Genomic DNA, 115343 nt, shown 5'->3' on the forward strand with positions numbered 1-115343 from the left:
GCATTGGGCCAATATTGGGGCAGTCTCATCTCGGACGTTAAGACGATTGATTCGAAGTGAGTTAAACATGAGTTTTAGTGAATGGCGGCAACAAGTACTGCTAATACATTCATTAGAAATGATAGCTCGAGGGGAATCGGTGGGAGATATTGCACATGCTTTAGGTTATTCGACGCCCAGTAACTTTATTGCGATGTTTCGTCGGGTCTATGGCGATTCACCCACGCGTTACTTTTCTAATCGCGGAATATAATTTCCGTGCTCGCATGCTCATGATGTTCCCCTAATTATCTTTAATCAAAAAAGGTAAATATTGAAAAGATTAATTGTTATGTTATAACATTTCCTTATTTGGGGCTCTACAATTTGTTGTTTAAAGAATTGATCTCACAACCAGTAGTCTCCTATTGAGAGAGAGTAAACGTTGATTTCTTCACAAGCGCTGTCTGACTTGACTCTACATGGGGTGGGACTGTGTCAATATGTCCGTGAACTAGAGCGAAATCGTAACGATTACTAGGTCTCATAGCCCTAGAAAATCAACGTTATTAAAACCTTTACCTGACCTTTTTAACGCTTGGGAGGAAGATATATGAGCATTGATGTAGTTGAGAACCCGCTTCGTGTCCAAACAACATCATCGTTGGCGATATCGACATCAGCGAACATACTTAGCGACATCTACAAACCAGAGCACAATATTGCCATATGGCAGCGAACGCTCTCGAAAGAGTTGACGAAGGACATTAATCTGATGCTGGCTCAGGAGCCTAGATTGGCACTGGTACAAAGTGTCACGCCAGATGATGCTGCACAATGGGTACGAAGCAAGTTAGAGGGCTATGCGTGTGCTGATGCGCTGAGTGAAGATGTTGCTTTAATCGTCGATATGTTCTGCTGTTTGTTTGAGGTTAAAGAAGCAGGTTTGAGACTAACTCGCCTAGACAGCCCGATGTGCCCGAAATTTCACTTTGATCGTGTGCCTTGCAGACTTGTCATAACTTATACCGGCCGAGCGACCGAATGGTTAACCAACGATACCATTGATCGCACTAAACTCGGTGCCGGTAGTCTTGGTCAACCTGATCACCTATCGGGCTTATACGACTCTGAAAGTGCCATACGACGAATGCAGCCTGGCGATGTTGCCCTGCTCAAAGGAAGTGGTTGGGAAGGCAATGAAGCCACTGGACTTATACATCGCTCTCCACATGTTGCAGACAATGAACGTCGCTTACTACTCACATTGGATTTCATCTAGAGATATGAGAAAGCTCAAAACGGTAGATGACGTCATGAAGCAGGTAGAGAAAATCTGCCTGCTGCGAGGTAAACAACTCACTACTAAACGGAAATTGATACTGACTTCGCTGCTATATGCGGAGAAGCCGCTTTCTGCCTACGAACTAGTTGACTACTGCAATCACAACTTTTCTCAAAACATTCAAGCGATGTCGGTTTATCGAATACTCGATTTCCTTGAAGCAGAGCACTTTGTCCATAAGCTCAATACATCTAGTAAATACGTCGTTTGTTCTCAAATCGCGTGCGATCAGGAGCATGGCGTTCCACAGTTTTTGATTTGCTCTCAGTGTGGAAAGGTTAGTGAAATAGCGGTTGAAGCCAATGTTATTTCTAGCGTATGTGCGAAAGCCATACAAGAAGGCTTCACCGTTCTTAGCCCACAATTTGAGATTTCCTGTGTTTGCGATGAATGCGCAAAGCGCCCCCTATGAGGCGGACACACGATCTCCCCTTATAGCTTCACAAGGTGACCGAGTATTGGCCACCTTTTCAAATTATCTAAAAGAATGAATTATATGTCAGCAACATTGATTAAAAACGCTCGGGTGGTCAACGAAAGAGCCATTACCGAAACAGATTTACGTATTGTTGATCAAAGAATTGACAAGATTGCTACTAATATATCCGTACAACACGGAGATATTGTAATTGATGCTAAAGGGGCTTATTTACTGCCAGGCATGATTGACGATCAAGTGCATTTCCGAGAGCCAGGGCTGACACATAAAGGCACAATTGCAAGCGAGTCGCGGGCAGCGGTAGCCGGCGGTATTACAAGCTACATGGAAATGCCCAATGTTAGTCCGGCTACAACGACTATTGACTCGTTAGAGCGCAAGTTCGCTCTCGCTAAAGAAAGCTCGTTTGCGAATTATTCTTTCTACCTCGGTGCAACCGAAGACAATCTTGAACAGATTAAACAACTTAACCCCAAACAACATTGTGGTGTGAAAGTATTTATGGGGGCATCAACGGGAAATTTGTTAGTCGAAGATCCGCAAGCGTTAGAGGCAATTTTTCGTGATTCTCCAGTACTTATTGTTACTCACTGTGAAAGTGGGGCTGTCATTAAACAAAATCAGCAAAAGCAACGACTTAAGAAGTCAGAGTTCACCATCGAAGACCATCCCATTTTGCGTGACGAAGAGGCGTGTTACGCCTCATCTGCTTATGCGGTAGAACTTGCCAAAAAATATCACAGCCAACTGCACGTGCTGCACATCACAACGGCGAAGGAGCTAACGCTGTTTGACGCGAGTGATATTCGAGATAAATCAATCACCGCGGAGGCTTGTGTTCATCACCTTTGGTTCAGTAGCAATGATTATGCAGAGCTCGGTAACCTGATCAAATGCAATCCTTCAATCAAATCCCCTAATGACCGTGACGCACTATTGGCAGCGTTAAATACAGGTCAAATAGATATCATTGCAACAGATCATGCTCCTCATACCTGGCAAGAAAAACAAGTGTCTTACGAGCAGGCGCCAGCGGGGTTGCCGTTAGTTCAGCATGCGTTACTTACACTCTTAGATCATGTCCGTTTGGGCCATATGAGCTTGACTCAAGTAGTCGAAAAAACAGCGCACAATCCAGCCATTCGCTATGGCATTCAAGGCAGAGGCTTTATTCGTGAAGGTTACTACGCTGATTTGGTATTAGTTGATGCTCATACCCCAACACGAGTTAGCCACGAAAACAGTTTATATCACTGTGGTTGGTCGCCTTTTGCTGGACATGAATTTTCAGCTCAAATTCAAAAGACTTGGGTCAATGGCGCGCTAGTTTATGCCAATAACAAAGTCATCGATAAACCAGCTGGAGCGATGCGTTTATCCTTCAATCGTTAAGTCGCTGACCGTAAAAAAAGAGCCATAAACAAACTGGAAGCATTATGTTAAGAAGAAACCCAACGGGCCATATGCCACAGGTGTCCTCAACAGCCTTTATCGATCCAACCGCTATTATCTGTGGCAAAGTCATTATTGAGGATAACGTTTTTATTGGACCCTATGCTGTTATTCGAGCTGACGAAGTTAATAACCATGGAGACATGGAAGCTATCGTCATCAAACGTGACACCAATATCCAAGATGGTGTCGTAATTCACTCTAAGGCAGGGGCTGCGGTGACCATTGGTGAGCGCTCATCCATTGCTCATCGTTCGATTATTCATGGTCTTTGCCAGGTTTGTGATGATGTTTTCATTGGCTTCAACTCCGTCGTGTTCAATAGCGTCATCGGTGAGAGGTGTGTTATTCGTCATAACTGTGTCGTCGATGGCCTCGATTTACCCGCTTATTTCCATGTACCACCGATGACCAATATTGGTGTCGGTTTTGATTTAGAGAGTATCTCTAAAGTGCCGCCAGAATATTCAGCTTTTTCCGAATCCGTCGTTTCTGCCAACCATGAACTAGTCCAAGGCTACCGGAGAATTGCCAATGAACTTTAATAAGCCACTGATTTCGCGAGTGCCGACTAACATCATCACTGGCTTTCTCGGGGTGGGGAAAACATCGGCAATAATGCACTTATTGACCCATAAACCTAGCCATGAACGTTGGGCTGTATTGGTCAATGAATTTGGCGAAGTTGGTATTGATGGCAGCTTGTTACAAGGCCAAAAAAAACAACAAGACCAAGTGTTTATTCGAGAGGTCCCCGGGGGATGTATGTGCTGTGCAGCAGGTCTTCCGATGCAAATCGCTTTAAATCAATTATTGTCTGAAGCAAGGCCAGATCGATTGTTGATTGAGCCTACAGGTCTTGGTCATCCTAAAGAAGTACTGCAAGTGCTATCGACCGAGTATTATCGTCAAATTCTCGCTTTGCAAAAAAACATTACTTTAGTCGATGCACGTAAACTATCGGATCCTAAGTACACTGAGCATGAAACGTTTAACCAGCAAATCACTATCGCAGATACAGTGGTAGGTAATAAGCGCGATCTCTATCAAGATGAAGATGAGCAAAAGCTGACGGCTTATATAGCAAAGCTCGGTCTGCGGGAAACAAAAGTGATTTTCGCTGAACATGGCGCTATCCCTTTTCATGAATGTGAGGGAACGACTCGTATTGACGTGCAAAAAACGCCCTCTGTTCTTTATCGTGAAAGAGAGAAAAAGTCACTTGTTCCTGAGTTGCCTATGCCTGAGAGCGGCATTCTAAAAGCAACCAATCAGGGGGAAGGTTTCTACAGTATCGGTTGGCGTATCTCCGCTGAAAACGTGTTCGATCATCAAAAGCTGAGATTATTGCTGCTCGACCTCAAGGTCGAACGAATGAAAGCGGTTTTTATCACGGGAAGCGGTATTTTTGGTTACAATCTAACATCAGATGGACTCACAGAGTTTGAACTAGACGAGTGTTCAGAAAGCCGCCTAGAACTGATCTCTTCCGGTCTAGATGACCAATTTGAAGATAGATTATTTCGATGTTTGGAGAAGGCATCATGATAGAAAAGAGAAAACTCTCCTTTTAACCATAATGTCTTACCTCCTTAAAATTCTAGTGGGGTTTCTTTTAAAGCTGCGCTTAAGGCACTTATGCTGCCGTATTAGGGTGGAGTTAGTACCCGTATTTTCTGCCTATGCGGCTCAGGCACAGTTTTATTCATGGGGTGAGGTATCCACGTTACACGTGGCCTAATTACTTGCTTTAAGTTACACGGAAGAAACACGTCTTTTTTTAGCGAGGGCCATTGCTATATTTGCGGTACTGTAGGCGCTCTCATTGATAAAGTGCGGGTAAATTTCCCCTTTGCCATTCCAATGGATATCATAACCAGCGAAAGTCGCTAATAAAGGTGCTCCTGGTTTGACCGCCTCAAAATCTCTGCCACAAATAGTAGGGTGTACTAGTGCTTGCCGCATACCCTCTTGATCAAGTGGAACCCTGATTTCTTCGGTGTAAAAAAACGCCTCATAATCGCTCAGTAAGCCTATTTGGTTGAGGTTGTGCTTTTCAACATAGTCCAATACTGCGGTAAGCATCTGTTTCATCAACTCCAACGTACTGTACTCTAGGGCACCATGTGCTTGCGCCCCGACCTCAATCATTATTCCATATTGCCCAGCAGTACAAAGGTAAGGTTGCTCTTGCCATTCTTTTCGCTCTTCGAAAAGGATATGTGCTGATGGCATTCGTTGTTTGACGTACGCGCCCAGTTTCCGATAAAAAACATCGTTAGAAAGCAAAATCAACGTCGCTCCCATATTGCTTGTTGTATTGTGCAGGTCAACAATCAACAGTTTTTCTTGGTTTGCATATTTCTCGATAAATTGATGTGTAATCTTGCTTTCATGCAAATCAGGACAATGATTGCTATTCATTGCTGAGAACTCGCGATTTAAGTCTGTATCGATGTATCGGACGTTGTGTTTTACTGCTTCGGAGTTTGCGATGATCGAGCAGGCTGAAAAGGTTGATCTATTGACAGAGTAACGTTTTTCTTTGATTAGTTTATGTAAATAAATACCAGAAAGTTCGTTTCCGTGTGTTCCTGCAACGATAAGTGCTGAATTGAATGTGTTCATTATTGAGCCTTCTCAAAGAGAATGGGTTGAATGACTGGTCTTCTCTTAGCCAATCCAGTGAACTGAATAAACGTTTACTAAACTGAGTAAAAATAATCCTAGATATGTTATAACATAACAATCGTTATTATTGATACTTAGTTTCTCATGAGTCAGTTTAAATTTATTGCTTTAATCGTTGCTGTGTTTTGTTTTTCGGTCGCTTTGCTTCTACCTACAGAGGATGAGCCAAATCAAGATAGTCACAGCGTTCAACTGAATCAAAGCAGTGATTCGTCACCACCTCCATCATCAAAGATAGTGGTTCCCTCAGATGTCAGTTTGACTCCGTTGCCTAAACCTAAACAAATACACTATATAGTTAAAGTGGGAGATACGCTCAGTGGTATCTTCGCTCAATTGGGTCTCCCTTACGGTATTTTGCAGCAAATTCTCTCAGTTGATCTTGATCACCTGCAGCTAGATATGATTAAGCCCGGAGAAGAGCTTGAATTAGTGATGGATGACATGGGGCAATTGAGTCGACTAATTTATCATATGAGCCTTGTAGAGAAGGCTATCTACACTAGAGAAAACGATGGCTCCTTCTCTTACGAATTTCAGGAAATTTCAGGGGAATGGCGTGAAACCTTATTTTCGGGAGAAATCAAAGGGAGTTTTTCAGTCTCGGCACATCGAGTAGGATTGGCATCAGGCCACGTCGCAAATATTACGCAGGTGATGAAAGATAAGATTGATTTTGCGCGATCTCTTAGAGCCGGTGACCGTTTCGATATATTAGTGAAACAGCAATATTTAGGTGAACACAAAACTGGCAATAGTGAGATTAAGGCTATTTCTTTTAACTTAGCGAGGGGCGAAGTCGCTGCATTTCTAGCCGAGGATGGACGGTTCTATGATAGAGCTGGTAACAGTTTGGAGCGAGCGTTTAACCGTTATCCTGTCGATAGGGCATACCGCCGAATCACCTCTGGGTTTAACCCCAAGCGTAAACACCCAGTGACGGGAAGAGTCACCCCGCATAACGGAACGGACTTCGCGACACCAATCGGTGCGCCAGTTTATTCTACTGGGGATGGAAAAGTAATTGCGGTCCGCAAGCACCCTTATGCCGGTAATTATTTAGTGATTGAACATAACAGTGTGTACAAAACTCGTTACCTACACTTGAATAAAATCTTGGTTAAAAAAGGTCAAGTTATAAAGCGTGGGCAAAAAATAGCCCTCTCTGGGAATACTGGTCGTTCAACCGGACCACATTTACATTTTGAAGTTTTAGTTCGTAATCGTCCGGTTGATGCAATGAAAGCCGACTTACCTATCGCGAAGTCGCTTCCTAACATCCAGAAACCTTCATTTTTGGCGCGAGTATCAGAGTTTGATTATCTAGTAGAAACGAAAAACTGAGTCCCGACAATTTGTTAGGGCTCAGTTATGCTATTTTGTGTTGTGAGGTTGGAGCAATAGGTGAGTGTCAATATGTGTTCCTAGAAGAATAATGACTGCGATTTTTTCTTTTACGTGTGCCCACATCCGCAACATCGGACGCTTTGCAACAACCTCCGCCTTTGATCGGCCTACGTGAAAACATCACACCAATTGCGAGCATCGCAATACAACTTAGGAAAATAAGAACGGTAAGAACTAAAGTCATAACACCACCTCCTATAAATCGCTGTATTGTCATCTTTCTCCAATTTTATAAACAAAGCAATGGTCGTTTTGTAACCACTTATTATTTTTATCAATAGTCAGACCTTTGCTTGTGATGAAACGTGATGAGAAACGAAGGAGAGTTCTGAGAAATCAGCCCCTGTGATCTTTACCGATTCTTAAGTTTTGCGTCTAAGACAGCAATTGGATTCCTTCTATAACTCACTAAGTTGTTATGTTATAACATGCGTTCATCCAGAGTTTGTAGGTCAAAAGTATGCCATCAATTCCAGTCACCATTTTGCATGGGTTTCTCGGGTCCGGGAAAACCACGTTTTTACGCAACATTCTTCAACAAGCCGATTCTTCTGGTATTGATCTGTCCGTTATTGTTAATGACATGAGTGAGTTAGACGTCGATGGCGTGCTTATCTTAAATACCGATGCGGTGAGTGAAGAGCAGGGCAACTTTGTTACGATCAGTGGAGACAGCATCAGCAGCCTGAGTGGTGTAAAGCAGCTCGATAAAGCCCTTAAAAAGCTCTGCGCAGAAAAATCGCCAGAATGGGTTGTGATTGAAACGTCGGGCAGTAGTCATCCTTTACCTTTGGTCGAGTACTTCAAAAGTAACGCACAATTCGCACTCAAAGACGTAATTACGTTGGTGGATGCGACTTGGTTGCGAGATGACTATCGACAAGGTTCTGCCTTAATCCCTAAGTGGCAGGAGAACGTGCAGCAGGGTGTTCGCGGCGTTGAAAACTTGTTGGTAGAGCAAATCATGTTCTCAAACCGTATCATGCTCACCAAGACGGACAAAGTGGACGACAATACCGTTCGCAACATCGCACAGGCGATTCACCCGCTTAATGTTTACACCGAGATAATCAAAACGTCATGGGGAAACTTGGATATCCGCATGTCGAAAGGTGAGCAAGACTACAATTTCTTCCTTGTTGAGCAGCTAATCGCAGAACTTCGTGAGACGGTGAATGAGCCGTTGAATCTCTCTGATAAAGACGAACAAAGCCTTGTCGCCAAAGTGATCAAAGACGATCGGCCTTTTCATCCTGCGCGTTTGTGGAATACCTGCCATCAGTATTTAACTAAAGGTGTGTTCCGTAGTAAAGGGTTCTTTTGGTTCCCAACTCGAGACGATGTTTCACTGCTTTGGAGTCAAGCAAACGGCAACGTGGGGCTTGAAATTACAGGCTTTTGGCGTGCTTCGATAATCAATGACGAATCGCAAAACTTCACTGAAGAGCATCGTCAAATCCTGCAAGATAAGATAGACAGTGTTGAAAGCCGCTTTGGTGATCGTCGTTGTCGCTTAACGGTGATTGGGCAAGAAAACGAAATCGATGTGTTTATTGATGCGCTGGAAAACTGCTTTTTAACGGATGCGGAACTGGAGCAATGGCAACAAGGGGCAACATTTGAAGATCCTTGGCCAAAGAAAATAGCTAAGTTGAGTCAGAAGAAGACGCTTTGAATGCACTGGTGAGGATTCCCTCGCTGCATGTTTGCTCGGGTTGTTTCGAGAACGGACTTACTGAATTGGCTCGGTATACCAAAATTGGCTCTGTGTAACGAGAAAGCCTCCCGAATGGTGGGAGGCTTTTTGTATCTCAGTCGTTTACTGTTCCCATTCAGGGAAAGGGTCTTCCAGAGATAACCAATAGTCGAGCCCTTGCTCCATCTCAACTTCTGTTAACAAGCATTCGTTGAGACGAGCAATCAACTTCTCTTGCTCTAATCCCTGACCAATAAACACCAATTCTTGTCGCATATCGCCGTATGGTTCTTGCCAAATGTCGTTTATAGCATCGAGGTAATCTTGATCCGTCGGCCATTCCTCCTTCGGAATCGCTTTCCAAAACATACCCGCAACACCATAACGTGCGATGCCTCCCGCTTGGCTCCATTGACCGACAAACTCTGGTCTGGTTGCTAGCCAAAAATAACCCTTGGAACGAATTAGTTTGCCGTAATCTTTCGCATTGTGGAGGAAGTCGTAAAACTTCTCTGGATGGAAAGGGCGTCTCGCATGATAGGCAAAGCTAGAAATGCCGTATTCTTCGGTTTCCGGTATGTGCTCGCCTCGCATTTCCTTCAACCAACCTGGGGCTTGTTGTGCCTTTTCAAAACTGAAGCTTTGTGTGTCGAGTACCGCATCAAGTTCTACTTCACCATTCGAGATAGGAAGAATAGTGGCCGATGTATTAAGAGTTTTAAGAATCGCAAGAAGCCTTTCGATTTCTGATTTCTCAGCAAGGTCGGTTTTACTTATCAAGATAACGTCAGCGAACTCTACTTGATCAACGAGTAAGTCAGCAACGCTGCGTTCATCGTCTTCACCTAATGATTCGGCTGTCTCTGTTAAGAACTTAGCTTCATCGTAATCACGCAGAAAGTTAATCGCATCAACTACTGTAACCATGGTGTCTAAACGTGCAACGTCTGAAAGTGAGAGCCCGTTTTCATCGGCAAAAGTAAAAGTCTCTGCAACGGGGAGTGGCTCGGCGATGCCAGTGGACTCGATAACTAAGTAATCGAATCTGCCTTCTTGCGCGAGTTTAGTAACTTCTTCAAGTAGATCCTCACGCAGGGTACAACAGATGCAGCCGTTACTCATTTCAACCAACTTTTCTTCACTGTGGTTGAGAGAAACTTCATTCTGAACGGTCGCTGCGTCGATGTTGACTTCGCTCATGTCGTTGACGATGACCGCCACTTTTCTGCCTTGTCTATTGTTAAGAATATGATTTAAAACGGTTGTTTTTCCTGCGCCTAGAAAGCCGGACAAAACCGTAACAGGGAGTTTCTGGGTGTTCATGCTCATGCTCTTTATAGTGTAATGTTATAATATAACAATTAATATAGTCGGTGATCTTAACTCTGGCATCAAGCAGTTTGTGACTGTGTCGAGTACTGCACCTTATTGGCGCATTCATTCGTCGTTAAGTTATACAGATTCAGATGTACGGAATTTAGAGAGCGAACTCTTATCTCGGTGTGGAGGTTCTATGAACGAAGAGAAAAAGCATGTCATGACAGAAGAAGAAATTCTTGCAGCGCCCGAGGCGGATTATATGAATGAAGCTCAGCTCGCATTTTTTGAAAACCGATTATTTGAGCTTTATGAATCGACGTTAGCGCATATTGAACGCGCGAAAGAAGAGATGATTGCGCCAATGGAATTCAGTGACGAAAGCGATAGGGCGTCCAGTGAGGAGCAATCTGCAATCGCATTAAGAATCATAGATAGAGAGCAAAAGCTGTTACCTAAGATTCAACGATCGTTGGCTCGCTTGCGCGCAGGGGAGTATGGCTATTGTTTAGAGTCCGGAGAACCTATCGGCATTCCAAGGTTATTGGCACGACCTACTGCTGAATATAGTGCAGAAGTAAAAGCTCAAATGGAGTCAAAAGAGCACTGGTATAAACACTAAAGCCTCACTATCTTATGACGTCGATATTCTTCTCGTTCACTTGTTTTTTTTGATGTTCTCTGAGAAGTCTAAAGCGATGGCGACTACCGTTAGGTATGGTAGTCATTACCTTTGAGATATTAATAGTTATCGATAGGATAGAAGTAAGTTCTGTATTGTAAATAACGCACCATTTTTGTTTTTCTGAATGAGCTCTCGCTATGTTAGCGTCAAACATTTTCTCTGCTACTTCAAGCTGATCTTCTATCCTTAAAGCTAAATTGGTACTGGAGAAAGTAGCATGATTGACTTTGTGGCAACTTTTATCTTTTTCTTTGCTGTCATCGATCCCATAGGTACTGTGCCCGTTTTTATCGCAGCCACAAAAAGCTATGAAGAAGTGGCAAAGCGTAAGGTCGCTCTGTTTGCGACTCTATTCTCCGCTGCTATCCTACTGTTTTTTGTTGTTGCTGGTGAAATCATACTTACAGCAATGCGTATTCCCTTGTCTGCGTTTCAAATCTCGGGCGGTATCGTATTGTTCTTGTTTGCTTTGACTATGATATTTGGTGAGAGTAAACCAGCAGAAGAAATCAGAACGCTCAATAGTCATCATGATACAGCAGTTTTTCCTCTAGCCATTCCATCAATTGCTAGCCCTGGCGCAATATTAGCCGCCGTTTTACTCACAGAGAACGTGCGGTTTAATATTTGGGAGCAAGTCCAGACCGTGGCTGTGATGCTACTGGTACTATTGGTTGTTTATATCTTGCTATTAATGGCCAGCGGCATACACAGGATTATTGGGAATACAGGAGCTAGCGCTGTAAGTCGGATCATGGGGTTGATATTAGCCGCTGTGGCCACGACCAACACTCTGAATGGGATTGAAAGTTACTTTGACCTTTAAGGCTGTTTCGCAAACTGAGCTGAAGGTATACGTTAAGAGCTAATTTTACGGCGAGATGACCGACCACCTGACAATCACTTTTCTGGCTGTTACTTCTAGCCGGATGTAATCCTTCAGGCTACTCGTGACGACCTTGTTTAAGAGGACCACGGAAAAGTTGAAAGTAAAATGCATAGATGTTGAGGGTATATATCAGATGGGGGAACTGGAGCAACACTTGCCCCCATTGAGCTGTGCCAATACTCAAAGATTAGCTGCTAGAAAACAATATCGATAATTTCTCCGCCTAGGCACTACTCTATAATCTTGTAGTCTCGCAGTATATAGAGCCTAGCATGGAGGAATTTATTAGCTTCAACGTGCCAAGACAAGACTTTTTCATGCCGTGAGAGTATCTGAAAAGTCGGGAGGCTGAGAAGTTTATTCAGTATGGCTCTTATTGGGCAGTTTATGGATCAGCCAGTAACCAAGACTCATACTAAGAACTACAGCCGCAATTCCAATCAGGTACATTGGAGACAAGGTTTCAAAGTCTATAATAATGACCTTTCGGGAGATTGCCATCAGCGCGGTGGCCATGACGATTTTTACATGAATAACATTTTCTCTCAGGTAAATAGTTATATTGATGAAAATTTCAATAGCAATTAAAACGGCCATAAAAGCACCAAAAGTGGCTAGCATATCTGAAATCGTCAGAATGAGTTTAGGTGGCGTGATAAGTTTTTGATATATCGTCCATGCAACATCTATCACACCCATGACGATTACAAACAACATAACTATCGACAATACTCTTACAGACCAATGAATCACTATCTGTAATTTTTTTGTTAACTTATCATTTTTATCGACTTCCATGGCCCTGTTTCCTTCGCTTGTTTATGTTCACTTAACCTTCATATGTTGAAGCTAGACAATTGAATACATGTCGTTTAAAGCATAGTTGCTGTGGTGAGAGATAGAAGCGTCCGAGGGAAGGAAGTATGAAACTTAGGAGTGGGCACAATGTTGGACACATAATGTAATCTCTGGTGTCATGCGTTATTACCTCATTACCTCATTACCTCATTGCCTCATTTCTGATCGTGACGAGTCGACTGGTGAGGTGGTGATTCATCACCTTCACGGCAAACTGAATGAGCGGATACCACAACGTATTGATACTGGGCAAATCGATGCGCTTGTTGCTGGTTCCTCCGTGCGTTGTTAATAGAAATACAAGCGAATAAGGAGTGGGTAATCGCTCAAAAGTCGGGTGGAAAAGCGGTAAAACGGCGAAAATTATTGGAACTAAGTCAAGGCCCTTTTTTTAAATGAAAAGGCTTATTGATCTGAACACACCACTTCTCCATATAAGTATATCCACAAATACAAACCTCAAATTGGCGATAAAGAGCTTTAATATTGATAAATATATAAACAACTTGGGTGCTGAAGAAATTTCAGTATACTGCGCTTAGGTTACACTGGAGAAAAAATCGCCGTATTCCCTGCGGGGTCCTTTGATAAGAAATAGAAATCGCGTTTGAATATGCAACCAAACGATTTTGCCGCTTGCAGTTTATTCGGTATACAAATAATAAACCTTTGACTAATCCGAAGGTCGGTCAAATGAGAGAAAGTCATGTTTTTTAATAAGTCGCTTCAACAAGAAAATCAACGATTAAAGCAGGAGTTGCAAATCCTGCAGCAAATCCAAACCAGTTTAGATGAAGAGATGATCCGCTTAACATTGGATAGTAAAGGCCTCATTACTTCTGCAAATACTAAGCTACAGCAAGAACTTTTCTTAAATGATGATGAGATCTTAACGAAATCAATTACTGAATTGGTACCGTCAAATTCGCGCAATACAGATCACTTTCATCGAATGAAGAAAGCCGTCCAAGATAAAGTGTTCTGGAATGGGGCATTGCAAGTACAGAAAGGTAATGGTGAGGAAGCCTGGTTAAGAACGATTATCCAGCCTGTTTTAAATGAGCACAGAGAAGTAGAAAGCTTTTTTGTTTTTGCTTCTGAACTTACGCGAACGATCAAATCATCCCGTGAGCAAGAGGACATGCTAAATGCATTAAGTCGTTCTATGGCGGTGATTGAGTTCACATTAGATGGCCATGTTTTAAAAGCCAACGATAATTTCCTAAACACAATGGGTTATACGCTTGATCAGATTCAAGGGAAGCATCATCGCATGTTTTGTGATCAGGAAGAGTCGAGCTCTCAAGCTTACCGTGAGTTTTGGCAACGTTTAGCAAAAGGGCAATTTTCATCAGAGCGATTCAAACGAGTTAACCGTTATGGTGAAGAGGTGTGGCTAGAGGCTTCATATAACCCTATCCATAACGACAGAGGAGAGCTCTACAAGGTCGTTAAGTTCGCGACAGATATTACCCAGCAGGTGATGCAGGAACAGAAAATGGCCCAGGCTGCGCAATTGGCGAACGAAATCTCCCAAGAAACTGGTACACAAACCCTGCAAGGGCAAGAGGTTATAGGCTCAACGTTAGAAAAGATGCAGATACTTTCCGAGCAAATGCAGCAAGCGAACACCGCGATTGACGAGCTTAAAGCGCACTCATCGCGTATTAGCGAGTTGGTAAATAGCATCAGTGGTATCGCTGACCAAACTAACTTATTGGCGTTAAATGCGGCGATAGAAGCGGCTCGTGCGGGTGAGCATGGTAGAGGTTTTGCCGTTGTTGCTGATGAAGTCAGACAGCTTGCTACAAGAACCAATGCAACCACCGATGAAATTGTCACAATGGTCAGTGAAAACCTACAGCGAACAGATAACGCAGTTAAGCTGATCGCTAAATGCCAAAAAGAAGCACTAGATACGCTAGAGCTCTCTGAAAAAGCAGGCAATGTGATGAATGAAATACAAGATGGCGCTAGCCGTGTTGTAGAGGCCGTGGAGCAATTTAACCGCTCGTTGTAGTTAATCAATAGGTTTTCATTGTAGGGGCGATGGGTAAAAAGCAATTCACCTTATTCAACCTGTATTGAGGAGCGTTGAAGTCGCAATACTACTCCTGCCGCAGTCAAGTTAAGCGTTTTGAAGGGGAGGTAGTTCGACACCCGGTACAGGTTTTAGCCAGTTTGCTTGCTGTATAGAATGCCTAAAGTAATTTAGTATGCGAAAAGGCTTGCCTTAAGACTTTGCCTGCATTTAATGTATCTAGCAGCAGAACTTCAATCTGCGTGACAACAATACAGGAGAGGATCGGGCTTTCACTTTTTCGCTCGACACAAACCCCTTTCAAATTTACACAATAGCGCAGTAAAACTCTCTTGCTGCGCTATTGTGTGTTCCATATTTTGTGAGTACTTATGTTTAACTCAGAACGCAAAGCGACGGTTATTCTGGTTGCGACGACGATGATCGCGGCACTTGGCTGGATATTCTCTAAGGAAACAATACAGGGTTTACCACCTTTTGGCTTTATTGGGGCGCGATTTACTATCGCTTCGCTCTGCTTACTGCCTCTATGTTACCGACCTTTGCTGAAAGCAAACTTAAAAGATGTGCTTTCTGCTGGTGGTGTCGGGCTCCTGTTAGGCAGTGCCGTTATGACATGGATTTACGCTATTTCTATCAGTGATACTCTCGGGGAAGGCGCATTTATCATGAGCCTTTCCATGCTGTTTGTGCCGATTGTTGCATGGGTTATGTTTCGTCAACGACCACAACGAATTTTCTGGCTTTCTTTGCCTATCGCTGTATTAGGTCTTGCTTGTCTTTCTTTAGTTGGTGGCTGGAAACAATCGGCCAGTCAATTGTGGTTTCTTGGTGCAGCACTGGTTTTGGCACTTCATTTTAATGTGAACAGCAAATACTCTCAAAAACTACCTGTGCTGCTGCTTACTTGCGTGCAACTTTTTTCAGCAGGTTGTTTAGGTTTGTTGGTTTCATTTTTTATGGAATCTTTCCCGGTAGAGGTGGACTCCTCTATTTGGTGGTGGTTTGCGTTGAGTACCTTATTAGCGACGAGCTTGCGTTACGTAATGCAAACCATGGGGCAAAAATTTGTTCAGGCAGGTAACGCTGCTCTAATTATGATATTAGAACCAGTTTGGACGGTTATTCTGAGCGTGCTGTGGTATGGCGAAGTACTAACGGCAAATAAACTAGTAGGTTGTGTGCTTATCTTATTTTCTCTAATTATTTATCGTACTGGCGGGCGGTTTCGCTTCCCTACCCGAAAGTAGAGCAAATTAACTTGGGTTGGGAGAATTTGAGGTGCCGGATGGCCTTCTACGAAAGTGATAATACGCGGTTACGCAATGCTAATGACACTTTTGATGTAGGCTGCCGACCCAGCTCTTCGCTGATCATCCAGCCAGCTTTAGCCAGTAGCTCTAAGTCGATCCCTGTTTCTATTCCTAACCCTTGGCACAAATACAGTACATCCTCCGTTGCGACATTTCCTGATGCGCCTTGAGCGTATGGGCATCCACCCAGCCCAGCTACACTACTGTCGATGGTATTGATGCCCATACTCAGTGCCTGATAAATGTTGGTGAGAGCTTGTCCCCATGTGTCGTGGAAATGGACAGCAAGCTGGCGAAGAGGTGCAACCAACATGACGGCTTCCAGCATAGCAGCGATACGGTTTGGCGTGCCTGTACCGATTGTGTCGCCTAGAGACACCTCATAACACCCTAAATCGATGAGTGATTTGACCACGCTCGCCACTTGTTTAGGGGCTGTCGGGCCATCGTAAGGGCAGTCGGCGACGCAGGATAGATAGCCACGAACCGGGATGCCGTGTTTGGTGGCTAATCGCATTACAGGTTCGAAGCGAGTTAAACTTTCTGCAATCGAGCAATTGATATTGTGTTGGCAGAATCCTTCTGAGGATGAAGTGAAAATCGCGACCTGATTGGCGTCAGCCTCCAACGCTTGTTCTAAGCCTTTTAGGTTTGGTGTCAGGGCAGAGTAGGTAACATGATTTCGCCGTGTTATTGCTTTCATGACCTCTGTTGAGTCCGCCATTTGTGGCACCCATTTGGGTGAGACAAAAGAGCCCGCCTCAATATGCGTTAGCCCAGTATCAGAGAGTAAGTTGATCAGCCGGATTTTAGTCTGGGTCGCAACAGGAGATTCATTTTGCAACCCATCTCTAGGACCTACTTCGACAATCTTTACTTTGGAAGGCAGCATTACTTGTCCTGTGATTTGGTTACCCAACTTGGGCTACGTTTTTCAAGAAACGCTTGCAGCCCATCTTGACCTTGGGGTGATACTCTAATGTCCGCAATGAGCTTGCTAGTATAGTGAATCAGTTGTTGATCGATGGGGTTTTGATGACATTGATGGCAGAGCGTTTTCGCTTTACGCATCGCATCTGGGCTATTAAGTAGCAACGTCTTGATTACGCTATCGACCGCATTTTCAAGCTGTTTGGCTTCTTTCACTTCGTGCACAATACCAAACCGTTCGGCATCTTCGGCTGAAATGACTTCACCACTTAAGATATAGCGTCTAGCTTGTCTATTCCCCATCGCGCGCATGACGTAAGGCGCAATGGTCGCTGGAACTAAACCAAGCTTAACTTCACTTAAGCAAAAGTTGGCACTTTGGCTTGCTATGGCGATATCACTACAACAAATCAACCCTAAAGCACCACCATAAGCGGAACCTTGAACAACTGCGATGGTGGGTTGAGGGAACGAATCTAATGTTTCCATGAGTCTTGCCAAGTTTTGGGCATCAACGAAGTTATCTTGCCTCGTGCTGTCGGCCATCGACTGCATCCAATTCAAATCGGCCCCGGATGAAAAGTGCTTGCCGTTACTTCTTAATACCAAGCACCGCACATCCGTTCGTAAAGCGAGATAATCTAGGCGGTGGATCAGCAAGTCGATCGTACAAGCGTCAAAAGCATTGTGTTTAGCTGTTCTGTTTAGGGTAATGGTCGCTACGCCATTATCATCGACATGCCAAAGAACATCATCTTGCCTTTGGGCGTTGGGAATAATGCTTGGTTGCATTTCCTGCATACTAACTTCCTTAATTCATCTTTGGATGTTTACATTCTGAAGACGCCAAACTCGCTATCAGGAATGGGGGCATTTAATGCTGCCGTTAACGCTTGACTCAACACCTGACGCGTTTTTTTAGGGTCAATAATTCCGTCATCCCATAGCCGAGCACTCGCAAAATAGGGATGTCCTTGTGTTTCATACAAGTCTATGATCGATTCTCTAAAAATGTGCTCTTCTTGCTCTGACCACGCTTCCCCCTGACGTTCCTTCGCGTCTTTTCGAACTTGTGTTAAAACGCCTGCTGCTTGTTCTCCGCCCATCACAGAAATACGCGCGTTCGGCCACATCCACATCATGGTTGGATCATACGCTCGGCCGCACATGCCGTAATTACCAGCGCCGTACGATCCACCGATGATCACGGTAAACTTCGGCACGTCAGCACAAGCGACGGCCATCACTAGCTTGGCGCCATGTTTTGCGATGCCTTCTTCTTCAACCTTTTTTCCGACCATAAAGCCGGTAATGTTTTGGAGAAAAAGAAGCGGTGTTTTCCGTTTGGCGCACAGCTCAATAAAGTGCGCGCCTTTTTGTGCCGATTCAGAAAACAAGATACCGTTGTTTGCCACAATACCAATCAAGTGTCCTTGAATACGAGCGAAGCCACACACTAGCGTTCTGCCGTACAAGGATTTGAATTCGTCGAAATCAGAATCATCGACGATGCGGGCAATAATTTCTCGAACGTCGAATGACAGTCGTAAGTTGGCATTCACGACTCCGTAGATTTCTTCTGCGTCGTAGCGGGGAGGAAGTACGGTGTTTTCTGGCTTAACAGGTCTTGTTCTATTGGCATTGGCAATGGCTTCTCTCGCAAGCATTAGGGCATGTTCATCATTTTCAGCGTAATAATCTGCGACACCAGATTTTCGACAATGCACGTCTGCACCGCCGAGCTCTTCACCCGTCACGACTTCGCCAGTGGCCGCTTTCACCAAAGGTGGCCCCGCCAAAAAAATGGTGCCTTGCTCTTTAACCATAATGGACACATCCGCCATGGCAGGAACGTACGCGCCCCCAGCAGTGCAAAGCCCCATCACAACAGCAACTTGGGGGATGCCTTTCGCCGACATTCTCGCTTGGTTAAAGAAAATGCGACCAAAGTGTTCTTTGTCGGGGAAGACGTCGGACTGATGAGGGAGATTTGCGCCACCGGAGTCCACCAAGTACACGCAGGGGAGTTGGCAACGTTGGGCAATCTCTTGCGCTCTAAGGTGTTTTTTTACCGTGAGTGGGTAGTAGGTTCCGCCTTTTACCGAAGCATCGTTGGCGATGACCATGCATTGAATCCCCTCTATGATACCAATGCCGGCGATAACACCAGCGCAGGGGATCGCTTCGTCATACACTTGCCAGGCGGCAAACTGGCTGATTTCAAGAAAGTCAGTGTTGTCATCAAGCAAGCGCGCGATGCGTTCTCGTGCGGGGAGTTTTCCTTTTTGCCTCTGGTGCTGAATGGCTTTTTCACCGCCGCCCTGTTTGATGGTCTCGATGTGTTGATTAAGTTGAGTGACCAACGTTTCCATCGCAGCTTTATTGGAAAGAAATAACTCGTCAGTTGGCTTAGTTTTACTTTTGATAATGGCCATAATGACTTCCTTGTCGTATGTTCCGTTAGCGAGATTCTTCGAACAGTTCTCGGCCTATTAACATGCGGCGAATCTCTGAGGTACCCGCGCCGATTTCATAAAGCTTTGCATCACGTAACAAACGACCAGCAGGGTATTCATTGATGTAGCCATTCCCACCGAGCAGTTGTATTGCATCGAGTGCCATTTGTGTGGCGAGTTCTGCACTGTACAAAATCGCGCCAGCGGCGTCTTTGCGTGTTGCGTTACCTCGATCACAAGCCGCTGCGACGGTATATACATACGCTTTTGCTGCACTCATTCGAGAGTACATATCGGCGATCTTGCCCTGAACTAACTGAAACTCGCCAATGGATTTTCCAAACTGCTCTCGTTCATGTACGTACGGGACCACAATGTCCATGCAAGCTTGCATTATCCCGAGTGGTCCGGCAGCGAGGACGACGCGCTCGTAATCCAGCCCACTCATTAATACCTCGACGCCTTGATTCAACTCGCCAAGAATATTCTCTTTTGGCACTACGCAATGGTTAAATACAAGTTCGCAAGTATTCGAGCCTCTCATGCCTAGCTTGTCCAGCTTTTGAGCATGAGTGAAACCTGCGAAGTTACGTTCAATAATGAATGCGGTAATGCCACGTGAACCTGCGCTGACATCTGTTTTAGCGTAAAGCACCACTACGTCAGCATCGGGCCCATTTGTTATCCACATTTTGTTGCCATTCAGTACAAAATGGTCGCCCTTGTTCTCCGCTTTCAGTTGCATGCTTATCACGTCTGAACCGGCATTGGGCTCGCTCATCGCTAGGGCGCCAACGTGCGTACCATCAATGAGTTTTGGAAGGTATTTTTCGCGTTGAGAAGGCGTGCCGTTACGAAAGATTTGGTTGACGCACAGGTTAGAATGAGCGCCGTAGCTTAAAGCGACAGACGCAGAGGCACGGCTGATTTCTTCCATGGCAACAACATGAGCGAGGTATCCCATGCCTGCACCACCAAGCTCTTCATCGACGGTCACACCAAGCAACCCCATTTCTCCCAACAAAGGCCATAAATGATTCGGGAACTGGTTATCGCGGTCTATCTCAGCGGCGATGGGCGCGATATGTTCCGTAGCAAAGGCATTAACGTGTTCTCGGAGCATATCGATGGTATCACCAAGTCCGAAATTGAGTGGGGTATAGGTGCTTTTCATAACGTCTCCCGGTATCAGAGGTAAGGTGGAAAAGCCTGTAGCGGTGTTGCTAATTGAGTATAGCGTTTATGTCTGCTTGCTTTTGAGTGTTTGAATACAACGCTCCTTAGCGGCATTCAACTCTGCCATAACGACGCTGATGTCGTTGAGTTGTTGCTGTAGGACGGCTTGTTTCTCTTCAATGATATTGAGCATTTTCAACAACTGTCCTTCGGTTTGTTGCATGTCGTAGAGCTCGAAAAGTTCACGAATTTCTGCCAACGAAAAACCGAGTCGTTTCCCTCTTAAAATCAGTTTGAGGCGAATTCTATCCCTGCGTTGATAAACGCGCATATTGCCTTTTCGCTCTGGTTCAATCAGACCCACGTCTTCATAAAACCGGATACTGCGAGTAGTAATATCAAACTCCTTGGCGAGGTCACTGATCTTGTATTTTTCCATAACATACTTACCTCGAATAAAAATCCAGTTTCTGGAAATCGAACCTTTAATGGGAAGGTCGAACATCAACTTTGAAATATAAACGCCTGCTTGGTGTGTTTTTTCATCTCATTGTAAAGGCTAGTGCTATGCTTACGTAAACGTCAAGAAATCGCGGAATGAAAGTTTGTTAGTGAAAAAGGCGATAAAGGCTGGTGTGGCGCTTGGTGAGTAACTCTATGTAGGGTGTCATCAGTCTGCCAAGTGTTCACATATACCTTAAGGGAATGCGAATCATGGGAAAAGACATCTGGATTGTCAGCGCGAAAAGAACGCCAATTGGGCGCTTTCAAGGCAAGTTGCAAACTTACTCTGCTCCTCAATTAGGCGCACTGGCGATCAAGGCGGCAATGCACGAAGTGAATGTGACTTCGGTGGATGAAGTGTTCATGGGATGTGTGCTTCCAGCAGGGTGTGGACAAGCTCCTGCTAGGCAAGCATCTATGGGGGCAGATCTTCCTTTGGGCGTAGGGTGCACCACCATTAACAAAGTGTGTGGCTCTGGCATGAAGAGCGTCATGTTAGCGCACGATCTCATTAAAGCTGGAACGATTCGCTCTGCCATTGCTGGTGGTATGGAAAGTATGACCAATGCGCCGTATTTGCTGAGGGAGGCGAGAAAGGGAATGCGTATGGGGCACCAGTCTACGTATGACCACATGTTTCTCGATGGGCTACAAGATGCTTACGAAGGGCACTTAATGGGTGTTTATGCTCAGCAAGTCGCTGACAGGCTTAAGTTCACCAGAGAGCAAATGGATGAATGGGCCGTGATGTCGGCAAAACGTGCGTTGGAAGCTCAAGAACGAGGCTTGTTTGCCGATGAACTTTCGCCGGTTTCACTCAATACCAAGTCAGAACAAGCGGAGCTGGACTACGATGAGCCCCCACGCTCGATTGACCTTGGTAAAATTCCTCAACTCAAACCTGCATTCGATGAAAAAGGTACGGTGACCGCTGCTAATTCGAGTGCCATTTCAGATGGCGCGGCGGCTCTGGTGCTTATGGATGAAGACACTGCGCGTCATCAGGGGCTTAAACCACTTGCGATCATCAAGGCGCACTCTACACATGCCAGAAAACCTGCAGAATTTACTTTGGCCCCCGTCTACGCAATTGAGCAACTGCTGTTCCAGCTAGATTGGTCCATTTATGAAGTGGACCTGTGGGAAATCAATGAAGCCTTTGCCGTCGTGACACAAATAGCGGTGGCGGAACTTGGGCTTGATACGAGCAAAGTAAATATTAAAGGTGGAGCCTGTGCACTTGGGCATCCGATAGGGGCTAGTGGCGCACGAATTCTGGTGACATTGATTCACAGTTTGCGTCAGCTACAAGCGCTAGGCACCAATGGTGATCTCGAAGCCAAAAAAGTGATGCGGGGTGTTGCGTCACTTTGTATCGGTGGTGGAGAAGCCACGGCGATAGGCATTGAAATACCGCTTTAATTGAAATCAGAAAGGAGTAAATGATGACTCGTTTGGTTCCCTTGTTTATTGGTGGCGAGTTTCGTGAATCTCAAACATCGGATTGGGTTGAGGTAACCAATCCTGCCACTAATGATGTCATTGCGTACGTTCCATGTTCCACAGAGCACGAGATGGAAGCCGCCATTGATAATGCGAAAGAGACATTCCAATCTTGGAAAGAAGTGGCGATACCCGAGCGTGCCCGAGTTATGCTGCGTTATCAGCACTTGCTCAAAGAGCATCATGATGAGCTTGCCACACTGCTTTCTCATGAAACGGGTAAGATTTTAGCGGATGCCAAAGGCGATGTGTGGCGTGGTATCGAGGTGGTTGAGCAGGCTGCAAACATTGCCAGCAATATTATGGGAGAAACCGTCGAAAACGTTGCCACGGATATTGATAGTTACTCAATGATTCAGCCCCTAGGTGTGTGTTGCGGCATTACGCCGTTTAACTTTCCAGCCATGATTCCGTTGTGGATGTTCCCAATCGCTATCGCTGCGGGCAATACGTTTGTGCTCAAACCCTCCGAACAAGTGCCATTGACCTCTATTCGTTTAGCTGAACTATTTGAGCAAGCTGGCGCGCCGAAAGGAGTGTTGCAGGTCGTTCATGGCCGCAAAGAGCAAGTCGACTTTCTTCTGGCTCATCCTGATATTCGAGCGGTGTCATTTGTTGGCTCGGTTCCCGTTGCCCGTTATATCTACACTACAGGGACTAAACATTTTAAACGGGTTCAAGCTTTTGCTGGTGCAAAGAATCACATGGTGATCATGCCTGATGCAAACAAAGATCAAGTGGTGAATAACCTAATCGGAGCCTCCGTAGGGGCTGCGGGGCAGCGTTGTATGGCAATTTCTGTTGCGGTATTTGTCGGCGATTCAAAACAATGGATTGCAGACCTGAAACTGGCGATGGCGAAAGTACACCCAGGGCCTTGGGATGATGAACAGGCTGCTTATGGCCCACTGATCAGTGAGCAAGCCAAGCAACGCGTATTGGACCTAATCGAAGATGGCAAACAACAAGGCGCAGTGTGTGAACTCGATGGCAGTCAGTGTGAAGTGGACGGCTTTCCCGATGGAAACTGGATTGGCCCAACCTTGTTTAGCGGTGTAACAGCGAACATGTCGATTTACACGCAAGAGATATTTGGCCCTGTTTTAGTTTGTATGGAAGTCGAAACGTTGCAAGAGGCCATTGAGTTAGTGAATCGCAACCCTTACGGCAACGGAACTTCTATATTTACTGCTAATGGCGCTGCTGCGAGAAAATATCAGCATGACATTCAAGTCGGTCAAGTGGGGATTAATGTGCCAATTCCAGTCCCTTTACCATTTTTCTCCTTTACTGGTTGGAGAGGCAGTTTCTATGGTGATTTACATGCGTATGGTAAACAAGCAGTGCGTTTTTATACCGAGACCAAAACGGTGACGGCACGTTGGTTTGATGACGATATTCCAACGGGGCTCAATCTGACCATCCAACTGCGCTGAGTGAATAAAAGGAGCTTTTATGGACTTTGAACTTAATGAAGATCAACGTGCATTTGCCGATACCGCTCAACAATTTGCCGATGAGCGTTTAGCACCGATGGCGGCGGAGTGGGATGAAAAGCAGATCTTCCCCAAAGACGTATTGAGAGAGGCGGGGGAACTGGGGTTTCTCAGTCTCTACACTCCAGAAGCGCAAGGTGGCCTAGGGCTGAGTCGCTTGGATGCTTCAATTATCTTTGAACAACTGGCCATGGGATGTACGTCCACTACGGCGTTTATGACGATTCACAACATGGTCAGTTGGATGATAGCCAGTTTTGCTACCGATGAAGCCAAAACGCAGTTCTGTCCGAAATTAGTTACGGGGCAGTGGTTAGGCTCCTATTGCTTAACCGAGCCTAATACGGGATCGGATGCCGCTTCGTTGGCCACAACCGCGAGCAAAAAAGGTGATACTTACGTGCTGAATGGCGGCAAAACCTTTATCTCTGGCGCAGGAGAGACAGATGTTTTGGTCGTGATGGCGCGAACCGGAGAAGCGGGTGCCAAAGGCGTGTCCGCATTTGTTATTCCTGCTCACGCTGATGGTATCAGCTATGGGCGCAAAGAACCCAAAATGGGTTGGAACAGCCAACCAACACGAGCGGTTACTTTTGAAAATGTCGTTATTCCAGCTAGCCATTTACTGGGCGAAGAAGGGCAAGGTTTTGTCTTTGCGATGAAAGGGCTTGATGGAGGGCGTATAAATATTGCGACCTGTTCCGTCGGTACGGCTCAACAGGCCCTTAATCAGGCGGCACGGTACGTTCAAGAACGTAAGCAGTTCGGCAAGTCGCTTGCGCAGTTTCAAGCCTTACAATTCAAATTGGCAGACATGGCGACAGGGCTAGTGGCTGCGCGGCAGTTGGTGCGCTATGCCGCCAGTAAACTCGACCGAAATGACCCTGATGCTACGGCTTATTGCGCGATGGCAAAACGGTTCGCAACCGATGTAGGTTTTCAGGTTTGCGACCAAGCGCTGCAGCTTTATGGCGGCTATGGTTACATCAAAGAGTATCCAATGGAGCGTCATTTCAGAGATGTGCGTGTGCATCAAATTCTGGAGGGAACGAACGAAATTATGCGCTTGATCATCGCGCGCCGTTTGCTCTCTGAGGAATCGGCCTTGCTGTAGCGAAGTATTGGATTTGCTCATTGAGAAAGGATTCAGATATGCCATTAACCCAAGCAGCCATTCAACATACGATCACTAATCACGTTGCGGTGGTGACGATAAACAACCCGCCAGCCAATACGTGGACAGCAGAGAGCCTCAAGGTACTGAAGTCGCTGATACTCACACTTAACAATGATAAGCAGGTCTACGCACTGGTTTTAACCGGCAGTGGAGAAAAGTTTTTCTCTGCTGGTGCGGATCTCAAGCTATTTTCTGATGGTGACAAAGTGGTTGCGTTAGACATGGCGCGATGCTTTGGTGAAGCTTTTGAAACGCTCTCTGAATTCCGTGGTGTTTCCATTGCCGCCATTAATGGTTACGCCATGGGCGGAGGGTTAGAAGTGGCATTAGCTTGTGACATTCGAGTCGTTGAAGAGCAAGCGGTACTTGCTTTACCAGAAGCCAAAGTCGGACTTTTGCCCTGTGCTGGTGGTACCCAAAACCTCACAGCGTTAGTGGGGGAAGGCTGGGCAAAGCGCATCATTTTATGTGGAGAGCAAGTCAGCGCTGACAAAGCAAAAGAACTAGGCCTAGTTGAGGAGTTGGTTCCCAAAGGCGAAGCTTTAAGTAAAGCGCTGGAGCTTGCTGAATCTGTTGCGAACCAGTCACCATCTTCTGTCGCCGCATGTAAGGCGCTCATTCAAAATATGCGCTCTGCGCCACTTAAGCACGGCTTAATGAAAGAGCGAGAGTTATTTCTGAATCTTTTTGATACGGAAGATCAAGTTGAGGGTGTTCGCGCCTTTTTAGAAAAACGCCCACCGCAATGGAAAAACCGATAGGAGGCCACATGGCAGGGATGGTAACCATTAGTGAAATAGAGTGCTTAGATGGCGTGCACCGCATTGGTATCGCAACGTTAGAAAACACCGCTTCATTGAATGCATTGACGTATGACATGTTAGTCCAACTTAACGATCAGCTTATCAAGTGGCAAGACGATCCGCATGTGACTTGTGTGGTACTGACTGGCGCTGGAGAAAAAGCATTCTGTGCTGGTGGTGATGTTCGAGCTATGTATCACGTCATGCATAACGAGAGTAAAGAAAAAATCGTAGAGTTCTGTACGAACTATTTCTCGTTGGAGTATGAGTGTGACTATCTCATCCACACTTACAACAAACCCATTATCGGTTGGGGAGAAGGTATTGTCCTGGGCGGTGGGATGGGGCTTTTTATGGGAACCAGCCATAAAGTTGTGACAACAACATCACGCCTTGCTATGCCAGAAATCAATATTGGACTGTATCCCGATGTGGGAGGTACGTGGTTTTTAAGCCAGATAGATCCGCAAGTGGGTTTATTCCTCGGATTGACAGGTTCCATGGTGAATTCAAGTGACGCTGTCACTATTGGTTTGGCCGATTGGTTATTGTTGGAAGAGCAGTATCCCACCTTACTGGATGAGCTAAAGCGGCTCCAGTGGGGCAAAGAAGATGCGAAAGAGTTGGTAACTGCGCGACTACAATTAATGGAAGAACAGGTTATTGATAGCAAACCAACCACGCAAATTTGTCCATACTTAGATCAGATAGAGGAAGCGTGCAAAGGCTTTGATCTTAATGCGATAGCACAGCGAATCATGGCTATCGAAGGGAATAGCCAGTGGATAGAAAACGCGAAACAAACGTTCGCATCGGGCAGTCCGATCACCGCGCATATTTGCTTTAGACAAGTGAAAGAGTACCACAGCTTACCGCTTGCAGATTGCTTCCGTTTAGAGTTGAGTTTGTCGGTTCGCAGTGTCTTATTAGGTGAGTTTAAAGAGGGCGTCCGTTCTAGGCTCATTGACCGGGATGGCGAGCCGAGCTGGATATTTAACAGTGTCAGTGAAGTCGATGAAGATGTTATCGATACTTTGTTTACCTCGCTTTGGTCAGATAACGAGCATCCGCTTGCTAATTTGGGTGAACAAACACTAGGTCAATAAGGAGAATGATCATGAGTACCATCGCATTTATCGGTTTAGGAAGAATGGGGCATCCTATGGCGCAAAACTTACTCGCGTCTGGATTTAACGTGCAAGTATTCGATGTCGATAGCGAAGCCGCAAAGCAACTAGTACCTTTTGGTGCGGTGGTGGCGAGCTCTATTGAGGAAGTCGTGGATGGTGCAAGCACAGTCATCACGATGCTACCAGTAGGGTCTCACGTTCGTTCCGTGTATCTTGGTGACTTACACGGTGGCGTAGGTGTCCTCAATCTTGTCTCGCCAAGTACCTTGATGATTGATTGTTCAACCATTGATCCGGACTCTGCGCGATTAGTCGCCAATGAAGCGGCAAATAAACGCGTGTTGTTTGTCGACGCGCCCGTTTCGGGGGGCGTTGCTGGCGCTAAAGCGGCGACATTAACCTTTATTGTTGGTGGTTCGGATCAAGCGTTTTCTAAAGCCAATGCCATTTTGCAGTATATGGGAAAAAATGTTTTCCATGCTGGCAAAGCAGGCGATGGTCAAATGGCGAAAATCTGTAACAACCTTATGCTCGGCATTTTAATGTCTGGTACGTGCGAGGCATTAAACCTAGGTATCGATCATGGACTCGATCCAAAAGTGCTATCAAACATCATGCTGCAAAGCTCTGGCCGAAATTGGGCATTGGAGCTTTACAATCCTTGCCCAGGCGTGATGGACAGTGCGCCAGCCAGTCACGATTACCAACCGGGCTTTATGAGCAAACTCATGCTGAAAGATCTCGGCTTGGGGTTAGATGCGGCGTTACAAACACATTCTTCGGTTCCGATGGGGTCGTTAGCGCGCAACTTATATTCTTTCCACAACGCGAGCGGCCACGGCGAACTCGATTTCTCAAGCTTATTTGAGTTATACAAGAGTAAGAAAGGCTAGACCGAGTTTTGTGACAAACCAGCCCGAGATGGTGACCTAAAACGCGCATCATTTCGGCCAACTTAGACTGGTTGAGATAGAGAACATTACGAGCTATGGAGTGCACCAATATGGACATAAAAAGTAGTGTTATTGCCATTACAGGAGCAGGGCAGGGGCTTGGACAAATGATGGCCATTACCCTTGCTCAAGCTGGCGCTGATTTAGCGTTGTTGGATGTAAACGCCAGTGGCTTAATGGAAACACAAGAGCAGTGTCGAATGCTGAGTGCGAAAGCGTTGACATATCAAGTGGATGTCACCAACGAAATCGACGTTGAAACCACGTTTGAAGCGATTATCCAAGATTTTGGTCAACTCAATGGGTTAGTCAATAACGCTGGCGTATTAAGAGATGGGTTACTTGTAAAAGCAAAAGATGGCGTGATCAGTAAGATGTCTTTGGATCAATTCAATTTGGTCATGAACGTTAACGTGACAGGAACATTTTTGTGTGGGCGTGAAGCTGCCGTCAAGATGATTGAGAGTGGATCCCAAGGCGTTATCATCAATATTTCTAGTGTTGCGAGAGCAGGGAATATCGGACAAACCAATTATTCTGCATCTAAAGCGGCAGTCGCGACCATGGCGACAACATGGGCTCGTGAGCTCGCAAGATACGGTATTCGCGCGGCGGCGGTTGCACCAGGTGTAGTTCATACCGCGATGGCAGAGCAAATGAAACCAGAAGCCATAGAGCGATTAGAAAAGATGATCCCAGTTGGCAGGATGGGCGAAACAAGCGAAATCGCGCATGCAGTAAAATACATTATTGAGAGTGATTACTTTACTGGCAGGGTTTTAGAAGTGGATGGCGGTATTCGTATGTAAGTGACCACTGAAATAAGGCTCTGATAGGCCTGAATAATAAGTCTCTTTCCATTTCAACATTTTCTATGTTGTGGAGTGCTCATTCTGCGCAGCCCAAATGTATTTACAACTTATGTTTGGATTTACCTTGAGAATGATTTCTCACAATCCAATAAAGAGATGCAAATACCACTCAAATATTAAGTGAAATCATTAATTTGATGTTGATCACACTTTTGGTTTTTTAGTTTCCGCTTCTCATTAAGGCTATCTGCGTAAATGAAGTTGATAGTCAGTCTCATCAATTTTAAGTTTCAACTATTTGTTTTTAAATAATTAATTGTTGAAGCACGAGAAATTCGTGTTGAGGTTAATATTCTATTTAAAGTGTGTAACTTCCATTAATGGAAGGTTAGTTTCCAGTTGTGGCTAATGAGCTTTAACTTTTTACTCCTCATAATGCGCCAAATGTAACATAGTGTTTCAAAGTGTAACAATAAACTCACACTAAGAGTGTGGTTTTGATCTCCACTCAATTCCGTTTTGTTTCGCTCTGAACCCGACGTTACTCATGCTCAACACATAAACATTCTAATGACTATAACAACTGGTTCTTGGCTTGATACCAATCGTATCGTAGCAAATAACGGTTCATTCTAGCTGGTTAAATGCTTGATGACGAAGTTGAAAAATTGTAAGTAGAATAACTACTTATCGAAGTTTCTTCTTGTTCTCATACATTACCTCTGCGCAATTTGTGAGCTCTTATTTACTTTGATTGGCATCTGTTTTGAAACCAGACAACCATCGAGAAAGTTAATGGAAGCCTCAAGATATAAACGCATCTTGTCGAGGGGAAGTTTGGCGTCCGTCATACTTATGCTCTCAGGATGTAATTCAGCTTTACTTGACCCCAAAGGTGCCATTGGTGTGCAAGAAAAAGAGTTAATTATTACTGCTCTTTTGCTGATGTTGATCGTTGTAATCCCTGTGATTTTAATGACGATTTACTTCGCTTACCGATACCGCGCCTCTAATACTGAAGAAGAGTACGCACCCGAGTGGTCACACTCGACCAAAATCGAAGTGGTGGTATGGACAATTCCAATCATCATCATTGCGATTCTTGCGACGATCACATGGCGTTCGACTCATGAACTAGAGCCATCCAAACCTTTGGAAAGTGATGTTAAACCAATGACCATCGAAGTGGTGTCACTCGATTGGAAATGGTTGTTCATCTATCCAGAGGAAAACATTGCGACGGTGAACTATGTGGCGTTCCCGAAAGACGTGCCAGTGCAGTTCAAACTGACTTCGGACAACATCATGAACGCGTTTTTCATCCCTCGCTTAGGTACACAGATCTACGCGATGCCAGGAATGGTAACCAAGCTCAACCTCATAGCGAACCACGAAGGTGACTATAAGGGTTTTGCATCGAACTACAGCGGCGAAGGCTTTTCGCAAATGAAGTTCACAGCTTCAGCAATGTCTGATCGTGCTGCGTTCCTAAATTGGGTGCAGAAAGTGAAGGCGAGCCCTGATCGTATTGAAGATTGGGAGCAATACAGCTCACTGGCAGCGCCAAGTATCGCAGAGCCAGTCACTTTGTTCTCTAGCGTTCCTCCGTTCTTGTTCACCGACGTTGTGACTCAGCATCCTGGTTCAATGAACTGTTTGCCTGAAAACCAAGGATAATCGTAATGTTTGGAAGATTAACTCTTGATTCAGTTCCATTCCACGAACCTATTATCGTCATCACCCTAGCGGTTGTGGCGCTGGTTGGTTTAGCCGTAGTTTACGCGGTGACCAAAGCCGGAAAGTGGCAATATTTGTGGAATGAATGGTTTACTTCAGTAGACCATAAAAAACTTGGCTTCATGTACATCGCAGTAGCGATGGTGATGCTTGTTCGTGGTTTTGCTGACGCAGTCATGATGCGTAGTCAGCAACTCCTTTCTTCTGCGGGTGAAGCAGGTTACTTGCCACCGCATCACTACGATCAAATTTTTACTGCCCACGGCGTGATCATGATCTTTTTTGTAGCGATGCCATTGGTCATTGGTCTGATGAACATCATCGTGCCATTGCAGATTGGTGCGCGTGACGTAGCTTTCCCGTATCTGAATAACTTGAGCTTCTGGCTGTTTGTTGTAGGTGTCATCCTAACAAACATGTCTCTCGGCTTAGGTGAATTTGGTCGTACCGGCTGGTTGGCGTATCCGCCGCTTTCAGGTATTGAGGCTAGCCCAGGAGTCGGGGTCGACTATTGGATTTGGGCGCTGCAGATATCAGGTGTTGGTACGACGTTAACAGGCGTGAACTTCTTCGCGACCATTTTGCGTATGCGTACACCGTCTATGCCAATGATGAAGATGCCAGTTTTCACTTGGGCGTCTCTGTGTGCAAACATTTTGATCATCATTTCATTCCCAATCCTAACGGTGACTATCGCTCTGCTTACGCTGGATAGATACCTAGGCATGCACTTCTTTACCAATGATCTTGGCGGCAACGTAATGATGTACGTCAACCTGATTTGGGCTTGGGGTCACCCAGAAGTGTACATTTTGATCTTGCCAATTTTTGGTGTGTTCTCAGAAGTCACCGCAACCTTCTCACGTAAAAAGTTGTTCGGTTACACATCGCTAGTTTGGGCTACCGTAGTTATCACGATTCTTGCCTTTGTCGTTTGGCTACACCACTTCTTTACGATGGGGTCTGGCGCGAACGTAAATGCCTTCTTCGGTATTGCCACGATGATCATTTCTATCCCAACAGGGGTGAAGATCTTCAACTGGCTATTCACCATGTACAAAGGCCGCATCCGCTTTACGACGCCAATGATGTGGACGGTGGGCTTCCTTATCACCTTTACTGTTGGTGGTATGACGGGCGTACTAATGGCTGTTCCGGGCGCAGATTTCGTTCTGCATAACTCAGTATTCCTTATCGCTCACTTCCACAACGTTATCATCGGTGGTGTGGTGTTTGGATGTTTCGCTGCGATTACTTACTGGTTCCCGAAAGCGACCGGTTTCACCATGAATGAAACTTGGGGCAAACGCGCGTTCTATCTTTGGATTATTGGCTTCCTAATGGCGTTCCTGCCGCTTTACGCGCTGGGCTTTATGGGGATGACTCGTCGTTTAAGCCAAGACATCAACCCAGAATACTTCCCACTGTTGTCGATTGCCGCAGCAGGTACGGTTGTGATTGCGCTGGGCGTATTGTCTCAGTTCATCCAAATTTACGTGAGTATCCGTGACCGCGAGCAAAACCGTGATTTAACTGGTGACCCGTGGGGTGGTCGTACTCTTGAGTGGGCAACATCGTCTCCACCGCCGTTCTACAACTTTGCGCACCTACCAAAAGGTGATGTGCTGGATGCCTTCTGGTACCAGAAACAAAGTGGCGAGTTCGATCCAACTAAAGAAGTGGAATACGAACGTATTCATATGCCAAAAAACACGGCAACAGGTATCTACGTGTCGGCTTGGTCGCTCCTATTTGGCTTCGGCATGATTTGGTACATCTGGTGGCTAGCGGCGGCAAGTTTGGTCGGTATTATCGTGACGTGTATTCAGCATAGCTATAACGATGATGTGGATTACTACGTGGAAGTTGAAGAGATCAAAGCAATTGAGGCTGAACGTCGAGCTCAGCTTGAAGAAGCGAAGAAAAACTCAGTGAAAGACAGCGAAAGTAAAGATGATCTGGAGGTGACGTATGCAAACTAATATCGCAGCACATCACGACCATGATCACCACCATGACACGAATGGCAACAAGCTATTTGGCTTCTGGGTTTACCTGATGAGTGACTGTGTACTGTTTGCAACCTTGTTCGCGACATACGCTGTGCTGTCGAGCAATTCAATTGCGGGCCCAACAGGTAAAGACATTTTCGAACTCCCATTCGTGTTTGTCGAAACCATGCTGCTGCTGTTTAGCAGTATCACATTTGGTTTTGGCATCATCGCGATGAAGCGCAACAACGTTGCTGGTCTCAAACGTTGGATGTTAGTCACGTTCGCGCTTGGTCTTGGCTTTATCTGTATGGAGGTCTATGAGTTCCATCACCTGATTGAAGAAGGCTATGGGCCACAAACAAGTGCATTCCTATCGGCATTCTTTACGTTGGTTGGTACGCACGGCCTGCACGTAACCTTTGGTCTGATTTGGTTAGCGGTAGCGTATCATCAACTGTCGACGAAAGGTCTGAACGACAATATGGCAATGCGCTTTAACTGCTTAAGCCTATTCTGGCACTTTCTAGATATCGTTTGGATTTGTGTCTTTACCATCGTTTACTTACTGGGGGTAATGTAATGGATCAACATGTAGAAACCAGTTCGTCAGATTACGTGAAAGGCTTTATTGCCTCACTGATTCTGACGGTAATTCCGTTCTACTTTGTTTGGACGAAATCATTACCAGATACAACGACCTATGCGATTCTATTTGGATGTGCATTAGTGCAGATATTTGTTCACTTTAAATACTTCTTGCACATGGAAACAAAAACATCCGACGGACGTTGGAACCTTGTATCACTGATGTTTACCGCCATTGTTGTACTTATCCTTATCGCTGGCTCGGTATGGATCATCTACAACATGAACGTCAACATGAAGTTGTAGGTCAAGGTATGCTGAAAAGTTATTTGTCTATCACTAAACCGGGCATTATTTTCGGCAACCTGATTTCTGTTGCGGCGGGGTTCTTCCTCGCCGCAAAAACAGAACCAGCCAGTCTAATGTTGTTCGTTACGACGTTAGTTGGTGTTGGGTTAGTCATCGCTTCAGGTTGTGTGGTGAATAATATTTTCGATCGTGATATCGACCAAAAGATGGCACGTACACGAAATCGTGAAACAGTGAAAGGCAACATCAATATCGATATTGCGTTTGTTTATGCACTTGCTTTATTGCTGGTAGGAACCGCACTGTTATTTATCCGAGTGAACCCACTATCCGCTGTCGTCGTGTTGCTTGGCTACGTGTATTACGTGTTCTTTTACACGATGTGGTACAAACGTAACTCGGTGTATGGAACCTTAGTGGGAAGTATCTCAGGCGCAGTTCCGCCATTGGTGGGTTACTTGGCGGTAACAAACTTCATTAGCTTGGAAGCGATTTTACTCTTTACCATGTTCTGTCTCTGGCAAATGCCGCACTCTTATGCCATTGCCATGTTCCGCATGCAAGACTACCGAGAAGCCGGGATTCCCGTATTGCCAGTTAAAGAAGGTATTCATAAAGCGCATCGACACATGAAAGCGTATGTCGTGGCGTTTGGAGCAGTATCGTTGGGGTTATTTTTACTAGGTGAAGCCGGGTATGAATACTTAGCGGTTGCAGCGGTTGTTTGCTTTATGTGGACGAAAGTGACCTTTCGCAGCATTGATGACAACAACTACATCGCTTGGTCAAAGTCGGTGTTTAAAGTCTCACTGCTAGTGGTGATGGGGATCAGTGGTGTGCTTGGTGTCGAGTTGATTCCTCTAGCTCTGTAACAACCAAACCTAAGCGTTTGCTAAACGCCAATATCTTTTGCTGCTGAATGCATGAATGGCCTTACCTGGAAGTAAGGTCATTTAACTTTCTATTGTCCTTTATTTTCACTGTTTTTCCTGTTCCTCCTCTAGCTTCACTATCACGTATTCATATCTAAAAGCAAAAACAACCAGTGTGTAAAACATAGTGGATCGCGCGTTTCCGCTGACGCGTAATAATGCCAAGAGATAGCGACGATTAAGCCAAAAAGTATAAACAGCGCAATAACTCTACTTACCATATGAGAATTCAATATCGATAGTTTGTAATGTAAACATTTGGGGGGGAGTGCTAGTTCCCATAGCAGCATACAAACTAACAATGTGAATGTTTGAGTTGAATCACCAGCTAGCGAAATACAAAAGTTTTACGACTGAAAGTAGGTGAGGAAGCATCTTAGCTCCAGTGAAATGAACACGATTAAGAATCATCCTTTTACATAATCTAAAAACTCACTAAACATTAACCCAGATTAAAGTTTTGTCGTCTCCGAGGCATTAAGGTGCGCCTGTAGTTTGCAGGTCTCAAGGATTCAGAGAAGGAACAGCCATACATCGTGTATCGCTGTTCCTTTTTCGTTCTTGTTTACTTGCGAAAAGATAAAACATAAAGACAACTTTAAGAGGACTGGTTTTGAGCATTTTGTTTTCCGAAGCCCGAATTGGCAACATGACCCTAAAGAACCGTTTTGTGAGAAGCGCAACGTGGGAGAACATGGCGACCGAAGATGGTCACATGACGGTAAAGCTTTACGATATTTACGAAACGCTTGCGAAAGGGGAAGTTGGGCTTATTGTTACGGGTTATGCCAATATCGTTGAAGAAGAGAAACCCAACGCAGGTATGATGGGGATCTACAACGACTCTTTTATTGAAGAATACAAAAAGCTAACAGAGCTAGTACATCAACAAGATTCTAAAATCGTGATGCAAATTGCTTACGGTGGCACCAAAACCACCCATAACGTCGGTGAGCGTGTCATCTTCGCTCCGAGTGACGTGCCTGAGCGTGGTACAAATACGCAAGGCAAAGCGATGACAAAGGACGAAATAGACTACATCGTAAAGGCATTCGCATTGGCGAGTAAACGTGCTCAAGACGCTGGTTTTGACGGCGTAGAGATTCATGCGGCGCACACTTATTTAATTAACCAGTTTTTAAGCCCGTACTATAATCGTCGCGAAGACGAATATGGTGGTGACTTAGAAAATCGCATGCGCTTTCTTTTAGAAATTTATTCTGAAACCAGAAAGCTGGTTGGAAGCGAATTTCCCATCCTCGTTAAACTGACGGCAACAGAGTTCTTTGACGGCGGTTTAACGTTCAACGAAACTCGCGTCGTCTGCAAGAAACTTGAAGAAATAGGCGTTGATGCGATCATCGTATCTGGCAATGTTCACGGCAAAGCAAACGAACTTGTTGGTCAAACGTTCGATGGTTACACACTACAAGAAGAAGGTTACTTTCACGAATATGGTCACGTGATCAGTCAGGACGTTAGCATACCGGTGATTACTGTCGGCGGGCTGAGCGACATTGATGCGATTGAGAAAATTGCAGAAAACACAGGTATCCAATTTTTTGCTGTGTCACGCCCTTTATTGGCTGAGCCACAGTTGATCAAACGTTGGAAAGAAGGCAATCGCGCACCAGTAGATTGTGAACGTTGCTCAAAGTGTCGTACCAAGCGTGGTAACTTTTGCGTGGTGTATAAGAACCGAAATCGTCGCAAAAAATAGAACGAAGCGAATACACAAATACAAATTAGCCTCCACTCTGAATATGGAGGCTTTTAATTATCCGCATGTTAATCGAACCATTATTTATCTTCTTTTTGATAGTTTAAATAATGCACACAAAGATCGTGAAATGCTTTAGCTTGAGGCGAGATCGTGCGATCGGTTAACGTAAATATACCAATTTGCCTTTCAAGTGGTGGATCGATAAGCGGAATCCAAACCAAGCGTGTTTCATTGGTTGGGAAAGCAAGCTTCGGTAGGGTCGTGACACCAATCCCAAGTTCTAAGACAGAAAACAGTGAAGTAATATTTTCGACCGAATAGAGCGCTTGCTGACTCAGAGCTCTTGCTGGGGTTGGATCGAGAAGTGTACAAGTGCCGTTACGGATAAAGGGTTGTTCCAACAAAGTTTGCCACTCGATTCCTTCTGGATGACTTGCAATAGGGTTGTCCTTTAAACACACCACGCCTATTGGATCGGCTAACAGCGGCGTAAAGTCAATGCCGCCCTCATCGAGGTGAGAGGGGTTACCGAGCGCCAAGTCGACTTCACCGGAGAGTAAGCGAGCCTCGACGCCCGCCGCGTTATCATCGATCAAGCTTACTTCTACATTTGGATACTGCTCGCAAAAGGCACCCAACACGCTAGGGATGAGTTTCGCTGCAACAGAAGGAACGCTCGCAATTCGCACTCTCCCTTGCTGTCCGGCCGCGGCAGCTTTGAGATCGTTGTCCAGCGCACTGTAGATATTGAGAAACTGAACCACCTTGGGCAGACAAATTTCACCAAACGGGGTCAATTTGGTTTTGTTTCCGGGTTCAAACAGCGTTTGCCCTAGAATTTTTTCAAGCTCTTTTATCGATGTTGACAGTGCCGCCTGAGAACGATTTGCACGATGTGAAGCGGCTCGAAAGCCTCCTTCCTCGACTACCATCACAAAATGCATTAATTGTTGAAGCTTAATACTCATCCCTAATGCCTCTTAATCCCTTTATTTACGTTATTTTAAACAGAGTGATAAGTTTAATTTATCAAATGTCAAAAATTTACCGTTAGATTTATCGCCTGTCAATGTGCATCATTTAACCATATTGAAACAAAGCTGTTACAAAGGTTGAAAGGCACGTGAATACTCCTACTAAAAAACACCCAGTTAAAACCAGTCTATTTGCTTCTAAAGCGCCGCTTGAATGGGCGATAGTCAACAACGGAACCCTGTATACGGCTCAAATTCCTATTGATGACACAGGCGCGGTTGTGGAAGGCGGTATCGAAGCACAAACACGTCAAACCTTTAACAATCTCATTCACACCCTGGAGTGTGCAGGGGAGTCTTTGGACTCGGTGTTGCAGGTCCTGATTTATGTGACTGACAGAGAATACTTAAAGACCGTTAACCAAGTGTACGCGGAATATTTTGAAGCGCCGTACCCAAATCGCGCCGCCATGGTGGTTGCAGGGTTAGCGCGAGAAGAGATGTTGGTGGAGTTTGTTGTCTACGCGTCGGCAAGCCAACCAGAATAAATCCAACGAGAATAATTAGAGATCAGTGAGTGAGTGGCTTGCCATCACAAATCGGAAGAACAAGGAAAGAACCATGACTTTTATTAACAATGTTCAAGCAGAAAAATCCCTCTATATAGCAGGTGAATGGCAATCGGGCATGGACACCATCGCCAATATTAACCCTTCTGATATCAGCGAAAACATTGGCGATTTCGCACAAGCGAGTGTGTCGCAAGTAGAGCAAGCGATTCAAGCGGCTAAATCAGCGCAGCCAGAGTGGGAAAAAACACCAATCGAGCGCAAGCAAGCAGTGCTACAAGCGATTGGTGATGAGCTCATTGCACGATGTGACGAATTGGGCACCTTGCTTTCGCGTGAAGAAGGTAAGCCATTTGCTGAAGGTCGAGGTGAGATTTACCGTGCTGGCCAATTCTTCCAATACTTTGCTGCTGAGGTTCTGCGTCAAATTGGCGATAGCGCTGCTTCCGTCCGTCCAGGTGTCTCCGTTGAAGTTACTCGCGAAGCCGTCGGCGTTATCGCCATTATCTCTCCTTGGAACTTCCCAACAGCAACAGCGGCTTGGAAAATCGCGCCAGCACTTGCGTTTGGCAACAGCGTCGTCTGGAAGCCTGCCAACCTAACCCCAGCAAGTGCCGTTGCGCTGACAGAGATTATCCATCGCCAAGGTTTACCTGCTGGCACGTTTAACCTCGTTTTGGGTAGCGGTTCGCAAGTAGGTAATACCCTTATCAATTCGAAGGATGTGAACGGCGTGAGCTTCACTGGTTCTGTGGACACAGGCCGTAAAGTTGCAGCGGCAACGGCACCAAATTTTGTGCGTTGTCAGCTAGAGATGGGTAGCAAAAATGCGCTCGTAGTCGCAGATGATGCAGACATTCAGATTGCTGTCGAAGCAACAATCGCAGGCTCATTCTCGGGTGCAGGTCAAAAGTGCACCGCGTCTTCTCGTCTTGTCGTTATGGACGGAGTTCACGACGCGTATGTTGAAGCGCTAATCAAACGCATGAGCGAACTTAAAGTGGGTCACGCTCTAGAAGAGGGCGTGTTCATGGGCCCTGTTGTTGATGGTAACCAGCTGAATGCGAACTTTGAGTGGATCGAAAACGCACGCCAAGCAGGCGCGGAGCTGGCTTTCGGTGGTGAGCGTCTGAGCCTAGAGCATGACGGTTACTACATGTCACCAACTCTGTTTTTAAATACACAGAATGGCTGGGAAGTGAACCAAGAAGAAGTCTTTGCGCCAATGGCGAGCGTGATTCGCGTTTCTGATCTGGATGAGGCAATTGCAGTCGCGAACGATACGCGCTTTGGCCTGACAGGCGGCATTATCACGCAAAGCTTGCGTAATAGCGCGATCTTCAAACAGCAAGTCCAAACGGGCTGCGTCATGGTTAACTTGCCAACTGCGGGTACAGATTATCACGTTCCATTTGGTGGCCGTAAAGAGTCTAGCTTTGGTCCTCGTGAGCAAGGTCAGTACGCCAAAGAGTTCTACACCGTAGTGAAAACCGCTTATCAGCGTCCTTACTAAGATCGGCAGGGTAACTGATGGTGTCAGTTACCCGCACGAAAAGGCTAAGAAATTGTTTAAGGAGTGGTTATGTACCAACAACGGATTGTGATTGACGGATTGCAGTACTGCAATTGGGATCGAGAGTATTTCCAAACGCTTAAGGCGAGTGGCATTACCGCCGTTCATGCCACCATCGTCTACCACGAAACTGCGCGCGAAACCTTGACGCGTTTTGCTGAGTGGAACTTGCGCTTCGAGCAAAATGCAGACCTCATCATGCCTATTTATTCAATGGCAGATGTAGAAAAAGCCAAAGCAGAAGGCAAAGTCGGCATCTTCTTCGGCGCGCAAAATTGCTCACCAATCGATGATGAAATTGGCCTGATTGAAGTGATGCGCCGTCAAGGTCTGCTGATCATGCAACTGACCTACAACAACCAAAGCTTACTGGCGACAGGTTGTTACGAACAAAATGATTCCGGCGTAACTCGCTTTGGTAAGCAAGCGATTGAAGAGATGAACCGAGTCGGGATGATCATTGATATGTCCCACAGCGCAGAGCGTTCGACGTTGGAAGCTATCGAGCTCTCTTCGCGTCCAATTTGTATCAGCCATGCTAACCCGACATTTGCGCATGACGCACTGCGCAACAAGTCTAACACCGTGATCAAAGCACTAACGGAGCGCGGTGGTTTGATTGGATTCAGTTTATATCCGTTCCATTTGCCAAATGGCAGCCAGTGCACGCTGGATGATTTCTGCCAGATGGTTGCGAAAACCGCAGACATGTTTGGCGTTGACCATTTAGGTATCGGTAGCGATTTGTGCCTAAATCAGCCGCAACAAGTGTTGGAGTGGATGCGCAACGGGCGTTGGTCAAAAGCGATGGATTACGGCGAAGGTTCAGCAAGTAACTCGGGATGGCCAGATGCGCTGCCATGGTTCTGCGGCAGCGCAGGGATGGAGAACATCTACAACGGATTAATGGGTCACGGATTCAGTGAATCTGAGGCTGGAAAAATATTGGGTGAAAACTGGTTCAACTTCCTTAAAGAAGGATTAGAGCCTATTTCATAGCATTCCCCAAAGTAGGAACCGCCTGCTCACATAATAACAATACGGCAGGCGTAAAACTCACATTTGTAGCCAGTCTTTGGCTGCTGCAAAGAACCTCTGGAGCCAGAGTATGTCTGATTTAACCAATAGCATGAAAGCTTCCACGATGAGCGTGTCATCGGGCAAGTCAAAAGCAACACACAACACATCAACAACAGAAAACACGACGGACAAATTAGGACTGAATAACCCGGCCTTTTGGTATAGCGGTGGTTTCATCGCGTTGTTCGTTGCTATTGCACTTTATGACGGCGAGCTGTTATCTACGATCGTTAACGCTGGCTTTGGCTGGGCAGTTCAGGTATTTGGTCCATACTGGCAGTTATTGCTGCTTCTCACTTTTCTTATTGGTCTTGGCTTGGCTGCAGGGCGAACAGGCAAGGTGATGTTGGGCGGGATTGCAAAACCAGAAATGGATTCTTTCCGCTGGATGGCGATTATTTTCTGTACCTTATTGGCTGGTGGTGGCGTTTTCTGGGCCGCGGCTGAGCCTATCGCACACTATGTTAGCCCACCCCCTTTATACGGCGCGCAAGATAACCCGCAGCAAGGTGCGGTGAATGCGCTGTCGCAATCCTTTATGCACTGGGGCTTTCTAGCTTGGGCGATTGTAGGTAGCTTAACTTCCATCGTGGTGATGCACCTACATTACGACAAAGGTTTACCACTAAAACCCCGTATTTTGCTTTACCCAGTCTTGGGCGAACGAGCACTTAAAGGCCAACTCGGTGCATTGATTGACGCGTGCTGCATTATCGCGGTAGCCGCGGGCACCATCGGACCAATTGGGTTTTTAGGCTTGCAGGTTAGCTACGCGTTAAATGCGCTGTTTGATATTCCTGATGGCTTTACCACTCAGCTTATCATCATCTTGTTTGCGATTGCGCTTTACACCTTGTCAGCACTCAGTGGATTAAGCCGAGGCATGCAACTGCTTAGTCGTTACAACGTGATTCTGGCCATGGCATTGATGGTTTACATCCTGTTTTTTGGCCCTACGAATTTTATCTTTAACGGATATATTCAAGGTGTAGGGAGCATGCTGGATAACTTTATCCCAATGGCGACCTATCGCGGTGACGAAGGTTGGCTAAGTTGGTGGACAGTATTTTTCTGGGGCTGGTTCCTGGGTTATGGTCCGATGATGGCAATCTTTATTGCGCGTATTTCCCGTGGTCGAACTATTCGCCAAGTTATTTCCACCATCAGTATTGTGGCTCCGTTAACCACCTGTTTTTGGTTCACGATTGTGGGCGGCTCAGGTCTTGCGTTTGAAATTGCTGAACCGGGTAGCGTGAGTGCGGCGTTCGAAGGCTTTAACCTGCCAGGTGCTTTGCTTGCGGTGACTCAGCAACTACCAATGCCAATGTTGACTTCAATTCTATTTCTGATTTTAACCACGATCTTCATCGTCACGACGGGCGACTCAATGACCTACACAATCAGTGTCGTGATCAGTGGTGAAACGGAGCCGAATGCGATCATCCGTACCTTCTGGGGCGTAATGATGGGTGTGACGGCACTAATCCTGATTTCTCTTGGCTCTGGTGGCATCTCTGCACTGCAATCTTTCATTGTGATTACCGCGGTTCCGGTTTCGTTGATTCTGTTACCGTCACTTTGGAATGCGCCGCAAATCGCAATCAAAATGGCGAAAGAGCAAGGGCTATAACAATTATCTAATTCAAACAACGTGGAGCTTGTGCGGGTGTTTTCCTCCTGCATCCGCACAAACCCTAGTATTCTTACAATAACAAATAGGTGGTGAGCAAAATGGATGCACATCGTTCTACTTATACGGAAGCAACTATGCGCGATGCAGCGATTGTCATGGCAGCCGAAAGGCTTGGCGCAATGCACCAAAACCGAATTAGCTTTGTACGCAGTCTGATTCGTAATATGGCAAGCCAAAACTGGCAAGTAACCAAGCATGAGTGGCAGCTTTGTCCTCGTGGTTATGGTCATGTGGTTTACAAATTGACCACGCCAGAGCACGTTTATCATTTGGTGGTATTCTGTGATGAAATTGCCGACGACGAGCGTAATGATCGCGTAATTGCTGAAAAGTGGGACGTCACATTTGCACTGGTTCAAGGCGATGTTGATGTTACTTTGTTGGAAAGATTGCGAGAAAATGTACCGCTGCAAGAAGCGGGACGTAATCCAAACAACGTACTTGTTCTTGCTCGCGCAAACAAAAGTGTGCGCGTGTTTGAGCACATTGTTAGCGCGCTTTCTCAAGGCGAGCAGCCTGAGCCGAAAGAGTTAGCTGAAGTGGGTTATATCCTGCGTACCACAGCTGTTTATGGTAACGGAAAGTTTGGTATCGCCGATTTCAAACTGTTAGAGAACAACTCAGATTTCAGCCAGTCTTTTAGTGCGCAAATGTGTGCCGTATATATGTTGCGTGAATTCAGCCTAGATTGGGTGCACTATCTGGCACTTCAGCAAGGTGGCGACAACGCGGTGGCTTTGCATCGTGGCTTGCAGCGCTACCTTGGTGTCGGCAATGCGACTGGCTTAGGCATGGCTCCATACTTGATTAATCACCCGTGCATCGTTGACCAATGGATGACCTCTCGCGAACGTGCGGTAGCGCGAGTCTTTGCGATGCCATGTGAAGCGTCGTTCCATGCTCCTTTGCAAGGATTGCTGCAAAAAGCACAGCGTCATTTAGAGCAAGTCATCACCATCAATGAACATCAAGACAGGCTCAATCATCAAGCGATAGCAGACATCAAACAACTGCTATCGGAGCTAACAACGTTAATGGCATTACATCCGAACTGGGCGAGTTTGGTCGAGCATAAGAAAACAATGAGTGTGGAAGCCCAAGAAATCCTCACCTCTTGCTTGATCGAACTCTACCCATCTTTAGTGGATGAATTTGCTAGCCAAATGAATACGGATGAAACGTTATCTATTCCGGGCGGGAAAAAGATCCAAGATTTACTGGAAGTGTTGCAAAGCAAGTACCGCTGGGCGATTGATGCGGATTACTCACTAGCCGAGAACAACTACTGGTTCTGGTATCGCTCACAAGATAAAGAAGAGCCAAGGCTTGGTGTTCGCGGGGAAGAGGCTGGAGAAGAAAAAGAACTGCCGCTTGATATCGGCAGACAAGTGAATCGCTTGTACCAGGCCTTGCTTGACTGTGATGTAGAAATGTCCGTAGCAGAGTTTCTATTGCAAAAACCGGCTTATCGTTCGATCACACGTCGCGTATGGACGCTAGGCAACCGTGCGATGGGGGATATTCAAATGAATGTGCTGCGTAAAGATGCGTTACCAATGCACTTACTGCGCTGTAAATTGGCGATCTTTGGCGCGACTAAGTTTGATCCGCGCTCGGATCGTTGGGTTCGAGTAACCTTCTTCCAGGGCGCGCCGCTGTTAGATGAAATTCACGATCCTAAACTGGCAGACACATGGATTTTCCCTAGCATGCCGCCGCGTGACGAAATTGTGCAAAGTGACAATCAAAAAATCAACGGAGGATTTGCATTATGATCGTCTCTCACAACGAATTGGTGGCCGCGGTTAATAAGGCATTTCTTGGCATGCGCCGTCACTGTGGTGAGGCGGATGTCATTGCGAACATGGTGGCGGACTTGCAAATGGTTGGCTTACATGGAGTTCGTCATTTTAATAACGCCAGTCTGTTTCTTGGGTTAGATTCAGACTGCGCCGTATCGGTGACCAACAGTACGCCGTCAAGCATAGAGGTAGAACTGCACAACGGGAGTGTAGCGTGTCATTTACCCGCGGTGTTGGATTTCGCGCTCGAGAAAATGATCAACCGTAAGTCGATTACCATTACGTTGAAACAGTGTCATAACCGTTGGCTAGGTTTTAGTGAGTTGTTGAAGCTCTCTGCAAAAGGCATTGCGTGCCGTGCACAATGGGTCAATGGCTCTAGTCCCAAGCGAACGCTTTATGTGTTAAACCGTGGACGAATCGCGCCAGAAGTCTTTTTCTCGGATCAGTTTGATGGGCATGATACGGATTTGCATAGTATGGTTATCGAGCTCTCCGTGAACGATTTCGATATCGAGAAAAGTGCACAAGGGTATACCACCCACATTGAAGGTGATGAGTTAAGCCGCACGCAACAAGCTTCTTGGCAAAATGGTATCTTTGTCGAAGACCAAGAATGGGAAACACTGAAACAAACCGCAACCGCGTTGCTGGTGGAGAACAGTGAGCGTTCTATGCTCGGTGCTGGCGGTGTGGTTTAAGCGATGAAAGGCGATGATTCCAAGTAGAAGTGATGAAGGCTGCTCTTTAGCGGCCTTTTTTGTGCGCGAAGTTTGGTCACTTCTGAAGTTCAAAGACTATGATTACCGTTATCCGCAAGATGGAGCAACACAGGTAAGAAAAATGGATCTGCAAGAGAATAAAAGAAATGCCATTGCGTTTTACGAAACCGCCTATCGAGGTAATCCAAGAAAAGCGGTTGAAGACTATGTTGGCGATGAGTACATTCAGCACAATCCATTAGTTGGAAATGGCCCCGAGGCTTTTATCGAGTATTTTGAGCGGATACAAAATGAGTATCCCAATAAAGACATTACGTTTGTGCGAGCCATTGCTGAAGGGAACTTGGTGGCACTACACACTCACCAAACATGGCCTAATGATATTGAATACGTGACAATGGATTTCTTTCGTTTTGATCACAATGGGAAGATCGTCGAACATTGGGACGCTCTGCAAGAGATTCCTAAAGAAACATTGAATGGTCACACCATGTATTAACGAGTCGTTGACGAGTCTCCCATGCCGTTTATTCAAACGGTATGGGAGGTTAAATGATTTGTGGCACTTTAAGTATTAATCATCAAAGCGCTTTTTCGATTCTCACCGCGACGTCTTCAGATACCCAGCCTTTCCACAAGTCAGGGTAGGTATTAAAGAAGTAAAACATCGCTTCTTCACCGTCCGCGTAGTTATCTTCCATCCAGGCCAGCATTTCACTCATTTGCTCGTTGGTAAATCCGCGTTTCTGCAAGTACGCGAATGCTTGGGGTTCTTTGCTCGCAAACGCCTCAGTTGTTACTGTGCGAACTGGAGAAGGTGGGTACATTGTTACTTTTGGTGAAGCGCAATCAGGCTGAGTGGTACAGTTGCGATACTCTTCTAAATCTGTTCCGCTACCAAAATCCACTTTGACCATATCATACTTGCCCAATACGGGGGTCGGTGACCAGTAGTAACCAAACCAAGGCATTTTGCGATCATAGGCTTTGGCGATGGTGCCAGCTAATGCTGCGCCAGATCCTGGGTCAACCATCTCAAAGCCGTGCTCACTTAACCCTAATGCATTAAACAAGTGACCGGAGGTGATTTGGCATGTCCAACCAGCAGGGCAGCTATAAAACGCGAACTTGTCATCATCCTCTGGGTGTTCAAATAGTTTGGCGTGCTTGATGACGCCTTCTATTGTCGCGAGTTCTGGATACTGTTTTACCAGATAGGCGGGAACCCAAAACCCTTCTTCACCACCATTGACAAGCGATTCACTAGCGATGCGCAAGCGTTTATCCGCAATCCCTTTATCAAGTGCTTCTTTAATACCGTTTGTCCATAACTCTGGCGCAACGTCAGGCTGTCCCTTTTCAATCATAGAGGTGCCTGTAGGAACGCTATCACCAGGGATCAATTCCGCATCGCACTGGTAGCCTTCATTTAAGACAAATTGGTCGATGTGCGCCATTAAGCTGGCCGAATTCCAATTCATGTCTGCGATGGTTATTTTTCCGCATTCGTCCGCATTTGCATGAGTAGATAATGCTGATAGCAGCAGAACAGAGAGCATTGAAGGTGTCGTCTTCATGTGACTGAATTTCCTTGTCGTTGTCATTTACTTCAGTATATACATCGGTTTATAAAGATTCAGTGAACAAGTTTTTTTCAGTGACGTTAAGCATAAAAACGGCGATTTATGAAGCGTTTGGTGAGGCGTGTTGAAAGGGAGTTAATACAGCAAGAACACTCCTTCGTAGCCGCCAATCTCAATATGAGAAACATAGTCGCCGATGTTACCGTCTTGATCTACAGGTCGCATAGGCTCTGGAAGTGCGATAGTTATCTTCGGTGAGGAGAAGTAATCGATATTTTTGCCAAAGAAATCAGTCCGATACAGCACTCGGCCTTTGGTGAATTCGCGGGCTAACACCATCTCTGTAGGGCCATGCATCACTACCGCATCGTCTGAGTGATACGCAAAGTACGTATGGGTTGGTAACAAATCGATAGCGCCATTAGGCAAGTCAGGGTGAGCCACTTTGCTCATAGAAGCATCTCCAATCACCGTGTAATCGGCGGAATAGGGCGTGCTGGTGGACATCATTAGCGGAGTCGCCTGATATCCTTCTGGTATTTGATTGGCAGGCTCTCCCAAATCAACGGCAAGCAAGGAGCTAGGTTGATAAGCAATATTCTTTGGTACGCCTGCCTTCCAGAAGTTGTCACTTGTTGTGTTATTACTTCCATATAAGTAGCCATTGTTCCACTGATTAAAGTAAATGCGCTCAGGGTGATAGTTTAAGTAGAACACCGCTAGTGCAGAGTATTGGTCCTGTTTCCAGTTATCCTCAGTGTTGCCAAAGTATTGAACTCGACCATAACGCGTGGTCGCTTGATAAATCACTTTCTGACCCGCTTTGGCGAGTGCAGAGTTATCCCAAAATTTAGCCAAGCCAGCATAGCCACTAAAGCCGGTAGCAGGGAAAAGGTAGTGCTCGCGCAAGTACAAGGAGCCAGCGTTAACCAAGTGGTTTTGCCCATTACGACCGAATAAGTTTGCCGTACCTATGTTGAGGCCAATTAACGCATCTTCATCCAGCGTTGCCAGTTTATTCAAGAACGCCGAGAATTGCGCTTTGTAAGCATCGTCAGCAGCTTGGCTACCCGCCACCAAACCAAGTTCATCCACTGTGCCTCCGGAATATATGTAGAACTGATTTGCACCGAGTAACTTATTCGTATCGTCGTTGTACGCACCATTTAAACCTTGTTTCGCCCATTCAGCTTGGTAATAGTGGCGCATTGTATTGGTAAAAACGGGATTACCGAGATTGGTCAATGCCCAAGAAGAGGTTTGATTCCACATACGACCAAATGGAATAACCCGTGACTCCCAACGAAATCGGGCCGTTGCATTCTTATTCGAACGGTTTTTGTATTCATTCCAAGAAAGATAATTGTCTTGGTTTCGATCTGCAGATTTGTCGAAGCCACGAATTTTACGCCGGCGTTGAATGGTTTGACCTTCCGGTGTCTCCGTTGGTGCTCCTGAGATATTGACGGCAGGGAAGCTATTTTTGAGTTGAATGTTTTCGAGACGTGGGCGGTTTTCTATGTTGCCGTCATGCCAAGTAATTTTCGCAAAGTAAAGGCGGCCGCCGTCGCGTAAAAAGGTGGAGCCAAAGTACTGACCGCCACCATAAGTTTTTCCGCTACCATCATGCGTTGTAGCGCGAACCCAATCCGAAGGAACAGACCAGTTTACTGTTTGGTTTTTAGTCATGTTCTCAGTTTTGTCTTTTTTAATCGCGAAGCGTTTCCATTCTGTTACCCGACCAAACGAGTCGATAGCAGAAGGGTATTCAATCGTGAAGCTGCCGCCTTGAGCAAACTGAGAGAACGTAAAGGCTAAGCGGTCGAACTTCTCTGAGTGATAGACATAGAGGGCTCCACCATTATTCGCCTGGCCAAATACATCAGCATCCCATGGCGGTGGTTGATATAGCCAAAAGCCGGCGTGGTCAGCGCTGGCGGTATAGCCAACGATCATCGGTTTTCGATTGAGTAAGGTATTTTCACCATGGCTTGAGTCGACTTCAGCTAGGATAGTGTCTTCAGAAAAGTGGAGAAAGAAATCTTCGTAGTCAATTCCATTCAGTTCTGCTTGGTTACGTATATCGTTTTCCAGCCAACCTGAGTTAAGTTCCAGCTTTTGGTTGTACATGTAACCAAGCGCTTTTACACGCTCGTTATCACTCTTATCTTTGTAAGCTCCAAACACGATATCGGCATTATCCAACTCCCATTCAAGTGCAGCGGCAGCAGATATAGGCTTATCTTGAAGATCAATACCCTGTTCATGCAATCCAGGTAACACGATTGATGTTCTACTCCAAACGCTGGGTATAGAAAGTAAGCTCAGAGAAGCAAGTGCAATGAGAGAAAAACAATGCGACTTCAACATGGGGTTATCTCACTCATACTTAGATGACTCGAATTAAGGGCCAGAATACAAAGAGAAATTATAGTCCATTCACAAAGTCCTAATCAGGAACCCGCCGATAGAAGGCTTTACCGGAAATCGAGGGGGGAAGCCCGGCAAAAATGAGAAGGTCTGCGTCGGGTGTAGTACGTTCAAAGACTCAAAATTCCATCTACACAAGCACAAAAGTAACCAGAATTTTAACCTTGTTTCGATTGCCATCATATTGTTGGATTTTCATCAACAATTTCAGTTAAAACCAACTGATTAAACCAGTCATATTCTCTGTTGTATTGATTGCTTATCATACAAAAATTTAACGAAATTAATTTTTATACATTTTTATTGCATAAAAAATCCTTTTGAGTAATATAAATGCCAAGTGACAATTAATGCGGTATGTCAGCATGACTATTCAGGTAAGCGGAATCAATAAATCCTACGGTGAGACACAAGTGCTTCACGATGTCAGCTTTAAGTGTGAAAGCGGCGAAACACTGGTGTTACTCGGTCCGAGTGGTGCAGGGAAGAGCTCTCTACTACGTGTTCTTAACCTTCTTGAAGGAGCGGATAACGGCCAGTTAAACATCGCTAATGACGCATTCGACTTTTCAACTGAAATCAAAGAGAAGCAAGGTTTAGCGCTTCGTCGTAAAGTGGGCATGGTGTTCCAACAGTACAACCTATGGCCGCATATGACAGTGATGGAGAACCTGATTGAGGCTCCGGTAAAAGTCGCTGGCATGGATAAAGAAGAAGCGAAGAAGCAGGCAATGCAAATTCTTGCGACGCTGCATTTGGCAGACAAAGCGGATGCATGGCCGATGCAACTTTCTGGTGGTCAGCAACAACGTGTGGCGATTGCTCGTGCATTGATGATGAAACCGGAAGTCTTGCTTTTTGATGAACCGACCGCTGCGCTTGATCCGGAAATTACTAACCAAGTCGTTAAGATTATTAAAGATTTAAGCGAAACCGGAATTACACAAGTAGTTGTGACGCACGAAGTGGATTTCGCCAAGAAAATCGCTAGCCACGTACTGTATTTAGAAAAAGGACACATCGTTGAGCACGGCACAAATGATTCGTTTTCTAACCCGCAAACCGCCCAGTTTGCTGACTACTTAAATCACTAAATCACGTTTTTAAAGTTCAGTCTATTTAACAGATAAGCTCGGCTGTCATTGCGAGTGTCAGCCCACTAAGTACACACGGAGTATTGCAATGAAAAAGATTCTACTAGCTTCACTAATCGGCCTTTCTTCTGCAACTATGGCAGCAAACGCAGCAGCACAAGAAGAGATCAAATTCGCGATGGAAGCGACGTACGCACCGTTCGAATACATGGATGAAAACAACCAAATCCAAGGTTTTGATGTGGATCTGGCGAATGCACTATGTAAAGAAATCGAAGCAAAATGCACCTTCCACAACCAATCTTTTGACAGCCTGATCCCAGCATTAAAATTCAAGCGCTACGATGCGGCAATCTCTGCAATGGACATTACTGAGGCGCGTTTGGAGCAAGTGAATTTCACGAATGCATACTATGACAACTCAGCAGCGTTTGTTTCTATCAAAGAAAAAGTGGCCGATCAAAAAGCACTAGAAGGTAAGCGTGTTGGTGTTCAAAACGGTTCAACACACCAAAGCTACCTGATTGAGCAAATGCCTGGCGTAACAGCGGTTCCTTACTCAAGCTACCAAGACGCATTCATCGATATGAAGAATGGCCGTATTGATTCTGTATTCGGTGACACAGCAGTCGTAGCAGAATGGTTCAAGAAAGAAGACAACCTAGCTTACGTGGGTGAGCACATCACTAACCCTAAATACTTCGGTAACGGTTTCGGTATCGCAGTAAATAAAGGTAACGACGAGCTAGTGAACAAGCTGAACACAGCACTGAAAACAGTGAAAGCAAACGGCGAATACGACGTAATCTACAACAAATACTTCGGTAAGTAATATGGCACTAACGGGTTACTCTTTATCGCTTGTTCAAGCTAGTTGGATGACTGTCCAGCTAGCCTTCACAAGCCTCTTAGTCGGTTTGATTCTGGCAGTGGTATTCGCCAGTGGTGAAATGTCTCGCCGCGTTTTCGTTAAATGGCCAATGACGGCGTTTGTGACGATTGTACGTGGCTTGCCAGAAATCCTTGTCGTGTTGTTCATCTATTTTGGTTCGACGCAGGTTCTGTTTTTAATCACCGGCGACTTTATTGAAGTTAGCCCGTTCTTGTCTGGCGTGGTGGCGTTGTCATTGATCTTCGCTTCCTACGCTTCTCAAACTCTACGTGGCGCATTAAAAGCCGTTGGAAGAGGGCAGAGAGAAGCAGCAAGTGCACTCGGCATCAGTCAAGCACACGCTTTCGTTCGCATTGTTTTACCACAAGCAGTAAGACACGCACTACCAGGTTTAACTAACCAATGGTTAGTTCTGCTGAAAGACACCGCGCTTGTATCACTGATCGGCGTGACGGATTTGTTGAAACAAGCGCAGCTAACATCTGCAGCGACGCATGAAGCGTTTACATGGTACGCAACCGCTGCGGTGATTTACCTAGGCATTACTTTGATTACACAACGTGCCGTCAAACTGATTGATAAGAAGTTCTCAATTCAAGGCATGAGCATGGGACAGGAGGCGACCGCATGAACGAACAACACGTTTGGCAAATGCTGGATGGCTTAGGCACTAGCCTCCAATTGACCGCCGCTTCCTTGGTTGTGGGCTGTCTTTTAGCTCTGATGATGACGCTGACTCTGATCCTACGTACTCCGGGTTTGCATTGGGTAAGTCGTGGCATCATCACCTTGTTCACAGGTACGCCTTTGCTGGTACAGATCTTCTTGGTGTACTACGGTCCGGGTCAGTTTGATGCCGTAAGAGAAAGTGTATTCTGGACATGGTTAAGCCAACCTTGGTTCTGTGCGATGTTAGCGCTAGCACTCAATACCGCTGCATACAGCACTCAGTTGTTCAAAGGAGCGTTTAACGCGATTCCTTCTGGTCAATGGCAAGCGTGTCGTGCATTAGGTATGAACAAAACCGCAACACTAAAAGTGCTGCTGCCATACGCTATTCGTCGTGCGGTTCCGGCTTACTCGAACGAAGTGATTTTGGTCTTCAAAGGTACGTCACTAGCAAGCACGATTACGATCATGGATCTGATGGGCTACGCGCAACGCATTAACGCACAAACCTACGACACGTTGACGGTATTTGGTATTGCAGGCGCATTTTATTTAACGGTAAATGGTGTGCTGACTCTCATTTTCCGTCAGGTAGAGAAGAAAGCATTGGCGTTCGAAGCCGCATAAACCTTCAATCAACACTCATCACTTAGTTTCACAGTGCCTCTGCAAATGACTCTCTTGCAGGGACATTTTTTATATTCGTTATGGCAAATCCCTCAAGTTCCCCCAAACTTAATTCAACGTAATTGCATTGGTGGCACCATGGAAAGAAGACACTTTTTAGCGCTGTGGACATTGTTGTTCGTACCCTCTTTAAAAGCGAAAACACCAATGCGGCCAACGCCAGCACAAACTGAAGGGCCATTTTATCCAGTAGTGAACATTCCTCTTCGTCAAAACTTGATTCTGCAAACAGAAGGTTTGGTCGGTGAAGCTATCGTGTTGCAAGGTAAAGTCGTAGATACATCGGGAAACCCTGTCTCGGGTATCAAAGTAGAAATCTGGCAATGCGATGGGCAGGGGATTTACGATCATCCTAAGCAGCCAAATAATGATAAGTTTGATGCTCACTTTGCAGGTTTTGGCGCGGTAGAAACTCAATCGGATGGTCGCTACTTATTCCAGACTTTGTACCCCGTGCCTTATGCCTCTCGTCCACCGCACATTCACGTTAAGTTGTGGCGGGATAACCAAGAGCTTCTGACCACTCAGTTGTACTTAAAAGGCAATACTGGTGATGAATGGTGGGGTGGCAAAGCCCGAGATTATCTACAGTTTGAAACCATACGAACCGACGGGCGATTAACTGGCCAATTTAACTTTGTGATTGGCTAGCTAATCCGGTTAAGCCATTAACTCAACCAATTGCGCCAAGCATTCTTTATCCAGTATCGGATGAGGCTCGACGCCCGTGACCAAAACGATATCCACGGAAGGTAGCGATGGCATATCGTCTAAGATCTTAAGATCCTCGCTAACGCTAATACTGCCCATCGCACCGATAGCCATGCCTGAACGTACAATTGCTCGTTGTGCAGAAGCCGTATTGCAACATGCCAGTAGTTGATAAGGAGTGCCACGTTTGGTTAATCCGTCTACTGCTGCCGCATGGTATTTACAGTCGGTTTGGAATAGGGCGAGAGGGAGAGGTTGGGCGTTCTCAATGTCAAAATCAGGATGAGCAATCCACACGCCTTTGTCGCTCGCTAGCCAATAACCTTCTTCACTATCCGGTGCTCTTGTCACAATAGCGGCGTCTAGCTTTCCTTCATCTAGTTTCTCTCTCAAGGTGATGCTTGGCTCACTGAAGACTTGAATTGAACATGTGGGCTCAGATTGCTGTAATACGCGGATGACTTTAGGCAAGATATTGTCGTTGTAATCCTCTGGGCAACCTAAGCGAAGAGGGCGCTTGTTTTCATAGCGCCTCACTTGTTTCAGTGCTTGATTGTGCAAGCTAACCAATTGCTCTGCGTGAGAGCGTAGTGCTAATCCCGCTTCACTTAAGACAAGATTGCGACCTTCTTTTTCAAACAAACTGACGCTGAGTTCGTCTTCTAGCTTACGCATTTGCGCACTGAATGCGGATTGGGTGCGATTGATCTGCTTGGCTGCACGAGTGAAACTTCCCGTTTCGACAAAAGCCAGAAAGCTGCGTAACGCATCGATATCCATATCTAAAACTCATCCATCGTTTTTGTTGAAGTGTTCCATCAAAACTATCCGTTAGTCCCCTTAAATACAATCAGATATTGTGAATGGGTACTCAAAACACAAACCGCATGGAGGCGTCATGAAACTGTTTATTGCTAACCAAAACTACTCAAGCTGGTCACTGCGCGCATGGCTGATCTTTTCTCAATTCAAACTGGATGTCGAAGTCACCAAGCTCAAATTATTCACGGAAGATTTTTATAAGACCTTGGAAGGTATTACACCAACCGTGAAAGTCCCTACCTTAGTGGATGATGACGCAACCGTGTGGGATTCATTAGCTATTTTGGAATACGTTAACGAGCAATACTTACAAGGCAAAGCATGGCCAAGTAAGTCTGCGGAACGGGCTAAAGCACGCGCCATCGCATCAGAAATGCATTCGGGTTTCTTTAACTTAAGAAGCGAACTCCCAATGAACATCCGCGCACGCAGAAAAGTCGATCTAACGGAGGGAGCACGTAAAGATATTGCTCGCATTGACGCTATTTGGGCAGAGCAAGCAGAACTGCATCCAAACGGTTGGCTATTTGGAGAATGGTCGATAGCGGATGCTATGTATGCACCTGTGGTATTGCGTTTCCAAACTTACGGTATCGAGTTATCCGAAGGTGCCAAAGCTTACCAACAGAAGGTGCTAGCAAGTGAATCTTTACAGCAATGGTTGGAAGAGGCGAGCCAAGAAACGGATATCGTAGAAGAGGACGAGGCAGGGGAAGAAGTATAAGCGCATCTTGCGATCGCCTGTAGCAAGGGAAAGCATGACAAAGCACGCTTTCCTCTTCTAGGATAGTTGTAGTTTCCGGCGCGTTTAAGCTAGGTGTTCAACAATCGCTCTGCCTACGCCGTGTGCGCTCGTTGGGTTTTGACCTGTGATGACACGATCATCCACAATTACAAACTCTTGCCATGGTTGCACTTTAGAGTAGCGCGCTGCGCTGCGTGCAAGAGATTCTTCCAATAGGAATGGGATATCGTTGATGGTGCCGAAGTCGATCTCTTCTTCGCGAGTGAAACCTGTTACTGATTTAGACGCAAGCAGCTTTTCGCCATTGCTAAGCGTGATAGGAAGAAGAGCGCCCGGACCATGACAAACTGCTGCAACAATACCGCCATCTTCATAGTGTTTTGCAGAAATCTTGGCAAAATCTTCGTTGCTCGCTAGGTCTGAAAGAAGACCAAAACCACCCGGATAGAAGATCGCATCATAGTTGTCACCGTTGATTTGTGACACTGGAATCGTGTTGTTGATGCGGTTCTGGAAATCATCATCCGCCAAGATTTTCTCGTTCACTGCGTCGCCTTCGATGTCGGTTCCGTACAGTGGTGCTTGTCCACCTTTGATAGAGGCAATGTCGTAATCGAAGCCTGCACCTAGTAGCTCGCTAAGGGCATGAGTGAGCTCTGGCGCGTAAGTTCCGTTTGCTTGGTCAGTTTCACCAAGAGTCGCATGGTTCGTCACAATGATGAGTACTTTCTTCATGATGGTTTCCTTTTTGGCTTACGTGTATTTGTTGAACACCTTCATACTAATTGCTAAACAAATAAGTGATAATATGATTAATTGGCAAAACATTATTGCTATATAGCAAAGGTAAGTATGGACAGTTTTGAAGGCATCAATGAGTTTGTTACGGTTGCTGAGAGCTTAGGGTTTTCTGCAGCGGCAAAACAGTTAGGTTGCAGTACCAGTCATGTCAGTCGCCAAGTCACAAGATTAGAAGAGCGATTAGGTGTCGCTTTGTTAGCCCGTTCGACAAGAATGGTGAGTCTAACGGAAGCGGGGCAAGCGTATTATCAGCAGTGTAAAGAATTGGTGATTGGGCTTCAGCAAGCCAATGAACAGCTCACCACGCAGCAAACTCAGTTGAGTGGTACGTTACGCGTGAGTGCCGCTGGTGCGTTTTCTGAGAACCATGTAGCGCCTGCCTTGATGGCGTTTGCCAAGCAACATCCTAATCTCACGGTTGAAATTAACTTCAACACCAGCATGGTCAACTTTATTGAAGATGGTTTCGATTTTGCCATTCGTTACGGCAGGTTGAGTGATTCAGGCTTGGTTGCGAGAAAGCTGGTGGATCGTCCCATGGCAGCGGCAGCCAGTCAGCGTTATCTCGATGAACATGGTTTACCAACGCACCCAGAGCAACTCAAGCGTCATAGCTGCATTATTGCCAATAAGGACGTTTGGTTGTTTGAAAAAGACGGCAAGCCTTTAGATGGCGTAAAAGTGCAGGGCAGATGGAAGAGCAATAACGCACACACGGTCTTGCAAGCCTGTGCAGAAGGATTAGGTGTTGCGTACTTACCGAAGAGTAGTTTCAACGATGCTATTTCGTCTGGTCGTTTGGTGCCAATACTAGAGCCGTATTGGGGAAGCGGCAACAGCAGCTGGATTGTTTATCAGAATCGTCACTTTCTACCACTACGAGCGCGATTGGCTATCGACTTCTTGCTTGATCATTTTGTCGATTGGCAGGAGTAATGAGGCTCTGCCAATCGGTTTGTTTATCCATTTGTTAGATCGTCAACATACTAACGTATCTACATGTTTTGATAGCTTGGTCCGCCGCCACCTTCTGGTGCTTTCCACGTGATGTTTTGCGAAGGATCTTTGATGTCACAGGTTTTGCAATGCACACAGTTGGCGGCATTTATCTGAAACTTCAACTTATTGTTCACTTCCACCACTTCGTAAACCCCTGCGGGGCAATAGCGCTGACTTGGTTCGTCATACATGCCTAAATTCACATCAATTGGAATGTGAGGGTAAGTCAGAACAAGGTGACAAGGTTGATTCTCTTCGTGCTGTGTTCCCGACAAAAATACCGACGAAGGCTTATCAAAACTGATTTCACCATCTGGTTTTGGGTATGCAATTGGGTGGCACTCTTGTTTAGGTTTTAACTGCTCATGATCGTGCGAATAGTCCTTGATAGACCAAGGTAACGGCCTCTTAACCAGTGGTTGCCACAGGTTGTGTTCAAAAGTCGAAAGAGCACCGCCCAGTATGCTGCCAAACTTATGAATGTTCGCACCAAAGTTACGCGTTTCAGCGAGTTCGTCATACAACCATGATGATTCGAACAACGACTGGTAGTCTGGCTCAGAAGCTCCAGTTTGTCGGGCCGTATGTACCGCTTCTGCTGCAATGATTCCGGATTTCATTGCTGTGTGGCTGCCTTTAATTTTAGCAACGTTCAAAGTCCCCGCATCACAACCAATCAATAAACCGCCAGGGAATTGCTGTCTCGGCAGAGAGGAAAGTCCACCTTTCGCAATGGCTCTTGCGCCGTAAGCGATGCGCTGAGCACCTTTCAAATGTGGCTCAATAGCAGGATGGTGTTTAAAGCGTTGAAATTCGTCAAATGGACTCAAGTAAGGATTGCTGTAATTCAAGTCGACAATAAGCCCCACGGCGATTTGGTTGTTCTCCATGTGATAGAGAAAACCGCCGCCTGTGGTATTTGTTTCACTCAAGGGCCAGCCAGCGGAGTGGATAACACTGCCAGATACATCCTTACTGTCAGTGGGTAACTCCCATATCTCTTTTAGGCCAAGCGCGTAGTGCTGTGGTTGCTTTCCTGCATCTAGGTCGAACCTTTGAATAAGTTCTTTACCCAGATGTCCGCGACAACCTTCAGCAAAAAGGGTGTATTTTGCCCTTAGCTCGATACCTGGTTCAAAGTTAGGTTTGGCCTGGCCGTTCTTATCTAGTCCCATATCGCTCGTGTTAATGCCTGTCACTGCGCCAGTCTGATCATAATTGATGCTTGCAGCGGCAAAGCCCGGAAAAACTTCCACCCCAAGATTTTCTGCTTGGTTAGCGAGCCAACGGCAAAGGTTGGCAAGGCTAATTACGTAATTATTCTCGCTATTTATCATTGGACGCGGTGTAAGGATGTGAGGAACTCGAATATGGTTTTGTTCAGTAGTAAGATAAAGGAAATTATCTCGTTGAACCGAGGCTGCTAGCGGGGCGTCCATTTCTTTCCAATTGGGGAAAAGCTCATCTAAGGCACTAGTTTCAAAAACAGCGCCAGATAAAATATGTGCGCCCACTTCTGAGCCTTTTTCTACAACGCAAATTGAAAGTGCGTCACCTTCACTGTCTTGGCTGAGTTGAGCTAGCCGACAAGCGGCGCTTAAGCCTGCAGGTCCGGCCCCCACGATCACGACATCAAACTCCATGCATTCTCGTTCCATCTTTATGCTTCCTTTCTATTATCGTCATCTGCGTGACAGGTTTTGGTTTCTATACAGAAAACTATAGCTCAGTTGACGTTAACGTGAAGTGGACTAAGCTCAAGTAATGGATCTGACGTGTTATATGAGGCATGACCATGGAAGACCGACCATTAGCAACACTTGTGCTCGCAGAGCATGACAACCAATCGTTGGCTGTAGGGACGCTGTGTGCAATTAAAGCGGCATTTGAGATTAAGGATGATGATAAATCGCTTCCTGTTTCTGTGTTGCTTATTGGTTATCAGTGCCAATCAGTTTTGGATGAGTTGAATTGTGTTCAGGGTGTTGCAGAAATTATCTGGGTTGATGCGAAGGGATATGAACATGGATTAGCGGAAAATATCGCACCTTTGATCTCACAAGTAGCCAAAAACTACTCACACATTCTTTCTCCTGCCAGTACATTTGGTAAGAATGTGATGCCTCGTGTGGCGGCGTTGCTTAATGTTGGTCAACTTTCTGACGTGATGACAATCGAGTCTATCGATACGGTGATTCGTCCAATTTATGCTGGAAATGCATTGGCGAGAGTCACGTCGAATGATCCCTATAAAGTGATGACCATAAGAAGTACGGCTTTTGATGCCGCAGAGCTATCTGACACACCAGTTGTCCCTAAGCTTACTCAAGTCGACACGGTGATTATCAATAAACTTAGTGAGTTTGTTTCGCAACAAACGCCAGAAAGTGAGCGACCAGAATTGCCAGCGGCTAGAGTAGTAGTGTCGGGTGGTCGTGCATTCGGGAGTAAAGAGAAGTTTGTTTTAGTAGAACAATTGGCTGACAAGCTAGGTGGAGCGGTAGGGGCGTCACGAGCGGCGGTCGATGCGGGCTATGTGTCTAATGACCATCAAGTCGGGCAAACCGGCAAAATTGTTGCACCGGAGTTATACATTGCCGTCGGAATTTCTGGCGCGATCCAGCATTTGGCGGGAATGAAAGATTCCAAGGTGATTGTTGCAATTAATAGCGATCCTGATGCGCCTATTTTTGACATTGCAGATTATAGATTGGTCGGCGATTTGTTTGTGGTAATGCCTGAGCTGTTAGAGAAGCTGTAGATATAGTCTTGTTCCCTAAAACAAAAGGCTTCCAAATTGGAAGCCTTTATCATTTGATTTTAATAAGTTACTTTTCGCTCGGACGTTGCAGGTGCTCTGCAAGTACTTTCGTAAACCTTGCAGCTTCACCACCAGTACAAGCGCGATGATCAAACGTTACGGATAGCGGCATTGCTTTCACCGAAATTGCTTGACCATTTCTTATCACAACTCGGTCGAGTATTCGGCCCGCGCCGACAATAGCGACTTGTGGCGGTGTGACGACAGGTGTTGCGTAAATACCGGCAATCGCGCCGAAGTTGGAAAGCGTAATCGTCGCGTGCTGCAATTGCTCACGACCGATTTTTCTCTCTCTGATCCCTTCAACGGTTTGATCGAGCCAACGACGAACATCTTGTGGCTCGTATTCATCTGCGTGGCGCAAAACTGGTACGTACAATCCATGACGGCTATCTACTGCAATTCCTACATTGACCGTTGTGTGTACACAGCGTGTCATGGTTTCGGCATCAAACCAAGCGTTTAAAGCAGGCTCTTCTTTACACGCATGAACAATCGCTTGAACAAGGCGGATACTGATATCTTCGTTTGGCAGCCAATCTTCCAACAACGCTTCTTCCGTAATGGTTACGGCGGCAACATGTTCGTGCGATTCGGTCATAGACGACACCATGGTACGTCGAGCGCCTTTCAAAACTTCGGTGCCTGGACGCTGTTTTCCGGCTTCGTCGTAAATATCGGCATCAACGATAAGTCCGTTCGGGCCACTACCTGACACGAGGTTAAGATCTACCCCAAGTTTTTGTGCCAACAAGCGAGCCGAAGGCAGGGCGGTAACGAGGTTACTTTCTGTCGTGTTGTGGTTGCCACCAATCCAGAAATCATCAACGTTAACATGATGCGCTTGGTGAGAAACGCTACCGACGACGGTTGCGGCGTCAGCAGTGGCTTTTTTCTCTTCCGTTACTTCTATCCCGGCACCTGTTTCATCAATCTCTAGCAGTAATGTTCCAATATTGACGATTTCACCTTCCTCACCATGACGGCTGACCACACGGCCCGAATAGGGGGCAGGGACGTCTACCGTCGCTTTTGCTGTCTCTACGGTTAAGATCACTTGATCTAATTTAACCATGTCTCCGACATTAACGTGCCATTTGACAATTTCTGACTCAGCGAGACCTTCACCGAGATCGGGTAAATTAAACGTTTTCATTTCCAATCCTCCACGAGTTCGCGCGCTGCGGTCACAATGTCTTCTTTCTGAACCATGAAATAATCTTCGTTACGGTAATAAGGCATAATGGTGTCCATTCCAGTTACTCGTTTAGGTGGGGCTTTAAGTAAGCACATGGCGTGTTCAGCTGTTCGAGCTAATAGCTCAGATCCCACACCACAAGTTTTACTCGCTTCATGAACAACGAGTAAACGTCCAGTTTTTTCTAGTGAGCTGAAAATCGTCGCGGTATCAATTGGCTTAATACTCGCCAAATCAATCACCTCGACTTCAATTCCCTGACTAGACAAGGTTTGCGCGGCCTGAAGTGACTCTACGACGCATGCGCCCCAAGTAACGAGCGTGATATCTCGCCCCTTGCGTAAGGTGAAGCAGGTGTCGAGTGGGAGTGCTTCGCCGTTATCAACGACTTCAGATTTAACGGTGCGATATATGCGCTTCGGTTCGAAGAACATGACGGGATCATTGCTTCTAATTGCAGCGAGAAGTAAGCCGTATGCGCGTTGTGGAGAAGAAGGAATCACCACTTTAAATCCAGCAGTGTGAGCAAATAACGCTTCCACGCTTTCTGAGTGGTGTTCCGGAGCGTGGATACCGCCGCCAAATGGCGCACGGAAAACCGCGGGACAAGTGAGCCGACCGCGAGTTCTGTTACGCATTCGAGCCGCGTGGCACATTAAGTGCTCCATCGCAGGAAAAACGAAACCTTGAAACTGAAATTCGGCGACAGGTCGTAATCCTTGCGTTGCCATACCGACCGCAACCCCGCCGATTAAGGCTTCAGCGAGTGGCGTATCGATGACTCGTTTAAGACCAAACTCTTGCTTGAGTCCAACAGTGGCACGAAATACACCACCATTATCGCCCACGTCTTCACCTAATACGACAACATTGGGGTCTTGTTGCATTTCGTGGTGCAGGGCAAGGTTTACTGCTTCAACCAACGTTAGCTCAGCCATGTCTGCCTCCCTGCATTCTCATTGCCTTGTTGATGAGTTCATCTCTTTGTGCATGAAGCTCTTGAGGTAGCGATTCATACAAATAATCGAAACCGGTTTCTGGTGCTTGTGGCGGTAAGCTCAGATAGCGTTCAACAGCTAACTCTACTTGCTCTTTACAGTAATCTAGCCATTGCTGTTCTTGTTCGTCGCTCCAAGCGCCTTGATTAAGGAGATACGTTTTAAGACGTGCGATAGGTTCGTATTGCCATGCGGTTTGAACATCATCTTCTTTACGATAACGAGTCGCATCATCGGCCGTAGTGTGGTCACTCAGTCGGTAACTCACCGCTTCGATGAGTGTTGCGCCTTTCCCTTTTCTTGCTCTCTCAAGGGCGGTTTTAGTTGCATCATAAACGGCGACGACATCGTTACCATCGACAGTAATACCCGGTATACCTGCACCTTGCGCTTTTTCTGATAAGAAATCGGCGGCACATTGGAGACTACGCGGCACTGAAATTGCCCACTGGTTATTGTTTACGACGAAAACAAGTGGAATATTCCAAGTACCTGCGCAGTTTATTGACTCAAGAAAGTCCCCTTTGGATGTACCACCATCGCCGCACATGACTAGCGCAGCTTCATGGTTACCTTGAATTTTTAGCGCGGAAGCCACCCCGACAGCATGCGTACATTGCGTCGCTATGGGTACACAGTAGGGAAGGTCTCGGCTAGGAACCGGACTGCCCTCAGGAGCAAAATCACTCCCGCGCTCATCGCCCCCCCAGTATTGAAGGTTCTTTTCCATGCCAATGCCACGACACCACATCGCAGGCATATCGCGGTAGTAAGGGACAAAAACATCATCGGCTTTAAGTGCTCTGCCTACCGCAATGCCTATGGCTTCCGCGCCTAAGTGTGAGGGATAGGTCCCTAGCTTACCGGTGCGTTGCAAGGCAACTGCTTTGTTGTCGTAAGTGCGAGTTAATACCATGTCTCGGTAAAACCCGACCAATGTTTCAGTGTCAGCCCAGTTGGGTAGTTGGCCGACTAGGTCCCCACGATGGTCGATAAACCGATGCATGGGTAATGCCTGAACGTTCATCTCAAGCTCCTTTTGACGCTGCGGGTCTTTTGGACTGCAGCTATTCATACAAAACCAGAGTTTGTATGGGTACTCAAACTCTGATATCAGCGCAAAGGCCATACCTAAGGTTGCGTGTGCTTTCGATAGCGGTAGGCATCTGTTCGTCCCTTAAACTATTTGTCGATAACATCGCTGCGATTATTTCACCGCAAGATACAGAGAAAGGCTTTTCTGTATCTAACCCTCTAACTAAATCGTGGTATAGCCAGATACAATAAGTGTAAACAAATTGTTAAATTATGCTTCATTTTGACTTTCGCTCAGTAGTAAAGTTTTGCTTACACCCTAATTTTGCAGAGTAATATGCTGCTATTTTGTTGGTGGTATTTTTAAACTCGAATTTAATTACTGGTTAATGAAACATATTTGCAACAAAATTTGGCTGTAAAATTTGACAAAGTGAGTCATTATTAATGAATCAACTCAAACAGTTGCTAGATGATGAATTGCAAATTTTTGTTGTGCTCGAAGCCTCGACCTTATGAGAATGCATAACTTCTTCCCAACTGAGTGGAATCAAGGTAGGGTGACGGCATTACAAATGTATACCCTCGGCAGTCCTTGAGCTTATCCAAAGTAGGTGGTGCTCAAGTGGAAGTGATTATGGAGAAGTTATGTACCACGCTCATGTTTATTTTCCCCTAAGAGAACAAGATAAAGCGCAAGCCTTGAACGAGATCATCCGTCAAGAGCGTCAAGATGTGCTGCGTGTGTTTCCATTAGTTGGAAGGTTAGTTGGCCCACACAAGATGCCGATGTTTGAAATTCACCTAGAATCATTGAGTGAAGAGTTCTTGGCGTGGCTTGATACGATTCGAGGCGATTTTTCTGTGCTTATTCACCCAGTAAGCGAAGAAGAGTTGCTCGATCACACAGAACGCGCGATTTGGTTGGGCAGAGAGATTGGTGTATTTGAAGAAAAGTTAGAGAAATAGTTGCTCCTCTTGCCCATGCATGGCCGCTTTGAATCCTTCTCTTCTCATTGCGGTCACAGCTTCTGCTTAACGCCTCATCTTCATTGATGGGTGCGGAATCCCTCTCTTACGCTTTGCTGTAGCTATTTTTGTGCTAAACCTAAAAGTAGGCTTTCGAACTTCACACAAAGCGTGAAAATGTCGCTGTTTAGTATGCCGTTGAATGAATTTTGGTGGTAATAAAATAATAAGTCTTTGATAAATCAAATAGGTATAGCAGGGAAGTGCAGTTTACGACCCCAACGCCATTGGCAGTGGCGCCGATAATTTCTGAGGGGGAAGGGTATGTTTTCAATACTCTTGGTTATACTTGCACTCTATATATTTTGGCTGTTGTTTCGCAACGGGCCTGAGTTTGCCGGGCGTACCGCCCAAAAAAAACGTGACTGGGTTGGGCCTACCGCCAACAAAGAAGAGTGGCGAGGATTTTGTACGGATGTATTTCAGCCGTTCAGTTCTCAAACGACTTTCTACGCCATTGCTTATTTTGCCAATTACGTAGCAGCAGCGAACGCAATATCTTGGTCAACGATATACGAAGGCGATTATCCGGTCATCATAAGCCGATTTGGTAGCTACTTCATTTTAAGCACGCATGATGCACTGGTCGTAGCTGGGTTTATTGCGCTTGCTTTCTTTATCATTAATTGGCAACTTGCCATGCGCTGCTCTGGTATTCTTAGCCAGTATCTAGTGCGGATTCTTATTATTAATCAAAAGCGCTTTGTCGCGATTAGCTTGGTGTTTTGCAGCTACTTTTCGTACCTACTGACGCTTGGTATATTCTGGTTGTTCCATGATGGGTATTCAATCTGGCATGGATTAATGCTTAGCCCCGTGTTCCTGTTGTTAGCTTTACTGGTAGCGGTTGTTGTGCCATCTGCAAAAAGAGAAAGTAGTGTACCTTAGATAGGTTTTCCACGTTAAATTACACTTGATTTTGGGATAGTAATTCTTATGCCATTAAGTTAGCATTGCCAGCTTTTTAACGGTCAAAAGGCCACTAATCAGTGGGACAGTGGGAGAAACAATGTTTATCGGCTTTGACTATGGTACTGCAAACTGTTCAGTGGCTAAAATGGAATCGGGTGATCCAGTACTGCTTAATCTAGAAGGAAACAGCCCTTTTATTCCTTCCACCCTTGCTGCACCGACTCGTGAATCGGTATCCGAGCATTTATTTCGCCATCGAGATATTAAACCATTAGATCAAGTTGGTGAGCAGGTTTTACGCCGGGCAATCAATTTAAACCGAGAAGAAAGTATTGACTTAGAATCCGACGACATCGCGTTTGGTCAGGCTGCACTTAATCTCTATTTGGAAGATCCTCGCGATATCTATTATGTGAAATCGCCGAAGTCTTTTCTTGGTGCATCTGGCTTGCGTGATGTGCAATTGGCTTTCTTCGAAGACCTTGTCTGCGCGATGATGGACAATATTAAGTCTCAAGCCGAAAACGATGCGCAGCAAAGTATTACCGATGCTGTGATCGGCAGACCAATTAACTTTCATGGGCGTGGCGGTGAAACGGCTAACATTCAGGCTGAACGCATTTTGTTGCGGGCAGCGAAACGTGCGGGCTTCCAAAATGTGGAGTTTCAGTTTGAGCCTGTCGCGGCGGGCCTAGAGTATGAAGCGACACTCAGCGAAGATAAAATCATTCTAGTAGTCGATATTGGCGGTGGTACAACGGACTGTTCGTTGATCCAAATGGGACCGTCTTGGCGCGGCAAAGCAGATAGGACCGCAAGCTTGTTAGCTCACAGTGGCCAGCGTGTCGGCGGGAATGATCTTGATATCGCGCTAGCATTTAAGCAGCTCATGTTCCCTTTTGGCATGGGAAGTAAAATGGAGTCAGGCATTGTGATGCCGACTACCCAATTCTGGAACCCGATAGCAATCAATAATGTAGAAGCGCAGAGTGACTTCTATTCGCGAGAGAACCTATCAGCGTTAAAGTTGCTTCAAAAGCAGGCTCAAGAGCCAGAAAAACTTGCTCGTTTGCTAGAGGTGTATCATGAGTCTTTAGGCTACAACATTGTTCGCCGTGCCGAAGAGGCAAAAGTGGCACTTTCAGAACAAGCTTCTTACCGAACTGGCATCAACTTACTATCAGAAACGATTGAAGTTGATGTACAACGTGACGAAATGATCGAAGCGATCCAGTCGCCAAAGAATAAAATGACGGCGTTGGTGACAGAAGCGGTAGAGCAAGCTGGAGTTAAACCCGATGCTATCTTTATGACTGGAGGTTCGGCACGCTCGCCAATCTTGCGCGATGCGGTGCAAACCGTACTGCCAAGTATTCCGGTTGTCAGTGGAAACTATTTTGGCTCAGTAACTGCCGGCTTAGCTCGTTGGGCTGAGGTTTGTTTCAAGTAGAAAGAAAGCCGATTAACAGTGGGTCTTTGTTGCCAAACTTATGATTTCATTTAGGCTTGCCAAGTGATGGTTGGAGAACTTTGTCGAGAGGTTGAGTTTTAAGCGGGTAGGGAACCTTTTTAGGATCTTAAGTCTTTCAAGGTCATTCTGAATAGTGAGGGACGAGCGTGATTTAGAATCTCTTGCCCGAGCACGCTGTTATGATATGTGACCCCGTTTCGCCGAGCGTTATTCATCACCATTATTCTGAAGAGTCGAGTTAGGATCTACCGGAATAATGATTTTGACTAAGCTGAGATAAAAATGCCCGCTAAATCAGCGGGCACTTTTGTTTACGTCATTAATGGTGCATGTGTTTTTCCATGTGACCTTGTTTTTCAACCGCCATTTCTACTTCCACTTTACCCGCGTTTTTGAATGTTAACGTCATAGGGAAGCGGTCGCCTTCTTTAAGAGTTTGTGTTGGGTTAAAAATCATTAAATGGAAGCTGCCTGGCTTAAACAACACTGAGTCATTGGCTGGAACGCGCACTTCGTCAATCTTAATCATTTTCATCACACCATCTTCTTTCTTATGCGTGTGAATTTCGACATGCCCTGCGATTGGGCTTTCTGCTGCGATCAATGCATCTTCACTGTCACCGTGGTTGGTTAATTGAAAAAAACCACCGATAACAGGTGCGTTTGGTGGCGCTTCGCGGCTCCATGGATGGTCGATATGAATTTTTCCTGCTTCATAATCGTGCGCTAAACTCAGTGGGCTAGCGATGACAGCAATAAGCGCGATAGCGGCGGTTTTAAATGATTTAAGCATGTGTTTTTCCTTTTGAATGAATAGCTTCTCTGAATGGACAACAAACAGAGTCATCGTTATTTTTGAATAAAGTTGTCAATGATTAGATGCCTGTTAGGCAGGAAAAACACTCGGCGGAGAGTGCTTAGGCGCGATGTGTTTGTAAACGAGCTTATCGCATTTTGAAAAATGATAAGTCGTCAGTGCATACTTTACTCGGCGCAGCCAATGGATGGTTGTCAGGTAAAGCCCAATCGCAACCAGAAGAAAGAATTGAACAGCTTGAAGAAGCGGACATTCAAACTGAAAGCCGTCGTGTAAGTTAAGATCTTGGATGAGCTTAGAAGAAGATTGAGCGTTAGCCTCAATCAACGTATTGATATCCACCCATTTGAAACCATCTGCGGTACACAGTAAAACCTTTTCACTTTGGACTTTGTTGAGCCAAGTTGTGCTGTGAACTTGTGTAGGATTAAGAGCGGCTGTGGACGCTAAATACAACTGAAACAACACCGCGATAATAACCGCAATAGCGTGCAAGCGATGGTGTTTGTGCTGTATTAGAGTGTTTTCCATACAATTGAGTGCTTATCTTCTTCGGCGCGGGATACTAACAAATTAACCAAACAATGTAATTATCAGTTTACTAAAAGGTGATGCAAGTGTGCATTATTTGTTTTGTTGCCTATTTTTAACGCTTTAATGTCTTGATTCGGCTGACATTCACAACCTCCAATTCAACTTGTCAGTCTTGCTTAGTCGCTTCTGAAGATACCGAATTAATCTCTCTTATATGTCACTGAAGCTTCGGTTAGTGGGTGTCGTGGTGGTGTTTTTACGTGCTAGATTTGGCTGATATCGATTCAAAATGCACACCGAATCTTCACTTGTTTTCCATTAACGGAATTATGACAGTAATTTAATAAAGGATACGGTATTCTGCGCTCCTTTGTACATGCCAGAAACGTCCGTCCTACTTAGTCGGAGGGGCGATTAATCTTAAGAAATTTCTCAAATGAAATACGAACAACAGATTGGATATCGATACCCTAAAGGTCGATTTGCCATGGTGAGTGTATATGCATTCACCGGTGCTGCGATTTTAGCATCGACTATTTTTTCTCTATTGCTGTTTTTGTCTATCGACGAAAACCCGATGATGCAAACCTTATTTGGTGGTTTAGCGATCATTTTTGAAGCAGGTAAATTTTACGCTTGGTATGAATACGGTGAGCGCCGAGCCCATCGCAACTACACAGGAGCAGCAACCGCTCTCGTGTTTTATTTAGTCTTAGCTGCGATTTCCATTGGCGGTAGTATTGGTGGGATTAATAGTGCAACCAATAGTGCACAAAGTCATATTTCGGTAGAGCAGGCGAAAGTGGAAGCGTTTAATCGTCAGATTGCGGCAATCGATAAGCAGATTGAGCTCAACAATATGGCAGCGCAGAAATACATCGAGATGGAACGTATCGCGACTGGTGTAACTCGCATCCAGGAGCAAAACAAAACCTTACGTGAAGAGCAGCAACGCTTGGCTATGGAGCGTGATAGTTTACCGCCGGTGACGCAAGGCTCAGTGATTGGTTTAATTGATAGTCTAGCTAACGCATTTGGTACCACCTCTCAGCAAGCTCAGCTTGGCTTGGTTATATTTCTTTCGATTCTTTTGGACTTCTTTGCTGCATTTTTTGTTGGCTTGATTGGTGAAGAGCAACGGTTCCGATATTTCTATCGCAGAAATGAGGGCATGATATTGAAAACAGTTCGCGATATAGACCCAGCGCCTGCGGGTTATCTTCCTCATATAAAAGAGGAAGAAGAGCAAGAAATACCAGTAGTGCCGGAGCCAGAAGAACCAAAGGAACCGAAAACTTTGTTAGAGCAAGTTAGCGATGCACTTAAAACGCATCAAATTACGTGCACCAAAAAAGCTGTTGCTAAACAGTTTAGGCTGTCTGCGGAAGAGGTAGACCAGGTATTTGAAGAATTGGCAGAGCTCGGTTTAGTGGGGAAAAAAGCCAACCACCATTATCATTGGATAGGTGAAGCAGAGACCGCATAATTGGTTATCTATTAGAGATCGGAAAGAGCGTCAATCGGCGCTCTTTTTTTTGGGGGGGGACTTTCGCTATTAAAGTTAACTACAAGAAAGCGTATCAATCTTTATTGAGCTTTTTGGTTACGTCTTTCACCGTTTTCTTCTCTTTTCCCGGTGTCATTGCATCAACAGCTTTACCCGCCATCCCTTCATCTGGCAATTTGTCTTTTCCTGCATCTACTGCGGTATCTTTCAGTGCCTCTTTAGGCGTACAGCGACCCCCAACACCAACCACGGCTTTTGTCGCAGCGGCTTTAGCTGCCTTTTCTGCATCGCAGTCAGGATCCATAACGCTAGCTAAGCTCGTGGCTGAACCAAAAAACAAGATTAACAAAATGAGGTTGCGTTTTTTCATAGTTGTCACCAATGTTGTGAACATAGGTAAAGTGTAACGGAGAGAAAAGGCTTTGGCTGAGAATTTGTTGGTTTGAGCTTGGGAAGCAAAGTAAGGTGAAAAGAAAAAGTGCCATCGAAGTGACACTTTTTCTTAAGCGTAGAAGGGATTAGTTGTCGTAAACGTCTAACTCCACTTCACGGGCAATATTTTGGTCGTTAATGATCACACCTTCGACTTCGACACGAGCACCATTTAGGTTGAGTTCTTCGATGCCTTGGAAGCGTGTTTGTGCATCAATCACAACGGTCGTGTTGTTTAGCAATTGATCTGCGTCGTTTTCGCAACGCTCGATTTCAAATGTTCTTGCTTCAGCATCGTAGTTTGATACGTATCCTTCACATTCAAATTCTTTACCTTGCCATTGGTTGTTATCGTCAAAGTCTGGTTGCTCAAACTCAATAACGGTAGCGATGCGTTTGCCATTTTTCATGACAGACGTTACTTCCACTTCTTGGCCTTGTTTTAGGTTCGCTTTGCTGCCGTCTTCAAATCGTGTTGCGTTATCGATGAAGAATGCTCCTCGGTAGTTTAGAGAGAACTCACTATAATCCTTGGCAACCCAAGTCACGATACCTTCCACATCGCTGTCATTTTTTAGATCGTCGTAGTCTTCAACTTGTACCTCATGTGCCATGAAGATACCGTTTTGCATTTCACCTTCTACTTCAATCCATTGACCAATGCTAAGCTGGTTAACGTTGTTATATGCCACCGTTACTTTTCCACGTAACTTAAATGTTCCAGCATTTTCATCGATACTGGTAATACGGCCTTCCAGTTCGTAGTCGTTATCAAGTACTGGGTAATCGTTATCTACGTCGAGTTCGACCACAGACAACACTCGATAACCCGCATCAGCAGTTGGCAATGATGACACCATCACCCAGTCGTTGACCTCTATATCATCACTTAAACCGTCAAACTGCAGATCTACGCCGTTTACCGTAAATGTTTTCTTCACATGATCAATCGCTGTGACACGTCCTGTAATGGTTGGTTCAAGTGTGACTCGGACGCCATTATTCGAAGCTTGCCGAATATCTGACCCCACGCGAACCACCATTTTTGGTTTTACATCGGCCAGTTGCACTTGTGTGTCGTCATAAACCACCTCAGACACACGATACGTATGTCCATTGACGGTTAACGTGCTTTCTTCAGCGTTGACCGCTTCAACAGAGCCAATCGCTACACTTGGTTTCACTGTTGGTTGAGTTGGTGTGCTATCGCTATTGCTGCCACCACCTGAACCACCACAACCAGACAATGCCAAACCTACTACAGAAATAAGAGCGAGTTTTTTCATTGTATTAACCTCAATTTACGAGCGAGTTTAGGAAATTGCCTGTATCTTATTGGGCATATCGTGAAGAGATCGTGAAGAAATGTGATTTTATGAAAATTTTAATTGTAGATGACAACCATAACGTCTCGGAGACGATTGCAGACTATCTTGAGCTCGAAGGCATGATTATCGATTGTGCGTTTCATGGAGAGGCTGCGATTAAGTTAATCGAGGAAAATCATTACGATGTAATCATCATGGATATCATGATGCCGAAGCTCGATGGCATCAGTACGGTACAGAAGCTTCGACAAGATAAGTTATGTGGAACGCCAATTCTCTTCCTAACGGCAAAAGATACGCTAGAGGACAAAATCGCGGCTTTTAAAGCGGGGGGAGATGATTATTTAATGAAGCCATTTGCGATGGAAGAGCTCAGTTTGCGTGTTCATGCTTTGGCTAATCGTGGTCCAAGACAAGATATCGGAACGCTCAAATTTGCAGATATTTGTTTAGATGCGCGGACAGGAAAAGTAACGAGAAAAGACAAAGAAATTAAGCTGAGTCGAATTCAAACTAAAATTTTAAAATTGCTCCTCCAACGTGCTCCAGCAGCGGTCTCGCGCACAGAAGTGATCGATAGTGTGTGGGGAGACGAACCACCTGGAAGTGATGCACTTCGTAGCCATATTTATGGTTTAAGAACCGCACTAGACAAAGGTTTTGAAGAATCACGATTAGAGACTATTCATGGACAAGGTTACCGACTTAAAGCATAACGAATATCCAAGCATTTATCGCAAGATCCGTTGGGGTTTTGGGGTCATGACGTTTGTGATGTTTACTCTTTTTTGGTCGCTGATTTATGTGGCAGAAAACAAACTGGAAGTGCTGAGTTTACATCACTGGCTAGATACTGAAGCTGCGCTTTATAGTGAGAATTTCGAGAAACAGGGCTGGGATGCGCCATTGCCAAACGTATTGGAATTCAACTCATATTGGAGTGAAGCACCGACACCCGATTGGTTGCTCTCTTTTACTTCACCTGGTTTTTACGAATACCTGCTTGGTGAAGAAGACAAACACTTTGTTGTATTGAACCACCCCTCAGGGAAGGGGCTTATGTACATTGTATTTCAAGATGACTCAGATGATTACTTGGACGAATACGAAAGCTCGCTGCATCAGTTTACGCTGCTGCTCGGTGGTTTGTTTTCATTTGTCATGGTTGGGTATGGCATTTACATGGTGCGAATATTGTCTCGGCCATTAGCGCAAATTGAAGACAAAATTAGCCAAATGTCACCGGATCAACCCGCTTTCCAAGTTGAAACTAAGTTCAGCGAAACACGCCAGATAGAGCAGACTTTGCTGGATAATAAGAACGATATCGCGGGCTATTTCAAACGAGAACAAGAATTTAGCCGTTTTGCATCGCATGAGTTGAGAACGCCAATCATGGTGATTAAAGGCTCAACAGACATTCTGACGCGTCTTCCTGATCAACCTCGAGTTGCGCAAAAAGCCATCACGAGGATGCAGTCAGCTTGTGACGAGATGCGTGTACTGACAGAAGCGTTTCTCTTACTTGGTAAAGAGAAAATAGAGCCTCAACATTACGGAGAGCATCAGCTTCTTACTTGTTTACAAAAACAACTGGAAGAGCTGGCTCCTTTATTTGCCAAGCAAGATTCGAACTACGCTTTGCACGAACAACATAGTGGTGTAGTGAAAGCACCAGAGAGTTTTGTGACCATTGTTATCAACAATCTGATTAAAAACGCCTTTAGCTATAGTGTGGGAGATATTGAAATTGAGTTGAAAGGTCATGCGCTTAAGATCCTAAATCGTCACGATGGCAACGAGACGTACAACGCTGGTTATGGTTGTGGGCTTGTTATCGTACAACGAATATGTGAACGGATGGGATGGGCGTTAGTACTGGACGATGATGGTGTTCGATTTAGTGCAAAAGTGGAGTTCTGCTCTTAGCTTTGCGCGTATTGATTCAAGTGAGAATTAACGCTCTGGATTTTTCTTTTCGTACGCATCTAACCCGCAGTCAAACAAGAAAAAACTGGAATTTGAATTAGACTGAAGTTAGTGAAGCGGAAACTCGAGGAACCGTTATGCTCTCTTATCAGGTCAGCCGAAGTATTGAAATTAATAAGAATCAAAGTGAAATTATTGGCTATCTCAAGAACTTCAATAACTGGCCCAGCTGGTCACCATGGATCATTCTTGAACCAAGCTGCGAGCTGACATTTAGTGATAATCAGGGCCACGTTGGAGCTGGTTATCAATGGAATGGTCAGCGTATTGGGACTGGCGCGATTGTACTGGAAAGTACTCAAGAGCATCGATTAGATATGGAGCTGCATTTCTTTCGCCCAATCAAGAGCCATGGAAAGGTGACTCTAATCGTGACGCCGTCACAAAATGGCTGTTTAGTCGAATGGCAAATGCAATCTCGCGTCCCTTGGTATCTGTTCTTTCTGAAAAGTATGTTTAAGTCGATGATAGAGATGGATTATCAACGTGGGTTACGCATGCTTAAAAGTAAGCTTGAAACCGGACGAGTGCATTCAGACTTAGCCGAAATTGGTAACCGAACGTTGCCTCAAATTCATTACATTGGGATCAAGGGTGTGGCTAGCTTGCAGGAATTAGGTTCGGTAATTGAGAAGCATGTTCAGCAACTAGAACAGTTAATTAGTGACGAAACCCTATCCGTGAATGGTGAATTGTTTTGTTATTACCAGTCGATGGATATGCAGAAAGGTACATTCGAGTTTATCACTTGCTTTCCTCTTCATAACTCAGTACCAGCGCCTCAAGGGGCGGTTACTGGTACCATTCCTGAGAGTGAAACATTTGTCGTTGAACACCGAGGTGAATATCAGTTTTTGGGAAATGCATGGGCTTTAGCGATGAACTTGGTTCGTCAGAGTGGTATGAAAGTCAAAACCAGTCCTTTAGGAATCGAACGCTATCTGAATAGCCCGAAGGAAACCACGGAAGAAGAGCTAAGAACGGAAATTATTTTGTTTAAGAAATGACAGGCGCAGGCGAGTAGGGTGTTTAGGTATCATACTGGTTATGCGAAATGTTATTAAAGAATAATAGCCTATCTGTTACTACCCATAAAAATGCCTCAGCAATCGCTGAGGCATGGTTTTACAGGCCAACTTCTCTTGTTAGAGAATTATTGTGCACGGTATTTACCGCTGTTTAGTTCAATTTTAGACGCTTTTACCCGGCTGTCTGCGTTTAGGTAGTCGCTAATACTTAGCAGATCTTGATCTTGAGATGCTTTTAACACCGCTGATTCCCCCTCTGCGAAGATAACTTCTAATTTTAACTCTTTGGCGACTGCTTTCGCTTCGTTAGGATTGTTTACGGTGATGTAAACCAGTCCAGTGGCTTTGGATACGTTACTAAACGCATTCTTAAACACCTCATCACCCGCTTGAAGTTTTACGTCTTCAGATAGGGTTCTAACAGTGCCAGTTTGCACTTTTCGATAGTCTTGGCCATTAATCTCAACCGCTTCTGATGGCACAAACAGTTCTGGTGCAGGTTGTTGAGAGAGCTGTTGCTCTGCGTATACACTCGACGTCATGATAACGAGAGCCAGCATAGAAAATGATTTGTATTTCATGTTATTGACTCCTTAGTGTCCAAATATGCGCATCGACCAGTTCTTAATAACACCGGGTTGAGCGTTGTTTGCCATCGGAACGTCATAGATGGTGGAAGAGTTGAAATATGCAATGTAAGAATAGGCTTCATCGCCGTTCGTATCTATTGCTCGCAACGTCCATTCGCCTTTTGCATCTTCGCCATAAAATTGGTTAGACAACATTAATTGATCTTTGTAGCCTGTAATCGTTGGATCAAGAGATTGACCAACAAGACCATTGCGCGGTGTTTGCAAAACGGAACGAGTCCCTGATGGCGAAATGAGCTCGATAGCTAAGTCGGGCAGACGAGCGTGGTCCAATGTCAATGTCACCTGAACGGATTCTACTGTCAGCTCATCGGCAATGGCGATACTTGAAGAACCACCAACTAGACTTGCATCGGGTACACTTACTTCTGTAGCGTTATGAACCCATGGCGTAATGCTTTGAGCTGGTAAAACACGATTCGTCATGCGAGCACGTTGCATCGCTTCATCTAAATCTACAGCGCCGAAGCCATAAAAAGTATGGAAATCTACGCCTGCTGCGTTTTTTTGCCAAGGGGCAATGGCCTCGTAGCTAACCTGTTCACCTTTATGGTTAGTAAATTCAAGCTGTACGCCTGGATGCGCTTTATCCGTTACTTTTGCTGTCTCCGCTAGTAAAGCACGTACATCACGAGCAGAAAGTGCGTGGTTGGTTGACATGATTGCCGCGATGGCACCCGATGTGTTTGGCGCAGCCGATGAGGTTCCGTTCATCGTACTGGTATAGTTACAGTTCGGATCGAGCTCCGTTCCGCCGTGTAACCCATTAATGCCAAGGCCTTCACTGGTATTTTGCCCTTCTTCACAACCCATTAAATCAGTGGTGACCATAGCAGGGAAATCTTGCCCATATTCACCTGCTGGTGCTGCAACCCACACGTTCGAACCCACCGATGAGTAACTCGCTCGCGTACCATCCGCTCGTAGTGCACTAGTGACTAAATTGAAGTAATTGGCGTTATCATAAGACTGAGCAGAGTTGTGCATCGGTAAGCCTTGATTGTCTCCACCAGCAAAGAAGTTACTTGGCAATACGAAGAATCGCCCTGCATTGAAATAGCGGTAACCATTACCTGCTGACTTTACAAATACAGCACCTCGACCCCAGGCGTTACTGTTGCTGACGTTTTTCATCACGTCCATTTCAAGTTTTAGCTGAGGGTCGCTTTCATCAAAAGTAATCGGGTTTATAGGGCTGAAACCGTAACTTTGGTTAAATACGCGAACATCGCGTGTTGCTGGGTCCATGCCATGGGAGATTAACCAGCCTTCTAATGTCTGGTTGGCTAACCAGTTAAAACCGATGAGGGAAGAGTGAGAAGCGACACCGCGTCCGCCTTCACCGTTGTTGCCGACGGCGCTAATCAAACCGGCTACAGCAGTGCCATGACCATTAGTATCAACCGGATAACTTGGTGGGAATGAAGAGTCTTCGACGAAGTTTCTGCTACCTGTAACTATATTACCTGCAAGGTCGGGGTGATCGATCTGCACTCCAGAATCAATAACGGCAACTTTCACACCAACACCTGCAATCCCCATTGCCTGAGTGAGCTTAGTGTTTAAGTCGTTCCCAGCAACAGCAGGATTAGCCGCAAACGCAGTTTGCCCCGTGTTGTCTAAGTGCCATTGTTCAGAATAGAGTGGATCAAACGCCGAGACGGCAGGTGCAATGCCTACTGCCAACATAGCAGCAAATAGGCGATTAATGCGTATTTCCATTTTTGACCTCATGTCTTTGTTTGGAATTTTTTAGTTCCTGTTTCATATTCCGCTAACAGGAACAAACAAAGCTAACGACAAAGAATAAGGACGAAAACCATTTACAACTTGTTTACATTAAAAGTTCGATGGACAACATAAGTCTTTGTTAATTTACTGAAACCATGAGGTTTTTATATGTCGCATCGAGCATGCATGAAAAGTGAAAAGCAGAAAATACGAGTGTACCGTCTGCTTCAAGAGGGGAGTTATTTAGTTGAAGCGGGTTGAATAGTTGCTATTGGTTTCTTAGGTTCGGCTTTTTCTTTAGGCAGCACGTTATCAATCCACTTTTTAATGTACAACTTATCGAATTCTTTATCACACCACTTTTTGTTTAATCCACGTCGATTGAACTCAGCACCAATCGCCACTTTGGTTTGGTTGGTTGCACGGTTGTAGTAGAGAGTTTCACATAGTTGAGTGTTACTCATTTGCTGGGCATATACATTGACACTGCTGCTGCGCATTCCCAGTTGAGATGCTTGCTGATTACTGCACGCCATAAGAAATAGAGGCGCAAAAGTAATAATGATTAGATTTTTTTTCATGTGTGCTTTTTTATGATGTAGGGTGAATGATGAACTGGTTTCTGCCAGCTTGCTTCGCATCATACAAAGCTTGGTCTGCCAAGAAAAACCACTGATCCCATTCTTGTTTAATTATTTGTGCCGACAGTTTGTCCACTGCTCCAAGGGAAATTGTCGCGCTTAATGGTTTAGAGTCAACCACCAATGGCGTGTTTTCAACAGTATATCTCAATCGCTCCAAAAACTTAGCGCAATCTTCAACTCGCTGTACTTCGAATAATAGGACAAACTCTTCTCCACCCCAACGAATGAGTAGGTCACCAGAGCGAGTGGATTCATTAAATAGCGTGGCAATATGAGTCAGCATTTTATCGCCAATATCGTGTCCATATTGATCATTAAAGGTTTTAAAATGATCAACATCTAAAACTGCTAAGGCAAATGTTCTATCTGGGCTTCTACGAGCCATTTTGTCCAACCAAATGTGAAGATAGCGACGGTTATGCAGTTGAGTTAATGGATCGGTAGTATTTTCTTGAGTAAGTGCTTTATTAATACGTCTAACGCGCAGTACGTAACGAAAACCAACGACACCAATTGCCGTAATAGCGATAAAGTAGAACATTTCTCGATAGCGCTGCGAACGCAGTTCAGACGCTTGTAGCGCATTTTTTGTTTCTAGCAATTTGAGTTCTTTCTGGGCTAACTTAGCTTCGAGATCAAACTTAATGTTAATCATCTCTTCACCATGAATATGATGAGAAAACTCAGCCTCTAGCTCTCTTAATTGGGTTAAATAATGAAAAGCAGCTTCATAGTCATTAAGAATTTGATGAGCGTTTACCAGTACCGAAAGCATATCAATACGTTGCCGCAGCTCTAATTCACTGGTTGACTTGGTTTGTTCTAGAACGTTAAGCGCTGTTGTAATAGCTTTATCGTATTGTTTGTTTGCGAGGTAAGCCTCTGCAAATGCCTCGTAACAAGACGTTTTTAGCATTTCTAGATTTTTTGGAGTGGGCAGGTCTACGCAACGCTGTGCGACCATTAATGCATCATCAATTTTTCCTACCGAGCTCAACATTTGTGAAAAGCTGGATAAAGAGTGGTGCTTGACTGTGTCCGACCCCGTTTGCATTGAAAGTCGAATGGCTTCATTGAAATAATATTCCGCTTTTTTGTTATCTCCGAGGCTCGAGTGAACGATGCTAAGGTTTGCGTAGATAACCCCCATAAAAAAGCTATTATCGTATTGATATTCGCTCTCTAGGTAAGTGTCGAGAGCTTGCGTTAGGTAACTTTTGGCCCGAGCCCAATCTGATGCGTCGATGTAGACCGTCCCAATGTTGTTCAGTGTCATCGCGACTTGTATTTCAAATACTGTTTTTTCTAATAACTCATAGGCATTGCGATAATATTTTAGGCCACTGCGTAGTTGATTTCGAGATACTTCTAGATTGCCTAACCAGCGGTAAGCACGGCCTTCTAATGCTAGATAACCAAGATCACGGGCTGTAGAAACAACGTCATGGAGTAACAATTCTGCGTTCCAGTTATCGTCTTGTTCAATCATTGTTACTGCCTTATTGAGCTGTGCTTCAGCGACGACCCATTCCAAATGGTGCTTTTTACCGAATTCGATTAAATCGGGCATATCTTTCGGTAATGGAACGCCTTCGTAACGCTTAAGGTACTTTCGTGCAAAGTAATACAGAGCAAGAGACTCCGCTGATGCATGCTGTGGCGTATTTAACTCATCTTTTTGAATTGATCGCGGCTTACCCATCGAGCGAAAGTAGAGTTTTAACATGGGCTTGCTTTCTGCTGAAATGTGTTCTTCCAGATAAGCTTGCTTTTCGGTACTCGCCAGTACGTTGGTGGGATGCAAGAAAAGTCCAAGTGCAGTACAAAGTGCGCAAGCCAGTTTTTTAATTGAGAAGTGCATGAGCGTATTAATAAAATGTGATCTCTTAACCGAATACCAGTTAAGTCTACCATTTCTTGTTGGTTAAGTGCGGATGGATTCCCAGTGGCAAAGTGTTTTGGGAGTGAGAGACGAGCAGGATCTCTATAATATTATGATTTATAAAAACAAAATCTATTGAAAACTTATGTAATGATTGGAAGATGGCATAGGTAGGGTAACGATGGAAGGTAAGTGAGCATATTCGGTGGACTCAATCTAATGATTTAAGCCGCGGATTCATCGCTCGAAATCAGGGTGAAGTGTAAAAAATTACGTTTCTGTCATAAATATTTAATGTTTGTATGGGTTGTTAAAAAACTGGATATTAGACATAGTGTTATTAAGCCAATAAAAAATGGCTATTTATAATAAATAGGAGATTAACTATGCATAATGAAATGATTCAACCTTCGCACTTCGGCATTATCGGCCGTACCTGCATCGCTTCAGTACTTATGATTGCGGGTGTTTTCGCTCTTATTTAAGAGCCAAGGGTAACGATGATTACCTTTTAAAGAGTAAGAAAATTCAGGGAATCACCTTAACCTTGTGTAAGGTATTCCCCTGAAAATCCAAGCTAGTCTTTAGTTATTAGCTGAAGAAGCTAAAAATCAATGCACTTACCGCCACAATGCCTGCTGCTAGAACAAAGTAAGTAGAGACATTTCCTCGATATTGTTTCATCGCCTCGATTTTATACACCGCTAACATTGGCATAATAAATAAGATCATTGCAATAACAGGCCCTGACAATGCTTCCATCATACCAAGAATACTTGGGTTCATGATCGCCGCCGCCCAGATTGAGAAGAACAGTGCTGCCACGCTGATACGATCAACACGCTTCTCAGATAGGTTAAAATGCTTGTTAATTAAACCATTTAAGCTTTCACGCGCACCTAAAAAATGCCCAAGGAAAGATGAAGTGATAGCAACAAACGCTACTAAAGGACCAAGTGTTGCAATAAATGGATTATCGGTTGCGTTCGCTAAGTAAGACAATACGGATACGTTTTGTTCTTTTGCTTGAGCCAATTGTTCAGGTGACAGTGTTAGCACACAGGAAAATACAAAAATAAGAACAAAGGCAATCAGCATGATGCTAGTGCGACGAAGAATAACTTCGGATTTGGCATCTGCCTGCTTACCGTAATGGCGACGTTGTACATTTGCAAAGCTTGAAATTGCAGCTGCGTGACTAAACGAGAAAATCACTACAGGAACTGCTAACCACATAGTGCTAGCAAAAGCTGACGCTTCTGGCACATCCATGACAGGCATGGTCCAGTTCGGTATTAAGTAAAATGATAGAAAGGCAAGAATGGCAACAAGTGGGAACACCATAATGGCAAAGGCCCGTAGCATTACTTTTTCACCCGCCATCATAATAGCAATTAGTGCAAACACTAGTACGCCAGAAAGCAAAGGTCTAGGTAAAGAAGCCATATCAGCCTGATTTACCATGAAGCTATCTACTGTGTTTGTTATTCCAACCCCATATATCAACAGGATCGGGAAGATCGAAAGAAAATACAGCAGTGAAATAGAACGGCCTGCTTTTGCGCCGAAGTGCTCTTCCACTACATCAGTGAAGTCTGCGTTTTTGATCTTAGAAGATAGTACAAAACGAGCTAAGCCACGGTGCGCAAGATAGGTCATTGGAAAAGCAAGTACTGCCATCGCGACTAAAGGCCAAAAACCACCAATCCCAAGGTTAATTGGCAGAAACAGGATGCCTGCGCCAACGGCCGTTCCAAATAGGCTAAGAACCCAATGTGTATCATGTTTTGACCAAGCTGTGGTTGTGTTTATTTCACTAGGATTTAAGGCATTTCGAGATTCTTTCACTTTAAAACTCGCTTTTATAAAAATAATAATGCTGAAAATGGTAAAGGTTTTAGTGTTTATTATCACATGCGAAGCTTGGTGAATAATGCTGTGGATTTGGTGTGGTTGTAAATTATCCAACTATGAATTTTTCAATAAACCAGAATAAAGTTCTTAAATTTAATTTGTTTAATGGTTGTATGTGTTGAAATTTTCATCTTGTGTGGTTTTTGATTTTGTGGTTAAAACTTAATCACAGATGTATGTTCTAAGTGAGTTAGGCCTAATTTTCAGGAAGAATATTACATTTCTTAAGCACTTAATTGAGATGTTTGTGTCCCGTCATTTAGATGAGATTTAGGTATACTGCTGCCATTCATGTTAAAGAAGGAGTCATTGAATGGACATCTTGTCTGCGCAAAAAGAGGACTTATTTGCCATATATAAGCTCGAAAATACTTTATTTGGAGAACACGCCTATCCTCAATTTTTCTTTCGGCAAGCTTTTGATTGTTGGGGAGAGAGCTTACTGGTAGCAAAAGAGGGAGAGCAGGTCGCAGGGTATATATTGCTAACGACTAGCACAAATGCACATCAATATTGGATCATGTCATTGGCCGTCGATATTCAACATAGAGGTAAAGGTATTGCGCGTTCCCTCCTTGAAAACGTTATTGCGCCGTTGACGTTAGGCTCAAGCGTGAAATTGACTGTCGATCCTAAGAACCAACCTGCATTGTCTTTATACCTCTCCCTTGGCTTTAAAACGTTAGAAGAAGAAGCGCATTATTTTGGTGACGAAGAATCCAGGTTAGTCATGGAATTAGTAAAGTAATACTGCACGATAATGACCGAAATTTGCACACAATCAGTGCGTAGCATTACGTTGCTATAATTGGTTTTAAGCTAACTCGTTGTATAGTAAAGGTTTTTAATTTTGGCACCTCACTTGCTTTACATAAACGTTCATCGATAACTCGATGCGCCGCTCTCAATAGCAGGCGAGAGCGGTATAGGGTATTACTTTTTGAAAATGTACTAACAGCGTTAAAGGCATTGCTGCCTCTCTCGATTCGGGAGAGGTTTTTTTTTTGCTAGTAAGTTGGGCTGAATCGCACTGGAGGTGTTATGTCGCAAGGATGCAAAAAAACCACTTGTCCCTATTGTGGTGTTGGATGTGGTGTCGAGGTCAATGCGAAAGGAATCGTTGGGGATGCGTGTCATCCTGCAAATGCGGGATCACTGTGCGTAAAGGGCGTCGCGCTGGCAGAGAGCTTGAATATGCCTTCGCGCTTGCTGTATCCAAAGCTTGTCACCAAGCAACGACCTCAAGGGCAAGAAGTGCAATGGCAACAAGCCACGGATCTGATTGCAGAAAAGATTCATCAAGCGAAAGCGGAGTTTGGACCTGATTCCGTCGCTATGTATGTGTCAGGCCAGTTGTTGACGGAAGACTATTACGTCGCCAACAAACTCATGAAAGGCTATGTTGGCAGCGCAAACATCGATACGAACTCGCGTTTGTGTATGTCTTCGGCGGTTGCGGCTCATGTACGAGCATTTGGTGAAGATGTCGTTCCCGTCAATTACGATGATATTGATAAGACTGAGCTATTGATAATTTGCGGTGCGAATACCGCTTGGACACACCCTGTTTTATTTCGACGTATTCAACAAGCGAGAGAGAACAATCCTAATCTCAAACTGGTGGTTATTGACCCGCGTGAAACGGTCACCGCGCAGCAAGCGGATTTGCATCTACCGATTAAAAATGATGGGGATGTATCACTTTTTAATGGGCTGCTTAAGTTTCTTGTTGAGCAGCAATGCGTTGATTCTGAATACATAAATTCCTATACCGACGGGTTTGATGCGCTTGCAGAAGAAGTTTCTGATTTGCGTTACGATGTCACTAATTTATCGTCTTCCATTGGTATTTCGGAAGAAAAACTCACGACATTCTTCCATTGGTTTGCGCAAAGCCCAACCGCAATCACTCTGTTTTGCCAAGGAGTTAACCAAGCCGAAAATGGTGTCGATAAAGGCAATGCCATTATTAATGCACATTTGGCGTCAGGCAAAATTGCCAAGTCAGGTTGCGGGCCGTTTTCTATTACAGGTCAGCCGAATGCGATGGGCGGACGAGAAGTCGGTGGATTGGCAAATCAATTAGCGGTTCATCGCGCTTTTGACGCAGAGTCTATCAAGCAAGTGCAGGCGTTTTGGGATTCGCCAGAAATTGCCACTCAGCCCGGTTTAAAAGCCGTTGAGCTGTTTGAGGCGGTAGAACGTGGTGAGATTAAAGTTCTGTGGATCATGGCAACCAATCCCGTTGTCTCTTTGCCAGATAACCAATTGATAAAACGTGCACTAGAGATCTGTCCGTTTGTGATTGTTTCCGATATCACAGCGGATTCGGATGTAGCGCATTACGCGGATCTGTTGCTGCCCGCCGCTGGTTGGGGTGAGAAGCAAGGCATGGTCACCAACTCTGAGCGTCGACTTTCAAGGCAGCGCCAGTTTCAAATGCCTCCGGGTGAAGCAAAATCAGATTGGTGGGCGATAAGCCAAGTCGGACAAGCTCTGTGTGCATTGGAAAAGACACAAAATGGCTTTGCGTTTACTTCTGAGCGGGCGGTATTCAGGGAATATGCGGCGATGACAGGTATGAATGCAGATTCGCCATTGAAGCTAGATCTTTCTCAATACGCCAACTTAACCGAGCAAGAATACGAAGAGTGGGTGCCGACACAATGGGGAGGAGAGCGTCCTTTTGCTGATGGCATCTATTCGCACCCAGATGGTAAAGCGAGTTTTGTCGTAACCAGTGAATCTCCAACGCGTTTAGAAAGAACAAAAGGCTGGTGGCTCAATACGGGCAGGCAACGTGACCAATGGCATACTATGACGCGCACAGGGCATATCGCACACCTTGCCGCCTCAGAGTTAGAACCAACCGTGTACATGAACACACTCTCTGCTACTCAAAATCGCTTAAAAGCAGGACAACTCACCAAGCTGTTTCAGCCTGCTTCAAACACCGGTATTTATGCCAAAGTTGCCATTGATGAAGGTTTGGGTTTTCAGGAGTTGTTTATGTCAATGCACTGGGCGGGTCGATATGGCGGTGAAAGCAGTGTTAATGTGATAGTAAACAGCGCAAAAGACCCTATTTCTGGGCAACCTGCATTTAAGTCGTCTTATGTTGAAGTGCAAGACGCCGCGGTCAAAACCTACGGTATGTTCATCGGTACACAGTTTGATTCCGGTAAATTTCTCTACAGCGCATTTCAAGCAGAAAGCAATTTGGGTATTTGGCGCTTTGCACACGATAAGCGACCAAAGAAGCAGAGTTTTTGTCGAACGGAAAAGAGCCGCAGAATTACGATAGATATTGCCCAAGGTTGGCTCGCGGTGGATTACGACCTTGTTGGAGACGTTCGTATCATTCGCTCTGTTTTGGTGGTGTCTAGTGAACCGATTCAAACTGACTACACCAACTTTACCGGCTTGATTGGCAAACCGATGGCGCTATCGCAACTGCTTACCATCACTCAATCGCAAAGCAGCGTCAAACTGGTTTGTAGTTGTTTCCGTGTCACCGATAAACAAATACATGACGCGATGGAGAAACAAGACTGCACGTCACTGACTCAACTTCAAAACAAACTCAAATGCGGCACTAACTGTGGCTCGTGCGTCTCTCAAATCAAACAAATGGTCGACAGCCATCAGCATCAAAAGGGCAAACAGCAAGCGAGCCAGCAAAGTCTGGCGATTCAAATAAAGTAAGTCATAAAGAGGATAAGCACATGGAAGCGCCTTATCAAAAGTCTTGGTTTAAGAAAGGACAAGCGAGTCAGAAACAAGAACGCTCGTCTCGCTTTTCTAAGCATGATCAAGCAAGCAAACTGAACCAACTTTTAGAAGACCATTCAGTAGACCTGGACGCGAACCACAAAGGTTTTGTCTCGATTGTTGGAGCAGGGCCGCACGATCCTGACTTGTTAACGGTAAAGGCTGTGAAAGCGATTATGTCGGCAGAGGTACTGTTGTACGACCGTTTGGTTAACAAAGATATTTTGGAGTTGGCTTCGCCACAAGCCGATTGGATTTACGTGGGCAAAAGATGCGGACAACCTAGTATTGGTCAGGAAGAAATTTGTGACTTGATGGTATCGCTCGCTCAACAAGGAAAGCGAGTTGTACGCTTAAAAGGGGGAGATCCTTTTGTATTTGGCCGTGGAGGTGAAGAGGCGTTAGCACTCGTCAAACACTCAATCGCGTACGAAGTCATTCCCGGCATTACCGCTGCGATTGGATGTTCAGCAAACAGCTTGATTCCGCTGACTCATCGTGGCGTTGCTCGTAGCGTTACCTTTGTGACGGGGCAAGTGGTAACAGGCGCATTTGAAGCGTGGAGCCAACTGATGCAAAGCGGACAAACGTTAGTCTTCTATATGGGGTTAGAAAAATCATCGCAAATACAAACGGGTTTAATCAACTCCGGTTTGAGAGAAGATTTCCCTGTCGCGATCATCACTCATGGTTGCAGCCCTCAACAACAAGTGCACGTTACACAACTCAATCAGCTCAATGATTTATCGATTACACTTAAAGGCGTGAGCCCAGCATTGATTGTGATGGGAGAAGTTGTCAAACTGCGCGAACAACTAACAGAAACCGTACAGTCAGTGACGGAATACGAGGGAATATGAGCAGCATTTTGGAATGTATCAGAACAGTCGGTCGTGGCGAACGTGGTAGAAAACCACTGAACTTTGACCAAGCGTTTCGAGTTATGGATGAATACCTAAACGGTGAGTGCGACGACGATCAGATGGCGATGTTATTGATGCTGATCCGTGTACAGAACGAAACTCAACAAGAAATCGCTGGCTTTGTGAAAGCATTCCAATCCCGCATGCCTGCTATTGGTGCAGACATTGATTGGCCATGTTATGCAGGCAAACGTGAAGCGGCAGGTCAGCCTTGGCACCTGTTGGCAGCGAAAATCCTCGCCGATAATGGTCATAAAGTGCTGATGCACGGCTATCACGACCGTCAATCTGGTCGTTTACACGCAGAAGATTACCTCGACAAGTTTGCTATCAAGAAAGCGGAATCAGCCGAAGACGCAAAACGTGTCTTAGACACACAAAACATCGTGTATCTGCCGCTGAGTTCGTTTGCACCCCAAGCAGAAACCATGATCGGTTGGAAGAACCGTTATGGGCTTAGAACGCCGATTAATACCGTGGTTCGAGCACTGAATCCGGGGCAGGCGACGGTTGGTATTCGTGGTAGCTTCCATCCGGGGTTCCAACAACTTCATGCTGAAGTTGAATACGAGATTGGTCAAACCGCTCACGCTGTTGTGTCATTCAAAGGACAATCGGGTGAGTCAGAATACAACCCGAAAGTAAGCCAAACCGTATGGTTAAGCCAAACAAGCGGCGTGACATCGCATTACTGGACGGAACAAATGCTGTCTGAGGTGCCAATGCCTGCAAACTGCCCGTTTGGAACGTCAGAAGACGACATGAACCAAATGGCAAATACGGTTCTTGCCACAATGACAGTGGTCTTGTTTGCACAAATGCACGACAGGGAAAAAGCATTCGAACGCGCCTTCTCTTACTGGCAAGCCTATTGCGGCCTGCAATAACGCACTATTGTCAATTAATGTAAAACCAACGACGCAAAGTTGTTGAATCTGAATCCATTATCTATTGTTTGAAGAAGGTAAAAGATCCTAGCTCGCCAATGATGTGTTTCACCACCTTGCTCCGTATCAGAGTGGTGAAACCGCAGTTTTAGCCTCAATCGCGTTCGTTTTTAGCTTCGCGTTTGAGAATGAGAAAATCCCATATGGTAAGACACAGAGGACATGGATAATGGTTCTAAAGCATACCACTCCTAGTGAAAAGGCTTCTCATCCGATCCCGCAAGAAGCCTTCGATTGGTACGACGAATACGCCCACGGAAAAATCACGCGCCGTGAGTTTCTTAACAGGCTGGGTGGCCTTGCGGTGCTTGGCTTTAGCATGACAGCACTGGTCGATGCGCTAACCCCGAATTACGCACTCGCAGAACAAGTTTCATTTAACGATCCTGACATCAAAGCAACTTACGAAACCTTTGCTTCGCCAAATGGACATGGAGAAGGTCGCGGCTATTTGGTTGTGCCACAAAAGAAGACCTTAAAATCGCCGACAGTGTTGGTGATTCATGAAAATCGAGGTCTAAACCCATACATCAAAGATGTCGCAAGACGACTTGCAAAAGACGGCTTTATTGCTTTCGCTCCAGACGCACTTTATCCACTCGGCGGCTATCCGGGGAACGACGATGAAGGTCGCGCCATGCAGAAAGAGATGGACAGAGCCAAGATCGAACAAGACTTTATTGCAGCCGCTAACTTCCTCAAACAATACGAGGGCGGCAACGGTAAATTGGGCGCGGTTGGATTCTGCTTCGGTGGATACATTGTCAATATGCTTGCAGCGGTAATGCCTGAAGAGCTCGATGCAGGTGTGCCTTTTTATGGAACGCCAGCGGCGCAAGAGATCCAAAAGCAAGTCAAAGGGCCGTTGATGATTCACTTTGCAGGGCTCGATAAGCGTGTTAACGACACATGGCCTGCTTATGAGCAGCAATTGATCGCAACCGACGCACAGTATCAAGCGTTAATGTATGAGAACGTCAACCACGGCTTCCATAACGACTCAACAGCACGCTACGCACCGGAAGAAGCAGCACTCGCTTGGGAGCGCACACTCGGCTTCTTCAAAGAACATCTTGCCTCTAGTTAAAACGCTTCAGCTTTAGTTGGCACATTCCTTGTTATGTCTCTCTTAGTGAGTGAGATATAAACAAGGAATGTGCATGACTCAATCAACGTCAAAAACACCCATCATAGTGTGCTGTGATAGCCTACAAGAGCAGGCTCGATTGTCCGGCTTATTGAGCAAAGATTACGACAACATCATCGGTTGCCAATTGGCACAACTAGAAACGTTAATGCAACGAGAACCGTCGGCAAGCGTTGTGGTTGGATGGCAGCAACCAACCGCGGAACTGCGTTTGATCGTCGATTTCTGCCGCAGAAAATCGGCACCACTTCTTATCGTCTTAAAGCAGTTATCATCTAATGATATCAATCGGTTATCAGAAAAAATGGACTATGTGCTCATGCCGCACGATAGTGAGTTTGCGCTTCAGCCTTGGATTGAACATGCGACACTAGTGAGAGCGAAATTCGAAAGTATGCAATCTGAAATTGAATCGCTGACCCATAAGATCGAAGAGCGCAAGCTGGTGGAAAAAGCCAAAGGTCTGCTTATGAAGATGCACAGCGTTGATGAAGATCAGGCTTATAAAGCGCTTAGAAAATCTGCCATGCAATCGAGCCAAACGCTCGCACAGGTTGCCAAGAATTTGATAACTACTTTGGAAGTGTTGGATTAGTTGTTCTACCACTTTGGGGTTAGGGTGCGTTTTCTAACGTGGTGCGTGTTGCACTATCAGCAAGCAATAACAGGGAATAACAAACGACAAGATATACTAATCTATTGTATTTACTGTAAAAAATAAGTTGGCACAGTAATTGGATTAGAAGAATTGGGTTTATTGTTGAATCGCTTATCTCAATTATCAACGGCGGTAATTGTAGACTTAGCAACGGCGCTACTGCTCTTCGGAGTAGTGGCGCTTTTTTATGGGAGCAAACCAATGAAATGGAGTTCGATGCTGAAAGTGTCAGCAATTTCGTTATCGGTATTCACCACGGTCAGCGTAAAGGCAGAGTTGGGTGAGCCAGAAATTGAAGACCTGAAGTTTGGTTTTATTAAGTTAACCGATATGGCACCGCTGGCGGTTGCTTATGAGAAAGGCTTTTTTGAAGACGAAGGCTTGTACGTCACTTTAGAAGCGCAAGCAAACTGGAAGGTGCTATTAGACCGAGTCATCGATGGTGAACTTGCTGGCGCGCACATGCTTGCTGGTCAGCCATTGGGCGCGACGATTGGTGTCGGCACAAAAGCAGAAGTGATTACCGCGTTCAGTATGGATTTGAACGGCAACGCAATCACGGTTTCCAATGATACTTGGGAGCAGATGAAGCAATACATTCCAAAGCAACCAGATGGCAAGCCAGTTCACCCAATCAAAGCGGATGCACTGAAGCCTGTGGTCGACAGCTATCTGGATAAAGGCAAACCGTTCAACATGGGGATGGTGTTCCCTGTATCGACGCACAACTATGAGTTGCGATACTGGCTAGCGGCAGGTGGGATTCACCCAGGTTTTTATGCACCAGAATCCGGTGACAACAGTGGTCAGTTGGATGCTGACGTTCTTTTGAGTGTTACACCGCCACCACAAATGCCAGCAACAATGGAAGCGGGCACGATCAAAGGGTACTGCGTAGGCGAACCATGGAACCAACAAGCCGTATTTAAAGGCATCGGTACGCCAGTCGTGACCGATTACGAGATCTGGAAGAACAACCCAGAGAAAGTGTTTGGTGTTTCTAAAGCTTGGGCTGAGAAGTATCCAAACACGCACATTCGCGTAGTGAAAGCCTTGATTCGAGCTGCACATTGGTTGGATGAAAACGACAATGCCAACCGCCAAGAAGCAGTGAAGATGCTATCAAAAAGCGAATACGTTGGAGCGGATGCCGAAGTTATCGCCAACTCAATGACGGGCACATTTGAATACGAGAAAGGCGACAAACGAGACGTGCCAGACTTCAACGTGTTCTTCCGTCATAACGCCACTTATCCGTATTACAGCGATGCGATTTGGTATCTGACTCAAATGCGCCGTTGGGGACAAATCTCAAGCGAGAAATCCGATGATTGGTACATGGATGTGGCGAAAGAGGTGTACCGTCCAGATATCTACCAACAAGCAGCTCAAGCGCTAATTGAAGATGGAGTGTTGAGCAAAAAAGACTTCCCAGATTTCAGTGCTGAAGATGGTTTCCGTGCGCCACAAACACACTTTATCGACAACATCGTTTATGACGGTCGCGAGCCAAATAAATATCTAGAGAAGTTCTCTATCGGGCTTAAAGGAAAAGACAAGGTTTAACCATAACGATAAACGCCACAGGCGAGGGAATTCGCTTGTGGCAACAAGGATGTAAATTTCTTAGGAGTGAGTATGTCTAGTAATGTCATTTCCCTGTTTCCTGCTAAGCAGGTAGTGAACCGAAGTCGGCTGGTGCTTTTGCCCGTCATTGGCTTGCTGATCTTTTTGGCAATGTGGCACTTAGCGGCGAGAGAAGTGCAAACTTCATTAGGTACGCTACCGGGACCTGTGCAAACTTTTCAGCAGTTCAGCAACCTTGTCGATGACCATTGGCAAGAGCGAGAAAAGGAACAAGCGTTTATCGAGCGTCAGGAAAAGCGCAATGCTGCGAAGTTAGCGAAGAATCCAGACGCGGAAGTGAAGATTCGTCCTTACACAGGTAAACCGACGTTCTTCGACCAAATCGTGACTAGCTTAGTGACTGTGACCGCGGGCTTTCTGCTGGCGACGATTATCGCGATTCCGCTTGGCATCGTGCTTGGTCTTAATCAAGGGCTGTATCAAGCGTTCAACCCAATCATTCAACTGCTCAAGCCCGTATCACCTTTAGCTTGGCTACCCATCGTTACCATGGTTGTAAGTGCCACTTATGTGAGTGATGACCCGATGTTTGCTAAGTCGTTCATTAACTCTCTGATCACAGTAGCGCTATGTAGCTTATGGCCGACGCTGATTAATACCGCTGTGGGTGTAACGAGCGTTGATAAAGACTTAATCAACGTGAGCAAAGTGCTCCAACTTTCGTGGTGGCAGCACATTCGCACTATCGTTTTACCTTCTGCCATTCCAATGATCTTCACAGGTTTACGTCTCTCTTTAGGTATCGCTTGGATGGTGTTGATTGCGGCAGAAATGCTCGCTCAGAACCCGGGGTTAGGCAAGTTCGTTTGGGATGAATTCCAGAACGGCAGCTCGGCATCATTGGGGCGCATCATGGTGGCAGTCATCACCATTGGTTTTATCGGTTTGATGCTCGATAGAGGCATGCTGCAACTTCAAAAGTGGCTGTCTTGGAATAAACAACAAGCGTTGAGATAAGGGAAACGATCATGGAAAAAGCATTATTAGATCTAACGCGTTTAGGGATGCGATTCCCAACGCCAGATGGCGAGTTCATCGCGCTTAAGAACGTCGATTTACAAATCAATAAAGGTGAGTTTGTATCCCTAATTGGTCACTCTGGCTGCGGTAAATCAACGGTATTAAACTTAGTCGCAGGGCTACACATGCCAACAGACGGCGGCGTAATAGTCGATGGACGAGAGGTGGCAGGGCCGGGACCCGACCGCGCAGTGGTATTCCAAAACCATTCATTATTGCCTTGGTTAACCGTGTATCAAAACGTTGAGCTTGCAGTAAAACAAATTGCCGGCAAAAAGGGCAAAGCGTGGATTCAGGAACAAGTGAATCACTACTTGGAGTTGATTCAAATGCAGCATGCCGCGCACAAAAAGCCGGATGAAATCTCGGGCGGTATGAAGCAGCGAGTCGGCATCGCAAGAGCACTGGCACTTCAACCAAAGGTTTTGCTGATGGATGAACCATTTGGCGCGTTGGATGCGTTGACACGTGCACACCTACAGGATGCACTGATGAAGATCCAAGCCGAGCTAAACAACACTGTCATCATGATTACCCATGACGTGGATGAAGCGGTGCTGCTATCCGACAAAATCGTGATGATGACTAACGGACCGGCGGCAACCATTGGTGAAGTGTTAGAAGTGAATCTACCTCGCCCTCGTGAGCGTGTCGCACTGGCGGATGATGCGCAGTATCAGAAGTGTCGACAAGCGGTGCTGAAGTTCCTTTACGAGAAGCAATCCAAAGTCGAGATTCCTGCTTCGAAAGAAGACAAACCCAAAACTGCAGCGCAAACGGCATAAGGAGGCAGCGATGAACAGTCCTTTAACGATTCCAGTAAAGAACGAATTGAGCCACATCGTTGTGGTAGGCAACGGTATGGTCGGGCAACATCTCGTCGAGCAATTAGTGCAGAAAAACGCGCATTTGGAGCACCGAATTACTGTGATTGGTGCAGAGCGCTTTATCGCGTATGACCGTGTACAGTTGTCCTCTTTGTTTGCGGGTAAGTCTCATGATGATTTGATGCTGAGCAACCAAGAATGGTACGACATGCATGGCATCCAACTCGTACTTGGCAGCCAAGTAACAGGCATCGACAGAGAGCAAAAGCGCATTCTGCTTGATGGTGAAGATGTGCTGGGTTACGACGAACTTGTGCTCGCGACCGGTTCTTACCCGTTTGTGCCTCCAATTGAAGGTAAAGACCGAGACAACGTGTTTGTCTACCGCACGCTTGATGACCTTTCACAAATCAAAAAAGCATGTGAAGGCGCAAGAACGGGCGCAGTGATTGGCGGCGGCTTGTTGGGTTTAGAAGCGGCAAACGCACTTAAATTATTAGGGTTAGAAACTCACGTTATTGAATTTGCTCCCCGCCTGATGCCCGTGCAGTTAGACGATGGTGCTGGCTTAGTGCTAAAAGAGAAGATTGAAGCGCTAGGGCTAACCGTTCACACCTCAACGGGTACGGAACGAATCTGCGATGGTGAAACGGCTAAGCATCGTATGGTGTTTAAAGACAAAGATCCTCTCGAAGTGGATGTGATTGTCTTTTCCGCAGGCATTCGCCCTCAAGATGAGTTGGCAAGATTGGCCGAGCTAGAGGTCGGTGAGCGAGGCGGCATTGTGATAAATAACCAATGCCAAACCAGCGATGAGAACATATACGCGATTGGCGAATGTGCCCTTTGGGAGCAGAAGATCTTTGGTTTAGTCGCACCCGGTTACACCATGGCGAGAACCACTGCCGATGTCTTGACTGGGATGCCAAGCGAAGGTTTTAAAGGTGCAGACATGAGCACCAAACTCAAGCTGCTTGGGGTGGATGTGGCGTCTATCGGCGATGCACAAATGCAAACCGAAGGCGCTCAAGAAATGGTCTTGCAAGATGCGGTCGCAGGCATCTACAAAAAGCTGGTGGTTGATGCGAGTGGCACTCAATTGCTTGGTGCGATTCTCGTTGGTGACAACAGTGACTACGATGCGCTCTTACAGTGTTATTTGAACAAAACTGTCTTGCCAGACCACGCAGCGAACCTGCTGTTTGATACCGGAATGCTGGACGGAGAGATGCCAGACAGCGCTATCATCTGCTCTTGTCACAACGTCACAAAAGGCGACTTAGTTGCCGAGATTCAAGCCGGCACTACCAACCTGACAGACCTTAAAGCCAACACCAAAGCCGGTACTGGCTGTGGTGGCTGTAGCAATATGGTCAAGTCGGTATTGGATACTCAATTGGCAGCCATGGGGGTAGAGGTTAACAACCACCTTTGTGAGCACTTTGAGTTAAGTCGCCAAGAGATGTTCCATATTTGCCAAGTGGAACAAATCAAAGACTTCGACACCTTAATTGCACTGCATGGCAAAGGGCATGGGTGTGATATTTGTAAGCCGACAGCGGCATCTGTGTTTGCTTCTTTGTGGAATGAACACATCATGGAGCCACAGCATCAATCTCTGCAAGATTCTAATGATGCCTTTATGGCAAACCTGCAAAAAGATGGCTCTTACTCGATTGTGCCTCGTGTTCCGGGCGGCGAAATCACACCAGACAAACTTATCGTACTAGGTGAAGTCGCTCAGCAGTACGATCTGTACACCAAGATCACTGGCGGTCAGCGCGTGGATTTATTTGGTGCCCAGTTAGAACAGCTTCCTGAAATCTGGCAAACCTTGATTGATGCTGGTTTTGAAACAGGGCACGCCTACGGCAAATCGGTGCGCACTGTGAAATCTTGCGTCGGTTCTACGTGGTGTCGCTATGGTGTTGATGACTCGGTCGGATTAGCCATTGAGTTAGAGAACCGCTACAAAGGATTGCGAGCGCCCCATAAGCTTAAGTTTGCCGTATCGGGCTGTACTCGCGAGTGTGCAGAAGCGCAAAGTAAAGACATTGGGGTGATCGCCACTGAAAACGGCTGGAATTTATACGTTTGCGGGAATGGCGGTATGAGACCAAGACACGCAGATTTGTTTGCATCCGACTTATCCAAATCAGAGTTGATCACCATGATCGACCGAGTCTTGATGTTCTACGTCAGCACCGCTGATCGCTTGCAGCGCACGTCGGTGTGGATGGAGAACATGGAAGGGGGCCTAGACTACCTTAAACAAGTGATTTTAGATGACTCTCTCAACCTATGTGACTCTTTGGATGAACAAATGGCACGAGTCGTAGATACCTATCAGTGTGAGTGGAAGAGTACGTTGGATAATCCTCAAAAATTGCAACGCTTCCGTCCTTTCTTGAACAGCACGTCGGGCAGCAAAGTCTTGCCGTACCAACGTGTGCGCGGTCAGCGTATTCCCGTGAAACAGGAGGTGTAAATGGCAGCTTTAACCAAAGTGAAAGTGTGTCAGCTTGATGACTTAATGCCGTTTATCGGTGCCACTGTATTGATTGAAGGCGAGCATGTGGCGTTATTCTACATTCCTGATAACGGTGTTTACGCCGTTCAAGATTGGGACCCAATTGGTAAGGCTTATGTGATGAGTCGAGGGATTGTCGGTGATATCGATGGTGAGATGTGTGTTGCGTCACCACTGTACAAACAGCATTTCAGCTTAACGAGCGGGGAGTGCTTAGAAAACGAAGCGCACTGTCTAATAACGTGGCAAGTAACAGTCGACGATAATCAGGTTTGTTATTTAGTCGAAGAATGATCCTCGAAATTAGCTTGCTCGATATGAGTGAATGCTTAGCGTAAGAGATAAGCGAGTAAAGCTCCAGAGACCACACTGTAAGGCTCTGGAGCTTTTAATTATTTGGAAGGATTCACTTGTAGTTCGGTATAGCCAGTCGAGTCGTCCATCGCTCTAGTGAACTCAAGTTCTGAGTAAGAGTGGATGATCAATTCTGCGGTAGTATCAATCACTGTGTCTTCCAGCAAATGCCCACCCCAAACTCGTCCTTCACAATCAGACACCGAGATATGAACGTGTTGATGTTCAGCCGTTAGGGTTCCCATCACAGAGACGATTTCAAATGGCTCTTGTTTGGTTAACGTACTCTCTGCTCCTGCCAAACGAAGGTTGAGGTGAGAGACACAGCCAACGCATGAAGCAATCGAGCCTGTTTTGATACCATGCTGCTCGACCAATTTCGCTAGGCTCAGCTTTAAGTCCATGCCTTTGGTAAGACGTACTGCTATCACTTCAATCGACATGTCACTTCCTAATCAAAACCAGCAAGCAGGAAAGCGCCGTATCCAAGTCGGCATAACGTTTGGCTTTGCCAAGTACGCGCATGCCTTGCATGTTGTTGAGAACAAAACGAGCAAGCTCTTCTGGTTTCAGCGTTTTCGGCACTAAGGTTTCTTTTTGTGCATTGGTCAGCGCATCCGCAATGATGTCGATAAGATGGTCAAACAAAAAATGCCCTTTGCGCAGTACATCATCGTCTTCACCAGCGTGCTCAATCAACGCATTTTGAATAAAACACCCACAGCTGCGTTTGCGTTGCAGCTCAGCAAAAGATTTAAGGAACGATTCCAACTCAGGTAAAGACGCGTCGTCTTTTTCCAAATCATTGAGTGACGGTAGCGAGACCTTTTTTAAGTAAGTATCGAGCGCTTCGTAGTAGAGCTGCTGCTTGTCACCATAGGTGTTGTAAAGACTGAAGCGGTTGATGTTCAACTCGTCGGTGAGATCCGAGATAGACGTGTTCGCAAAGCCCTTGCGCCAAAACACATCCATAGCCACGAGAAGCTTTTCATCTCGGTCGAAGTTGGCTTTTCTTGCCATAAATTACCTGCCTGGGTCTGCTTATCGGGTAATTAAATTGCTTTGGAGGGATGGTACAGAGAACCTCTAGCGTTCGAACTGAACCAATATGATGAATACCCATCTATTCTTGGGTATCAGCCTCCAAATTCATGTGAACTCACAAACTGCATCAAAAATCTCGCTCAGCAAACAGACCCACAACTGTTTGAAAATTTTTGATAGTGAAGTTCTTGACTGATCGTTTATAAACTGGCTACAGTATATCCTAACCAATCGGTTAGAAAAAGATAAAAGGATGTGAAATGAAGCTCTATGAAACCGCAATGACTCCAAGTTGTAAGCGAGTTAGCATTTTTCTAAAGGAAATCGGTGGCGAGGTTGAGCGAATTGCGCTGAACGTTCGTGAGGGCGATAACCTATCTGAACCGTTTAAATCGAAAAGCGTGAACGGTAAAGTGCCTCTGCTCGAACTGGATGATGGTACGACGATCTGTGAAAGTGTGGCGATTTGTCGCTACCTAGATGAAGCGTTTGAAAATGATCTGGCGCTGTTTGGTGCTAACCAGCTCGAACGTGCTCAGGTGGAAATGTGGCATCGTGTGGTGGAGTTCCAAGGACTAAATGCGGCATTTCAGGCGTTTCGAAACATGACCGGAGTTTATGGAGACAGAGAACGTTGTGTTGAAGCATGGGGCGAAGAATCAAAACAACGCGTCTACGAATTTCTGCCTGTCTTAGACAAGCGTCTTGAACATAATGATTTTATCGCCGTAGACCATTTTACTATCGTCGATATAACAGGCTTTATTTTGATCAGTTTCGCAATTAAAGGCCTAGAAATTGATGTGCTATCGACGTCGCCAAACATTGCTCGATGGTATAACCAAATTTTAGCTAGACCTGCATTTCAGAGTTAATGTATTGCAGCGAGTGGATGATAGCTCGCTGCTACCACCTTACCGATTCTTAACTCAGCAGGATATTCAAATTTTTTCAGATTTTTCTTATTTTTTCTCCTATCGCCTATAATTGGAAAAACAACCTCAATTTGCTTCGTTGCGTTTTAGAGCCTTGAGCTCTTGGTCCGTAGACGCTCTCTTTCATCATGGAAAGTCTAATAATAGACAAGGAGAGGTCATGAATATTCAAGTGAAAACTATCAATAATATTCTAATAGCCCTGTTAATGGTTTCGGTTTTTGGTCTATTCGCACTGTACCTCAATTACACACAGCAGAATGAACAGATTGAAAGGCTGCAAAGTCAGTTAATCGAAAAAGAGCATCAGATACTAATTTCTAATGAAGCGTTGTCTTACACTCGATATCAACACCAATTATTAGCCGAAGACTACAGCCGTTTTAGAAATGAGCAGTCAGTGACTAGTGTTTTGCGTTAGCCAGTATAGCAACCACTTTAAGGAGGCAGATGAAACCCATTCTTTTGGTCGATGACAGTAAAACAGTACTGCTTTACATCAGCAGTGCATTGGAAAAGCAAGGCTATGAAGTGCTTGCTGTTGAAGACGGACGAGCGGCGCTCGAAGTGCTAACCCACCGCCCTGATATTCAGTTTGTGCTGAGTGATTTAATGATGCCTGGAATTAATGGTATTGAATTGTGTCGCCAATTAAAATCTAAAGTTAGCGAACGTTACATTTTTTTTGTTCTACTGTCTTCTAGAAATGACCAAAGTTCGATCGTGAAAGGCATTGATGCTGGCGCAGATGATTTCGTAGATAAGAAGACGTCTGTAGAGGAACTTCAGGCCAGAATCCGTTCGGGGTTTCGTACTTTAGAACTGCACAACAAACTCGTTGAGAGAAATAAAGAGCTAGATGCGGCCTATCAAACAATTCACCAAGACCTGCAGTCTGCGAGTCAACTGATGGAGCAACTACTCCCTGCTGAATCAACTATCCAAAATATACAGTTTAGTTATGTCTACAGACCATGCTCCCAGATTGGTGGTGATATGTTGGGGTATTTGGAGCTCGATGAACAACATGTTGCGTTTTATGTATGTGATGTTTCTGGTCATGGTATTTCTTCAGCTTTGATGGCTTTTTCTATTCAACAGACACTATCTCAAAGTCAGGGGCCTGATTCGATCACGATGGAGTTGAGAGATGACTGCTATTGCGTAAGTGAGCCAGCATCTGTGATTGAACGGCTAAATCGGCGTTATCAGCAAACTAGAAACAGTCAACTTTACTTTACTATGGCTTACGCCATTCTTAACACAAAATCAGGGCGACTTAGCTATTGCACGGCTGGCCACCCCAGGATCTTAGTTTGGCGAGCGAGTACGAACACGATGGAACAGATAGGTGACGATAACTTTATCGTTGGTGCAATGCAGCCGATAGAATATAGCGGTAACCAAATTAGTCTAGATGAGGGCGATGCATTGTGGCTTTATTCGGATGGTTTGATTGAAGCGAGGCAGGGTGAGGAGATGTTTTCACTACAACGATTGGCATCGAGTATAAAAGCTGTTTGCACGCTGCCAGTTGAAGATCAAGTGGGAGACGTCTTTAAAAAAGTACAATCTTGGCACAACGAAGATGAGTTTGATGATGATGCCAGCCTTTTACAGGTAAAATGGCATGGTGAGAGGCTCGATTTTAAGGAAAAGAATGTCAAAGAGCGAATTTAAACGAACTTACGGGAGCTCCCTTACTCACTCACGAAGTGCGAGCAAAGACGTTGTTCGGTTTTTGATGGGTCATCAAATCCCCTTAAATGCAATTCAATCATTGGAGCTTTGTGTCGTTGAACTCATGAATAACGCTTATATTCATTCTTACAGTGAAATAGAAGGCCTACCAATTGAAGTGGAGTGTAGGGTTGGGGATGACCAAGTATCCGGTTTCGTGGAACTGAGACTCTCTGATTGCGGAGCGCCGATCAATGAAAAGACGTTCATCCAACATAAAAATAAACAGATTGAGGCACCTAACTTAATGGATGACGATAGTTGGTCCTCCTCAGGTCGCGGACTGATGTTAGTCGCTCAATTATCTGACCTGTTTACATTGGAAAAAGGTTTCGAAAACAATACGTTTGTTGTAGTGAAAAGGAATAGGGAGAGAAACTAACAACCAAGCAAAGTCGATTTGCTTCACTTGGTCCCTAGCGTTAATCTGACGGTTGCGTTGTATATCATTGTTATTTTGTATTCGTTGTTGGTGCCGGTGATAGTAACGCCTCCAACTCTTCTGGTGTTAGAATATCACTGATGTTTAACATATTACTTTCATCATCTAGCGCCATCTTTGTACGGCTAAGTAAGTACCTTTTTTGAGTTGGTGTTAAGTCTTTGAGAGACTCAATCAACTCCCTGAAATTGCTATTATTCATTGCCATATTTCCCCCAGTTAAGCCTTGAATTTCTTTATTGCATATTCTTCAAGTAAGTGAAGATTTGTTGATTAATTGCAGCTAGCTCTTTAGTAACTATAGCTATATCTGAGCTATCTGGCGCTGTATCGTTTCTGGTTTTTTCTTCTATTCTTTGAAACGCAATGACCGCGGTGTCTTCTCCGAAACTCTCTAGAATGCCCTTTAAACTATGAGCTAATAGATAGAGTTCTGACCAACATTTGCTTGCATATAGCTCATCTATACGCTCTATATCATTCGTGTGATCTTCAAGGTATGTAGAAAAAACAGTGACGATCAGATCTACGTCGTTATCCATGTATGTATTGAGAACATCAAAATTAATCATGTATACCCCTATTAAACGTTGAGGTAGAGGAATGTTTCGGATAATGAAGGCTTAGCCGAAGGTATGAATGGCATAACCAGTATTTGAGCAGAAATAGTTTGCTTGTCGCTTGAGATAAACTTACAAAAAGAAAGTCATTGTTAAAGATATTTTGACTTATATCCAAACGGCAATGGTCGAAATGTAGGGATGAAAAAACTTCAACTCGCGTGTTTTTAACACAAGTAGCAAAGGGGATGTTTCCAAGTAAAACGCCGAGTCGGTAAGTGTCTTGCAGTCCTAGTTTAAGGCTATCATTACATACGGACGCCAGACGTTCGCCAACTTTGACTATTCCTTCAGTCAAGGCTAACTCTCCTCATTAAGTACAAGTATAAATTAGCAATCTAGTTGCATATTGGCAAGTAATCTACGGCAAAAAAGGGACTCGCGTCCCTTTTGTATTACTAGCCTTGCTTAGAGTCCTGTTCTATTTGCTTCATAAGCTCGTTGGCTTTCTTCATAGCGCGTCTTGCGCTTGAAGTCCTTCGCTTATTAAGCAATATATCGGAGAAGCGTAAGTATTTATCAGCAGTTTTGAATCTTAAATCGTTAACATCCTGAAAACCAATAGGAAAGTTTTTCGAGAACAGATCCACATCCTTCACCAAGTTATCGAGATGAGTTGTCGTCCTTGCCTTTTCTAGGCGAGAATAAAAGTTTTCAAACTCTTCTTGGAACAGGATTCTAGCGGCATCTTCTGGAAACGGTAGAGGGCTGTTGGAATCTAGCGCTGTCTCATATAATTTCATTTCCAGCACTGCATCTTTCATCGCATTACTTATCTGTAAGTTCTCTTGATGCTCTTCTACGTTTGAAAAGAAGGTGTTCCCAACCTTAATAAGAGCAACAAGTGCAGCTGCGTCTTTCTTTTTGAGTGCTTCAGTGAGGTGCTGACCGAAAACATCGCTAGATAACGAACTTGGCGTGAAAGGATAACCTTGATGAATCTGATTTAACTCATCCTTGAGCTCATAGATGGATTTACTGCCGTCTTCTTTACTGTACCGAGACTTTTCAAGTTGACTGTTGATTTGCCTTGCTATCGAAAGTAACGTGGAGTGCTTGCTTGACTGAATATCTAAGGCAAGAACTTCTATTTTATGTGAGTCAGGGTAGTAGGTTTTTGCTTTATCAAGTATGGACTCAATTTCATCATAATTCGGGTAGTTGTTGGCATCAGAATTCAAAACCTGATCAATTTCAGATTCAAACTCGCTGAGAATATAGGTCTTGTGTAAGCGTAATAAGCCAGCCTTAACGACTGGATGTAAGCTTTTTTCACTATCAATCAGTGCCAAACTTTTTTCTGCTGGCGTATCAAGCTGCCACTCTTGTCCGGCAATTTGATCATTTTGCTTGCTAATAACGGTTTCCAAAGTGGCGATGGTTTCTTGTTGCTGCTGATAACCAAATACAATGCCGCTAACTAATAATATACTCGCTGCCGCGCCGCTAGCGATAGGCCAATAGCGCATATTCAATTTGCGTTTCAACTGCTCAGGGGTCAGCTCGTTCGGAATGATGCCAGTTGAAAATACGCTTGAAAATATTGGCCACTTAGATGCGGGCATGTTAGTTGGTTTAGAGACCTTGATCTTCTGTTTGAGAGCTTCATTAACTGGAGTTCTTGCGTAAGGGTGTTTGCAACTCAATAACTCGTAAGCAATACAAAATAGAGCAAACATATCGTCGCTTAAGTTCGGTTCCTTACCGGATAACAGGTTGAGTGATGCATAGTTGGGAGTATAACCAAGCGTTTCAACATTTTCGGATTTACGTTTAGCCGCATATTGATCCTGCTTTAATTGATGAGTTTTAGATACACCAAAATCAAGCAGCTTAACGTTACCCTCAGACGTTAAAATCACATTAGCGGGCTTTAGGTCGGCGTGCACTACACCAAGAGAGTGAGCATATGAGAGTGCATCGAGTACCTGATTTAGGATTGATAAAGTTGCATTAAACTTCAGCCCATGGGGCCTAGAACGCTGTATTAAACTCTCTAATGTTTCTCCGTTAATATACTCCATAACTAAAAAGTATATTTCGCCATCAACACCAAAATCAAAAACCCTAATGATATTAGGGTGGCTTAACCTTTGAGTTTGTTGAGCTTCACGTATTAACATGCGTGCAGTCTCTGGTTGAGAAGCAAACTCTTTCTGTAATATTTTTAACGCAACGTAGGGTGTTTCTGAACCTGAAGATTCAAGAATCTTATCTTTAGCTAAGTAAACATCGCAAAGCCCACCATGCCCAATAACCGACTCAATTTCATACCGATTTTTAACGGTCGTTCCTATTAAGCTTTCGTTAATAACATCTTTGTTATTATTTAATGAGTCATCTTTATTGTTTTTTTTCTTATTAACTAACGGAGTGTTTTCTTTTTGAGACAGTTTTGTATTTGTTTCATTTTTATTTTTAACGGAGGTTTCATTATTAGTGAGTTTGGTTGATTTAATTGCATTGTCTCGTTTTTGAGTCTTTACAATTTTAGTTTTATCTCCGCTTTCTTCGTTATTTATAGAATTGTTTTTATTACTGTCTTCCATCACAAGAACTCCGTATAAATGATGGGGGAATATATACCTTTCTGCTCAATGAAAAGTCATTATGTTAGAATTTCTCGGCCAAACTAACATTCGTTTTTTTATTGATGAAAGTCTAAGTGTCAAAAATTTGAACTTGGTTGGATAATTAAAATTGTTGAACAATACGTGATTGCTTTGATAAAAAAATGATTCATTATTCCGTGCATGATTTTCAATGGCATTATTAAGATTTTTATTAATCTTACTGTTAATAAGAAAGCAGTTAATAATAAAATTAAAAATAATATCTAGCAGGTCTTTGGCGAGGTTTACATGAAGTTGGTTTTAACCATAACAAGTTTTCACAAATTTACTCCAGAGATTGAGAGTGAGTTCGTGTTTGAATCAAGTGATGAACATGCCAAGGTTACATTTGGTAGGTCTGAACAATGTGATTGGACACTACCAGATCCTGAAAGAGTGGTATCCGGAACCCACGGAGAACTGATTAAGTTTGGTGACAAATACTTGATAAAAGACCTCTCAACTAATGGTACTTTTGTAAATAATGCTGTAACTCCTGTGGGTCAAGGAAATGAAATAGCACTAAGCGATGACGATATGGTTAGCTTAGGGGATTATCAAATTTCAGTTTCTATTCAAACAGATACAGATGTATTCAGTCTTGAGACAAGTAAAAGTCTTTCTAGCGCACCCCCTGAAGTAGTCTCAAGTCCATCGGAAGCAGAATTTGTTGACCTAGGCCTTAGTGCTAGTGAACTCTTAAACGAAAGTGTTCCTTCTGACTTTCAGCTAGATATTGGTTTAGTCGATGATTTTATTGATATCCCAAAGCCCGAAAAACAGAGCATCGTATCTGAAACTTTACCGAAGGTTAACCGACAATCAGAACACCTATCGACTCCCAACTTTGATACCAATGGGGGTGAACTTGCGGCTTTTGTTAGAGGGGTGGGTATAGATCCAATGATGATTCCCAGCGATAACCGAGAGGAATGGTTTGAACAACTGGGGGAGTCATTTTCTTTGATGCTAGTTGGTTTAATGGAAACACTGCATAACAGAGCAGTGTTTAAACAAACAAATCGACTTAGTCATACCGCATTTCGTAAGTCAGAAAATAACCCTTTAAAGTTTTCTGCAAACTTAGAAGATGCGATTCATAACTTATATAACCGTCAAACTGCTAGCTTCTTAAAGCCAAATGCAGCCATTAAAGAAGCATTTAATGACATCGAAAGTCATGAGCAAGCCTTAATGAAAGGTGTTGAAGGTACGGTTTCAAGTGTTATGTCACTTGTTGAACCTACTTCTATATACTCAGATGCTTTAGCGAAAGACACGGTTATTAATAAGGTTATTCCAGCTAGAAAATATGCTCAAAGTTGGAAGAGGTTTGAGGATATTCATGAAAAGCTATCCGATGATATTATCAATAAAGAGTCTCCGTTCTATTTAGAAGACTTCGCTAAGCACTATGAATTAGCATTAAAAAACAAAGGCTAGGAATTAGGGTGATGAAAAAGTTTTACCAATATATTTTGTTATTAATTTCAATGGCTTTATTTGGGTGCTCAGCAGCGAACCTAGTTGTTGATCCATACTCAGATTTAGAAATAGCAGCAAGTCATAACATTAATCCTGATTCAAACGGCAGGCCTTCTCCTGTAGTGGTGTATGTATTTGAATTAACGTCAAATACCATTTTCGAAAGCCAGGACTTTTTTTCTATTTATGAAGAAAGTGAAAAAGTCTTAGGACCTGATTTAGTGAATAAATATGAAGTTTCATTAACTCCAGGTCAGAAAGAAACATATCAAGCAAGTATGTCTCCAAAGACAGAATATTTAGGCATTGTCGTAGCGTTTCGAGATATTGAAAACTCAAATTGGCGACAAGTCATTAAAGTGGATAAGACCGGTTACAACACATATCAAGTATTGTTAGAAGATCTGTCTTTGGTCGTTAAATAACGTTTAGTTGGCTAATTATAAATGACGCAATACTCCAAGACGGCTTGGTGCGAAGGAATGTTTTTACGTCCCCAGCACTTCCAACAACAAGAACGCGCAACCTCTCAAGAATTCAAGGGCTTACATCAGTTAGGTGGGGTTTACAATTGGGGAGTTTGGAAATGTCGAGTAAAAAAACACGCGCTAAAAGATGGTCTTATTGAACTAGAGCATCTTGAAGCTGTTTTGCCAGATATGACGTTGGTTAATACGTTAATATCCAACGATTCAGTTTCGCCTCTACTTATTGATAAAAACACTGAAAATACGTTAGTAAAAATAACTCTCCCTCTTTCAAGTGTTACAGGTAAAAACGTTTCGGATGTAAGCGAATCGATCGTCTCTCGTTATGTACTTCAAGATATCGACGTGATAGATAACCTTACAGGACAAGATGAAGAAACCATCCAAGTTGCAGCCCTCAACCTTGAGTTGAAAGCGAGTAATGACAAATTAGCGGGTTATGTGGAGTTACCTATCTTAAGGATCAAAGAGGTAACTCCTGAAGGGGAAGTTATACTAGACGATGAGTACGTTCCTCCGCTTATCAATCTCCTGAGCGATAAAGTCATGTCAGCTTATCTACGTAACGTTATCGCGATGACAAAGATGCGTGCTGACGTTATTGCGCAGCGCTTGATTAAGGGCAAATCTGCATCGGCATCTGCTGTTGATTTCATCATGCTCCAAATGTTGAACCGATATGAGGCGAAGTTAAAGCATTTCAGTGAGTTAGATAGGTTACATCCACTGGAATTAGCGACGACACTTAAAGGTTACATTGGTGAGTTAGCCACTTTTTCTAATAAAACTAAAAGACTCCCAAGTTTGCTTGCGTATGACCACTTAGATGTATCAAGTGTTTATAGCGAGTTGAATCAGATACTCAGTCAGTACCTCAGTGTTGTTCTTGACCAAACTGCGACCAAACTTCCGTTGGAGCCTCGCCAATACGGTATTCAAGTGACGCCGCTTCCAGATAAACGCTTGCTTGAGTCATGCCAATTTGTGCTAGCAATTAAAGCAGATACCACAACAGATGAAATAAGACGCCTGGTCCCAGCGCAACTCAAGTTTGGCCCGGCAGAACAGATTCGCGATCTAATTAATAATCAGATCAACGGTATAAACGTAGTGCCGTTGATTGTCGTCCCGAGACAGATTCCTTACCAAACGGGCTATGTCTATTTCGAAGTTGTCAAGAAAGGGCCATTTTGGATGAGGCTAAAAGATAGTGGCGGTATTGCGCTTCACCTATCAGGGCATTTTCCGAATGCTGAACTTGAGCTTTGGAGTATTAATCAATAGGCGCGCTCTGTATGGAACAAACGATAGTAAAACCAACACCGGGTGGAAGAGCACCCGCATCGAAACCACAATCAGAAAAGTCTGTGGATAATACCGTAGTTATCTCAAAAAGCCCTGAATTGGTGAACAATGATTCAGTGGTCGCTTATGGGAATAACTCTCTACTAGCAGAGGCGAATGGCCTGTTATCTATTATCGGTCAAATTCGGTCGACAGCGACTCATTCCGATCCGTTGTTTCTAAAAGAGACATTGGCACAAAAGCTTAGAGATTATGAGAACCGATTACGTCAGCATGACGTTGATTTGGATACCATTGATACAGCTCGTTATTGTTTATGCTGTTCACTAGATGAAGTTGTCCTTAACACCAATTGGGGTGGGCATTCATTCTGGAGTCACGATTCATTACTCAGCTCCTTCTATGCTAGCAGTCAAGGTGGGGAAGCGTTCTTTAAGCATCTTGATAAGTGCATGGCGAAACCAGATGCGAACTTAGATTTGCTTGAACTAATGTATGTGTGCTTATCTCTCGGGTTTCTGGGTCAATACCGTTTAGAAAAAAATGGACTGGAATCGCACCGTAAATTGAGAAGACAGGTTATTGCTACTCTTAAGTCTTATGGGAGAGGAGTCCCTCAGGAGCTAAGTAATAGTATCGACCAACACATTTTGAATGGCTCAAAGGCTTCTGATAGAGCCCCTCTTTGGGTTGTATGTTCTGTAACGGCGGCATTATTGGTCTGCGTATATATGTATTTTAGCTATGAGCTAAATAAGGCATCCAATCGTACCTTTTCTCAATTAGTCAATTTGATTCAACCGCAACAACTTAACCAAGATGCAACGTCAGAATCAAAATCAGCGCCAATTGCAGAAAAGATTTCAATGTATCTAGCAACTGAGATCGGTAAGGGGCTAATCAATGTTGAGCCGCTGCAAGACAGGGTAAGAATTTCGTTAAAGTCTCAAGATCTATTTGAATCAGGTAGTGCTGATGTTGTCGCTTACATCCAACCCGTTATTTCTAAGCTTGCGAGAACATTGGAGTCGACCCAAGGCAAGATCATTGTTACCGGTCACACCGACGATAGGCCTATTTTCACGAGTAAATATCCCTCGAACTGGCACCTATCATTAGCTCGAGCCACTGCTATGTCTGAACAACTGATCTCGAATAGTGCATTAGAAGGGCGAGTGATACCCGAGGGGTTGGGGGATGCAAGACCATTAGTTGAAAACAGTAGTGATGAAAACCGAGCTATTAACCGCCGGATTGAAATCGACCTTCTTGTCGCGAATTAATAATAGGTAGATAGAGATGCGTATTAAAGAAATTGGCAGAATATTTACTCAAAGATGGTTTCTCGGTCTTATCGGTGTCGCTGCTTGTTCTATTTTCATTTGGGTTGTTGGTCCACTTATTGCGATAGCGGGATATGAGCCCCTAAAGAGTGACTTTCAACGGCTAGTCACTATTCTAGTGTTGGTGTTGCTTTGGGCGATATTTAACGTTACCAAGCAGCATAAGCAAAAGGTGAAAGAAGACGAAAGTATTCAAACGTTGCTTGAGGTTGATAGCCAATCAGATAAAGAAGCTGCAAGTGAAATTGACTTAATGCGCGAGCGTATTGAGCAAGCTGTCAAAGTAGTGACAAAAACACACAAAGGCAAGAGAAGCTTGTATGACTTACCGTGGTATGTGTTGATTGGCCCTCCTGGAACGGGGAAAACAACCGTATTAAAGCAGTCGGGGTTAGAGTTTCCATTAGGAGACAGCCTTGGCTCTGACTCTATTGCCGGTGTAGGCGGCACTCGCCACTGTGATTGGTGGTTTGCAAATAAAGCAGTTCTTATAGATACGGCTGGCCGGTATACGACACAAGACAGTCAAGAAAAGGTCGACTCTAAAGCGTGGCATGGTTTCTTAGGATTGTTGAAAAAGTATAGAACGCAAAGACCAATTAATGGTGCGATTGTTACGATAAGCTTAGCCAGCGTGATGTCTCAGACTCGAACCGAGCGAAGTCTTCATGCTCGAGCAATTAAGTCGAGACTTCAAGAACTGAAAAACCAGTTAGGCATGCAGTTTCCGATTTACGTATTGCTCACCAAAATGGATTTAGTTGCCGGTTTCAATGAGTTCTTTGCCGATTTAAGTAAGGAAGAGCGAGAGGAATTATTTGGTTTCATGTTCCCTCGTGAAGTGGATGATGAAAGAGGCGTTATTTCTCTATTCAACAAAGAGTTTCATGGCATGTTGGAGCGTCTTGATGCCCGTATGCTTAGAATACTTGAAACTGAGGACGATTTAGATAAACGCGCGCTTATCTTTGAATTTCCAAAGCAATTAAGAGTGCTACAAGCTAATCTTGACGAGTTTTTAGCTGAAATTTTTGCACAAAACAGTTTTGAAGAGCCTGCCTTGATTCGTGGTGTGTTTATGTTGAGTTCGGTTCAAGAAGGCTTACCAGTCGATAAGCTGATGAATGAATCAACCAATGGACTTGGGTTAAATCGTTTAGCTCTAGCAAAGAGTCAGACTGGTTCCCATAGTTATTTCGTAAAGAATCTTTTTGACAAGGTTATTTTCAAAGAGCAACTGTTAGGAACAGTTAATCGTCACTATCAAAAGCAGTCAGGTTGGATGCGTCGAGGTGTTTACATTGGATGTACAACGCTACTGCTAGGAGCTTCTGCGCTTTGGTTTATGAGTTATAAGTGGAACTCACAATTAATTGTCGACACCAATGAACAAGCTAGCCATATTGATGCAATGATTGGCGCTCAAAGTTTAGATTTTGAAGCGGATATTGTTTCAGCTGTAGAAACATTAGATAGGTTGATGGCGCTTCCTCTCGGAAAGCAAAGCAACTACGGTGATGCCGACTCTGTAAAGAGGTTTGGTCTCTATCAAGGAGACAAAGTATCTCAGGCGGCAAACAATGCATATTCTGATGCTTTGACCCAATATTACGCCCCTTTGCTTCTTGATAGCCTGGTGTCAGAAATGGAGAGCAATCAACAGCATCGTGAGTATTTGTACGAAACGTTAAAAACGTATTTGATGTTATTCAATCCAGACAAATATCAACAAGATGAAGTGTTGGCTTGGTTTAACTTTTATTTCGAACGTCAATATCCGGGTGAGCTAAACGCAGACTTAAGAAGACGTTTGCTACAGCACACTCAATATTTATTAGGCAACGATGGACAAGGCTTTACTTACAACACTGCTGCCGTGACGAGTGCTCGAGAAGTGTTGACTCAAATGTCTCTACCTGAACGTGCTTATCAGCGAATGAAAATACAATTTTCTAAGAGTCATGTACCTTCATTTCGCTTGACTGATGTATTGGGACCTAAAGGGCTTGAGCAGTTCGAGCGAGCTAGTGGAAAACCGCTATCACAAGGCATTTCGGGTTTCTACACGTACAATGGTTTTCATAGCATTTTTCAGATTCAGATCAACCGTACAGTAAAAAGCCTAATGGAAGAGAACTGGGTTTATGGTGACGATCTTAAGGCTCATGAAATTGATCAAGATAGTGCCATCCAAGGCGTTCAGTCTCGATACTATCAAGATTATGTTAATGAATGGAAAACGTTGATCGAAGATATTCAGTTGAAGCAGGCTCCGAGCCTAGAACTTGCGACAGAGCAAGCGAGGGTTTTATCTGGAGTTGAAAGACCAATCGAATCTTTGTTGAGAGCAATCCAAAAAGAGGTTGCTCTATCAAAAGTATCATTGTCAGAAAATCAAAAAGCCACTTCTGAAGTTGCTGGTAAAGTTGCCAAAGTTAAGTTTTCAAATACGGCAGATAGACTAGACATGTATTTACCTGAAGAAAACGGTTTCAATGTTGCTCTGCCAGGTAAAGAAGTCGAATCGCATTTTTCAGAGATCTTACGCCTTGGTGAGCAAGACTTTGATGATATTCAACAAGCAATGGTTAACTTGCGTTCGTATTTAAGTGACTTATCAAGCTCTGGTAACAATCAGAAAATTGCCTACAAAAGTATTTTAGATGGAACCGTTACACAAGATGTAGCAGCTTCTTTTGCTCGTGCTAAAGAACTTTTGCCGAGACCATTTAATCAATGGCTAGGTGAGCTTTCTCAAGAGTCGGTTAAGTTTGCGGAGAGCGGTTCGAAGGATCATCTAAATCAACTTTGGGTAACACAAGTGGTACGCCCTTATCAGCGGACTATTGCTGGCAGATATCCATTCGAGCCCAACGCGAGCAGAGAAGTTAGATTGAAAGACTTTAAGCGATTCTTTGGTTATGGAGGTACGCTTGACGCATTCTTCCAAGAATACCTCGAACCGTTTGTGGATACTTCGAAAAGTCGTTGGCGATTAGAAAAGGAAATTGGAGTTCGTCCAGAAACACTAATGGTCTTTCAAAGAGCGCAACGTATCAGGCAGTCTTTCTTTGAATCTGATAATTCATTACGCGTAGAGTTTGGGATGAAGCCTGTTTATCTAGACCAGCACATTACTCGATTTGTCTTAGAGTTGGGTGGACAAGATTTGGTTTATAAGCATGGACCAGCAAGAGCTAAATCGTTGAGTTGGCCTGCCGGTCAAGATCAGGCTCGAATTGTGTTCACACCACCTGAATCTAAACGCGAAATTGCGCATACCTATGAAGGTGAGTGGGGCATATTCAAGCTTTTGGATCAATCACTTAAAGCAAGGCCAGAATCGCGTAAAGACAATATAGTTATGATTGATTTAAAGGGAAATAAGGTGCAGCTAGAGCTTATTCCTTCTAGTGCCATTAATCCGTTTTGGTCAAATGAAATGGAGAGGTTCAGATGTCCACGAACCTTATAACATCAGGCTGGGGTTATATCGGTAAAATGCCTGCAAAAGGGGACTTTGTGAAAGATGGTTTATCACAAGATTTCTCGGAGCGTTGGCATGATTGGCAACAGGCGGTTATTGCAGTCAGCAGGGAACAACTGGGTGAAAGCTGGAATGAGCACTTTTTAACGGCTCCTGTGTGGCACTTTGCTTTGGATATTAGCTATTTAGAAGACTCAACGTACATTGGTAGCATGATTCCTAGTGTTGATGCATGCGGTAGATACTTTTTCTTTACTATAGCTCGTGCCGTAAAAGGTGAAGCTGCGCAATATTGGGGTGACAGAGCTTGGACCGAGGACAGTGCCGCTCTTGCTCTTTCAGTACTTGAGGACGACTTTGTCTTTGATGTTTGGCATAAGAGTACTCAAGAAAAAAATGACCTCGTTGCGAATGTAACGAGTGAAGTGACGCCTCTGGAGTTTCTTTATCAAAGCCAAATATCTACAGTTTTTCATGATCACGGCAATACTGATCAAAACACGCTTTTGAATTACCTCATTAAAGAAAAATTGAGTAAACCATGTTTTTGGTGGACTGAAGGTTCAACGAAGGTTGAACCATGCATGTTCATTACGAGTGGATTTCCTTCAATTGGTCAGTTTTCAGCCATGCTTGATGGCGGTTGGAAAAAGTGGAATTGGTAGGATAGAAGAATGAATTGGAACTATTTTACCTTTGCTAAATCGCACGCAGGAAAAGTACGCCCTTATAACGAGGATGCTCTGTTGGATATGACAGAACAGCATATTTGGGTGGTTGCCGATGGAATGGGTGGACACAGTGCTGGCGATATAGCAAGCCAGATGCTAGTGGATAGAGTCGCGCGCCACATGCAGGATGTCTCCAATACTAATATCGATGATATCCGAAGAGTGGTTCAAGAAGCGAACTTAGAAATTTACCAATACGCACAAAATCACTTAGACGGTAAAACGATGGGAACAACACTTGTTTTGTTGTTTATTCAGGATGGGTATTACCACTGCCTTTGGGTGGGGGATAGCCGAATTTACCAGCTTAGAAGTGGTAATTTTGTCCAAAAAACACGTGATCATAGTCAAGTCATGGACTTAGTGGATCAGGGCTTATTGGCATTTGAAGATGCCGAATCTCACCCTCTTGCAAATGTTATTACCAGAGCTGTTGGGGTCGACGAAAGTGTCACTATTGATCAAGTTTCAGGGCAGTTGGCTGACGGCGATCAGTTTCTACTCTGTAGCGATGGACTCTCTAAGGAACTTACGAGTGATGAAATTCATCGGACATTGTATGCAGACTCAGTCAACCAAGCTGGATTAGCGCTCATGCATTCGGCTTTGGTTCGGGGTGCAAGTGATAACGTAACTTGTGCTTTGATCAAAGTTCGCCAAGCGCAAACGGAGTGCGAAACAGTAACTAGAGAAGACGCGACAATACCTGTCTTTCTAAGAGGGAGAGCTTATGAGTAATGAAATGTTTGATTGGTATGAACAAGCGTTGGCTCCTATATCTCAAGAAAATCCTACAGGTGTTGATCCTAGAGAGGATGTATCACCACAGTCTGCTTACTATCGGTTGAAAGATCAGCGTATGGCCGCCCGCAACGCTGAACGTAATGCTCTTATAGAAGAAGAAAGTATCTATACCCACAGTAATTTATGGCGAGTATTTATTGAAGATGTCCCAGAAATACTCACGAATCAGTCTAAAGATTTGGAATTTGTTGCCTGGCTTATAGAAGCCCTAACTCGATTGTATGGTTTTCGTGGTATGGGCGTTGGCTACAAACTCGCAACCAGTTTAATTGAGAACTTTTGGGATGATCTGTACCCAATGCCTGATGAAGATGGTATTGAGACAAGAATATCGGCGATTATTGGCCTCAATGGTATCGATAGTGAAGGAACACTTATTTTTCCAATTGCTTGTATACCATTGACTGACTTAGGCGTGGAGCAAGCTTATGCCTATTGGGAATATCAGCAAGCTATAGAGCTTGAGCGCTTAGACGAAGATAAGCGCCGAAATCGAGTCGAGCTTGGGGCTGTTGAGTTATCTGAAATTATAACTACCGTTAAGTCGACTTCTGATACGTTTTATCAAGAATTAATCACGGATTTGGAGTTCGCTACAGAATCATTTAATGAATTCAGTCAGCGATTAGACGAAGTGGTCGGTGATGTGACTCCTAGCTCTTATATATCAAAAAGACTTGAATCAATACACTCGGCATTAAAGCACCTTCTAGGAGATCGTTTCAATCAACCACAAGCCGTGTTTGAAGAGCTAGAGGATCTTGATGAATCTTCTTCTGAACAACCGTTAAGTTCACAAAGTTGTGATGCATTATTAGCGACAAACATGAAATCACGAGAGCAGGCAATTAGACAATTGCAGCAAGTAGCTGATTTCTTCCGAGAGAGTGAACCTCACTCACCAGTTTCTTACTCCATCGAACAGATTATTCGTTGGTGTGGGATGCCTCTGCCGGAGTTACTGGCGGAACTTATCTCCGACGGGGATGCAAAGAAAAGCTACTTCCGTTTGGTTGGCATAGCAGAACAAAATGAAAATTAATAAAGGGAGAATGGTATGACGAGTATCCACTCGAAACTATCACGAGTACGGAAGCCTCGTGTCCACATTACCTATGATGTTGAAACTGAAGGTACGACTCTTAAGAAAGAACTGCCTTTTGTTGTAGGTGTAATGGGTGACTTCGCTGGTCAAAACACAGAAGCGTTGAAGCCATTAAAAGACCGCCGTTTTATTCAGATCGATCGAGATAACTTTGACGATGTACTCAAAAAAATGAATCCATCGGTGAAGTTTAAAGTTGCGAATAAGCTTGCGAATGACGATTCACAGTTTGAGGTCGATTTAAACTTTAAATCAATGCAAGACTTTGAGCCTGCTGCGATCGTAAATCAAGTTGATCCACTACGCCAATTGATGGAAACGCGTAATAAACTGCGTGATTTGATGACAAAAGTTGACCGCTCAGAAGAGCTTGAAAATATCCTAGAGGATGTTTTGAACAATACGGACAATCTGGCAAGACTTGCAGGCGAGTTAGATCTTGACAAGAAAGCGAAGTCAGACAGTACTGAAGGAGCGGAATAATGACGACTGAAGCTGAAAAACAGTTAGATCCAACAGTTAATGAACAGACAACTTCATTCTTAGATCAAGCTATTGGTGCGACTAAGCAGACCGAAGCTTCTCGTGCTGAGGAGCTGATTAAAACGCTCGCTGAAGAAGCAATGAAAGGGACAGTTACTTGGAACAAAAACCTAACAGTAACTTTTCGTGAAGCGATTAATTTGCTCGATAGGCAGATTTCTGATCAGTTGTCTGAAGTAATGCATCACCCAGAATTACAGAAACTCGAAGGTTCTTGGCGCGGCTTAAATTATCTAGTGATGAATTCAGAGACTAGCTCTACTCTGAAAGTTCGCATGATGAGCATGACCAAGAAAGAGCTACATAAAGACTTGAGCAAAGCTGTTGAGTTTGATCAAAGCCAGATCTTTAAAAAGGTTTACGAGTCTGAGTTTGGTAGTGCTGGTGGTGAACCGTATGGTGCATTGATTGGAGACTATGAGTTTACCAACCACCCAGAAGATATTGAGTCGTTACGCCTAATGTCAAATGTAGCGGCTTCTGGCTTCTCTCCATTCTTGTCCGCAGCTTCACCAGCACTATTCGGCTTTGATGAGTGGACTGAGTTGTCAAAACCACGCGACCTAGATAAGGTATTTGAATCACTAGAATACGCCCAATGGCGTTCGTTCCGCGAGAGTGCCGATTCGCGCTTCGTTAGTCTGACGATGCCAAAAGTCCTTGCTCGTTTGCCATACGGACAAGCTACCGCTCCAGTCGAAGAGTTTGGGTTTGAAGAGTTCGAAGTAGATCCTGTTTCAGGTATTGCTGTTAACGCTGAACATAACGACTACTGTTGGATGAACTCTTCGTATGTTCTTGGTGTTAAGTTAACCGACGCATTTTCAAAATATGGATTTTGTACTGCCATCCGTGGTGCAGAAGGCGGCGGTCGAGTGGATAACTTGCCAACGCATTTCTTCATGAGTGATGATGGCGACCCTGATATGAAGTGCCCAACAGAGATTGGTATTACCGACAGACGTGAGGCGGAGCTTGGTAAGCTTGGTTTCTTACCGCTTTGTCACTACAAAAACACCAACTATGCAGTGTTCTTTGGTGCGCAAACCTGTCAAAAACCAGCGAACCATGAATCCCCTGAAGCAACGGCAAATGCGGCCATTTCTGCCCGCCTACCTTATATGATGGCAACATCTCGTTTTGCGCATTATTTGAAAGTAATGGCTCGAGATAAAATTGGTAGCTTTATGGAAGCAGAAGACGTTGAGTCTTGGCTGAACCGCTGGATCCTAGGTTACGTCAATGCTTCTGAAGGCGGTGGTCAAGAGATCAGAGCGAAATACCCTCTAGCAGACGCTCGTGTTCAGGTTAAGGAAATTCCTGGCGCACCTGGTTCTTACAATGCCGTAGCATGGCTGAAACCTTGGTTGCAAATGGAAGAACTGACGACATCTTTGCGACTTGTGGCCAAGATCCCTCAGTCAGGTGGATAAGAAACGAATTGGCTGGTCGAAAGGCCAGCCATGACCAATCTTTATGTTCTAGATGGAATTAGCAGTGTCACTTAACTTTCGCGACCCTAGCAAGCTAAAACATGAGTTCAGTACCGGAGGCTACGCTGAACTTGATAGCCCGTGGTTGACTCGATTCAATGAATCTTCTGATCTTGTATCGTCAGCTCGAATTTGGCTAGAAGGTACACGTTCAAGAGATTTGGACAGCTTTCGTCATAGTGTGATGAACACAATTAACCGCATTGATGAGCTATTAGAATCTCAACTAAATGAAATATTACATCATCCTGAGTTTCAACAGCTCGAAAGGGGGTGGGTTGGAGTTAGGTATTTATGTGAACAGGTTGATTCTCGTTCATCGGATTCTGTAAAAGTTAAGGTTTTAACGGCGACATGGAATGAAATCAGTAAAGATGCTTTAAAAGCCATCGAGTTTGACCAATCAGCACTATTTAAGTTGCTCTATCAAAATGAATATGGGATGGCAGGGGGAGAACCCTTTGGTGTGGTGGTTGGAGATTATCAGCTTCGCTGTGATCCTAGTAAAAATTATTTTGATAGAGATCTGTCTGTGTTGAGTAAGATCTCTCAGTCTGCAGCTGCAGCATTCAGCCCATTTATCATGTCTGCATCGCCAGAGATGTTTGGTGTTGATAGTTTCGCTCAACTCTCTGCGATAAGAGATATAGCGGCCCAATTTGAACAGGAAGATTATGCAAAGTGGCGTAGTTTGAGAGACAACGATGACGCTAAATTTATTGGTTTGACTGCACCTAACGTCTTGTTCCGTCAGCCATACAAAAGTGATGGCTCGCGGAATGATAAATTCAATTTTCAAGAACACATCTACGACTCCAACCGAGATTTGCTATGGGGGAGTAGTGCGTACTGTTTTGCTGCCGTATCAATTAGAGCATTTCAGGAACATGGTTGGTTCACGCATATGCGAGGGATTAAACAAGGCGATTACAGTCAGGGTATTATCGTCGCTCCTACAAGGAGCAAGATGCGTGTTAATGGCAAGAATGATCGTGAAAGATGTCCGTTAAACTTGAAAATCTCTGAGAGAAAAGAACAAGAATTGTCTGAGTGCGGTTTTATTTCTATTTCTCCAATACCTGAGACCGATATGGTGGGGATGACCTCGAATGTATCTCTCTACAAGCCCAAACAATACGCAGAAAAGCATATTTCAACGAATGCAAAACTGACATCGATGTTGCAATACACATTGTGTGTATCGCGAGTCGCACATTATCTCAAGGTTATGGGGCGTGACAAAA

The 115343-nt window shown here is 44.8% G+C and carries 107 protein-coding genes (1 of these 107 running past the window's edge); 75 read left to right on the forward strand and 32 right to left on the reverse strand.

The window, feature by feature from the left end; all coding sequences use genetic code 11:
• From MTF70_RS14825 to MTF70_RS14850, 6 genes are all read left to right on the forward strand, one after another.
• The coding region (locus tag MTF70_RS14825) for a helix-turn-helix domain-containing protein (RefSeq protein WP_248394073.1) at window positions 1-253 on the forward strand (253 nt) is incomplete at its 5' end.
• 339 nt (window positions 254-592) lie between these two features.
• Window positions 593-1261, forward strand: a complete 669-nt coding sequence (locus MTF70_RS14830; RefSeq protein ID WP_025767648.1) for a DUF1826 domain-containing protein — start codon at window positions 593-595, stop codon at window positions 1259-1261.
• 4 nt (window positions 1262-1265) lie between these two features.
• A complete protein-coding gene (locus MTF70_RS14835) occupies window positions 1266-1736 on the forward strand; it encodes a transcriptional repressor (RefSeq protein WP_025767649.1) in 471 nt (156 codons plus the stop codon).
• Window positions 1737-1820: 84 nt separating this feature from the next.
• Window positions 1821-3155 carry a dihydroorotase gene (locus tag MTF70_RS14840; protein WP_025767650.1) on the forward strand — a complete coding sequence of 445 codons (1335 nt, stop codon included), beginning with the start codon at window positions 1821-1823 and terminating at the stop codon, window positions 3153-3155.
• A 44-nt stretch (window positions 3156-3199) separates the two neighbouring features.
• Complete coding sequence (locus MTF70_RS14845) at window positions 3200-3760, forward strand: carbonate dehydratase (RefSeq protein WP_017635738.1); 561 nt, start codon at window positions 3200-3202, stop codon at window positions 3758-3760.
• The gene (locus tag MTF70_RS14850) at window positions 3750-4763 is read left to right on the forward strand and encodes a GTP-binding protein (RefSeq protein WP_025767652.1); all 1014 of its coding nucleotides are present in this window, start codon (window positions 3750-3752) and stop codon (window positions 4761-4763) included. The genes MTF70_RS14845 and MTF70_RS14850 overlap by 11 nt, the downstream gene beginning before the upstream one ends.
• A 207-nt stretch (window positions 4764-4970) precedes the next feature.
• Here the strand turns inward: MTF70_RS14850 and MTF70_RS14855 are convergent, their stop codons facing one another.
• Entirely contained in the window at window positions 4971-5843 is an 873-nt protein-coding gene (locus MTF70_RS14855; protein WP_025767653.1) for an aspartoacylase, read from the reverse strand.
• 147 nt (window positions 5844-5990) lie between these two features.
• Here MTF70_RS14855 and MTF70_RS14860 point away from each other — a divergent pair, with 147 nt between their 5' ends.
• Window positions 5991-7250, forward strand: coding sequence for a peptidoglycan DD-metalloendopeptidase family protein (locus tag MTF70_RS14860; protein ID WP_033906942.1), 1260 nt, complete (start codon window positions 5991-5993; stop codon window positions 7248-7250).
• A gap of 67 nt (window positions 7251-7317) precedes the next feature.
• Here MTF70_RS14860 and MTF70_RS24445 read toward each other — a convergent pair whose 3' ends face one another.
• A complete protein-coding gene (locus MTF70_RS24445) occupies window positions 7318-7497 on the reverse strand; it encodes a hypothetical protein (RefSeq protein ID WP_080276953.1) in 180 nt (59 codons plus the stop codon).
• Window positions 7498-7773: 276 nt separating this feature from the next.
• Here MTF70_RS24445 and MTF70_RS14865 point away from each other — a divergent pair, with 276 nt between their 5' ends.
• On the forward strand, window positions 7774-8988 hold the full coding sequence (locus MTF70_RS14865) for a GTP-binding protein (RefSeq protein ID WP_025767655.1): 1215 nt from the start codon (window positions 7774-7776) through the stop codon (window positions 8986-8988).
• 144 nt (window positions 8989-9132) lie between these two features.
• Here MTF70_RS14865 and zigA read toward each other — a convergent pair whose 3' ends face one another.
• Entirely contained in the window at window positions 9133-10332 is a 1200-nt protein-coding gene (zigA, locus tag MTF70_RS14870) for a zinc metallochaperone GTPase ZigA (RefSeq protein ID WP_205460967.1), read from the reverse strand.
• Window positions 10333-10522: 190 nt separating this feature from the next.
• Here zigA and MTF70_RS14875 point away from each other — a divergent pair, with 190 nt between their 5' ends.
• Together MTF70_RS14875 and MTF70_RS14880 are read left to right on the forward strand one after the other, a co-directional pair.
• Complete coding sequence (locus tag MTF70_RS14875) at window positions 10523-10948, forward strand: TraR/DksA C4-type zinc finger protein (protein ID WP_025767657.1); 426 nt, start codon at window positions 10523-10525, stop codon at window positions 10946-10948.
• A 280-nt stretch (window positions 10949-11228) separates the two neighbouring features.
• Complete coding sequence (locus MTF70_RS14880; protein WP_005375727.1) at window positions 11229-11837, forward strand: MarC family protein; 609 nt, start codon at window positions 11229-11231, stop codon at window positions 11835-11837.
• Between the two features lie 420 nt (window positions 11838-12257).
• Here the strand turns inward: MTF70_RS14880 and MTF70_RS14885 are convergent, their stop codons facing one another.
• The gene (locus tag MTF70_RS14885) at window positions 12258-12698 is read right to left on the reverse strand and encodes a phosphate-starvation-inducible PsiE family protein (protein ID WP_005375731.1); all 441 of its coding nucleotides are present in this window, start codon (window positions 12696-12698) and stop codon (window positions 12258-12260) included.
• Window positions 12699-12876: 178 nt separating this feature from the next.
• Here MTF70_RS14885 and MTF70_RS14890 point away from each other — a divergent pair, with 178 nt between their 5' ends.
• From MTF70_RS14890 to MTF70_RS14900, 3 genes are all read left to right on the forward strand, one after another.
• Window positions 12877-13050 carry a hypothetical protein gene (locus MTF70_RS14890; RefSeq protein ID WP_153294768.1) on the forward strand — a complete coding sequence of 58 codons (174 nt, stop codon included), beginning with the start codon at window positions 12877-12879 and terminating at the stop codon, window positions 13048-13050.
• Window positions 13051-13464: 414 nt separating this feature from the next.
• On the forward strand, window positions 13465-14778 hold the full coding sequence (locus tag MTF70_RS14895; RefSeq protein WP_005375736.1) for a methyl-accepting chemotaxis protein: 1314 nt from the start codon (window positions 13465-13467) through the stop codon (window positions 14776-14778).
• Between the two features lie 392 nt (window positions 14779-15170).
• On the forward strand, window positions 15171-16049 hold the full coding sequence (locus MTF70_RS14900) for a DMT family transporter (RefSeq protein ID WP_017634269.1): 879 nt from the start codon (window positions 15171-15173) through the stop codon (window positions 16047-16049).
• A 46-nt stretch (window positions 16050-16095) separates the two neighbouring features.
• On the opposite strand, the gene MTF70_RS14905 is transcribed toward MTF70_RS14900, so the two are convergent.
• The 5 genes from MTF70_RS14905 to MTF70_RS14925 all read right to left on the reverse strand — a co-directional run bounded on the left by MTF70_RS14905 (window position 16096) and on the right by MTF70_RS14925 (window position 21113).
• The gene (locus MTF70_RS14905) at window positions 16096-17004 is read right to left on the reverse strand and encodes a hydroxymethylglutaryl-CoA lyase (RefSeq protein WP_205460968.1); all 909 of its coding nucleotides are present in this window, start codon (window positions 17002-17004) and stop codon (window positions 16096-16098) included.
• Window positions 17004-17843, reverse strand: a complete 840-nt coding sequence (locus MTF70_RS14910) for an enoyl-CoA hydratase-related protein (RefSeq protein WP_042521092.1) — start codon at window positions 17841-17843, stop codon at window positions 17004-17006. Before MTF70_RS14910 ends, MTF70_RS14905 begins: the two co-directional genes overlap by 1 nt.
• A gap of 29 nt (window positions 17844-17872) precedes the next feature.
• Entirely contained in the window at window positions 17873-19477 is a 1605-nt protein-coding gene (locus MTF70_RS14915) for a carboxyl transferase domain-containing protein (RefSeq protein WP_205460969.1), read from the reverse strand.
• Window positions 19478-19502: 25 nt separating this feature from the next.
• Window positions 19503-20672 carry an isovaleryl-CoA dehydrogenase gene (locus tag MTF70_RS14920; RefSeq protein WP_005387610.1) on the reverse strand — a complete coding sequence of 390 codons (1170 nt, stop codon included), beginning with the start codon at window positions 20670-20672 and terminating at the stop codon, window positions 19503-19505.
• Between the two features lie 66 nt (window positions 20673-20738).
• On the reverse strand, window positions 20739-21113 hold the full coding sequence (locus MTF70_RS14925; RefSeq protein ID WP_017821195.1) for a MerR family DNA-binding transcriptional regulator: 375 nt from the start codon (window positions 21111-21113) through the stop codon (window positions 20739-20741).
• 275 nt (window positions 21114-21388) lie between these two features.
• Here MTF70_RS14925 and MTF70_RS14930 point away from each other — a divergent pair, with 275 nt between their 5' ends.
• The 13 genes from MTF70_RS14930 (at window position 21389) to MTF70_RS14990 (ending at window position 36329) form a co-directional block, all read left to right on the forward strand.
• On the forward strand, window positions 21389-22600 hold the full coding sequence (locus MTF70_RS14930; protein WP_053307787.1) for an acetyl-CoA C-acyltransferase: 1212 nt from the start codon (window positions 21389-21391) through the stop codon (window positions 22598-22600).
• Window positions 22601-22623: 23 nt separating this feature from the next.
• Entirely contained in the window at window positions 22624-24117 is a 1494-nt protein-coding gene (locus tag MTF70_RS14935; protein WP_205460970.1) for a CoA-acylating methylmalonate-semialdehyde dehydrogenase, read from the forward strand.
• 19 nt (window positions 24118-24136) lie between these two features.
• A complete protein-coding gene (locus MTF70_RS14940; protein WP_025767664.1) occupies window positions 24137-25291 on the forward strand; it encodes an acyl-CoA dehydrogenase family protein in 1155 nt (384 codons plus the stop codon).
• A gap of 38 nt (window positions 25292-25329) precedes the next feature.
• Window positions 25330-26115: an enoyl-CoA hydratase gene (locus MTF70_RS14945; RefSeq protein WP_205460971.1), complete on the forward strand. Its 786-nt coding sequence runs from the start codon at window positions 25330-25332 to the stop codon at window positions 26113-26115.
• 8 nt (window positions 26116-26123) lie between these two features.
• Entirely contained in the window at window positions 26124-27263 is a 1140-nt protein-coding gene (locus MTF70_RS14950) for an enoyl-CoA hydratase/isomerase family protein (protein WP_205460972.1), read from the forward strand.
• Between the two features lie 11 nt (window positions 27264-27274).
• Complete coding sequence (gene mmsB, locus MTF70_RS14955; RefSeq protein WP_205460973.1) at window positions 27275-28180, forward strand: 3-hydroxyisobutyrate dehydrogenase; 906 nt, start codon at window positions 27275-27277, stop codon at window positions 28178-28180.
• 110 nt (window positions 28181-28290) lie between these two features.
• Complete coding sequence (locus tag MTF70_RS14960) at window positions 28291-29049, forward strand: SDR family oxidoreductase (RefSeq protein ID WP_005375778.1); 759 nt, start codon at window positions 28291-28293, stop codon at window positions 29047-29049.
• 798 nt (window positions 29050-29847) lie between these two features.
• The gene (cyoA, locus tag MTF70_RS14965) at window positions 29848-30729 is read left to right on the forward strand and encodes a ubiquinol oxidase subunit II (protein WP_005388604.1); all 882 of its coding nucleotides are present in this window, start codon (window positions 29848-29850) and stop codon (window positions 30727-30729) included.
• A 5-nt stretch (window positions 30730-30734) separates the two neighbouring features.
• Window positions 30735-32771 carry a cytochrome o ubiquinol oxidase subunit I gene (gene cyoB / locus MTF70_RS14970; protein WP_005375781.1) on the forward strand — a complete coding sequence of 679 codons (2037 nt, stop codon included), beginning with the start codon at window positions 30735-30737 and terminating at the stop codon, window positions 32769-32771.
• Entirely contained in the window at window positions 32761-33363 is a 603-nt protein-coding gene (gene cyoC, locus MTF70_RS14975; protein WP_005375782.1) for a cytochrome o ubiquinol oxidase subunit III, read from the forward strand. Before cyoB ends, cyoC begins: the two co-directional genes overlap by 11 nt.
• A complete protein-coding gene (cyoD, locus tag MTF70_RS14980) occupies window positions 33363-33674 on the forward strand; it encodes a cytochrome o ubiquinol oxidase subunit IV (protein ID WP_005375783.1) in 312 nt (103 codons plus the stop codon). The genes cyoC and cyoD overlap by 1 nt, the downstream gene beginning before the upstream one ends.
• Complete coding sequence (gene cyoE / locus MTF70_RS14985; protein WP_017634257.1) at window positions 33635-34549, forward strand: heme o synthase; 915 nt, start codon at window positions 33635-33637, stop codon at window positions 34547-34549. Before cyoD ends, cyoE begins: the two co-directional genes overlap by 40 nt.
• Before the next feature lie 673 nt (window positions 34550-35222).
• Entirely contained in the window at window positions 35223-36329 is a 1107-nt protein-coding gene (locus MTF70_RS14990) for an NADH:flavin oxidoreductase (RefSeq protein WP_062730958.1), read from the forward strand.
• An 80-nt stretch (window positions 36330-36409) separates the two neighbouring features.
• On the opposite strand, the gene MTF70_RS14995 is transcribed toward MTF70_RS14990, so the two are convergent.
• Window positions 36410-37300 carry a LysR family transcriptional regulator gene (locus MTF70_RS14995; RefSeq protein WP_005375788.1) on the reverse strand — a complete coding sequence of 297 codons (891 nt, stop codon included), beginning with the start codon at window positions 37298-37300 and terminating at the stop codon, window positions 36410-36412.
• A 155-nt stretch (window positions 37301-37455) separates the two neighbouring features.
• Between MTF70_RS14995 and MTF70_RS15000 the strand changes: the two genes are divergently transcribed.
• From MTF70_RS15000 to MTF70_RS15030, 7 genes are all read left to right on the forward strand, one after another.
• Window positions 37456-37854, forward strand: coding sequence for a RidA family protein (locus MTF70_RS15000; RefSeq protein ID WP_005375789.1), 399 nt, complete (start codon window positions 37456-37458; stop codon window positions 37852-37854).
• Between the two features lie 73 nt (window positions 37855-37927).
• Window positions 37928-39388 carry an aldehyde dehydrogenase family protein gene (locus MTF70_RS15005; RefSeq protein ID WP_031781215.1) on the forward strand — a complete coding sequence of 487 codons (1461 nt, stop codon included), beginning with the start codon at window positions 37928-37930 and terminating at the stop codon, window positions 39386-39388.
• Window positions 39389-39457: 69 nt separating this feature from the next.
• Window positions 39458-40447: a membrane dipeptidase gene (locus MTF70_RS15010; protein WP_053303711.1), complete on the forward strand. Its 990-nt coding sequence runs from the start codon at window positions 39458-39460 to the stop codon at window positions 40445-40447.
• 109 nt (window positions 40448-40556) lie between these two features.
• Entirely contained in the window at window positions 40557-42158 is a 1602-nt protein-coding gene (locus MTF70_RS15015) for a BCCT family transporter (RefSeq protein ID WP_005390956.1), read from the forward strand.
• A 101-nt stretch (window positions 42159-42259) separates the two neighbouring features.
• On the forward strand, window positions 42260-43996 hold the full coding sequence (locus MTF70_RS15020) for a hypothetical protein (protein ID WP_205460975.1): 1737 nt from the start codon (window positions 42260-42262) through the stop codon (window positions 43994-43996).
• Window positions 43993-44724 (forward strand): DUF3726 domain-containing protein, encoded by a 732-nt coding sequence (locus MTF70_RS15025; protein ID WP_025767672.1) that lies wholly within the window; start codon window positions 43993-43995, stop codon window positions 44722-44724. Before MTF70_RS15020 ends, MTF70_RS15025 begins: the two co-directional genes overlap by 4 nt.
• A 142-nt stretch (window positions 44725-44866) precedes the next feature.
• The gene (locus MTF70_RS15030; protein ID WP_025767673.1) at window positions 44867-45244 is read left to right on the forward strand and encodes a nuclear transport factor 2 family protein; all 378 of its coding nucleotides are present in this window, start codon (window positions 44867-44869) and stop codon (window positions 45242-45244) included.
• An 82-nt stretch (window positions 45245-45326) separates the two neighbouring features.
• Here MTF70_RS15030 and MTF70_RS15035 read toward each other — a convergent pair whose 3' ends face one another.
• Both MTF70_RS15035 and MTF70_RS15040 read right to left on the reverse strand, forming a co-directional pair.
• Window positions 45327-46322, reverse strand: coding sequence for an ABC transporter substrate-binding protein (locus tag MTF70_RS15035; protein WP_005375798.1), 996 nt, complete (start codon window positions 46320-46322; stop codon window positions 45327-45329).
• A 141-nt stretch (window positions 46323-46463) separates the two neighbouring features.
• Window positions 46464-48698 (reverse strand): hypothetical protein, encoded by a 2235-nt coding sequence (locus MTF70_RS15040; RefSeq protein WP_044129517.1) that lies wholly within the window; start codon window positions 48696-48698, stop codon window positions 46464-46466.
• Window positions 48699-49123: 425 nt separating this feature from the next.
• Here MTF70_RS15040 and artP point away from each other — a divergent pair, with 425 nt between their 5' ends.
• The 5 genes from artP (at window position 49124) to MTF70_RS15065 (ending at window position 52751) form a co-directional block, all read left to right on the forward strand.
• Window positions 49124-49852, forward strand: a complete 729-nt coding sequence (artP, locus tag MTF70_RS15045; RefSeq protein WP_017634245.1) for an arginine ABC transporter ATP-binding protein ArtP — start codon at window positions 49124-49126, stop codon at window positions 49850-49852.
• Between the two features lie 88 nt (window positions 49853-49940).
• Window positions 49941-50684, forward strand: a complete 744-nt coding sequence (locus MTF70_RS15050; RefSeq protein WP_047100941.1) for an arginine ABC transporter substrate-binding protein — start codon at window positions 49941-49943, stop codon at window positions 50682-50684.
• 1 nt (window position 50685) lies between these two features.
• Window positions 50686-51375, forward strand: coding sequence for an arginine ABC transporter permease ArtQ (gene artQ / locus MTF70_RS15055; RefSeq protein WP_042521067.1), 690 nt, complete (start codon window positions 50686-50688; stop codon window positions 51373-51375).
• On the forward strand, window positions 51372-52040 hold the full coding sequence (gene artM / locus MTF70_RS15060; RefSeq protein WP_005388569.1) for an arginine ABC transporter permease ArtM: 669 nt from the start codon (window positions 51372-51374) through the stop codon (window positions 52038-52040). Before artQ ends, artM begins: the two co-directional genes overlap by 4 nt.
• Before the next feature lie 138 nt (window positions 52041-52178).
• Window positions 52179-52751, forward strand: coding sequence for a protocatechuate 3,4-dioxygenase (locus MTF70_RS15065; protein WP_042521065.1), 573 nt, complete (start codon window positions 52179-52181; stop codon window positions 52749-52751).
• 9 nt (window positions 52752-52760) lie between these two features.
• Here MTF70_RS15065 and MTF70_RS15070 read toward each other — a convergent pair whose 3' ends face one another.
• Window positions 52761-53591 (reverse strand): LysR family transcriptional regulator, encoded by an 831-nt coding sequence (locus MTF70_RS15070; RefSeq protein WP_042521063.1) that lies wholly within the window; start codon window positions 53589-53591, stop codon window positions 52761-52763.
• A gap of 118 nt (window positions 53592-53709) precedes the next feature.
• Here MTF70_RS15070 and MTF70_RS15075 point away from each other — a divergent pair, with 118 nt between their 5' ends.
• A complete protein-coding gene (locus MTF70_RS15075) occupies window positions 53710-54357 on the forward strand; it encodes a glutathione S-transferase family protein (protein WP_042521061.1) in 648 nt (215 codons plus the stop codon).
• 84 nt (window positions 54358-54441) lie between these two features.
• Here the strand turns inward: MTF70_RS15075 and MTF70_RS15080 are convergent, their stop codons facing one another.
• On the reverse strand, window positions 54442-55113 hold the full coding sequence (locus MTF70_RS15080; protein ID WP_005388562.1) for a type 1 glutamine amidotransferase domain-containing protein: 672 nt from the start codon (window positions 55111-55113) through the stop codon (window positions 54442-54444).
• A gap of 117 nt (window positions 55114-55230) precedes the next feature.
• Between MTF70_RS15080 and MTF70_RS15085 the strand changes: the two genes are divergently transcribed.
• Complete coding sequence (locus MTF70_RS15085; protein WP_042521059.1) at window positions 55231-56115, forward strand: LysR family transcriptional regulator; 885 nt, start codon at window positions 55231-55233, stop codon at window positions 56113-56115.
• A gap of 59 nt (window positions 56116-56174) precedes the next feature.
• Here the strand turns inward: MTF70_RS15085 and MTF70_RS15090 are convergent, their stop codons facing one another.
• Complete coding sequence (locus tag MTF70_RS15090; protein ID WP_042521057.1) at window positions 56175-57836, reverse strand: electron transfer flavoprotein-ubiquinone oxidoreductase; 1662 nt, start codon at window positions 57834-57836, stop codon at window positions 56175-56177.
• A 137-nt stretch (window positions 57837-57973) separates the two neighbouring features.
• Here MTF70_RS15090 and MTF70_RS15095 point away from each other — a divergent pair, with 137 nt between their 5' ends.
• Complete coding sequence (locus MTF70_RS15095; protein WP_042521055.1) at window positions 57974-58939, forward strand: FAD-binding protein; 966 nt, start codon at window positions 57974-57976, stop codon at window positions 58937-58939.
• A 67-nt stretch (window positions 58940-59006) separates the two neighbouring features.
• Here the strand turns inward: MTF70_RS15095 and MTF70_RS15100 are convergent, their stop codons facing one another.
• From MTF70_RS15100 to pdhA, 3 genes are read right to left on the reverse strand one after another with little or no spacing between them, the layout of a single operon-like run.
• The gene (locus MTF70_RS15100; RefSeq protein WP_042521053.1) at window positions 59007-60155 is read right to left on the reverse strand and encodes a dihydrolipoamide acetyltransferase family protein; all 1149 of its coding nucleotides are present in this window, start codon (window positions 60153-60155) and stop codon (window positions 59007-59009) included.
• On the reverse strand, window positions 60152-61135 hold the full coding sequence (locus tag MTF70_RS15105; protein ID WP_042521051.1) for an alpha-ketoacid dehydrogenase subunit beta: 984 nt from the start codon (window positions 61133-61135) through the stop codon (window positions 60152-60154). The genes MTF70_RS15100 and MTF70_RS15105 overlap by 4 nt, the downstream gene beginning before the upstream one ends.
• Window positions 61128-62222 carry a pyruvate dehydrogenase (acetyl-transferring) E1 component subunit alpha gene (pdhA, locus tag MTF70_RS15110; protein ID WP_025998586.1) on the reverse strand — a complete coding sequence of 365 codons (1095 nt, stop codon included), beginning with the start codon at window positions 62220-62222 and terminating at the stop codon, window positions 61128-61130. Before pdhA ends, MTF70_RS15105 begins: the two co-directional genes overlap by 8 nt.
• Window positions 62223-62287: 65 nt before the next feature.
• On the opposite strand from pdhA, the gene MTF70_RS15115 reads away from it, so the two are divergent.
• The 4 genes from MTF70_RS15115 to yegD all read left to right on the forward strand — a co-directional run bounded on the left by MTF70_RS15115 (window position 62288) and on the right by yegD (window position 65621).
• Window positions 62288-62482, forward strand: coding sequence for a hypothetical protein (locus MTF70_RS15115; RefSeq protein WP_152560954.1), 195 nt, complete (start codon window positions 62288-62290; stop codon window positions 62480-62482).
• Between the two features lie 396 nt (window positions 62483-62878).
• The gene (locus MTF70_RS15120; RefSeq protein WP_005375836.1) at window positions 62879-63199 is read left to right on the forward strand and encodes a DOPA 4,5-dioxygenase family protein; all 321 of its coding nucleotides are present in this window, start codon (window positions 62879-62881) and stop codon (window positions 63197-63199) included.
• Window positions 63200-63523: 324 nt separating this feature from the next.
• Window positions 63524-64147, forward strand: a complete 624-nt coding sequence (locus tag MTF70_RS15125; protein ID WP_005375837.1) for a hypothetical protein — start codon at window positions 63524-63526, stop codon at window positions 64145-64147.
• Between the two features lie 121 nt (window positions 64148-64268).
• A complete protein-coding gene (yegD, locus tag MTF70_RS15130) occupies window positions 64269-65621 on the forward strand; it encodes a molecular chaperone (protein ID WP_005375838.1) in 1353 nt (450 codons plus the stop codon).
• Window positions 65622-65961: 340 nt separating this feature from the next.
• On the opposite strand, the gene MTF70_RS15135 is transcribed toward yegD, so the two are convergent.
• Together MTF70_RS15135 and MTF70_RS15140 are read right to left on the reverse strand one after the other, a co-directional pair.
• A complete protein-coding gene (locus MTF70_RS15135; RefSeq protein ID WP_042521048.1) occupies window positions 65962-66435 on the reverse strand; it encodes a copper chaperone PCu(A)C in 474 nt (157 codons plus the stop codon).
• A 93-nt stretch (window positions 66436-66528) separates the two neighbouring features.
• Window positions 66529-66990 carry a hypothetical protein gene (locus MTF70_RS15140; protein WP_005388493.1) on the reverse strand — a complete coding sequence of 154 codons (462 nt, stop codon included), beginning with the start codon at window positions 66988-66990 and terminating at the stop codon, window positions 66529-66531.
• A 439-nt stretch (window positions 66991-67429) separates the two neighbouring features.
• On the opposite strand from MTF70_RS15140, the gene MTF70_RS15145 reads away from it, so the two are divergent.
• Window positions 67430-68479 carry a hypothetical protein gene (locus MTF70_RS15145; protein ID WP_054574329.1) on the forward strand — a complete coding sequence of 350 codons (1050 nt, stop codon included), beginning with the start codon at window positions 67430-67432 and terminating at the stop codon, window positions 68477-68479.
• A 94-nt stretch (window positions 68480-68573) separates the two neighbouring features.
• Here the strand turns inward: MTF70_RS15145 and MTF70_RS15150 are convergent, their stop codons facing one another.
• A complete protein-coding gene (locus MTF70_RS15150) occupies window positions 68574-68870 on the reverse strand; it encodes a hypothetical protein (RefSeq protein ID WP_054574473.1) in 297 nt (98 codons plus the stop codon).
• Between the two features lie 148 nt (window positions 68871-69018).
• Window positions 69019-70218 (reverse strand): DUF5666 domain-containing protein, encoded by a 1200-nt coding sequence (locus tag MTF70_RS15155; protein ID WP_205460976.1) that lies wholly within the window; start codon window positions 70216-70218, stop codon window positions 69019-69021.
• An 89-nt stretch (window positions 70219-70307) separates the two neighbouring features.
• Between MTF70_RS15155 and MTF70_RS15160 the strand changes: the two genes are divergently transcribed.
• The 3 genes from MTF70_RS15160 (at window position 70308) to MTF70_RS15170 (ending at window position 73256) form a co-directional block, all read left to right on the forward strand.
• Window positions 70308-70976: a response regulator transcription factor gene (locus MTF70_RS15160; RefSeq protein WP_017820242.1), complete on the forward strand. Its 669-nt coding sequence runs from the start codon at window positions 70308-70310 to the stop codon at window positions 70974-70976.
• A complete protein-coding gene (locus MTF70_RS15165) occupies window positions 70948-72189 on the forward strand; it encodes a HAMP domain-containing sensor histidine kinase (protein ID WP_017634216.1) in 1242 nt (413 codons plus the stop codon). The genes MTF70_RS15160 and MTF70_RS15165 overlap by 29 nt, the downstream gene beginning before the upstream one ends.
• A 137-nt stretch (window positions 72190-72326) precedes the next feature.
• Complete coding sequence (locus MTF70_RS15170) at window positions 72327-73256, forward strand: SRPBCC family protein (RefSeq protein ID WP_053349953.1); 930 nt, start codon at window positions 72327-72329, stop codon at window positions 73254-73256.
• Window positions 73257-73402: 146 nt separating this feature from the next.
• Here the strand turns inward: MTF70_RS15170 and MTF70_RS15175 are convergent, their stop codons facing one another.
• From MTF70_RS15175 to MTF70_RS15195, 5 genes are all read right to left on the reverse strand, one after another.
• On the reverse strand, window positions 73403-73858 hold the full coding sequence (locus MTF70_RS15175; RefSeq protein ID WP_025767689.1) for a hypothetical protein: 456 nt from the start codon (window positions 73856-73858) through the stop codon (window positions 73403-73405).
• Window positions 73859-73870: 12 nt separating this feature from the next.
• The gene (locus MTF70_RS15180; protein ID WP_205460977.1) at window positions 73871-75649 is read right to left on the reverse strand and encodes a S8 family peptidase; all 1779 of its coding nucleotides are present in this window, start codon (window positions 75647-75649) and stop codon (window positions 73871-73873) included.
• A gap of 248 nt (window positions 75650-75897) precedes the next feature.
• Entirely contained in the window at window positions 75898-76239 is a 342-nt protein-coding gene (locus MTF70_RS15185; protein WP_025767691.1) for a hypothetical protein, read from the reverse strand.
• 10 nt (window positions 76240-76249) lie between these two features.
• The gene (locus MTF70_RS15190) at window positions 76250-78163 is read right to left on the reverse strand and encodes a tetratricopeptide repeat-containing diguanylate cyclase (protein ID WP_205460978.1); all 1914 of its coding nucleotides are present in this window, start codon (window positions 78161-78163) and stop codon (window positions 76250-76252) included.
• Window positions 78164-78775: 612 nt separating this feature from the next.
• A complete protein-coding gene (locus MTF70_RS15195; protein WP_017820237.1) occupies window positions 78776-80032 on the reverse strand; it encodes an aromatic amino acid transport family protein in 1257 nt (418 codons plus the stop codon).
• Window positions 80033-80411: 379 nt separating this feature from the next.
• Between MTF70_RS15195 and MTF70_RS15200 the strand changes: the two genes are divergently transcribed.
• The 11 genes from MTF70_RS15200 to nirD all read left to right on the forward strand — a co-directional run bounded on the left by MTF70_RS15200 (window position 80412) and on the right by nirD (window position 93862).
• Window positions 80412-80846: an N-acetyltransferase gene (locus MTF70_RS15200; protein ID WP_005375870.1), complete on the forward strand. Its 435-nt coding sequence runs from the start codon at window positions 80412-80414 to the stop codon at window positions 80844-80846.
• A 293-nt stretch (window positions 80847-81139) separates the two neighbouring features.
• Window positions 81140-83803, forward strand: coding sequence for a nitrate reductase (locus tag MTF70_RS15205; RefSeq protein ID WP_205460979.1), 2664 nt, complete (start codon window positions 81140-81142; stop codon window positions 83801-83803).
• 20 nt (window positions 83804-83823) lie between these two features.
• Window positions 83824-84729, forward strand: a complete 906-nt coding sequence (cobA, locus tag MTF70_RS15210; RefSeq protein WP_205460980.1) for a uroporphyrinogen-III C-methyltransferase — start codon at window positions 83824-83826, stop codon at window positions 84727-84729.
• Window positions 84726-85679, forward strand: coding sequence for a glycosyl transferase family protein (locus MTF70_RS15215; protein WP_205460981.1), 954 nt, complete (start codon window positions 84726-84728; stop codon window positions 85677-85679). Before cobA ends, MTF70_RS15215 begins: the two co-directional genes overlap by 4 nt.
• A 229-nt stretch (window positions 85680-85908) precedes the next feature.
• The gene (locus MTF70_RS15220; RefSeq protein WP_205460982.1) at window positions 85909-86826 is read left to right on the forward strand and encodes a dienelactone hydrolase family protein; all 918 of its coding nucleotides are present in this window, start codon (window positions 85909-85911) and stop codon (window positions 86824-86826) included.
• Between the two features lie 73 nt (window positions 86827-86899).
• Window positions 86900-87481, forward strand: a complete 582-nt coding sequence (locus MTF70_RS15225) for an ANTAR domain-containing protein (protein ID WP_045420632.1) — start codon at window positions 86900-86902, stop codon at window positions 87479-87481.
• Between the two features lie 264 nt (window positions 87482-87745).
• Complete coding sequence (locus MTF70_RS15230; protein WP_005387573.1) at window positions 87746-89110, forward strand: CmpA/NrtA family ABC transporter substrate-binding protein; 1365 nt, start codon at window positions 87746-87748, stop codon at window positions 89108-89110.
• A gap of 72 nt (window positions 89111-89182) precedes the next feature.
• Window positions 89183-90148, forward strand: coding sequence for an ABC transporter permease (locus MTF70_RS15235; protein WP_053303689.1), 966 nt, complete (start codon window positions 89183-89185; stop codon window positions 90146-90148).
• 11 nt (window positions 90149-90159) lie between these two features.
• Window positions 90160-90996, forward strand: coding sequence for an ABC transporter ATP-binding protein (locus MTF70_RS15240; protein ID WP_005450080.1), 837 nt, complete (start codon window positions 90160-90162; stop codon window positions 90994-90996).
• 10 nt (window positions 90997-91006) lie between these two features.
• Window positions 91007-93526 (forward strand): nitrite reductase large subunit NirB, encoded by a 2520-nt coding sequence (gene nirB / locus MTF70_RS15245; RefSeq protein WP_205460983.1) that lies wholly within the window; start codon window positions 91007-91009, stop codon window positions 93524-93526.
• Window positions 93527-93862, forward strand: coding sequence for a nitrite reductase small subunit NirD (gene nirD, locus MTF70_RS15250; protein WP_205460984.1), 336 nt, complete (start codon window positions 93527-93529; stop codon window positions 93860-93862). It begins immediately after the preceding gene.
• Between the two features lie 98 nt (window positions 93863-93960).
• Here the strand turns inward: nirD and MTF70_RS15255 are convergent, their stop codons facing one another.
• Together MTF70_RS15255 and MTF70_RS15260 are read right to left on the reverse strand one after the other, a co-directional pair.
• Entirely contained in the window at window positions 93961-94365 is a 405-nt protein-coding gene (locus MTF70_RS15255) for a DUF296 domain-containing protein (RefSeq protein ID WP_205460985.1), read from the reverse strand.
• A 1-nt stretch (window position 94366) separates the two neighbouring features.
• Complete coding sequence (locus tag MTF70_RS15260; protein WP_005387553.1) at window positions 94367-94942, reverse strand: TetR/AcrR family transcriptional regulator; 576 nt, start codon at window positions 94940-94942, stop codon at window positions 94367-94369.
• A gap of 284 nt (window positions 94943-95226) precedes the next feature.
• Between MTF70_RS15260 and MTF70_RS15265 the strand changes: the two genes are divergently transcribed.
• The 4 genes from MTF70_RS15265 (at window position 95227) to MTF70_RS15280 (ending at window position 98023) form a co-directional block, all read left to right on the forward strand.
• Entirely contained in the window at window positions 95227-95841 is a 615-nt protein-coding gene (locus MTF70_RS15265; RefSeq protein WP_005375905.1) for a glutathione S-transferase, read from the forward strand.
• A gap of 220 nt (window positions 95842-96061) precedes the next feature.
• Window positions 96062-96322, forward strand: coding sequence for a hypothetical protein (locus tag MTF70_RS15270; RefSeq protein WP_005375908.1), 261 nt, complete (start codon window positions 96062-96064; stop codon window positions 96320-96322).
• A gap of 29 nt (window positions 96323-96351) precedes the next feature.
• Window positions 96352-97581: a SpoIIE family protein phosphatase gene (locus MTF70_RS15275; protein ID WP_042521015.1), complete on the forward strand. Its 1230-nt coding sequence runs from the start codon at window positions 96352-96354 to the stop codon at window positions 97579-97581.
• Window positions 97562-98023, forward strand: coding sequence for an ATP-binding protein (locus MTF70_RS15280; protein WP_205460986.1), 462 nt, complete (start codon window positions 97562-97564; stop codon window positions 98021-98023). Before MTF70_RS15275 ends, MTF70_RS15280 begins: the two co-directional genes overlap by 20 nt.
• A gap of 70 nt (window positions 98024-98093) precedes the next feature.
• On the opposite strand, the gene MTF70_RS15285 is transcribed toward MTF70_RS15280, so the two are convergent.
• The 3 genes from MTF70_RS15285 to MTF70_RS15295 form a co-directional block, all read right to left on the reverse strand.
• Window positions 98094-98285: a hypothetical protein gene (locus MTF70_RS15285; protein WP_025767706.1), complete on the reverse strand. Its 192-nt coding sequence runs from the start codon at window positions 98283-98285 to the stop codon at window positions 98094-98096.
• Window positions 98286-98319: 34 nt separating this feature from the next.
• Complete coding sequence (locus tag MTF70_RS15290; RefSeq protein ID WP_031781126.1) at window positions 98320-98655, reverse strand: Hpt domain-containing protein; 336 nt, start codon at window positions 98653-98655, stop codon at window positions 98320-98322.
• 446 nt (window positions 98656-99101) lie between these two features.
• Window positions 99102-101252 carry a serine/threonine-protein kinase gene (locus MTF70_RS15295; protein ID WP_042521013.1) on the reverse strand — a complete coding sequence of 717 codons (2151 nt, stop codon included), beginning with the start codon at window positions 101250-101252 and terminating at the stop codon, window positions 99102-99104.
• Between the two features lie 312 nt (window positions 101253-101564).
• Here MTF70_RS15295 and tagH point away from each other — a divergent pair, with 312 nt between their 5' ends.
• The 11 genes in view from tagH to tssC (MTF70_RS15350) are tightly spaced (at most 52 nt apart) and all read left to right on the forward strand, a layout consistent with a single transcriptional unit that may run on beyond the window.
• Window positions 101565-102758 carry a type VI secretion system-associated FHA domain protein TagH gene (gene tagH / locus MTF70_RS15300; RefSeq protein ID WP_205460987.1) on the forward strand — a complete coding sequence of 398 codons (1194 nt, stop codon included), beginning with the start codon at window positions 101565-101567 and terminating at the stop codon, window positions 102756-102758.
• A gap of 11 nt (window positions 102759-102769) precedes the next feature.
• A complete protein-coding gene (gene tssJ / locus MTF70_RS15305; protein ID WP_017820223.1) occupies window positions 102770-103225 on the forward strand; it encodes a type VI secretion system lipoprotein TssJ in 456 nt (151 codons plus the stop codon).
• 21 nt (window positions 103226-103246) lie between these two features.
• Window positions 103247-104572: a type VI secretion system baseplate subunit TssK gene (gene tssK / locus MTF70_RS15310; RefSeq protein WP_205460988.1), complete on the forward strand. Its 1326-nt coding sequence runs from the start codon at window positions 103247-103249 to the stop codon at window positions 104570-104572.
• Between the two features lie 11 nt (window positions 104573-104583).
• Entirely contained in the window at window positions 104584-105876 is a 1293-nt protein-coding gene (tssL, locus tag MTF70_RS15315) for a type VI secretion system protein TssL, long form (protein WP_205460989.1), read from the forward strand.
• Window positions 105877-105892: 16 nt separating this feature from the next.
• Window positions 105893-109411 carry a type VI secretion system membrane subunit TssM gene (tssM, locus tag MTF70_RS15320; protein ID WP_248394076.1) on the forward strand — a complete coding sequence of 1173 codons (3519 nt, stop codon included), beginning with the start codon at window positions 105893-105895 and terminating at the stop codon, window positions 109409-109411.
• Complete coding sequence (gene tagF, locus MTF70_RS15325) at window positions 109393-110088, forward strand: type VI secretion system-associated protein TagF (RefSeq protein WP_025767710.1); 696 nt, start codon at window positions 109393-109395, stop codon at window positions 110086-110088. The genes tssM and tagF overlap by 19 nt, the downstream gene beginning before the upstream one ends.
• Before the next feature lie 9 nt (window positions 110089-110097).
• A complete protein-coding gene (locus tag MTF70_RS15330) occupies window positions 110098-110892 on the forward strand; it encodes a protein phosphatase 2C domain-containing protein (protein ID WP_005375947.1) in 795 nt (264 codons plus the stop codon).
• Window positions 110885-112000 (forward strand): type VI secretion system protein TssA, encoded by a 1116-nt coding sequence (gene tssA / locus MTF70_RS15335; RefSeq protein ID WP_025767711.1) that lies wholly within the window; start codon window positions 110885-110887, stop codon window positions 111998-112000. Before MTF70_RS15330 ends, tssA begins: the two co-directional genes overlap by 8 nt.
• A gap of 15 nt (window positions 112001-112015) precedes the next feature.
• Window positions 112016-112546, forward strand: coding sequence for a type VI secretion system contractile sheath small subunit (gene tssB / locus MTF70_RS15340; RefSeq protein ID WP_005387524.1), 531 nt, complete (start codon window positions 112016-112018; stop codon window positions 112544-112546).
• Window positions 112546-114039 carry a type VI secretion system contractile sheath large subunit gene (gene tssC / locus MTF70_RS15345; RefSeq protein WP_005375950.1) on the forward strand — a complete coding sequence of 498 codons (1494 nt, stop codon included), beginning with the start codon at window positions 112546-112548 and terminating at the stop codon, window positions 114037-114039. Before tssB ends, tssC (MTF70_RS15345) begins: the two co-directional genes overlap by 1 nt.
• Before the next feature lie 52 nt (window positions 114040-114091).
• Window positions 114092-115343, forward strand: partial view of a type VI secretion system contractile sheath large subunit gene (gene tssC / locus MTF70_RS15350; protein ID WP_025767712.1) — the 5' portion only. 260 nt of this gene lie beyond the right edge of the window; only the first 1252 of its 1512 coding nucleotides appear in the window; it begins with the start codon at window positions 114092-114094; the stop codon falls past the right edge of the window.

Origin of the sequence: Vibrio sp. 2CM40D (genome assembly GCF_023161825.1) — a bacterium.
Taxonomy (GTDB): domain Bacteria; phylum Pseudomonadota; class Gammaproteobacteria; order Enterobacterales; family Vibrionaceae; genus Vibrio; species Vibrio alginolyticus.

What these genes read in the sequence shown, in the direction of transcription:
- MTF70_RS15105 (WP_042521051.1), bottom strand. Translation starts at nt 61,135, where the DNA reads ATGGCTGAGCTAACGTTGGTTGAAGCAGTAAACCTTGCCCTGCACCAC.
- tagH (WP_205460987.1), top strand. Translation starts at nt 101,565, where the DNA reads ATGAAGTTGGTTTTAACCATAACAAGTTTTCACAAATTTACTCCAGAG.
- MTF70_RS15095 (WP_042521055.1), top strand. Translation starts at nt 57,974, where the DNA reads ATGGAAGACCGACCATTAGCAACACTTGTGCTCGCAGAGCATGACAAC.
- MTF70_RS15215 (WP_205460981.1), top strand. Translation starts at nt 84,726, where the DNA reads ATGAGCAGCATTTTGGAATGTATCAGAACAGTCGGTCGTGGCGAACGT.
- artP (WP_017634245.1), top strand. Translation starts at nt 49,124, where the DNA reads ATGACTATTCAGGTAAGCGGAATCAATAAATCCTACGGTGAGACACAA.
- MTF70_RS14835 (WP_025767649.1), top strand. Translation starts at nt 1,266, where the DNA reads ATGAGAAAGCTCAAAACGGTAGATGACGTCATGAAGCAGGTAGAGAAA.
- MTF70_RS15140 (WP_005388493.1), bottom strand. Translation starts at nt 66,990, where the DNA reads ATGGAAAACACTCTAATACAGCACAAACACCATCGCTTGCACGCTATT.
- cyoE (WP_017634257.1), top strand. Translation starts at nt 33,635, where the DNA reads ATGGATCATCTACAACATGAACGTCAACATGAAGTTGTAGGTCAAGGT.
- MTF70_RS15255 (WP_205460985.1), bottom strand. Translation starts at nt 94,365, where the DNA reads ATGTCGATTGAAGTGATAGCAGTACGTCTTACCAAAGGCATGGACTTA.
- MTF70_RS14850 (WP_025767652.1), top strand. Translation starts at nt 3,750, where the DNA reads ATGAACTTTAATAAGCCACTGATTTCGCGAGTGCCGACTAACATCATC.
- MTF70_RS15005 (WP_031781215.1), top strand. Translation starts at nt 37,928, where the DNA reads ATGACTTTTATTAACAATGTTCAAGCAGAAAAATCCCTCTATATAGCA.
- cyoC (WP_005375782.1), top strand. Translation starts at nt 32,761, where the DNA reads ATGCAAACTAATATCGCAGCACATCACGACCATGATCACCACCATGAC.
- MTF70_RS15010 (WP_053303711.1), top strand. Translation starts at nt 39,458, where the DNA reads ATGTACCAACAACGGATTGTGATTGACGGATTGCAGTACTGCAATTGG.
- pdhA (WP_025998586.1), bottom strand. Translation starts at nt 62,222, where the DNA reads ATGAACGTTCAGGCATTACCCATGCATCGGTTTATCGACCATCGTGGG.
- MTF70_RS14935 (WP_205460970.1), top strand. Translation starts at nt 22,624, where the DNA reads ATGACTCGTTTGGTTCCCTTGTTTATTGGTGGCGAGTTTCGTGAATCT.
- MTF70_RS15230 (WP_005387573.1), top strand. Translation starts at nt 87,746, where the DNA reads ATGAAATGGAGTTCGATGCTGAAAGTGTCAGCAATTTCGTTATCGGTA.
- MTF70_RS14915 (WP_205460969.1), bottom strand. Translation starts at nt 19,477, where the DNA reads ATGGCCATTATCAAAAGTAAAACTAAGCCAACTGACGAGTTATTTCTT.
- MTF70_RS15185 (WP_025767691.1), bottom strand. Translation starts at nt 76,239, where the DNA reads ATGAAAAAAAATCTAATCATTATTACTTTTGCGCCTCTATTTCTTATG.
- tssJ (WP_017820223.1), top strand. Translation starts at nt 102,770, where the DNA reads ATGAAAAAGTTTTACCAATATATTTTGTTATTAATTTCAATGGCTTTA.
- MTF70_RS14875 (WP_025767657.1), top strand. Translation starts at nt 10,523, where the DNA reads ATGAACGAAGAGAAAAAGCATGTCATGACAGAAGAAGAAATTCTTGCA.
- MTF70_RS15040 (WP_044129517.1), bottom strand. Translation starts at nt 48,698, where the DNA reads ATGTTGAAGTCGCATTGTTTTTCTCTCATTGCACTTGCTTCTCTGAGC.
- MTF70_RS15025 (WP_025767672.1), top strand. Translation starts at nt 43,993, where the DNA reads ATGATCGTCTCTCACAACGAATTGGTGGCCGCGGTTAATAAGGCATTT.
- MTF70_RS15070 (WP_042521063.1), bottom strand. Translation starts at nt 53,591, where the DNA reads ATGGATATCGATGCGTTACGCAGCTTTCTGGCTTTTGTCGAAACGGGA.
- MTF70_RS15160 (WP_017820242.1), top strand. Translation starts at nt 70,308, where the DNA reads ATGAAAATTTTAATTGTAGATGACAACCATAACGTCTCGGAGACGATT.
- MTF70_RS14940 (WP_025767664.1), top strand. Translation starts at nt 24,137, where the DNA reads ATGGACTTTGAACTTAATGAAGATCAACGTGCATTTGCCGATACCGCT.
- MTF70_RS15050 (WP_047100941.1), top strand. Translation starts at nt 49,941, where the DNA reads ATGAAAAAGATTCTACTAGCTTCACTAATCGGCCTTTCTTCTGCAACT.
- MTF70_RS15085 (WP_042521059.1), top strand. Translation starts at nt 55,231, where the DNA reads ATGGACAGTTTTGAAGGCATCAATGAGTTTGTTACGGTTGCTGAGAGC.
- MTF70_RS15075 (WP_042521061.1), top strand. Translation starts at nt 53,710, where the DNA reads ATGAAACTGTTTATTGCTAACCAAAACTACTCAAGCTGGTCACTGCGC.
- MTF70_RS15165 (WP_017634216.1), top strand. Translation starts at nt 70,948, where the DNA reads ATGGACAAGGTTACCGACTTAAAGCATAACGAATATCCAAGCATTTAT.
- cobA (WP_205460980.1), top strand. Translation starts at nt 83,824, where the DNA reads ATGGAAGCGCCTTATCAAAAGTCTTGGTTTAAGAAAGGACAAGCGAGT.
- MTF70_RS15265 (WP_005375905.1), top strand. Translation starts at nt 95,227, where the DNA reads ATGAAGCTCTATGAAACCGCAATGACTCCAAGTTGTAAGCGAGTTAGC.
- MTF70_RS15330 (WP_005375947.1), top strand. Translation starts at nt 110,098, where the DNA reads ATGAATTGGAACTATTTTACCTTTGCTAAATCGCACGCAGGAAAAGTA.
- MTF70_RS14920 (WP_005387610.1), bottom strand. Translation starts at nt 20,672, where the DNA reads ATGAAAAGCACCTATACCCCACTCAATTTCGGACTTGGTGATACCATC.
- MTF70_RS15100 (WP_042521053.1), bottom strand. Translation starts at nt 60,155, where the DNA reads ATGAAAACGTTTAATTTACCCGATCTCGGTGAAGGTCTCGCTGAGTCA.
- MTF70_RS15190 (WP_205460978.1), bottom strand. Translation starts at nt 78,163, where the DNA reads ATGCACTTCTCAATTAAAAAACTGGCTTGCGCACTTTGTACTGCACTT.
- MTF70_RS15200 (WP_005375870.1), top strand. Translation starts at nt 80,412, where the DNA reads ATGGACATCTTGTCTGCGCAAAAAGAGGACTTATTTGCCATATATAAG.
- MTF70_RS15260 (WP_005387553.1), bottom strand. Translation starts at nt 94,942, where the DNA reads ATGGCAAGAAAAGCCAACTTCGACCGAGATGAAAAGCTTCTCGTGGCT.
- tssM (WP_248394076.1), top strand. Translation starts at nt 105,893, where the DNA reads ATGCGTATTAAAGAAATTGGCAGAATATTTACTCAAAGATGGTTTCTC.
- MTF70_RS15285 (WP_025767706.1), bottom strand. Translation starts at nt 98,285, where the DNA reads ATGAATAATAGCAATTTCAGGGAGTTGATTGAGTCTCTCAAAGACTTA.
- MTF70_RS14880 (WP_005375727.1), top strand. Translation starts at nt 11,229, where the DNA reads ATGATTGACTTTGTGGCAACTTTTATCTTTTTCTTTGCTGTCATCGAT.
- MTF70_RS14855 (WP_025767653.1), bottom strand. Translation starts at nt 5,843, where the DNA reads ATGAACACATTCAATTCAGCACTTATCGTTGCAGGAACACACGGAAAC.
- artM (WP_005388569.1), top strand. Translation starts at nt 51,372, where the DNA reads ATGAACGAACAACACGTTTGGCAAATGCTGGATGGCTTAGGCACTAGC.
- MTF70_RS15080 (WP_005388562.1), bottom strand. Translation starts at nt 55,113, where the DNA reads ATGAAGAAAGTACTCATCATTGTGACGAACCATGCGACTCTTGGTGAA.
- cyoB (WP_005375781.1), top strand. Translation starts at nt 30,735, where the DNA reads ATGTTTGGAAGATTAACTCTTGATTCAGTTCCATTCCACGAACCTATT.
- MTF70_RS15020 (WP_205460975.1), top strand. Translation starts at nt 42,260, where the DNA reads ATGGATGCACATCGTTCTACTTATACGGAAGCAACTATGCGCGATGCA.
- MTF70_RS14865 (WP_025767655.1), top strand. Translation starts at nt 7,774, where the DNA reads ATGCCATCAATTCCAGTCACCATTTTGCATGGGTTTCTCGGGTCCGGG.
- MTF70_RS15235 (WP_053303689.1), top strand. Translation starts at nt 89,183, where the DNA reads ATGTCTAGTAATGTCATTTCCCTGTTTCCTGCTAAGCAGGTAGTGAAC.
- MTF70_RS14930 (WP_053307787.1), top strand. Translation starts at nt 21,389, where the DNA reads ATGGGAAAAGACATCTGGATTGTCAGCGCGAAAAGAACGCCAATTGGG.
- MTF70_RS14900 (WP_017634269.1), top strand. Translation starts at nt 15,171, where the DNA reads ATGTTTAACTCAGAACGCAAAGCGACGGTTATTCTGGTTGCGACGACG.
- MTF70_RS15090 (WP_042521057.1), bottom strand. Translation starts at nt 57,836, where the DNA reads ATGGAACGAGAATGCATGGAGTTTGATGTCGTGATCGTGGGGGCCGGA.
- MTF70_RS15115 (WP_152560954.1), top strand. Translation starts at nt 62,288, where the DNA reads ATGGGTACTCAAACTCTGATATCAGCGCAAAGGCCATACCTAAGGTTG.
- MTF70_RS15275 (WP_042521015.1), top strand. Translation starts at nt 96,352, where the DNA reads ATGAAACCCATTCTTTTGGTCGATGACAGTAAAACAGTACTGCTTTAC.
- tssL (WP_205460989.1), top strand. Translation starts at nt 104,584, where the DNA reads ATGGAACAAACGATAGTAAAACCAACACCGGGTGGAAGAGCACCCGCA.
- nirB (WP_205460983.1), top strand. Translation starts at nt 91,007, where the DNA reads ATGAACAGTCCTTTAACGATTCCAGTAAAGAACGAATTGAGCCACATC.
- tssK (WP_205460988.1), top strand. Translation starts at nt 103,247, where the DNA reads ATGACGCAATACTCCAAGACGGCTTGGTGCGAAGGAATGTTTTTACGT.
- MTF70_RS15065 (WP_042521065.1), top strand. Translation starts at nt 52,179, where the DNA reads ATGGAAAGAAGACACTTTTTAGCGCTGTGGACATTGTTGTTCGTACCC.
- MTF70_RS15205 (WP_205460979.1), top strand. Translation starts at nt 81,140, where the DNA reads ATGTCGCAAGGATGCAAAAAAACCACTTGTCCCTATTGTGGTGTTGGA.
- tagF (WP_025767710.1), top strand. Translation starts at nt 109,393, where the DNA reads ATGTCCACGAACCTTATAACATCAGGCTGGGGTTATATCGGTAAAATG.
- MTF70_RS14950 (WP_205460972.1), top strand. Translation starts at nt 26,124, where the DNA reads ATGGCAGGGATGGTAACCATTAGTGAAATAGAGTGCTTAGATGGCGTG.
- MTF70_RS15135 (WP_042521048.1), bottom strand. Translation starts at nt 66,435, where the DNA reads ATGCTTAAATCATTTAAAACCGCCGCTATCGCGCTTATTGCTGTCATC.
- MTF70_RS14845 (WP_017635738.1), top strand. Translation starts at nt 3,200, where the DNA reads ATGTTAAGAAGAAACCCAACGGGCCATATGCCACAGGTGTCCTCAACA.
- mmsB (WP_205460973.1), top strand. Translation starts at nt 27,275, where the DNA reads ATGAGTACCATCGCATTTATCGGTTTAGGAAGAATGGGGCATCCTATG.
- tssB (WP_005387524.1), top strand. Translation starts at nt 112,016, where the DNA reads ATGACGAGTATCCACTCGAAACTATCACGAGTACGGAAGCCTCGTGTC.
- MTF70_RS14895 (WP_005375736.1), top strand. Translation starts at nt 13,465, where the DNA reads ATGTTTTTTAATAAGTCGCTTCAACAAGAAAATCAACGATTAAAGCAG.
- MTF70_RS15175 (WP_025767689.1), bottom strand. Translation starts at nt 73,858, where the DNA reads ATGAAATACAAATCATTTTCTATGCTGGCTCTCGTTATCATGACGTCG.
- MTF70_RS15030 (WP_025767673.1), top strand. Translation starts at nt 44,867, where the DNA reads ATGGATCTGCAAGAGAATAAAAGAAATGCCATTGCGTTTTACGAAACC.
- MTF70_RS14885 (WP_005375731.1), bottom strand. Translation starts at nt 12,698, where the DNA reads ATGGAAGTCGATAAAAATGATAAGTTAACAAAAAAATTACAGATAGTG.
- MTF70_RS15240 (WP_005450080.1), top strand. Translation starts at nt 90,160, where the DNA reads ATGGAAAAAGCATTATTAGATCTAACGCGTTTAGGGATGCGATTCCCA.
- MTF70_RS15170 (WP_053349953.1), top strand. Translation starts at nt 72,327, where the DNA reads ATGCTCTCTTATCAGGTCAGCCGAAGTATTGAAATTAATAAGAATCAA.
- tssC (WP_005375950.1), top strand. Translation starts at nt 112,546, where the DNA reads ATGACGACTGAAGCTGAAAAACAGTTAGATCCAACAGTTAATGAACAG.
- cyoD (WP_005375783.1), top strand. Translation starts at nt 33,363, where the DNA reads ATGGATCAACATGTAGAAACCAGTTCGTCAGATTACGTGAAAGGCTTT.
- MTF70_RS15120 (WP_005375836.1), top strand. Translation starts at nt 62,879, where the DNA reads ATGTACCACGCTCATGTTTATTTTCCCCTAAGAGAACAAGATAAAGCG.
- MTF70_RS24445 (WP_080276953.1), bottom strand. Translation starts at nt 7,497, where the DNA reads ATGACTTTAGTTCTTACCGTTCTTATTTTCCTAAGTTGTATTGCGATG.
- MTF70_RS15270 (WP_005375908.1), top strand. Translation starts at nt 96,062, where the DNA reads ATGAATATTCAAGTGAAAACTATCAATAATATTCTAATAGCCCTGTTA.
- MTF70_RS14890 (WP_153294768.1), top strand. Translation starts at nt 12,877, where the DNA reads ATGCGTTATTACCTCATTACCTCATTACCTCATTGCCTCATTTCTGAT.
- tssA (WP_025767711.1), top strand. Translation starts at nt 110,885, where the DNA reads ATGAGTAATGAAATGTTTGATTGGTATGAACAAGCGTTGGCTCCTATA.
- yegD (WP_005375838.1), top strand. Translation starts at nt 64,269, where the DNA reads ATGTTTATCGGCTTTGACTATGGTACTGCAAACTGTTCAGTGGCTAAA.
- zigA (WP_205460967.1), bottom strand. Translation starts at nt 10,332, where the DNA reads ATGAACACCCAGAAACTCCCTGTTACGGTTTTGTCCGGCTTTCTAGGC.
- MTF70_RS15150 (WP_054574473.1), bottom strand. Translation starts at nt 68,870, where the DNA reads ATGAAAAAACGCAACCTCATTTTGTTAATCTTGTTTTTTGGTTCAGCC.
- MTF70_RS15155 (WP_205460976.1), bottom strand. Translation starts at nt 70,218, where the DNA reads ATGAAAAAACTCGCTCTTATTTCTGTAGTAGGTTTGGCATTGTCTGGT.
- artQ (WP_042521067.1), top strand. Translation starts at nt 50,686, where the DNA reads ATGGCACTAACGGGTTACTCTTTATCGCTTGTTCAAGCTAGTTGGATG.
- MTF70_RS15125 (WP_005375837.1), top strand. Translation starts at nt 63,524, where the DNA reads ATGTTTTCAATACTCTTGGTTATACTTGCACTCTATATATTTTGGCTG.
- MTF70_RS14945 (WP_205460971.1), top strand. Translation starts at nt 25,330, where the DNA reads ATGCCATTAACCCAAGCAGCCATTCAACATACGATCACTAATCACGTT.
- MTF70_RS15145 (WP_054574329.1), top strand. Translation starts at nt 67,430, where the DNA reads ATGAAATACGAACAACAGATTGGATATCGATACCCTAAAGGTCGATTT.
- MTF70_RS15220 (WP_205460982.1), top strand. Translation starts at nt 85,909, where the DNA reads ATGGTTCTAAAGCATACCACTCCTAGTGAAAAGGCTTCTCATCCGATC.
- MTF70_RS14925 (WP_017821195.1), bottom strand. Translation starts at nt 21,113, where the DNA reads ATGGAAAAATACAAGATCAGTGACCTCGCCAAGGAGTTTGATATTACT.
- MTF70_RS15180 (WP_205460977.1), bottom strand. Translation starts at nt 75,649, where the DNA reads ATGGAAATACGCATTAATCGCCTATTTGCTGCTATGTTGGCAGTAGGC.
- MTF70_RS15225 (WP_045420632.1), top strand. Translation starts at nt 86,900, where the DNA reads ATGACTCAATCAACGTCAAAAACACCCATCATAGTGTGCTGTGATAGC.
- cyoA (WP_005388604.1), top strand. Translation starts at nt 29,848, where the DNA reads ATGGAAGCCTCAAGATATAAACGCATCTTGTCGAGGGGAAGTTTGGCG.
- MTF70_RS15280 (WP_205460986.1), top strand. Translation starts at nt 97,562, where the DNA reads ATGTCAAAGAGCGAATTTAAACGAACTTACGGGAGCTCCCTTACTCAC.
- MTF70_RS14905 (WP_205460968.1), bottom strand. Translation starts at nt 17,004, where the DNA reads ATGCTGCCTTCCAAAGTAAAGATTGTCGAAGTAGGTCCTAGAGATGGG.
- MTF70_RS14830 (WP_025767648.1), top strand. Translation starts at nt 593, where the DNA reads ATGAGCATTGATGTAGTTGAGAACCCGCTTCGTGTCCAAACAACATCA.
- MTF70_RS14995 (WP_005375788.1), bottom strand. Translation starts at nt 37,300, where the DNA reads ATGAGTATTAAGCTTCAACAATTAATGCATTTTGTGATGGTAGTCGAG.
- MTF70_RS14860 (WP_033906942.1), top strand. Translation starts at nt 5,991, where the DNA reads ATGAGTCAGTTTAAATTTATTGCTTTAATCGTTGCTGTGTTTTGTTTT.
- MTF70_RS15035 (WP_005375798.1), bottom strand. Translation starts at nt 46,322, where the DNA reads ATGAAGACGACACCTTCAATGCTCTCTGTTCTGCTGCTATCAGCATTA.
- MTF70_RS14960 (WP_005375778.1), top strand. Translation starts at nt 28,291, where the DNA reads ATGGACATAAAAAGTAGTGTTATTGCCATTACAGGAGCAGGGCAGGGG.
- MTF70_RS15290 (WP_031781126.1), bottom strand. Translation starts at nt 98,655, where the DNA reads ATGATTAATTTTGATGTTCTCAATACATACATGGATAACGACGTAGAT.
- nirD (WP_205460984.1), top strand. Translation starts at nt 93,527, where the DNA reads ATGGCAGCTTTAACCAAAGTGAAAGTGTGTCAGCTTGATGACTTAATG.
- MTF70_RS15015 (WP_005390956.1), top strand. Translation starts at nt 40,557, where the DNA reads ATGTCTGATTTAACCAATAGCATGAAAGCTTCCACGATGAGCGTGTCA.
- MTF70_RS14910 (WP_042521092.1), bottom strand. Translation starts at nt 17,843, where the DNA reads ATGCAGGAAATGCAACCAAGCATTATTCCCAACGCCCAAAGGCAAGAT.
- MTF70_RS14840 (WP_025767650.1), top strand. Translation starts at nt 1,821, where the DNA reads ATGTCAGCAACATTGATTAAAAACGCTCGGGTGGTCAACGAAAGAGCC.
- MTF70_RS15295 (WP_042521013.1), bottom strand. Translation starts at nt 101,252, where the DNA reads ATGGAAGACAGTAATAAAAACAATTCTATAAATAACGAAGAAAGCGGA.